The sequence below is a fragment of the Pseudonocardia sp. T1-2H genome (assembly GCF_038039215.1).
Classification (GTDB): Bacteria; Actinomycetota; Actinomycetes; order Mycobacteriales; family Pseudonocardiaceae; genus Pseudonocardia.
Genome location: NZ_JBBPCL010000001.1, coordinates 3,241,662 through 3,357,004 on the forward strand (window position 1 = coordinate 3,241,662; position 115,343 = coordinate 3,357,004).

At 73.4% G+C, this 115,343-nt stretch carries 98 protein-coding genes and 8 pseudogenes (2 of these 106 cut by a window edge); 36 read left to right on the top strand and 70 right to left on the bottom strand.

Features of this window, described 5'->3' with window-relative positions; all coding sequences use genetic code 11:
• The 3 genes from WBK50_RS16065 to WBK50_RS16075 form a co-directional block, all read right to left on the bottom strand.
• Positions 1 to 554, bottom strand: partial view of an SPFH domain-containing protein gene (locus tag WBK50_RS16065; RefSeq protein ID WP_341336394.1) — the start only. Its footprint begins 715 nt before the window's first position; only the first 554 of its 1,269 coding nucleotides appear in the window; its start codon is at positions 552 to 554; its stop codon lies beyond the left edge, outside the window.
• A 56-nt stretch (positions 555 to 610) separates the two neighbouring features.
• On the bottom strand, positions 611 to 1,042 hold the full coding sequence (locus WBK50_RS16070) for an NfeD family protein (protein ID WP_341336395.1): 432 nt from the start codon (positions 1,040 to 1,042) through the stop codon (positions 611 to 613).
• A gap of 94 nt (positions 1,043 to 1,136) precedes the next feature.
• Positions 1,137 to 1,958 carry a DUF3097 domain-containing protein gene (locus WBK50_RS16075; protein ID WP_445942266.1) on the bottom strand — a complete coding sequence of 274 codons (822 nt, stop codon included), beginning with the start codon at positions 1,956 to 1,958 and terminating at the stop codon, positions 1,137 to 1,139.
• Between the two features lie 178 nt (positions 1,959 to 2,136).
• On the opposite strand from WBK50_RS16075, the gene WBK50_RS16080 reads away from it, so the two are divergent.
• Positions 2,137 to 2,934: a hypothetical protein gene (locus WBK50_RS16080; RefSeq protein WP_341336396.1), complete on the top strand. Its 798-nt coding sequence runs from the start codon at positions 2,137 to 2,139 to the stop codon at positions 2,932 to 2,934.
• Positions 2,935 to 3,084: 150 nt separating this feature from the next.
• Here WBK50_RS16080 and WBK50_RS16085 read toward each other — a convergent pair whose 3' ends face one another.
• The 4 genes from WBK50_RS16085 to WBK50_RS16100 all read right to left on the bottom strand — a co-directional run bounded on the left by WBK50_RS16085 (position 3,085) and on the right by WBK50_RS16100 (position 6,166).
• Entirely contained in the window at positions 3,085 to 3,627 is a 543-nt protein-coding gene (locus tag WBK50_RS16085; protein ID WP_341336397.1) for a cupin domain-containing protein, read from the bottom strand.
• A 32-nt stretch (positions 3,628 to 3,659) separates the two neighbouring features.
• On the bottom strand, positions 3,660 to 4,514 hold the full coding sequence (locus WBK50_RS16090; protein ID WP_341336398.1) for an MBL fold metallo-hydrolase: 855 nt from the start codon (positions 4,512 to 4,514) through the stop codon (positions 3,660 to 3,662).
• 41 nt (positions 4,515 to 4,555) lie between these two features.
• Entirely contained in the window at positions 4,556 to 4,837 is a 282-nt protein-coding gene (locus WBK50_RS16095; RefSeq protein ID WP_341336399.1) for a YciI family protein, read from the bottom strand.
• A gap of 120 nt (positions 4,838 to 4,957) precedes the next feature.
• Positions 4,958 to 6,166 carry an LLM class flavin-dependent oxidoreductase gene (locus WBK50_RS16100; RefSeq protein ID WP_341336400.1) on the bottom strand — a complete coding sequence of 403 codons (1,209 nt, stop codon included), beginning with the start codon at positions 6,164 to 6,166 and terminating at the stop codon, positions 4,958 to 4,960.
• A 442-nt stretch (positions 6,167 to 6,608) separates the two neighbouring features.
• Here WBK50_RS16100 and WBK50_RS16105 point away from each other — a divergent pair, with 442 nt between their 5' ends.
• On the top strand, positions 6,609 to 7,340 hold the full coding sequence (locus tag WBK50_RS16105; RefSeq protein WP_341336401.1) for a FadR/GntR family transcriptional regulator: 732 nt from the start codon (positions 6,609 to 6,611) through the stop codon (positions 7,338 to 7,340).
• A gap of 18 nt (positions 7,341 to 7,358) precedes the next feature.
• Here WBK50_RS16105 and WBK50_RS16110 read toward each other — a convergent pair whose 3' ends face one another.
• Positions 7,359 to 9,173 carry a sigma-54-dependent Fis family transcriptional regulator gene (locus tag WBK50_RS16110; RefSeq protein ID WP_341336402.1) on the bottom strand — a complete coding sequence of 605 codons (1,815 nt, stop codon included), beginning with the start codon at positions 9,171 to 9,173 and terminating at the stop codon, positions 7,359 to 7,361.
• 318 nt (positions 9,174 to 9,491) lie between these two features.
• Here WBK50_RS16110 and WBK50_RS16115 point away from each other — a divergent pair, with 318 nt between their 5' ends.
• Genes WBK50_RS16115 through WBK50_RS16130 form a run of 4 tightly spaced genes read left to right on the top strand, consistent with a single transcriptional unit; the run spans position 9,492 to position 14,050 of the window.
• Positions 9,492 to 10,610: an acyl-CoA dehydrogenase family protein gene (locus tag WBK50_RS16115; protein WP_341336403.1), complete on the top strand. Its 1,119-nt coding sequence runs from the start codon at positions 9,492 to 9,494 to the stop codon at positions 10,608 to 10,610.
• Positions 10,611 to 10,626: 16 nt separating this feature from the next.
• Positions 10,627 to 11,697, top strand: a complete 1,071-nt coding sequence (locus WBK50_RS16120) for an acyl-CoA dehydrogenase family protein (RefSeq protein WP_341336404.1) — start codon at positions 10,627 to 10,629, stop codon at positions 11,695 to 11,697.
• On the top strand, positions 11,694 to 12,830 hold the full coding sequence (locus tag WBK50_RS16125) for a CaiB/BaiF CoA transferase family protein (protein ID WP_341336405.1): 1,137 nt from the start codon (positions 11,694 to 11,696) through the stop codon (positions 12,828 to 12,830). Before WBK50_RS16120 ends, WBK50_RS16125 begins: the two co-directional genes overlap by 4 nt.
• Positions 12,827 to 14,050 carry a CaiB/BaiF CoA transferase family protein gene (locus tag WBK50_RS16130; RefSeq protein WP_341336406.1) on the top strand — a complete coding sequence of 408 codons (1,224 nt, stop codon included), beginning with the start codon at positions 12,827 to 12,829 and terminating at the stop codon, positions 14,048 to 14,050. Before WBK50_RS16125 ends, WBK50_RS16130 begins: the two co-directional genes overlap by 4 nt.
• Positions 14,051 to 14,057: 7 nt before the next feature.
• Here the strand turns inward: WBK50_RS16130 and WBK50_RS16135 are convergent, their stop codons facing one another.
• Complete coding sequence (locus WBK50_RS16135; RefSeq protein WP_341336407.1) at positions 14,058 to 15,116, bottom strand: response regulator receiver protein; 1,059 nt, start codon at positions 15,114 to 15,116, stop codon at positions 14,058 to 14,060.
• A 319-nt stretch (positions 15,117 to 15,435) separates the two neighbouring features.
• On the opposite strand from WBK50_RS16135, the gene WBK50_RS16140 reads away from it, so the two are divergent.
• Positions 15,436 to 16,629 (top strand): tyrosine-type recombinase/integrase, encoded by a 1,194-nt coding sequence (locus tag WBK50_RS16140; RefSeq protein ID WP_341336408.1) that lies wholly within the window; start codon positions 15,436 to 15,438, stop codon positions 16,627 to 16,629.
• 142 nt (positions 16,630 to 16,771) lie between these two features.
• On the opposite strand, the gene WBK50_RS16145 is transcribed toward WBK50_RS16140, so the two are convergent.
• From WBK50_RS16145 to WBK50_RS16175, 7 genes are all read right to left on the bottom strand, one after another.
• A complete protein-coding gene (locus WBK50_RS16145; protein ID WP_341336409.1) occupies positions 16,772 to 17,818 on the bottom strand; it encodes a ferrochelatase in 1,047 nt (348 codons plus the stop codon).
• An 8-nt stretch (positions 17,819 to 17,826) separates the two neighbouring features.
• Positions 17,827 to 18,603 carry an enoyl-ACP reductase FabI gene (fabI, locus tag WBK50_RS16150; RefSeq protein ID WP_341336410.1) on the bottom strand — a complete coding sequence of 259 codons (777 nt, stop codon included), beginning with the start codon at positions 18,601 to 18,603 and terminating at the stop codon, positions 17,827 to 17,829.
• A 40-nt stretch (positions 18,604 to 18,643) separates the two neighbouring features.
• Complete coding sequence (gene fabG, locus WBK50_RS16155; RefSeq protein WP_341336411.1) at positions 18,644 to 19,372, bottom strand: 3-oxoacyl-ACP reductase FabG; 729 nt, start codon at positions 19,370 to 19,372, stop codon at positions 18,644 to 18,646.
• A 61-nt stretch (positions 19,373 to 19,433) separates the two neighbouring features.
• A complete protein-coding gene (locus WBK50_RS16160) occupies positions 19,434 to 20,417 on the bottom strand; it encodes a VWA domain-containing protein (protein WP_341336412.1) in 984 nt (327 codons plus the stop codon).
• Entirely contained in the window at positions 20,414 to 21,346 is a 933-nt protein-coding gene (locus WBK50_RS16165; RefSeq protein ID WP_341339407.1) for a DUF58 domain-containing protein, read from the bottom strand. Before WBK50_RS16165 ends, WBK50_RS16160 begins: the two co-directional genes overlap by 4 nt.
• 68 nt (positions 21,347 to 21,414) lie before the next feature.
• A complete protein-coding gene (locus tag WBK50_RS16170) occupies positions 21,415 to 22,419 on the bottom strand; it encodes an AAA family ATPase (protein ID WP_341339408.1) in 1,005 nt (334 codons plus the stop codon).
• 136 nt (positions 22,420 to 22,555) lie between these two features.
• Complete coding sequence (locus WBK50_RS16175) at positions 22,556 to 23,950, bottom strand: NlpC/P60 family protein (protein WP_341336413.1); 1,395 nt, start codon at positions 23,948 to 23,950, stop codon at positions 22,556 to 22,558.
• Positions 23,951 to 24,246: 296 nt separating this feature from the next.
• On the opposite strand from WBK50_RS16175, the gene WBK50_RS16180 reads away from it, so the two are divergent.
• Positions 24,247 to 25,869: a flagellar basal body protein FliL gene (locus tag WBK50_RS16180; protein ID WP_341336414.1), complete on the top strand. Its 1,623-nt coding sequence runs from the start codon at positions 24,247 to 24,249 to the stop codon at positions 25,867 to 25,869.
• Between the two features lie 233 nt (positions 25,870 to 26,102).
• Positions 26,103 to 28,904 carry an aconitate hydratase gene (locus WBK50_RS16185; RefSeq protein WP_341336415.1) on the top strand — a complete coding sequence of 934 codons (2,802 nt, stop codon included), beginning with the start codon at positions 26,103 to 26,105 and terminating at the stop codon, positions 28,902 to 28,904.
• 822 nt (positions 28,905 to 29,726) lie between these two features.
• Here the strand turns inward: WBK50_RS16185 and ggh are convergent.
• The 11 genes and pseudogenes from ggh to WBK50_RS35165 form a co-directional block, all read right to left on the bottom strand.
• Positions 29,727 to 31,160: a glucosylglycerate hydrolase gene (gene ggh / locus WBK50_RS16190; RefSeq protein ID WP_341336416.1), complete on the bottom strand. Its 1,434-nt coding sequence runs from the start codon at positions 31,158 to 31,160 to the stop codon at positions 29,727 to 29,729.
• A 176-nt stretch (positions 31,161 to 31,336) separates the two neighbouring features.
• Positions 31,337 to 32,434 (bottom strand): ABC transporter ATP-binding protein, encoded by a 1,098-nt coding sequence (locus WBK50_RS16195; protein ID WP_341336417.1) that lies wholly within the window; start codon positions 32,432 to 32,434, stop codon positions 31,337 to 31,339.
• Positions 32,435 to 32,445: 11 nt separating this feature from the next.
• Entirely contained in the window at positions 32,446 to 33,243 is a 798-nt protein-coding gene (locus tag WBK50_RS16200; protein WP_341336418.1) for a carbohydrate ABC transporter permease, read from the bottom strand.
• Positions 33,243 to 34,154: a carbohydrate ABC transporter permease gene (locus tag WBK50_RS16205; RefSeq protein WP_341336419.1), complete on the bottom strand. Its 912-nt coding sequence runs from the start codon at positions 34,152 to 34,154 to the stop codon at positions 33,243 to 33,245. The genes WBK50_RS16200 and WBK50_RS16205 overlap by 1 nt, the downstream gene beginning before the upstream one ends.
• The gene (locus WBK50_RS16210; protein ID WP_341336420.1) at positions 34,147 to 35,496 is read right to left on the bottom strand and encodes an ABC transporter substrate-binding protein; all 1,350 of its coding nucleotides are present in this window, start codon (positions 35,494 to 35,496) and stop codon (positions 34,147 to 34,149) included. Before WBK50_RS16210 ends, WBK50_RS16205 begins: the two co-directional genes overlap by 8 nt.
• 100 nt (positions 35,497 to 35,596) lie before the next feature.
• Positions 35,597 to 35,812: a hypothetical protein gene (locus WBK50_RS16215; RefSeq protein WP_341336421.1), complete on the bottom strand. Its 216-nt coding sequence runs from the start codon at positions 35,810 to 35,812 to the stop codon at positions 35,597 to 35,599.
• Positions 35,813 to 36,122: 310 nt separating this feature from the next.
• Positions 36,123 to 37,130 carry an L-histidine N(alpha)-methyltransferase gene (gene egtD, locus WBK50_RS16220; protein WP_341336422.1) on the bottom strand — a complete coding sequence of 336 codons (1,008 nt, stop codon included), beginning with the start codon at positions 37,128 to 37,130 and terminating at the stop codon, positions 36,123 to 36,125.
• Positions 37,127 to 37,996 carry an ergothioneine biosynthesis protein EgtC gene (gene egtC / locus WBK50_RS16225; protein ID WP_341336423.1) on the bottom strand — a complete coding sequence of 290 codons (870 nt, stop codon included), beginning with the start codon at positions 37,994 to 37,996 and terminating at the stop codon, positions 37,127 to 37,129. The genes egtD and egtC overlap by 4 nt, the downstream gene beginning before the upstream one ends.
• A gap of 7 nt (positions 37,997 to 38,003) precedes the next feature.
• Positions 38,004 to 39,406: pseudogene (gene egtB / locus WBK50_RS16230) on the bottom strand (ergothioneine biosynthesis protein EgtB).
• Positions 39,403 to 39,636 (bottom strand): hypothetical protein, encoded by a 234-nt coding sequence (locus WBK50_RS16235; RefSeq protein WP_341336424.1) that lies wholly within the window; start codon positions 39,634 to 39,636, stop codon positions 39,403 to 39,405. The pseudogene egtB and the gene WBK50_RS16235 overlap by 4 nt, the downstream one beginning before the upstream one ends.
• Positions 39,637 to 39,893: 257 nt before the next feature.
• Positions 39,894 to 41,045 (bottom strand): annotated as a pseudogene (locus WBK50_RS35165) (glutamate-cysteine ligase family protein); the annotation flags it as partial.
• Here WBK50_RS35165 and WBK50_RS16245 point away from each other — a divergent pair.
• Positions 41,001 to 41,612, top strand: coding sequence for a TetR/AcrR family transcriptional regulator (locus tag WBK50_RS16245; RefSeq protein ID WP_341336426.1), 612 nt, complete (start codon positions 41,001 to 41,003; stop codon positions 41,610 to 41,612). The pseudogene WBK50_RS35165 and the gene WBK50_RS16245 sit on opposite strands and share 45 nt — an antisense overlap.
• Before the next feature lie 93 nt (positions 41,613 to 41,705).
• On the opposite strand, the gene WBK50_RS16250 is transcribed toward WBK50_RS16245, so the two are convergent.
• Positions 41,706 to 43,847, bottom strand: a complete 2,142-nt coding sequence (locus WBK50_RS16250; RefSeq protein WP_341336427.1) for a molybdopterin-containing oxidoreductase family protein — start codon at positions 43,845 to 43,847, stop codon at positions 41,706 to 41,708.
• Positions 43,848 to 44,056: 209 nt separating this feature from the next.
• On the opposite strand from WBK50_RS16250, the gene WBK50_RS16255 reads away from it, so the two are divergent.
• Entirely contained in the window at positions 44,057 to 45,022 is a 966-nt protein-coding gene (locus WBK50_RS16255) for an AraC-like ligand-binding domain-containing protein (protein WP_341336428.1), read from the top strand.
• Here WBK50_RS16255 and WBK50_RS16260 read toward each other — a convergent pair.
• From WBK50_RS16260 to WBK50_RS16285, 6 genes are all read right to left on the bottom strand, one after another.
• Positions 44,998 to 45,426 (bottom strand): MarR family winged helix-turn-helix transcriptional regulator, encoded by a 429-nt coding sequence (locus WBK50_RS16260; RefSeq protein ID WP_341336429.1) that lies wholly within the window; start codon positions 45,424 to 45,426, stop codon positions 44,998 to 45,000. The two genes, WBK50_RS16255 and WBK50_RS16260, sit on opposite strands and share 25 nt — an antisense overlap.
• Entirely contained in the window at positions 45,423 to 46,865 is a 1,443-nt protein-coding gene (locus WBK50_RS16265; RefSeq protein ID WP_341336430.1) for an MFS transporter, read from the bottom strand. The genes WBK50_RS16260 and WBK50_RS16265 overlap by 4 nt, the downstream gene beginning before the upstream one ends.
• Before the next feature lie 54 nt (positions 46,866 to 46,919).
• Positions 46,920 to 48,839: an ABC transporter ATP-binding protein gene (locus tag WBK50_RS16270; RefSeq protein ID WP_341339409.1), complete on the bottom strand. Its 1,920-nt coding sequence runs from the start codon at positions 48,837 to 48,839 to the stop codon at positions 46,920 to 46,922.
• A gap of 169 nt (positions 48,840 to 49,008) precedes the next feature.
• Complete coding sequence (locus WBK50_RS16275) at positions 49,009 to 49,797, bottom strand: enoyl-CoA hydratase/isomerase family protein (RefSeq protein ID WP_341336431.1); 789 nt, start codon at positions 49,795 to 49,797, stop codon at positions 49,009 to 49,011.
• 177 nt (positions 49,798 to 49,974) lie between these two features.
• Positions 49,975 to 50,184, bottom strand: coding sequence for a helix-turn-helix domain-containing protein (locus WBK50_RS16280; RefSeq protein WP_297498401.1), 210 nt, complete (start codon positions 50,182 to 50,184; stop codon positions 49,975 to 49,977).
• Between the two features lie 324 nt (positions 50,185 to 50,508).
• Positions 50,509 to 52,131, bottom strand: a complete 1,623-nt coding sequence (locus WBK50_RS16285; protein ID WP_341336432.1) for an ABC-F family ATP-binding cassette domain-containing protein — start codon at positions 52,129 to 52,131, stop codon at positions 50,509 to 50,511.
• A 352-nt stretch (positions 52,132 to 52,483) separates the two neighbouring features.
• Here WBK50_RS16285 and WBK50_RS16290 point away from each other — a divergent pair, with 352 nt between their 5' ends.
• From WBK50_RS16290 to WBK50_RS16305, 4 genes are read left to right on the top strand one after another with little or no spacing between them, the layout of a single operon-like run.
• Positions 52,484 to 53,287, top strand: coding sequence for an SDR family oxidoreductase (locus tag WBK50_RS16290; protein ID WP_341336433.1), 804 nt, complete (start codon positions 52,484 to 52,486; stop codon positions 53,285 to 53,287).
• A gap of 14 nt (positions 53,288 to 53,301) precedes the next feature.
• Positions 53,302 to 54,495 carry a lycopene cyclase family protein gene (locus tag WBK50_RS16295; RefSeq protein ID WP_341336434.1) on the top strand — a complete coding sequence of 398 codons (1,194 nt, stop codon included), beginning with the start codon at positions 53,302 to 53,304 and terminating at the stop codon, positions 54,493 to 54,495.
• A 49-nt stretch (positions 54,496 to 54,544) separates the two neighbouring features.
• Positions 54,545 to 54,994: a universal stress protein gene (locus WBK50_RS16300; RefSeq protein ID WP_341336435.1), complete on the top strand. Its 450-nt coding sequence runs from the start codon at positions 54,545 to 54,547 to the stop codon at positions 54,992 to 54,994.
• Between the two features lie 4 nt (positions 54,995 to 54,998).
• Positions 54,999 to 56,054, top strand: coding sequence for an adenylate/guanylate cyclase domain-containing protein (locus tag WBK50_RS16305; RefSeq protein WP_341336436.1), 1,056 nt, complete (start codon positions 54,999 to 55,001; stop codon positions 56,052 to 56,054).
• 79 nt (positions 56,055 to 56,133) lie between these two features.
• Here WBK50_RS16305 and WBK50_RS16310 read toward each other — a convergent pair whose 3' ends face one another.
• From WBK50_RS16310 to WBK50_RS16340, 7 genes and pseudogenes are all read right to left on the bottom strand, one after another.
• A complete protein-coding gene (locus WBK50_RS16310) occupies positions 56,134 to 56,547 on the bottom strand; it encodes a metal-sulfur cluster assembly factor (RefSeq protein ID WP_341336437.1) in 414 nt (137 codons plus the stop codon).
• On the bottom strand, positions 56,544 to 57,011 hold the full coding sequence (gene sufU / locus WBK50_RS16315; protein ID WP_341336438.1) for a Fe-S cluster assembly sulfur transfer protein SufU: 468 nt from the start codon (positions 57,009 to 57,011) through the stop codon (positions 56,544 to 56,546). Before sufU ends, WBK50_RS16310 begins: the two co-directional genes overlap by 4 nt.
• Positions 57,012 to 57,013: 2 nt before the next feature.
• On the bottom strand, positions 57,014 to 58,303 hold the full coding sequence (locus WBK50_RS16320) for a cysteine desulfurase (protein ID WP_341336439.1): 1,290 nt from the start codon (positions 58,301 to 58,303) through the stop codon (positions 57,014 to 57,016).
• Entirely contained in the window at positions 58,303 to 59,076 is a 774-nt protein-coding gene (gene sufC / locus WBK50_RS16325) for a Fe-S cluster assembly ATPase SufC (protein WP_341336440.1), read from the bottom strand. Before sufC ends, WBK50_RS16320 begins: the two co-directional genes overlap by 1 nt.
• 51 nt (positions 59,077 to 59,127) lie before the next feature.
• A pseudogene (sufD, locus tag WBK50_RS16330) lies at positions 59,128 to 60,314 on the bottom strand (Fe-S cluster assembly protein SufD).
• The gene (sufB, locus tag WBK50_RS16335; protein ID WP_341336441.1) at positions 60,311 to 61,747 is read right to left on the bottom strand and encodes a Fe-S cluster assembly protein SufB; all 1,437 of its coding nucleotides are present in this window, start codon (positions 61,745 to 61,747) and stop codon (positions 60,311 to 60,313) included. The pseudogene sufD and the gene sufB overlap by 4 nt, the downstream one beginning before the upstream one ends.
• Positions 61,744 to 62,533 (bottom strand): annotated as a pseudogene (locus WBK50_RS16340) (helix-turn-helix transcriptional regulator). Before WBK50_RS16340 ends, sufB begins: the two are co-directional and overlap by 4 nt.
• A gap of 94 nt (positions 62,534 to 62,627) precedes the next feature.
• On the opposite strand from WBK50_RS16340, the gene mptB reads away from it, so the two are divergent.
• From mptB to WBK50_RS16370, 6 genes and pseudogenes are all read left to right on the top strand, one after another.
• On the top strand, positions 62,628 to 64,223 hold the full coding sequence (gene mptB, locus WBK50_RS16345) for a polyprenol phosphomannose-dependent alpha 1,6 mannosyltransferase MptB (protein ID WP_341336442.1): 1,596 nt from the start codon (positions 62,628 to 62,630) through the stop codon (positions 64,221 to 64,223).
• A 35-nt stretch (positions 64,224 to 64,258) separates the two neighbouring features.
• Positions 64,259 to 65,167, top strand: a pseudogene (locus tag WBK50_RS16350) (ABC transporter ATP-binding protein); the annotation flags it as partial.
• Between the two features lie 12 nt (positions 65,168 to 65,179).
• A pseudogene (locus tag WBK50_RS16355) lies at positions 65,180 to 65,982 on the top strand (ABC transporter permease).
• A 30-nt stretch (positions 65,983 to 66,012) separates the two neighbouring features.
• Positions 66,013 to 66,981: a COX15/CtaA family protein gene (locus tag WBK50_RS16360; RefSeq protein ID WP_341336443.1), complete on the top strand. Its 969-nt coding sequence runs from the start codon at positions 66,013 to 66,015 to the stop codon at positions 66,979 to 66,981.
• A 419-nt stretch (positions 66,982 to 67,400) separates the two neighbouring features.
• On the top strand, positions 67,401 to 68,846 hold the full coding sequence (locus WBK50_RS16365) for a S9 family peptidase (RefSeq protein WP_341336444.1): 1,446 nt from the start codon (positions 67,401 to 67,403) through the stop codon (positions 68,844 to 68,846).
• Positions 68,837 to 69,082: a prolyl oligopeptidase family serine peptidase gene (locus WBK50_RS16370; protein WP_341336445.1), complete on the top strand. Its 246-nt coding sequence runs from the start codon at positions 68,837 to 68,839 to the stop codon at positions 69,080 to 69,082. Before WBK50_RS16365 ends, WBK50_RS16370 begins: the two co-directional genes overlap by 10 nt.
• 69 nt (positions 69,083 to 69,151) lie before the next feature.
• Here WBK50_RS16370 and WBK50_RS16375 read toward each other — a convergent pair whose 3' ends face one another.
• The gene (locus WBK50_RS16375; protein ID WP_445942367.1) at positions 69,152 to 70,126 is read right to left on the bottom strand and encodes a heme o synthase; all 975 of its coding nucleotides are present in this window, start codon (positions 70,124 to 70,126) and stop codon (positions 69,152 to 69,154) included.
• A 385-nt stretch (positions 70,127 to 70,511) separates the two neighbouring features.
• Between WBK50_RS16375 and tkt the strand changes: the two genes are divergently transcribed.
• The 8 genes from tkt to WBK50_RS16415 all read left to right on the top strand — a co-directional run bounded on the left by tkt (position 70,512) and on the right by WBK50_RS16415 (position 79,189).
• The gene (tkt, locus tag WBK50_RS16380) at positions 70,512 to 72,608 is read left to right on the top strand and encodes a transketolase (protein WP_341336446.1); all 2,097 of its coding nucleotides are present in this window, start codon (positions 70,512 to 70,514) and stop codon (positions 72,606 to 72,608) included.
• A 28-nt stretch (positions 72,609 to 72,636) separates the two neighbouring features.
• Entirely contained in the window at positions 72,637 to 73,749 is a 1,113-nt protein-coding gene (tal, locus tag WBK50_RS16385) for a transaldolase (RefSeq protein ID WP_341336447.1), read from the top strand.
• A 21-nt stretch (positions 73,750 to 73,770) separates the two neighbouring features.
• Complete coding sequence (locus WBK50_RS16390; protein WP_341336448.1) at positions 73,771 to 74,850, top strand: hypothetical protein; 1,080 nt, start codon at positions 73,771 to 73,773, stop codon at positions 74,848 to 74,850.
• 194 nt (positions 74,851 to 75,044) lie between these two features.
• Positions 75,045 to 75,374, top strand: a complete 330-nt coding sequence (locus WBK50_RS16395) for a hypothetical protein (RefSeq protein WP_341336449.1) — start codon at positions 75,045 to 75,047, stop codon at positions 75,372 to 75,374.
• A gap of 7 nt (positions 75,375 to 75,381) precedes the next feature.
• Positions 75,382 to 76,941 (top strand): glucose-6-phosphate dehydrogenase, encoded by a 1,560-nt coding sequence (zwf, locus tag WBK50_RS16400; protein ID WP_341336450.1) that lies wholly within the window; start codon positions 75,382 to 75,384, stop codon positions 76,939 to 76,941.
• Between the two features lie 64 nt (positions 76,942 to 77,005).
• Positions 77,006 to 77,950: a glucose-6-phosphate dehydrogenase assembly protein OpcA gene (gene opcA / locus WBK50_RS16405; protein WP_341336451.1), complete on the top strand. Its 945-nt coding sequence runs from the start codon at positions 77,006 to 77,008 to the stop codon at positions 77,948 to 77,950.
• Positions 77,951 to 77,985: 35 nt separating this feature from the next.
• Complete coding sequence (gene pgl, locus WBK50_RS16410) at positions 77,986 to 78,765, top strand: 6-phosphogluconolactonase (protein WP_341336452.1); 780 nt, start codon at positions 77,986 to 77,988, stop codon at positions 78,763 to 78,765.
• Positions 78,766 to 78,781: 16 nt separating this feature from the next.
• A complete protein-coding gene (locus WBK50_RS16415) occupies positions 78,782 to 79,189 on the top strand; it encodes a hypothetical protein (RefSeq protein ID WP_341336453.1) in 408 nt (135 codons plus the stop codon).
• Between the two features lie 21 nt (positions 79,190 to 79,210).
• Here WBK50_RS16415 and WBK50_RS16420 read toward each other — a convergent pair whose 3' ends face one another.
• A complete protein-coding gene (locus WBK50_RS16420) occupies positions 79,211 to 79,702 on the bottom strand; it encodes an Lrp/AsnC family transcriptional regulator (RefSeq protein WP_341336454.1) in 492 nt (163 codons plus the stop codon).
• 105 nt (positions 79,703 to 79,807) lie between these two features.
• Here WBK50_RS16420 and WBK50_RS16425 point away from each other — a divergent pair, with 105 nt between their 5' ends.
• From WBK50_RS16425 to WBK50_RS16435, 3 genes are all read left to right on the top strand, one after another.
• Positions 79,808 to 80,284 carry a VOC family protein gene (locus WBK50_RS16425; RefSeq protein WP_341336455.1) on the top strand — a complete coding sequence of 159 codons (477 nt, stop codon included), beginning with the start codon at positions 79,808 to 79,810 and terminating at the stop codon, positions 80,282 to 80,284.
• 132 nt (positions 80,285 to 80,416) lie between these two features.
• The gene (gene purT / locus WBK50_RS16430) at positions 80,417 to 81,523 is read left to right on the top strand and encodes a formate-dependent phosphoribosylglycinamide formyltransferase (RefSeq protein ID WP_341336456.1); all 1,107 of its coding nucleotides are present in this window, start codon (positions 80,417 to 80,419) and stop codon (positions 81,521 to 81,523) included.
• A 90-nt stretch (positions 81,524 to 81,613) separates the two neighbouring features.
• Positions 81,614 to 81,844 (top strand): hypothetical protein, encoded by a 231-nt coding sequence (locus tag WBK50_RS16435; RefSeq protein ID WP_341336457.1) that lies wholly within the window; start codon positions 81,614 to 81,616, stop codon positions 81,842 to 81,844.
• 5 nt (positions 81,845 to 81,849) lie between these two features.
• Here the strand turns inward: WBK50_RS16435 and WBK50_RS16440 are convergent, their stop codons facing one another.
• Entirely contained in the window at positions 81,850 to 82,953 is a 1,104-nt protein-coding gene (locus WBK50_RS16440; protein WP_341336458.1) for a lysylphosphatidylglycerol synthase transmembrane domain-containing protein, read from the bottom strand.
• Positions 82,954 to 83,318: 365 nt separating this feature from the next.
• Here WBK50_RS16440 and WBK50_RS16445 point away from each other — a divergent pair, with 365 nt between their 5' ends.
• Together WBK50_RS16445 and WBK50_RS16450 are read left to right on the top strand one after the other, a co-directional pair.
• Positions 83,319 to 84,086 (top strand): hypothetical protein, encoded by a 768-nt coding sequence (locus tag WBK50_RS16445; RefSeq protein ID WP_341336459.1) that lies wholly within the window; start codon positions 83,319 to 83,321, stop codon positions 84,084 to 84,086.
• The gene (locus WBK50_RS16450; RefSeq protein WP_341336460.1) at positions 84,083 to 87,331 is read left to right on the top strand and encodes a bifunctional cytochrome P450/NADPH--P450 reductase; all 3,249 of its coding nucleotides are present in this window, start codon (positions 84,083 to 84,085) and stop codon (positions 87,329 to 87,331) included. The genes WBK50_RS16445 and WBK50_RS16450 overlap by 4 nt, the downstream gene beginning before the upstream one ends.
• A 45-nt stretch (positions 87,332 to 87,376) precedes the next feature.
• Here WBK50_RS16450 and WBK50_RS16455 read toward each other — a convergent pair whose 3' ends face one another.
• The 9 genes and pseudogenes from WBK50_RS16455 to uvrC form a co-directional block, all read right to left on the bottom strand.
• The gene (locus WBK50_RS16455; RefSeq protein ID WP_297496539.1) at positions 87,377 to 87,718 is read right to left on the bottom strand and encodes an RNA polymerase-binding protein RbpA; all 342 of its coding nucleotides are present in this window, start codon (positions 87,716 to 87,718) and stop codon (positions 87,377 to 87,379) included.
• A gap of 16 nt (positions 87,719 to 87,734) precedes the next feature.
• Positions 87,735 to 87,971: a preprotein translocase subunit SecG gene (gene secG / locus WBK50_RS16460; protein ID WP_297496508.1), complete on the bottom strand. Its 237-nt coding sequence runs from the start codon at positions 87,969 to 87,971 to the stop codon at positions 87,735 to 87,737.
• Positions 87,972 to 88,106: 135 nt separating this feature from the next.
• A complete protein-coding gene (gene tpiA, locus WBK50_RS16465; protein ID WP_341336461.1) occupies positions 88,107 to 88,892 on the bottom strand; it encodes a triose-phosphate isomerase in 786 nt (261 codons plus the stop codon).
• On the bottom strand, positions 88,889 to 90,064 hold the full coding sequence (locus WBK50_RS16470; RefSeq protein ID WP_341336462.1) for a phosphoglycerate kinase: 1,176 nt from the start codon (positions 90,062 to 90,064) through the stop codon (positions 88,889 to 88,891). The genes tpiA and WBK50_RS16470 overlap by 4 nt, the downstream gene beginning before the upstream one ends.
• A complete protein-coding gene (gene gap / locus WBK50_RS16475; protein WP_341336463.1) occupies positions 90,061 to 91,074 on the bottom strand; it encodes a type I glyceraldehyde-3-phosphate dehydrogenase in 1,014 nt (337 codons plus the stop codon). The genes WBK50_RS16470 and gap overlap by 4 nt, the downstream gene beginning before the upstream one ends.
• 151 nt (positions 91,075 to 91,225) lie before the next feature.
• A pseudogene (whiA, locus tag WBK50_RS16480) lies at positions 91,226 to 92,208 on the bottom strand (DNA-binding protein WhiA).
• Between the two features lie 88 nt (positions 92,209 to 92,296).
• Entirely contained in the window at positions 92,297 to 93,325 is a 1,029-nt protein-coding gene (locus tag WBK50_RS16485) for a gluconeogenesis factor YvcK family protein (protein ID WP_341336464.1), read from the bottom strand.
• Positions 93,326 to 93,328: 3 nt separating this feature from the next.
• A complete protein-coding gene (gene rapZ, locus WBK50_RS16490; RefSeq protein ID WP_341336465.1) occupies positions 93,329 to 94,240 on the bottom strand; it encodes an RNase adapter RapZ in 912 nt (303 codons plus the stop codon).
• A complete protein-coding gene (uvrC, locus tag WBK50_RS16495) occupies positions 94,237 to 96,264 on the bottom strand; it encodes an excinuclease ABC subunit UvrC (RefSeq protein ID WP_341336466.1) in 2,028 nt (675 codons plus the stop codon). Before uvrC ends, rapZ begins: the two co-directional genes overlap by 4 nt.
• A 270-nt stretch (positions 96,265 to 96,534) precedes the next feature.
• Here uvrC and WBK50_RS16500 point away from each other — a divergent pair, with 270 nt between their 5' ends.
• Positions 96,535 to 97,230 (top strand): DUF2786 domain-containing protein, encoded by a 696-nt coding sequence (locus WBK50_RS16500; protein ID WP_341339411.1) that lies wholly within the window; start codon positions 96,535 to 96,537, stop codon positions 97,228 to 97,230.
• A gap of 54 nt (positions 97,231 to 97,284) precedes the next feature.
• On the opposite strand, the gene WBK50_RS16505 is transcribed toward WBK50_RS16500, so the two are convergent.
• From WBK50_RS16505 to metK, 11 genes and pseudogenes are all read right to left on the bottom strand, one after another.
• On the bottom strand, positions 97,285 to 98,079 hold the full coding sequence (locus WBK50_RS16505) for an HAD family hydrolase (RefSeq protein ID WP_341336467.1): 795 nt from the start codon (positions 98,077 to 98,079) through the stop codon (positions 97,285 to 97,287).
• A 238-nt stretch (positions 98,080 to 98,317) separates the two neighbouring features.
• The gene (locus WBK50_RS16510; protein WP_341336468.1) at positions 98,318 to 98,803 is read right to left on the bottom strand and encodes a PH domain-containing protein; all 486 of its coding nucleotides are present in this window, start codon (positions 98,801 to 98,803) and stop codon (positions 98,318 to 98,320) included.
• Positions 98,800 to 99,282: a 6,7-dimethyl-8-ribityllumazine synthase gene (gene ribH, locus WBK50_RS16515; RefSeq protein ID WP_341336469.1), complete on the bottom strand. Its 483-nt coding sequence runs from the start codon at positions 99,280 to 99,282 to the stop codon at positions 98,800 to 98,802. The genes WBK50_RS16510 and ribH overlap by 4 nt, the downstream gene beginning before the upstream one ends.
• A 64-nt stretch (positions 99,283 to 99,346) precedes the next feature.
• The gene (locus WBK50_RS16520) at positions 99,347 to 100,690 is read right to left on the bottom strand and encodes a bifunctional 3,4-dihydroxy-2-butanone-4-phosphate synthase/GTP cyclohydrolase II (RefSeq protein WP_341336470.1); all 1,344 of its coding nucleotides are present in this window, start codon (positions 100,688 to 100,690) and stop codon (positions 99,347 to 99,349) included.
• Positions 100,690 to 101,319: a riboflavin synthase gene (locus tag WBK50_RS16525; protein ID WP_341336471.1), complete on the bottom strand. Its 630-nt coding sequence runs from the start codon at positions 101,317 to 101,319 to the stop codon at positions 100,690 to 100,692. Before WBK50_RS16525 ends, WBK50_RS16520 begins: the two co-directional genes overlap by 1 nt.
• Positions 101,320 to 101,411: 92 nt before the next feature.
• A complete protein-coding gene (gene rpe, locus WBK50_RS16530; protein WP_445942368.1) occupies positions 101,412 to 102,092 on the bottom strand; it encodes a ribulose-phosphate 3-epimerase in 681 nt (226 codons plus the stop codon).
• A gap of 98 nt (positions 102,093 to 102,190) precedes the next feature.
• Positions 102,191 to 103,777, bottom strand: a complete 1,587-nt coding sequence (locus WBK50_RS16535; RefSeq protein ID WP_341336473.1) for an RsmB/NOP family class I SAM-dependent RNA methyltransferase — start codon at positions 103,775 to 103,777, stop codon at positions 102,191 to 102,193.
• Positions 103,778 to 103,815: 38 nt separating this feature from the next.
• Positions 103,816 to 104,748, bottom strand: a complete 933-nt coding sequence (fmt, locus tag WBK50_RS16540) for a methionyl-tRNA formyltransferase (protein WP_341336474.1) — start codon at positions 104,746 to 104,748, stop codon at positions 103,816 to 103,818.
• Positions 104,745 to 105,293, bottom strand: a complete 549-nt coding sequence (gene def, locus WBK50_RS16545) for a peptide deformylase (RefSeq protein WP_341336475.1) — start codon at positions 105,291 to 105,293, stop codon at positions 104,745 to 104,747. The genes fmt and def overlap by 4 nt, the downstream gene beginning before the upstream one ends.
• Positions 105,294 to 105,351: 58 nt before the next feature.
• Positions 105,352 to 107,403, bottom strand: a complete 2,052-nt coding sequence (locus WBK50_RS16550; protein WP_341336476.1) for a primosomal protein N' — start codon at positions 107,401 to 107,403, stop codon at positions 105,352 to 105,354.
• A gap of 68 nt (positions 107,404 to 107,471) precedes the next feature.
• Positions 107,472 to 108,610, bottom strand: a pseudogene (gene metK, locus WBK50_RS16555) (methionine adenosyltransferase).
• A 357-nt stretch (positions 108,611 to 108,967) separates the two neighbouring features.
• On the opposite strand from metK, the gene WBK50_RS16560 reads away from it, so the two are divergent.
• Positions 108,968 to 109,462 carry an SH3 domain-containing protein gene (locus WBK50_RS16560; RefSeq protein WP_341336477.1) on the top strand — a complete coding sequence of 165 codons (495 nt, stop codon included), beginning with the start codon at positions 108,968 to 108,970 and terminating at the stop codon, positions 109,460 to 109,462.
• Positions 109,463 to 109,593: 131 nt separating this feature from the next.
• On the opposite strand, the gene coaBC is transcribed toward WBK50_RS16560, so the two are convergent.
• From coaBC to carB, 6 genes are all read right to left on the bottom strand, one after another.
• Positions 109,594 to 110,811, bottom strand: a complete 1,218-nt coding sequence (gene coaBC, locus WBK50_RS16565) for a bifunctional phosphopantothenoylcysteine decarboxylase/phosphopantothenate--cysteine ligase CoaBC (RefSeq protein ID WP_341336478.1) — start codon at positions 110,809 to 110,811, stop codon at positions 109,594 to 109,596.
• 5 nt (positions 110,812 to 110,816) lie between these two features.
• On the bottom strand, positions 110,817 to 111,092 hold the full coding sequence (gene rpoZ / locus WBK50_RS16570) for a DNA-directed RNA polymerase subunit omega (RefSeq protein WP_297503058.1): 276 nt from the start codon (positions 111,090 to 111,092) through the stop codon (positions 110,817 to 110,819).
• A 122-nt stretch (positions 111,093 to 111,214) separates the two neighbouring features.
• Positions 111,215 to 111,799 carry a guanylate kinase gene (gene gmk, locus WBK50_RS16575; RefSeq protein ID WP_341336479.1) on the bottom strand — a complete coding sequence of 195 codons (585 nt, stop codon included), beginning with the start codon at positions 111,797 to 111,799 and terminating at the stop codon, positions 111,215 to 111,217.
• Positions 111,800 to 111,847: 48 nt separating this feature from the next.
• A complete protein-coding gene (gene mihF / locus WBK50_RS16580; protein ID WP_341339412.1) occupies positions 111,848 to 112,162 on the bottom strand; it encodes an integration host factor, actinobacterial type in 315 nt (104 codons plus the stop codon).
• Between the two features lie 641 nt (positions 112,163 to 112,803).
• Positions 112,804 to 113,574 (bottom strand): orotidine-5'-phosphate decarboxylase, encoded by a 771-nt coding sequence (pyrF, locus tag WBK50_RS16585; protein ID WP_341339413.1) that lies wholly within the window; start codon positions 113,572 to 113,574, stop codon positions 112,804 to 112,806.
• A gap of 58 nt (positions 113,575 to 113,632) precedes the next feature.
• Positions 113,633 to 115,343: the 3' portion of a carbamoyl-phosphate synthase large subunit gene (gene carB, locus WBK50_RS16590; RefSeq protein WP_341336480.1), read on the bottom strand. Its footprint extends 1,664 nt past the window's final position; 1,711 of the gene's 3,375 nt are visible here — the last part of the coding sequence; its start codon lies beyond the right edge, outside the window; its stop codon occupies positions 113,633 to 113,635.

Sequence of the window (115,343 nt, forward strand, 5' to 3'; positions counted from 1 at the left end):
TCGCGGTCCGCCTTCATCTGCCGTTCCATGGACTCCTGGATCGACGGCGGCGGGTCGATCGCCTTGATCTCCACCCGCTCGACCTTGATGCCCCAACGCCCGGTGGCCTCGTCGAGCTCGCCGCGCAGGGTGGTGTTGATCTGGTCCCGGGAGGTCAGCGTCTCCTCCAGGGTCATGCCGCCGACCACGTTGCGCAGGGTCGTCGTGGTGATCTGCTCGACGCCGGTGATGTAGTCCGAGATCTCGTAGACCGCGGCCTTCGGGTCCGTGACCCGGAAGTAGACGACCGTGTCGATCCGGACGGTCAGGTTGTCCTTGGTGATCACGGGCTGCGGCGGGAAGGACACCACCTGCTCGCGCAGGTCGATCCGCTCCCGGATCCGGTCCACGAACGGGACCAGGAACGCCAGCCCGGGCGTCTGCGTCGTCTTGTACCGCCCGAGCCGCTCGACCACTGCGGCGGTGGCCTGCGGGACGATCTGGACCGCCCGCGCCATCACCACCAGGACCAGCAGCACGATCACCACGACGGTGACCAGTACCGAGATGTCCATGTTTCCTCCCCTGTCGTCCCCGCGGGCCGCAGTTCCCCCCGCGGCCGCCGGGACCTCTACTCCGCGAGCACCAGCGCCGTGGCGCCGGAGATCTCGATGACCATCACTTCGTCGCCGGGCTCCATCACCTGTGTCCGGTCGTAGGCCTTGGCCGACCACAGGCTGCCGGCGATCTTCACCCGGCCGCCCTGCCCGTCGACCCGTTCGACGACGGTCGCCGGGCCGCCCACGATCCGCTCCGTGTGCCCCAGGTACGGCGTGATCCCGCGCTCCAGCCGGCGGCGCAGCACCGGTCGCACCCCCGCGATCAGCAGCGTCGACGCCACGGCGAACAGGACGGTGCTGAGGATCCAGCCCAACCCGAACAGTGCGGACCCGCCCGCGGCGACGAGTGCCCCGCCGCCCAGCATCAGCAGCACGAACTCGCCGGACAGGACCTCACCGACGATCACCACGATCCCGGCGATGAGCCAGATCACGGGAACCATGACGCCGATGGTGCCACCGATCGACCCCCGGCGTGCCGGGTTCGTGAAGATCGTTGCCGTTCCGTTCCTGGTGAGGTCCGGCGGCCGGTCCGCCTCAGCCCTCCTGCGTCACGAAGTCGATCAGCTGCTCGACGGCGCCGATCAGCGGCGTCTCCAGGTCCCGGTAGGACCGCACGGCCCCGAGGACCCGTCGGGCGCCGTCCGCGGGCTCGCCCCAGCGGAGCGCGGCACACACCCCGGTCTTCCAGTCGGTCCCGCGCGGGATCCGCGGCCAGGCGCGGATGCCGACGCACGCCGGCTTCACCGCCTCCCACACGTCGACGTACGGGTGGCCGGTGACCAGCACGTTCGCCCCGGCGACCGACTGCGCCTGCCGGGTCTCCTTGCTGCCCGCGACGAGGTGGTCGACGAGGATCCCGAGCCGCCGGTGCGGTGCCGGGCCGAACTCGGCGACAGCGGCCGCCAGGTCGTCGACGCCGTGCAGCGGCTCCACCACGACGCCCTCGACCCGCAGGTCGTGCCCCCAGACCGTCTCCACCAGGGCCGCGTCGTGGATGCCCTCCACCCAGATCCGCGCCGCGCGGGCGGTGCGCGCCTTGAGGTTCGCGACCCGGACGGAGCCGGACGCGGAGATCGCCGGGCCGGTGGCCGCCGCGGCCGGCTTCACGAGCGTGGCCGGGGCGCCCTCGTAGAGGAAGGCGGCCGGGCGGAGCGGGAAGACCCGGTGCCGGCCGTGCCGGTCCTCGAGCGTCACCTCGCGGGAGTCGATCCGGACGACGGCGCCGCAGAATCCGCTCGCGGGGTCCTCGACGACGACGCCGGGCTCGGCGGCGATCTCGGGGATCGTCTTCTTCGTCGTGACCCGGGTGCCGTCGGCGGAGAACATGCCCCGGTAGTCGTGGGAACGGGCGACCATCGCACGGTTCTAGCGGATCGTGACGGTTCGGGCCCCGGCGACACGCCAGGATCCGTCGTACCCCGCCCGGACGGCCGCCGCGCCGGGCCGGCGGCTCCGAACCACTCACCGAACGTCACACTGCGTCACCCGCACGGCAGACGCCACCCGCCTGCCGCGGATAGCTAGCCTGGCTCCCGTGCCCCGCCCCTCCGCCACCTTCGCGGTGTGGTCCTCGGCCTGGTTGGCCGGCTCCGCCGCACCCGACGACGTGCTCGACGCCCTCGCCCCGTGGGCCGACGCGCACGACGTGCAGTGCGTCGACGACGCGACCGCCGATGCCACCCGCCTCCCCGCCCCGGGCGCTCCCGTCTCCTCGCTGACCTTCCTGCTCGCCGCCCTGCGCCGGCTCGCCCCCCGCGGCGCGGCGCGGCTCGTGCTCACCGCTCCCGGGGACGTCCGGGGCCTGCCCGGCCCGGGCTCGTTCGGCAGCGCGGTGATCCGCGCCGGCGAGGGGGTGTTCTTCCCGGACGCCGGGCTGGGCCTGGTGCCGAGCCAGGTCGCCGACGGCGTGCTGCGCTGGACCGTGTACCCCGTCCCGGATCCCGGGGCGCCGGCCGAGCACGTCCCGCTGAACCAGGCCGAACGGGACCTCCGCGAGCAGGTGCGGCAGTCCGCGTCGATCCTCACGGACCTCGGCGTGGCCCGGCACCGGCCCGGGGTGCGCGAGGAGATCGCCGCCGCACTCCGCTCCCGCCCCCGGTCGCTGTGGCCGGCCGGCATGCCGCCGCAGGCGCTGCGGGTGCTGCAGCACGCGGACGAGGTGGAGGCGATCCTCGCCGCCGCCTCGGTCGACGAGCCGGGCGGTGCCCTCTCGGCCTCGGCCGCCACCGCCCGTCGGGAGGCGTTGCGGCCGTTGGAGACCGCGGTCCGGATCGCCCGCCGCGCCGCGGTCGCCGAGGCCGTACGCGTCCTCGCCTCGGCCCCGCTGGTCTGACCGGCCCCGGGCGCCGCCCGGTCGCGCGCACGGGAATGTCCGCGGACGCCGGCGGACTCCGCGGCGGAACGCCGGGACCGGGGACGCCGCCCTTGCAGGCGGGTCCCCGGTCCCGGCCGCGGAGGAGGCGGACGAGGGCGCTTGTCGCCGTCAGCCCGTCGTACGCCTCGCGCCGACGAGGACGAACACCATCGTGCAGGGTGCGTCGCTGCGGTTCCGCCAGGCGTGCCGGGTGCCCCGCTGCACCACGCAGGTCCCCGGGGTGACGTGCGCCTCGGCCCCGTCGTCGAGCTCGAGGTACACCTCGCCCTCGACGCAGACGCCGTAGTCGACGCTGTCCGTGGTGTGCATGCCGGGGGTGTCGGGTTCGAACACCCCGATCAGACCGGGCTGGATCCGTTCCGCCTCCGCCGCGGCCTCCTCGGGGTCCGCGCCCCCCGGCTCCGCCGCGGCGGAGTCGGGAGGGAAACGCACCACGATGAACCGCGAACCACCGGGCCCGGGGAAGAACGGGAACGGCACCGTCGCCGGGTTGTCCCCCGCGCCGACGGACGGCGCACCGTCGGCGGTGCCCCAGATGTTGAAGATGTCCAGGCCGAGAACGGGCGCCGGCTCGACGGACTTCTCCTCCGCGAACACCGACTTCCCGTCGGCGGTCCGGTCCGTCACGACCTTGCTGACCTCGAATGCCACCGTGTTCCTCCTGACGTCGTGACCGGCGCGCCCTACAGGCCCACCCATCGCCTGCCTGTTCCGCGGACGATGCGGCCGAAGGCCGAGCCGCTGAAGTGCCCGTCGGCGGCGAGGACCCCGGAGTCGCCCTCGAGCTCCGCGGCGATCTTGTCCCGGGTGTGGGCGGCCGTCTCCGGATCGACGTCGAAGATGATCCGCAGGTCACCGTCGGCCAGCTGCAGCGGGCAGTGCACGACGTCGCCCAGGATGATCGCCCTGTCCGCACCGGAGGAGATCACCGCGGAGCAGTGTCCGGGCGTGTGCCCCGGGCTCGCGAGCACGTTGACCCCCGAGGCGACGAGCGCGCCGTCACCCACGGACTCGATCCGGTTCACCAGCGGCGCCTGGACCGCTTCCGGGTGCGGCCCGACCACGGCCAGTTCCTCGTCGGTGACGCCCTGCCAGAACTCGAACTCGCCCTCGCCGACGACGTACCGGGCGTTGGGGAAGGTCAGCTCGCCGTTCTGTGCGGTCCAGCCGACGTGGTCGAGGTGCAGGTGGGTGTAGAACACGATGTCGACGTCGGCCGGTTCGACGCCGGCCCTGCGCAGGCTCGACAGCAGCTGGCCGCCGCGGAACACGCCGCCCACCGGGGGGAACGGGACCGTCATGTCCCCGAAGCCCAGGTCGACGACGATCTTCTGGTCGCCGGTCTCGACCAGGAACCCGCCGAGGGTCAGCAACAGCTTCCCCTCGGCGTCGAACAGCTCTCGATGGGCTTCCCAGAGCGCCTCGTTCGAGGCCGGGAAGACCGTGCCTGCCTCGACCGTGGCGTCGCCGTCGGGCAGATAGGTCACCTTGATGTCACCCACGTCGATCGACTCGAGGGGTGCGGGTCGTGCGGACATGGTGGTCCTCTCCTGATCTGAGATGTCCGGCGGGAGACCCGTCAGCCGGCCAGGGCCCCGAGCACCGGCTTGAACGGGAAGATCTGGCTGTCCACGACCACGCCCTGCGCGACGTAGGGGTCGCCCTCGAGCAGGGACTTCAACTCGGTCCGGTCGCCGGCCTCGACGACGAGGATGCCGCCGGTGCCGTCCTCGAAGGGGCCCGCCACGCGCACCACGCCGGCGGCCACCTGCTCCTTGAGGTACGCGCCGTGCGGACCGCGTGCCGTCTCGATCAGCTCCGCATCGTCGGTGTACTTCCACACCACGGTGAAGAACGCCATCTCATCTCCTCGGGTCGGGGAACTGCGTCGTGCCTGGTGCGCGCGGAGTCGGGTCCGCGGTGACGGCCGGGTGGGGTGGTCCCGTCGCCCGGGCCACCCCACCGCGGGCCGTGCCGGGTCTCAGCCCGGGAACTGGGGCATGATCTTCTCGCCGAACAGCTGGAGGTTCCGCCTGACCTCGTTGAACGGCAGCATTCCCTGGTCGGACCACCAGACGAAGTACTCGGGGTTGCCGTTGTCCGCCAGCTCGTGCATCTTCTCGGCCACCGCGCCCGGGTCGCCGGCGTAGAGGTAGTGCGACTCCTCCATCCGCTCGATCGTGCGGGGCACGTCGCCGGTCTCGCCGGCCCGGCGGAAGACCTCGTAGAAGCCGTGGTGGCCCCAGAAGTGCTTCCAGCCCACGCCGGACACCCCTCGCGACGCCTGGCGCATCGCCTCGTCCTTGTTGCGGCCGAAGTGGACCGACCGCAGCACCCCGGTGTTCTCACCGAGCGCCAGATCGAGGCCGAGGTGCTGCTTGGCCTCGTCCTGGTAGGCCTCGACCATCTTGTGGTAATCCTCGGGAATCGAGGTGAGGATGATGGGGGTGATCCCCTCCCGGGCCGTCCAGCGGATCGTGTTCTCGCTCATCGAGAAGGCCTGGAACATCTTCGGATGCGGCTTCTGGTAGGGCTTGGGAACGACGGAGATCTTGTGCAGCAGGCCGTCGTCACCCATTTCGCCGTCGGCGCCGAACCGGCGCGTGTAGTCACCTGCCGGCCAGGGCGAGGCGGGGTGCGGATACGGGAACTGGTAGAACTTCCCGTCGTAGCTGAACGCCTCTTCCTTCCAGGCCAGTTTGAGGATCTGGTAGCACTCCTCGAAGAGCTCGCGGTTCAGCTTGTCGCGCTCGCTCGCGTCGCTGGTCGCCGTCTGGACGGGGAGCAGCTGGGTCAGGGCGTTGAACCAGCGCTCCTGGTACCCGCGGGCCATGCCGACGACCGTCCGTCCCTGGGTCATCTGGTCGAGCCATGCGGTGTCGATGGCCAGCTTGACCGGGTTGTGGCTGGGCATGACGTAGCCGACCGGGCCGACCTTGATGTTCTTGGTGTGGTGGGCGACGTCCAGGTACAGCGACGACGGGCCGCCCATCTCCATGCCCTCGGTGTGCAGGTGGTGCTCCGGGAAGCAGATGGCCTCGAAGCCGTAGTCGTCCGCCATCTTGGCCAGTTCACGGATCTCGGTCAGCATCTGCTGCCACTTCTCGGTCCGGTGACCGATGGGGCGCAGCGCCTCCCGCTCGCGTTCGGTGGCCGGAAGGGCCGGGAGCATGAAGTAGACGAATTTCATCTGGACTCCTTCACCGGGAGAGATGCAGAACCGCAGAACGGGTCCGGACAAGGGAGATCCCGGCCGCTGGTGCAATGCCGTGCTGACCGGGTTCGACCGGAAGATCAGGAGATCTCCTGATCGGGAACGCTAGCGCCGTGGCGAGGGACGCACGTGTCCGATAGTGCGACACGGTCCAACTCCGATAATCGACACGACGAGGGAAAACAGATCGAACGTGTCGCCGAAACCGCAGGTGAACCGCAGGCGAACCGCACCGGACGGCCTCGACGGCGTCACCCACCCTGCACGGGTCGTATCATCATCATGCGCAGGTTTACCGGCAGCCGGTCGGGTGGCCGGAGCAGTGTCTCCACGTCGCAGCGTCTCCACATCGCCGCGAGGCCCGCATCGGACCGGGCCTCCCTCTCTCCACGGCAGGGGCATCACCATGAGAACCGGTATGCAGGGCAACGGTCGGCGGGGACCGAAGATCTCGGAGGTCATCGCGCGCGAGCTGGCGAACCACATCGTGGAGGCCGGGCTCGTGGCCGGGAGCGTCCTGCCCACGGAGCGGGAGATGATCGAGAGCTTCGACGTCGGCCGCTCCACCATCCGGGAGGCGCTGCGGCTGCTGGAGACCCGCAACGTCATCACCCTGCGCCCCGGACCGGGTGGCGGCCCGGTCGTGCGGCGGCCCCGGCCGGAGGACCTCAGCGAGGCCCTCACGCTGATCCTGCAGTTCGAGGCCGCGTCCCTCGACGACGTGATGGAGGCCCGCCACGCCCTCGAGCCCACGATCGCCCGGTTGGCCACCAGCCGGATCACCGAGGCAGAGCTGGATCTCATGGACCAGACCGTCCGGCTGACCCTCCGGGACCCGAACCCGGAGGTCTTCCAGGAGCAGAACCGGATCTTCCACTCGACACTCGCCCGGGCCGCGCGCAGCGTCGTGCTGCAGGTGTTCCTCGAGAGCCTCGGCTGCGTCGCGGACGGCATCGCCGGCGGCGTCACGTACTCGGCGCGGCGCTACGTCGCCGCTGCCCGCGCACACGAGCGCATCATCGAGGCCCTCCGCGCCCGGGACGGCGACCGGGCCGAGCAGATGATGAGCGAGCACCTCGACGAGGCCGTCGGGTACTGGCACAAGAAGCACAAGGACCTGGTGGCCCGTCCGGTGGTGTGGCGGCGCTGAGCCTGCGGCCGGCCGGCCTCACCCGCTCAGGCAGCGACCGTCGATACCCAGGGACCTGATCTTGCGGTAGAGCGTGGACCGCGCGATGCCGAGCATCTCGGCCGCGACCTGCTTGTTGCCCCCGCTGTCGTCCAGCGCGTTCAGCAGCGCCTCCCGCTCGGCCCGCTGCATCGACGTCAGGCGGTGCCTGACCGGCGCCGTGCGGTACTCCGGCGGCAGGTGTTTGATCGCGAGGTCCCGCCCGTCCGAGCGCATCAGCGCGCAGCTCAGCACCGTGCGCAGCTCGCGCACGTTACCCGGCCAGACCTGGGCCATCAGGTTCTGCAACGTCGCCGGCTCGAGGCGCGGCGTCGGCGCCCGGCCTGCGAGGTCGCGGAGGAACACCCTGGCGAGGTCGGGGATGTCCTCGACGCGCTGCCGCAGCGGAGGGAGCTGCAACCGCGCCGGGAAGCAGTCGCGCAGCCGGGTGGCCGCGTCGCCCTTCTCCAGCAGGCGGGGGGCGGTGGCGACCACCCGCACCACGTGCTCCTCGGCCGTCTCGACGAGGCTCACCGCGCGCGAGGCCAGCTCGGCGGGCAGCTCGTCGATGTGCCGCAGCACCAGCGTCCCGGGAGTGCTCAGACCGATCCGCAGCCGGTCGAACCAGGCCACCGGGTCGTCCGGGCACATCCCGGTCTCCAGGAGCGTGACGATGCCGCCGGAGCCGTCGAGCTCGTGCAGGTGCCGGGCGAGGAAGGTCTTCCCGGTGCCGGCCTCGCCCGAGATCAGAACAGGCCGGCGGTCAGCGGCCAGGGTCGCGAGCTCGCGACGGAGCCGCTCCGCCGACGCGCTGCGCCCGGCCACCGGGTGGACGCCACCGCCTCGGCCGGAACGGGCGGACGCGGCATCCGGACCCGTGCGCGCCGCCGCGGCCGGACGCGTCCGCATCTCGATGAAGATGCCGGCCTCGACCTCCTCGTCGCGCACCGTGCTGCAACGGGCCTGCACGACGACGTCCTCGGCCAGACGCAGCTCGCCGCAGTACTCCTCGCGGGAGGCGAGGACCTCCGTGGCCCAGTCCCAGAGCAGCGGCTGGTCGGCGGGACCCACGAGCGGGCCGGCGACGGTGTTGCTGATGAGCAGGTCCCGGTTGAGGCACACCACCGCTCCGGAGGACCGGCGGGTGGCCTGCAGGAACCGGTCCAGCAGCAGGCGTTCCCGCCGGGCGATGTCGTCCGCCATCCGGGCCTCGATCCCCGCCGCGGCTTCCTCCACCAGCGCCAGCATCAGCGCGTTGTGGTCCTCGGCGGGGCAGACGAGCGCGAGCGCTCCCTTGACGACCCGGCTGACCGGGTTCCGGATCGCCACCGCGCCCGCGCTGAGCCGGCGCAGGTTCCTCCGGTAGTGCTCCGCGCCGGCCACCACGAAGGGCCGCCCCTCCTCGACCGCACAGCCGACGGCGTTCGTCCCGATGACGTCCTCCGCGAGCAGCGAGCCGGGACCGATGAGGAGCCGGTCGAGCCAGGTCCGCACGTCGTCCCGACCCGCCCGGAGCGCCACGACCCGTGCATCGGCGTCGGCCAGCAGGACCGCCAGGGGCAGCCCACGCAGCCGCTCGGCCATCCGCTCCGTGACCACTTCCGCCGCCTGCAGGAGCCGGCCGGGGCGGGCGCCGTCGCAGCGGCGTGGGATGTGCACGGCATCACGGCTGACCCCGTTGCAGGCGGACCGCTCCCAGGACAGGCCGATCTCGGGTCGCAGGTGCCCCCTGCGGTCGACCCGGGCCCCGCCGGGGTGGCGCGGCACGCTCCCGCCGAGGGCAGGGTCGGTTTCGGACTGGAACGTCAGGGTCACGTTCGGTCACCTCGTTGTGACGGGCCTGCTCCGACGTCGTCGTGCGCCTCTCCGCGGCGCGTGCGGCCCGCTGCTGCCTCAGGCCGGAATTTGTGTATGTCTGCGATTGATGTGCAGCAATGTTCAGCAGGTGCTACACGCTGTCAAGCAGGCGTTCCGCAAATCGGACCGGGCGGGGCGTCGTGGTCCGCGCCCGGTCGGAACGCTTGACTTCCGGCCGAACGCCGCTCATATGATGAGCATGATTACCAGTTGTCCGGCGCCCCGGTCATCGACGACGAGGTCGACCGGAGGCGGACGAGCAGAGGGTCCGGTCACATGACGACAGCGGAGTCGACGATCGTCGCCCTTCGCGCGGAGGTGCGCCGGTTCCTGGCCGAGGAGCTGGCCGCCGGCTCGTTCCGCCCGTCCTGCGACAGCTGGGTCCGGGGCCACTCGCCGGACTTCAGCCGCAAGCTGGGCGACCGGGGCTGGCTCGGCATGACGTGGCCGAGGGCCTACGGAGGCGGCGCCCGTTCCGCACGCGAACGGTTCACCGTCCTCGAGGAGCTGCTCGCCGCGGGCGCCCCGGTCGCCGCGCACTGGATCGCGGACCGGCAGACCGGCCCACTGCTGCTGCGCGTGGGCACCGAGCGGCAGAAGCGGACGCTCCTGCCGGGTCTGGCACGGGGGCGGCTGTTCGTCGCCGCCGGGATGAGCGAGCCCGACAGCGGCTCCGACCTCGCGTCGGTCCGCACCCGCGCCGTGCGGACCGCGACCGGCTGGCGGGTGAGCGGGCGCAAGGTGTGGACCAGCCATGCGCACAAGAGCCACTACCTGCTCGCGCTCGTCCGGACCGCGCCGTCGGGCGGCGACCGGCACGCCGGGCTCAGCCAGATGTTGATCGAACTCGACTCGCCGGGGGTGCATGTGCGGCCCATCGAGGTGATGACCGGCGAGGCACATTTCACCGAGGTCACCCTCGACGACGTCGACGTGCCGGCGGACATGGTCGTCGGCGCGGTCGGGGACGGGTGGCGCGGGGTGATGTCCGAGCTGGCGCACGAGCGCAGCGGTCCGGAGCGGTATCTCAGCACCTTCCCCTTGTTCGCCGAGCTGGTGTCGGGGCCGAGCGCGCCCGGCGCCACCGCGCTCGCCGACATCGGCTCGGCCGCCGCGCGGCTCTGGGCGCTCCGCGCCCTCTCGTTGCGGGTGCAGGACCTCCTCGAGCGCCGAAGCCCGACGGACACCGCGGCTGCGCTCGTGAAGGACCTCGGTACCCGGCTGGAGGGCGAGATCGTCGACATCGCCCGGCGTGCCTGTCGGCCCGGCCCCGCCGGCGGCGGGCCGCTGCCCACGCTGCTGCGCGAGGCGCAGCTCGCCGCGCCGTCGTTCACGCTGCGTGGCGGCACCAACGAGATCCTGCGCGGCGTGGTGGCGCGGGGGCTGGGGGCCTGAGATGGAAGAGCGCGAGATGCTCCGCTCCACGGTGTCCGCGATGCTGGAGGCGTGGGCGGGATCCGCTCGCGACGAGGCCGCCCAGGGCTGGAGCGCGGGCCTGTGGCGGCTGCTCGAGGAGTCCGGGCTCACCCTGGTGTCGGTCCCCGAGTCCGCGGGCGGCTCCGGTGGCGATCTGCGTGACCTCGCCACCGTGGTCCAGGCCTGCGGCTACCGTGCGGCGCCGGTGCCGCTGGTCGAGACCGCCCTGCTGGCCGGCTGGGGGCTGGCGTCGGCCGGGATCGCGGTCCCGCCCGGACCGCTCACCGTCGCACCGCCCGCCGCCGTGTCCCCGGCGCTCGTGCCGGACGGGCCCGGCCAGCGCCTGGTCGGCCGGGTGTGCGGCGTTCCGTGGGCCCGGGCGGCCCGGCGGATCCTGGTTCTCGCCGCGGCGCCCGGACAGCCGGGCCGGACGGTCCACATGGTGATCGATCCGCACGACTGCGAGATCGAGCCGGGCACGAACCTCGCCGGCGAGCCCCGCGACACCCTGGTGCTGCCGCCCCGCGGTGTCTACTGCCGGCCGCTGCCCGCCGGCGACGGCCCGGACCCGTCGAGGATGACCCTGCGGGGAGCCCTCGGCCGGGCGCTGCTCATGGTCGGGTCCCTGCACCGGGTGCTCGACCTGACCGTCCGGTACGCGGGCGAACGCGAGCAGTTCGGCCGGCCGATCAGCCGGTTCCAGGCCGTGCAGCAGCAGATCGCCGCGCTCGCCGGCGCCGTCGAGCAGGCCCGGGCCATCACCGATCTCGCCGTGGAGACGCTCCAGCAGGACGACCGCGCCGTCGAGGTGGTGATGGCGGCGAAGATCTGCGCCGGACACGCGGCCTCGGTCGCGATCGCGGTCGGCCACCAGGTGCACGGGGCGATCGGCTTCACCACCGAGCACGAGTTGCACCTGCACACCCGCCGGCTGATGTCCTGGCGCGACGAGGACGGCTCCGAGTCCGAATGGGCGGCCGAGCTGGGTGCCCGGATCGCGGGGGCCGGCCCCGACGGGCTGTGGGACCTGCTGACCGGCGGGACCTCCCCGGTCGCCGCCCGATGAGCGGCCCGCCGGCGGCCCCGGGCCCCCTGTCCGGGGTGCGGGTGCTCGACCTCAGCAGTTACCTGCCCGGCCCCTTCTGCACGCAGATCCTCGCCGACCTGGGCGCCGTCGTGATCAAGGTCGAGAGTCCGGCCGGTGACGCGGCACGGCAGCTGCCCGGTGCCCTGCACGAGGCGGCGAACCGCAACAAGCGCAGCGTCGTCCTCGACCTGAAGACCGACAACGGGCAGATGCTCGGCCGCCGGCTGGCCGCGGGCGCGGACGTGCTCGTCGAGGGCTTCCGGCCCGGCGTCGTCGACCGGCTGGGCATGTCCTACGCCCTGGTGCACGCGGTCAACCCGTCCGTCGTCTACTGCTCGGTCTCCGGCTTCGGGCAGACCGGGCCCCTGCGGGACGTGCCGGGCCACGACGTCACCTACCTCGCCGCGAGCGGTGTGCTGTCCTTCCCCGGCAGCTGGGGAGACCGGCAGGTCCGGCGTCCGGGGATCCCGGTGAGCGACCTGGCCGCGTCCACCTACGCGGCCATCGCGATCCTCGCCGCGCTCTACCGGCGGCGGGACACCGGCGGGGGCGCCCACCTGGACCTGGCGATCACCGACGCGGCCCTGTCCTTCGCGAGCGTCCGGGCCGCCGAGGGTCTCGACGACGGTACGGGCGACCACCCGCACCTGCACCCGGCCAACGACCTCTTCGAGGCTGCGGACGGCGCCACGATCGCGGTCGGCGCCGTGGAGGAGCACTTCTGGGAACGCCTCGTGCCCCTGCTCGCCGAGGAGGTCCCCACGCTCGCCGACCCGCGGTTCGGCTCCGCGGCCGCCCGGCGGGCGGACGGCGACGAGCTCGTCGCGCTGCTCCGCCGGGCGATCCGCGCCCGCCCGGCTGCCGAGTGGCTGGCCGCGTTCGCCGCGGCGGACGTCCCGGCACACCGGGTGCTGTCCGTGCCCGAGGCGGGCCGGTCCCCCCAGGTGCGCGCCAGGGGCATCGTCGCGCAGCACCGCGACGGGCGGCACGTCGTGTTCCCGGTGCTGCAGGACGGGACGGCGATGGGCCGCGTGCACAGTCCGGCCCCCGCGCTGGGGGCGCACACCGAGCAGGTGCTGGCCGATCTGGTGGACGGGAAGGAGCCGTGGTGACGACGACCCCACCGGAAGGAGGTCCTCTCGCCGGAGTGCGGGTCGTGGACCTCACCACGACCTTCATGGGCCCCTACTGCACCCTGCTCCTGGCGCAGATGGGCGCCGAGGTCATCAAGGTCGAGACTCCGGACGGCGACGTCGTCCGCTACGTCGGCGACGAGCGTGGCACCGGGATGGGCCCGGTGTTCCTCAACGTCAACCAGGGCAAACGCAGTATCGCGCTGGACCTGAAGGACCCGGCCGGCCGGGAGGTGCTGTCGCGCCTGGTGGCCGGCGCCGACGTGTTCGTGCACAACATCCGTCCCGAGGCGGCCCGGCGACTGGGCATCGGCCCCGACGACGTCGCCGCGGTGAACCCGCGCGCGATCCACTGCGCGCTGCGCGGGTTCGGCGCGGAGGGTCCCTATCGCGACCGGGCCGCGTACGACGACGTGATCCAGGCCGGCTGCGGCCTGGCCGCGGTGCAGGGCGCGTCGGACGAGCCGGCCTACGTGCGCACCCCGGTCGCGGACAAGGTCGTCGGGACGTTGGCGGTCGGCGCGATCACCTCGGCGCTCTTCGCCCGGGAACGAACCGGCCGGGGCCGGGCGATCGAGGTGCCCATGCTCGAGTCGATGGTCACCTTCACCCTGCTGGAGCAGCAGGGTGGCTACGTCTTCGACCCGCCGCGCGGCGAGGCCGGCTACGCCCGGACGGCCTCGCCGTACCGCAAGCCGTACCGGACCGCCGACGGCCACCTCAGCGTGATGGTCTACACCGACGCGCAGTGGCGTACGTTCTTCGCCCTCGTCGGCCGCCCCGAGCTCGCCGACGACCCGCGTTACCGCACGATCACCGAGCGGACCCGCAACATCGACGAGCTCTACCAACTCCTGGAGAAGGAGCTTCTGGCCCGCACGAGCGACGAGTGGCTCGCGGTGCTCGACGGGGCCCAGATCCCCGCGGCCCCGGTCCGATCGGTGCCGGAGCTGTTCACCGACGAGCACCTGGCCGCGGCCGGACTGTTCGAGCGGATCGAGCACCCCACCGAGGGGACACTGCGGATGGCCCGGTTCCCGATCTCGTTCGACGGCGACCACCCGCGGCGGCCGGGCCCGGCGCCGCGGCTGGGGCAGGATGCCGCCGACGTGCTCACCGAGCTCGGCTACGGCCCGGAACGGATCCGGCAGCTCACCGAGGCAGGCGTCGTCGTCGTCGACCAGGGCGACGCGGGATGAACATCCGTCACCCGGTCGGGCCGCCGCTGTCCTCCGCAGCCGGTACCCGGGCCAGCGCGGCGACGAGGGTCCGGAGATCCTCCGGGTGCAGCGGCCGCGGTTCGGCGGCCCGGGCGAGCTCGGCGCGGAGCCGCTCGATCTCGGCCTCCGCCCGTGTGCGGTCCCGCTCCTCACGCGCCGCCCGAGCCGTCTCGGCCGACAACCGGCCCGCCAGATCCTCCCGCTCCGACCGCGAGGCCTCCGCATCCCGTCGCGCTTCGGCCAGCGCGTCGTCCGCCTTCTCCCGCGCGACGGCCGAGCGGTCCCGTTCGGCCTCGGCGTCCCGGGCCCGGTCCCGCGCGGCGCCGAGAGCCTCCCGGAGCGCGGCGGCCTCCGTCCGGTGCTCCTGCTCCCCCGCCCGCGCCGCATCCCGCTCCACGAGCGCCCGCTCGGCCGCGACCACCGCCCCGCGCGTCTCCCGCTCCGCGGTGGCGGCCCGCTCCGCCTCCTGAGCGGTCCGGGCCTCCGCGGCCCGCTGCCCGGTGACCGCCTCCTCGGCCTGCTGCCGCGCCGCCCCCAACGCCTCCGTGGCCTCCAGTGCCTGACGCGCGGCGGCCGAGGCCCGCTCGACCGCCTCGGTCCGTTCCTTCGCGGCCCGCTCCGCCGCCGCGACGCTCTGCCGCGCGCGCTGTTCGGCCTGCTCGCGGGCTTCCTCCGCCGCGACGCGCGCCCGTTCGGCCTCGGCCACCTGGGCGTGTGCCGTCTCGACGGCCTGCACGGCCGCGGCCTCCACCTCGTCGAGCCGGGTGATCACCGACGCCAGCGCCTCGGTCAGCGCCTCGACCGGTGCCCGCACGACGTCCAGGTGTTCGCGCAGCCGCTCCGCGTCCAGCCGGAAGGTGCTGCTCCCCGCGTCGAGGCCGAGGGCGCCGAGGGCCTCGCGCTCGGACCGGGCCATCTGGGCACAGGTGCGGCCGTCCCAGCGGGTGTCCCGGCAGAAGCTCCGCCGGCGTCCGCCCTGCGGCCCGGGAGCGGGCAGCTCCGCCCGGCACTTGCTGTATCCGCAGCGTACGACGTCCTCGATCATGTTCGGCACGGTACCAGTTCACAGTTTCGTAACCTTAAACCGGTTATCAGTTTGTTCAAGTCGAAGTATCTTCCCACGAAACCGGTGTTTCGTTGGCGCGTGCCGGCCCGTGCGGGTTGCAGAGGCGGCCCGGACCGGGCGGGCCCGGCGCCGGGGCGCCACACTGCGTGGATGAGGAAGATGCTGAGAGCTGCCGGGAAGCTGCTGAGCTCGGCCGTGGAGTCGCTCGGCGTGCTGGTCGGCTGGGGTGGGAGACGCAAGCGCCGCTGATCCGGCGTGGCACCCGCACCGGCGAGCGGCAGCGCGGCACGATCACCCCGTGCCCGATTCCGGACCGCTCGCCGTGCTGGAGGCCCTCCCCCGCGTCCCGGCCGTCGTCGCGCGCGAGATCGACCCGGCGGACGGCTGGCCCGGCGTCGACGACCCGGAAGGGCTCCGCGCCCAGATCGCGGACTGGCTCAGCCAGTACGCCAACGCCGGCACCCGCCGCACGTACGCCTACGCGCTCGGCCTGCCCGTGGCCTGGACCGACGCCCTGACCGGCGCCGATCCCGCGCTGACCGGCACGCCGCCGTCGCGCAGGCCGCCGCCGGCCCGGCCGGGCCCGCTGCACCATCTCGCCTGGTTCCGCTGGTGCGCCGGGCGCGGGCTCGATCCCCGGGCCGCCACCGGCAGCGAGGTGAAGGCGTGGCTGCACGCGCTCGACGCGACCGGCGCCGAGAAGCGGACCCGGCAGCGGATGCTCTCGACCCTGTCGGCGTTCTACGGCCACCTCACCGAGACCGGGGTCGTCCCGGCCAATCCGGCGGCCCTGAACCGCGCGCGCCTCGGCCTGTCCCGCAGCGTCCGGGACGCCTCCCCCACGATCCGGCTCACCGCCGAGCAGCTCGGCGCTCTACTGGGGGCCGCGGCCCGGCTCCCGAACCGGACGCGGCACCGTGAGCTCTACGCCCGGCGCGCGGTGGCGGTCGTCGGGCTGCTGACGCTCGGCCTGCGCGTGTCGGAGCTCGTCGGCCTGGACCGGGACGACCTGGTGGTCACCGGCGGCGAGCCGGTGCTGCGGGTCCTGGGCAAGGGCGGGGTCCGGCGGGAGGTCTACCTCACCGAGCTCGCGGCCGTCGCGCTGCGCGCCTACCTGGAGGAACGTGACCGCACCGCCGGCACGTCGACGCCCGCCGTCCGGGGCCGGACCGCCGCGGCGCGCACGCCGTTGATCGCGACGCGGGACGGCGGTCGCTGTTCCCGGTTCGACGTCAACGCCCTGCTCCGCCGGGTCGCGCTGACCGCCGGGCCGGCGCTCGCGGACGTCGCGGAGAAGGTCCATCCGCATGCGCTGCGGCACGCCTACGTGACGATCGCGCTCGAGCAGGACGCCCGGATCCAGCACGTCCAGGCGGACGTCGGGCACGCGAGCATCGCCACGACGCAGTACTACGACCGCGGCCGGCGCACCCGGGGCACCACCGCCGCGGACCTCGTCGCGGCCGCGATCACCGGTACGCAACCGGATTGACGTCGTCGCCGGGGCCCGTGCGAGCTGCGCCCGAGCCGCCGTCGGCGCCGGTCCCAGACCGCGACTCGCGGGGTGTCAGATCGCGACTCGCGGGGTCTTAGACGGCGACTCGCCCGGTCCCAGACCGCGACTCGCGGGGGTGTCAGGGGGTGGCCGGGCGGGTGGGGCGGCGGGTCGGGGCGCAGCAGTCGATCGCGCACGGGGCGCCGTCGACCGTGCAGCCCGCGCTCGGGACCCTGCCCAGTGCGCGCGGCGCCGCGTTGTGCGCGTGCTCCGCGATCAGCTCGACCACCATGTCCGCGAAGCGCGGGTCCGGTCCGGCCGTGGCGGCGCGGGCGAAGCCCAGGCCCAGCTCGGCGGCCTTCTCCGCGGCCTCGTTGTCCAGGTCCCACACGACCTCGACGTGGTCCGACACGAACCCGACGGGCGACACCACGACCGCCTGCGTCCCGGCGGCGTGGAGCCGCTCGAGGTGGTCCACGATGTCCGGCTCGAGCCACGGGACCTGCGGCGGACCGGAGCGGGACTGCCAGACGACGTCGTGCTCCTCCACCCCGAGGTCCGCCGCGACGAGCCGGGCGGCCTCCGCGATCTGCCGGGAGTAGAGGTGCCCGCCCTCCTCCGGCACGCCCGCCGCCTCGTCCGCCGCGAGCGGCACGGAGTGCGCGGTGAACACCAGCCGGGCGGCGTCGCGCTGCTCGGCGGGCAGCGACTCCCGCGCCACCCGCACCGCGTCCGCGTTGGCCTTCACGAACGCCGGGTGGTCGAAGAAGTGCCGCAGCTTGATCAGGTGCGGGGCCCCGTCGCCGACCGCCTTCCGCGCCCGGCTGATGTCCTCGTGGTACTGCCGACAGGCCGAGTAGCCGCCGTAGGCGCTGGTGGCGAACACGAGGGCCGAGCGGATGCCGTCCCGCGCCATCTCCGCGACCGTGTCCTCGACCATCGGGTACCAGTTCCGGTTCCCGAAGTAGACCGGCAGGTCCGTCCGCTCGCGGATCGCCGCGATCAGCTCACGGTTGCGGGCGTTGATCGGCGAGACACCGCCGAAGTGCCGGTAGTGCTCCTCGACGGCGTCGAGCCGCTCCGGCGGTACCCCGCGCCCGCGGACGACGTTCTCCAGGAAGGGGCGTACCTCCTCCGGTCCCTCCGGGCCGCCGAACGAGAGCACCAACAACGCTTCGGGAGTCACGGCCTCAATTAGACACCGATGGCGTGGAAGCCGCCGTCGGCCCACACCATGGAGCCCGTCGTCACCGGCAGCCAGTCCGAGAGCAGCGCGCAGACCGTCTTCGCGACCGGCACCGGGTCCGTGGTGTCCCAGCCCAGCGGTGCGCGGCCGTCCCAGGCGTCCTCGAAGGCGGCGAAGCCCGGGATCGACTTCGCGGCCATCGTCTTCACCGGTCCCGCAGCACACAGGTTGACCCGGATCCCCTTGGGGCCCAGATCCCGGGCGAGGTAGCGGGTGACGGACTCGAGGGTGGACTTGGCCACGCCCATCCAGTCGTAGGCGGGCCACGCCTGACGGTTGTCGAAGTCCATCCCGACGATCGAGCTGCCCGGCCCGAGCAGCGGCAGCAGCGCCGTGGACAGGGACTTGAACGAGTACGCGCTCACCTGGATCGTCGTGGCGACGTCCTCCCACGGGGCGCTCAGGAACGCGCCCTCCCCCAGGCAGGACGCCGGCGCGAAACCGATCGAGTGCAGCACGCCGTCGAGCTTCGGCTCGTCCCCGAGGTGCGGGGAGATGCGCTCGACGAGGGTGTCCAGCTGCCCCTGGTCCGACACGTCCAGCTCGACGACCGGCGCCGGCTTCGGGAGCCGCTGCGCGATCCGCTCGACGAGGCGCATGCGCCCGAAGCCGGTGAGCACGACCTCCGCACCCTGCTCCTGCGCGATCTTCGCGGCGTGGAAGGCCAGCGAGGCGTCGGTGATGACGCCGGTGACGAGCAGGCGTTTGCCCTCGAGCAGTCCCATGGGGAGCCTTTCTGGAGTACGAGCGGTTCTCGTGCGGTGACTAGTGGCCCATGCCGAGGCCGCCGTCGACCGGGATGACCGCCCCGGTGACGTAGCCCGCGCCCGGGGAGCCGAGCCAGGTCACCGTCGAGGCGACCTCCTCCACCGAGGCGTAGCGGCCCAGCGGGATCTGGCCGAGGATCTCGGTGCGGCGGGCGTCCGGCAGGGCGCGGGTCATGTCCGTGTCCACGAACCCGGGCGCGACGACGTTGGCGGTGATCCCGCGCGAGCCCAGCTCGCGGGCGATCGAGCGGGCCAGCCCGACCAGGCCGCTCTTGGACGCGGCGTAGTTGACCTGCCCGGCGCTGCCCAGCAGGCCGACGACGGACGAGATGAAGATCATCCGGCCGCCCCGGGCCCGCAGCATCCCGCGGGACGCGCGCTTGGCGACGCGGTAGGCAGCCGTCAGGTTGGCGTCGATCACGCCGGTGAACGACTCCTCGCTCATCCGCATGAGCAGCCCGTCGTCGTTCATGCCGGCGTTGGAGATCAGGACCTCGACCGGCCCGTTCTTCTCCTCGACGGCCGTGAACGCCGCGTCCACGGCGGCGGCGTCGGTGACGTCGCACTGCACGGGGAAGAGGTCGTCCGGCAGGCCGTCGGCGTTCGAGCGGTACGTCACCGCCACCTTGTCCCCCTGGGCCGCGAACGCCGTCGCGATCGCCAGGCCGATCCCGCGGTTTCCTCCGGTGACGAGCACGCTGCGGTTCCCGACGTCACTGTTGCCCACGGAGGAAGAACCTAGTGCACGACCTCGACGATCATGGAATGTGGACTCGGCGCCGCCGGGTTCAGGGCAACCGACGGCCGAGCGCCAGCCCCGTCCCCAGCCCGGCGACGAGCAGCAGCGCTCCGCCGGCCAGCCACGGTCTGCTCGTGTCCACCCGTCGGACCTCGTAGCCGATCTGTTCGGAGAGGTCCGCGTAGACCTGTTCGAGCTCGTCCTCGGTGGCGGCGGTGAAGAACTGCCCGGCCGAGAGGTCCGCGATCTCCTTCATCGACGCGTCGTCGACGGCGACCCGGGTGCGCCCGCCCTCGATGTCGATCGTCCCGTACGCGGTGCCGAACGAGATCGTCGAGACCGGGATCTTGGCCCCGGCGGCCTTGCGGGCGGCAGTGAAGGAACCGCGCGGGTCGTTCTCGCCGTCCGGCCCGGGCACGGTCTGCTTGCCGTCGCTCATCAGCACGATCCGCGCGGGTGGCGGCCCTTCGGCGTCCGTCGGCGCGACCGAGCGGGAGAACGATTCGATGGACTGCATGGCAGCGAAGATCGCCTCACCGGTGGCCGTGGACTCGGCCAGCTTCAGGCCGTCGACCGCGCGTTTCACCGAGTCCCGGTCCGTGGTCGGCGAGACGAGCACGGCGGCCGTCCCGGCGAAGGAGACCAGGCCGAGGTTGATCCCGGGGGTGAGCTGGTCCGCGAACGTCTTGGCGGCGGCCTGCGCGGCGGCGAGCCGGTTCGGTGCCACGTCCGTGGCCTGCATGGACAGCGAGACGTCGATCACGAGGACGACCGTGGCCCGGTTCCGCGGGACCTTCGCCTCGGCCTGCGGCCCGGCCAGCGCGATGGTCAGGACGGCGAGCGCGGCGATCAGCGCCGCCGCCGGCACGTGCCGGTACCAGCCCGGACGCTTCGGCGCGACGCTGTTCAGCAGCTCGAGGTTGGTGAACCGCACGATGTCGCGGCGACGGCGGCGCAGCAGGACGAGATAGCCGGCGACGAGCGCGACGACGACGACCGACCCGAGCAGCCACCACGGTGACGCGAAGCTCATCCGGCACCCCCGGACCATGCGCGCTTGCGGGTCAGCGCGAACCGCACGATGTCCGCGATCCAGTCCGAGTCCGTCCGCAGCCGCAGGTGCGCGGCGCCCGTGCGGCGCAGCGCGGTGGCCACCCGGTCCCGGTGCGCGGAGGCCGCGGCGGCGTACTCGCGGCGCAGCAGCGGCGTCGTCTCGACCTCGCGCTGCTCGCCCGTCTCCGGGTCCGCGAGGACGACGGTGCCGACGTCCGGCAGGTCCAGCTCGCGCGGGTCCAGGACCTCGACGGCGAGCAGGTCGTGGCGTGCGGAGAGGCCGCGCAGCGCGCGCTCCCACTCCGGCTCGCCGAGGAAGTCCGAGATCACCACGGCCAGCCCGCGCCGCCGCGGCGGCCGCCGGAGCTGCTCGATCGCCGCCGTCAGGTCCCCGCGGGTGCCCTCCGCGGCCCGCGGGGTCTGGGCGACCTGGCGGATCAGGGTGCGGGCGTGCCCGATGCCCCCGCGCGGCGGGAAGCGGTGCGTGCGTTCCCCCGTCGCGACGAGGGCGCCGATGCGGTTGCCGCCGCCCCGCGTCAGATGGGCGACGGCGGCGAGCGCGGCCACCGCGAGATCGCGCTTCTCGCAGCCGGCGGTACCGAAGTCCAGGCTGGGTGAGAGGTCGAGCACCACCCAGGTCTCGAGCTCGCGGTCCGCGATCGTCTCGCGGACGTGCGGCTCGGTGGTCCGGGCGGTGACGGCCCAGTCCATGCGGCGCACGTCGTCCCCGGCGAGGTAGGGGCGGGCCTCCCCCGCCTCCGAACCGGGACCGGGGACGAGGCCGAGGTGGTTGCCCTGCAGCAGCCCGTCGAGCCGGCCGCGGACGGTGAGTTCGAGGGTGCGCAGCGCGGCCTCCAGCCGTCCGTCGCGCAACGAGGGCGGATGGACCGCCCGCTCGTGGTCGGGCAGGCCGGGCCCCCGCCGGGTACCGGCAGGTGGCCCGCTCGGCTGCACCTCGGGCGGGGAGGGCTCCGGGCTCACGGCGCCCCGGCCGCCGGGATGTAGGGGGCGACGGGTGTGGGCGCGACCTGAGGCCGGGCGGTGACCTGCGGCAACGGCACGGTCTGCATCACCCTGGAGATGATGTGGTCCATCGGGATCTGGTCCGCGACGGCGTCGTAGGACAGCACGAGGCGGTGCCGCAGCACGTCCGGTGCGACGTCCAGGACGTCCTGCGGGAGGACGTAGTCCCGGCCCCGGATGAGCGCGAGCGCCCGCGCGGCGGCGACGATCCCGAGGGTGGCGCGGGGCGAGGCGCCGTAGGACACCCAGCCCGCGATGTCCGAGAGGCCGTGCTCCCCGGGCGTGCGGGTCGCGACGACGAGCCGCACCACGTAGTCCACCAGCGCGTGGTGCACGAACACCTTCGAGGCGACGCCCTGCAGCCGGACCAGGTCGTTCGGCTCCATCACGCGCTCGGCGACCGGGGGCTCCGCGCCCATCCGGTAGACGATCTCGCGCTCCTCCTCGACGCCCGGGTACTCCACGATGATCTTGAAGAGGAACCGGTCCCGCTGCGCCTCGGGCAGCGGGTAGACGCCCTCGTTCTCGATCGGGTTCTGCGTGGCGAGCACGAGGAACGGGTCGGGCATCGGGAAGGTCCTGCCGCCGATGGACAGGTGCCGCTCCGCCATCACCTCGAGCATCGCGGACTGCACCTTCGCCGGGGCGCGGTTGATCTCGTCCGCGAGCACGAAGTTCGCGACGACCGGACCCAGCTCGACGTCGAACTCCTCGCGGCCCTGGCGGTAGATGCGCGTGCCGAGGATGTCCGCGGGCACCAGGTCCGGCGTGAACTGCAGGCGGGAGAAGGAGCCGCCGACGACCTTCGCGACCGTCTCCACCGCCAGGGTCTTCGCCACCCCGGGCACGCCCTCGAGCAGCAGGTGGCCCTTCGCGAGCAGGCCGACGAGCATGCGCTCGACCAACCGGTCCTGCCCGACGATCACGCGCTTGATCTCGAAGACGACCCGTTCGAGCAGCTCGGCGTCCTTCGCGGGCGGCTCCGGGGCGGACGCTCCCGGACCAGGCGACGGGGGGCCGGGGGCGCTCTCGGGGAAGGGTGCACGCTCACGCCGCCATCTCACCCTGTGGCCCGTGTGACCGCTGTGAGTGGGGTCAGAGCACGCGGGACACGGTCGGCAGCAGGTTCCCGCCGTAGCGCACGTCGGTGACCCGCACCGTCGCCCCGGAGTAGGGCGCCTCGATCATCTTGTTGTTCCCGATGTACAGCGCGATGTGGTAGATGCGGCCGTTGCGGGCCCAGGCCAGCATGTCGCCCGGTTGCTTGTCCGCCAGCGGGACCTGGTCCCCGTAGGCGTGCTGGTTGCCGCTGTAGCGCGGCAGGTTCACCCCGACGCCCGCGAACGCGTAGAGCATCAGCCCCGAACAGTCGAAACCGATCTTCTTGTAGTCGCCCATCGCGTCGGCGACGCCGCCGTCCCGGATGCCCCGCGACGGCCCGCGGGCGGTGCCGCCGCCCCACGCGTAGATGACGCCGAGCTCGCCCATCGCCCGGTCGATCACGGTCTGGGCGGCCGCCGAGCCGTAGCGGCGCGGCGCGGCGCTCCGGGAACCGGGCCCCGGGCTGCGGGGCGTGGGCTGGGCGGCCCGTGCCGCCTCCTCCTGCGCGGCCCGGGCGCGGGCCGCGGCGGCTTCGGCGCGCTGCCGCTCGGCCTCGAGGCGGGCCTGCTCGGCCTGCCAGGCGTCGAAGCGCTGCCGCTGGGCCCGTAGGCCCGCGTCCGCGTTCTCGGCGGCGTCGAGGCGGCGCTGCACCTCGGTCTGCTCGGCGAGGACCTGCGAGAGCCGCTGCGCCTGGGCGTCGGACGCGCTCTGCGCGGCCGCGAGGGCCTGGTCCGCGGCCGTCTTCGCCTCCGCGGCGGCCTGCTGCCGCTGCTCGGCCTCGTCCTGCGCCTGCCGGGCCGTCGAGTCCGCGTTGGCCTTCTCCACCCGGGCCCGCTCGAGGGCGTCCAGCGCGGTGGCCTGCTGCTGCGCGACGGCATCCGTCATCTGGGCGCGGTCGATCAGGTCCTCGGGGCCCGACGCGCTGGTGAGCATTCCGATCGGGCCGAGATCGAGGCCCTGCTGGTAGGTGTTCGCCACGACGTCGTCGAGCCGGGCTCGGGCGGCGTCGATGGCCGAACCGGCGGCCTGGGTCTCGATCCGGGCCTGGTCCGCGCGGTCCGCGGCGTCCTGGGCCGCGCCCTGCGCGGTGGTGAAGACGTCCTGCGCCTGGTTCGCGGACTCGTGCTGCTCGGCCACCTGGATCTGCAGGTCCTCGGCCTCGGCCTGCAGCGCCGAGAGCCGGTCCGTCAGCTGCGCGACCTCGGCCGCGCCGCCGGCGACGGCGGCGCCGCTGCTCTGCAGCTGCTCGTCGCTGGGGTTGGGCGGCGGGGTCGGCGACGGGGGCGCGGCGATCGCGGTCCCGGCTCCGACGGCGCCGCCGGTGCCCGTCAGCAGCGCGACGAGCAGGAGCAGTACGACGACCCGTGCCGAGCCCGCTGGCCGCACCACTCCCCCGTCCCGCGCCGCAGGGCCGGCGCTCTCCGTGTCGATCAGCCGCTGTCGATCACGACTCGACGGCCTCGACTCTCCCACCGTCACCCCGCAAAACCCGGTAGCCACACGCATCCGTCTGCGCAACTTCCACCACATGGTGGACACGGGGCCGGAGGTACCCGAAGCTGTGACCTGCTCCGAACGGGCGAGGCCGGCTACGTACTTCCACTCCTGTGCGGACGGTCCCGCATCCGGGAAGCTGCATGCCTGCGCGGCCGTTCGGCACGTGCGCCAGGACAGGAGAGAAGACCATGGCCGACGACGGGACCGGACCCGATCCCCAGCAGGACCCGCGCCGGTGGGCACCCCAGGGCCAGGGCCCTGTCCGGGCCGGCCAGGGTCACGACCCGCAGCAGGGCTACGGGCCCCCGGCCGGGCAGGGCTACGGCCCGCCCCCCGGACAACAGGGGCACAGCCAGCAGGGCTACGGCCAGCAGGGCTACGGCCAGCAGGGCTACGGCCAGCAGGGCTACGGGGAGCAGGGCACGAGCCGGTACGCGGCACCGCAGGGCCCGCCCGGGTACGCGCAGCCCGGTTACGCGCAGCCGGGATACGGCGAGCCGCAGTACGGCCAGCAGGGCTACGCGCAGCAGGCTCCCGGGCAGTCGGGCCCGCAGTACGGCTGGGACCCGTCCGGTGGCTACCCGCCCCCGCCAGGCGGCCCGACGCAGACCGGGCAGCCACGCCGCAAGCGCTGGCCGCTGATCACGGCGATCGTCGCCGTCCTCGTCCTGCTGGCCGGTGGCGGGACCGCCTGGTACCTGCTCGGCAACGCCGGCGGGGCCGGCTCACCGAACGACGCCGTGACCACGCTCGCCGCGGACCTCGAGGCGAAGAACTACCTGAAGGCCTACAGCCGGATCAACCCCACCGAGGCCGGGCTGCTCGCGGACATGGGCGACATGCTCACCACCGAGCTGCAGCGCCTGGACGTCCTCAAGCCGGACGCCTCCGCGCAGGCCGCGCTGGACTCGGCGGCGGTCACCGGCCTGAGGTTCGACGAGGCCGGCCAGGAGAACGTCCGGGACAACGTCGCGATCACCAAGCTCGTCGCCGGGACGATCACGACGAACCAGGACCCGAACACCCTGCCGTTCACGGACTCGTTCAAGGCCAGGGCGTTCCCGAACGGCATCCCGACCGGCGGCCCGACGACCATCGACATCGCCCAGGAGGTCGCGCAGCGGGGCGAGCCGATCCGCGTGGCGACCGTGAAGGTCGACGGCGAGTGGTACGTCAGCGGCTTCTACACACTCGCGGACTACGCCCTGAAGGACGCCGGCACCCCCTGGCCGACGACCTCGATCGGCGCCGCCGGCGCGGGGACCGCGCAGGATGCCCTGCGCGAGGCGCTGCAGGCGGGCTTCGACTCGAACGTCCAGCGCCTGGTCGAGCTGTCCTCGCCCACCGAGATGGCCGTGCTGCACGACGCCGGGCCCGCGCTCGTCGACGCGGCCCGGGGCAGCACCCCCAGTGGGCTACGGATCGTCGACCTGCAGACGACGCAGGAGGACGTCCGGGGCTCCACCGGGCTCGGCCTGCGCAGCGCCGTCGTCGAACAGAACGGGCAGCGGATCACCATCACGCGGGACGGCGACTGTGTGACGGTCGGCGGCATCGAGGGCTCGCCCGCCACCCCGTTCTGCGCGAACGACCTCGCGAGCAACCTCGGCTCCCAGATCGGCAACGACCCGACGCTCACCCGGCTCGTGCCGAAGCTGGTCACGGCCGCCCTGGACGTCAAGGTCGTGATGGTGCAGGAGGACGGCGCCTGGTTCGTCAGCCCCGGCAGGACGCTGGTCGGGGTGTACGGGGACCTGCTCGGCGCCCTGGCGCCCGAGGACGTCGCCGCGCTGGTCGGGGCGGGCCGCTGACCGTCCTGCTCTGACCGACCGCGGCGGCGGGTGCTCAGAGCACCCGCCGCCGCGTCGTCGATCCGCCCTCCTCCGGAACCCGGCGTGACCTGGCCCCCTCCGCTCGACCCCGAAATAGGACAGGCGTACTGTTTGCCCCGAGAGGGGCCGCGCTGCCACGTCGCACGAGGTGCGCGAGACTCCGCCGAAGAACCGAAGAGACGCGCCCACCACCCCAGGAGGAGAGAGCCAACGTGGCCACAACCGACAGCTTCGGAGCCAGGGGAACACTCGGCGTCGGTGACAACTCCTACGAGATCTTCCGGCTGTCCGCCGTCGAGGGTTCGGAGAAGTTGCCGTACAGCCTGAAGGTCCTGCTCGAGAACCTGCTGCGGACCGAGGACGGCGCGAACGTCACCGCGGACCACATCCGCGCGATCGCCGCCTGGGACCCGACGGCGGAGCCGGACACCGAGATCCAGTTCACCCCGGCCCGGGTGATCATGCAGGACTTCACCGGTGTCCCCTGCGTCGTCGACCTCGCCACCATGCGCGAGGCCGTGACCGAGATGGGCGGCGACCCGTCGAAGGTCAACCCGCTCGCCCCCGCCGAGCTGGTCATCGACCACTCGGTGATCATCGACATCTTCGGCACCCCGGACGCCTTCGAGCGCAACGTGGAGTTCGAGTACAGCCGCAACAAGGAGCGCTACCAGTTCCTGCGCTGGGGCCAGGGCGCGTTCGACGAGTTCAAGGTCGTCCCGCCGGGCACCGGCATCGTGCACCAGGTCAACATCGAGCACCTCGCTCGCACGGTCATGGCCCGCAACGGCCAGGCCTACCCGGACACGCTCGTCGGCACCGACTCGCACACCACGATGGTCAACGGCCTGGGCGTGCTGGGCTGGGGCGTCGGCGGTATCGAGGCCGAGGCGGCCATGCTCGGCCAGCCCGTCTCGATGCTGATCCCCAAGGTCGTCGGCTTCAAGCTGACCGGCGAGATCCCCGCGGGCGCCACCGCCACGGACGTCGTGCTGACGATCACCGAGATGCTGCGCGAGCAGGGTGTCGTCGGCAAGTTCGTCGAGTTCTACGGCGAGGGCGTTAGCGCGGTGCCGCTGGCCAACCGCGCCACCATCGGCAACATGAGCCCGGAGTTCGGCTCCACCGCGGCGATCTTCCCGATCGACGAGGAGACGGTCCGGTACCTCACGCTGACCGGCCGCTCCAAGGAGCAGATCGCGCTGGTCGAGGCCTACGCCAAGGAGCAGGGTCTCTGGCACGACCCGTCGAAGGAGCCTGTGTTCTCCGAGACGCTCGAGCTGGACCTGTCGACGGTCGTCCCGTCGATCGCCGGCCCGAAGCGCCCGCAGGACCGGATCGCGCTCTCGGAATCCAAGGAGGCCTTCCGCCAGGCGCTCGTGGACTACGCGGACGGCGAGCCCGCCAGCTCCGGCGTCGACGAGTCGTCCGAGGAGTCGTTCCCCGCCAGCGACGCGCCGGCCACCTCCGGCTCGGGCAACGGCAGCGGCAAGCCCCGCGTGGCGGTCTCCGCCGCGCACGGCGCGCACGGCCGAGTCAGCAAGCCCACCCCGGTCAGCCTGGGCGGCAACGAGTTCGAGATCGACCACGGCGCCGTCGTGATCGCCTCGATCACCAGCTGCACCAACACGTCCAACCCCTCGGTCATGCTGGGCGCGGCCCTGCTGGCCAAGAACGCCGTGGACAAGGGCCTCGCGGTCAAGCCGTGGGTGAAGACGTCGATGGCGCCGGGCTCGCAGGTCGTCACGGACTACTACGAGAAGGCCGGTCTCTGGCCCTACCTCGAGAAGCTCGGCTATCACCTGGTGGGCTACGGCTGCACCACCTGCATCGGCAACTCGGGCCCGCTGCCCGAGGAGGTCTCCGCGGCGGTCAACGAGGCGGACCTCGCGGTCGTCTCGGTGCTGTCGGGCAACCGCAACTTCGAGGGCCGGATCAACCCGGACGTCAAGATGAACTACCTGGCGTCCCCGCCGCTGGTCATCGCCTACGCCCTGGCCGGCACGATGGACTTCGACTTCGAGGCCCAGCCGCTCGGCCAGGACCCCGAGGGCAACGACGTCTTCCTCGCCGACCTCTGGCCGTCGGCCAGGGACGTCCAGGACGTGATCGACTCCTCGATCACGCAGGAGATGTTCACCAAGGACTACGCGGACGTCTTCGCCGGTGACGAGCGCTGGAAGTCCCTGCCGACGCCCGAGGGCAAGACCTTCGAGTGGGACGAGCAGTCCACCTACGTCCGCAAGCCCCCGTACTTCGAGGGCATGTCGGACGAGCCCGCACCGGTCGAGGACATCACGGGCGCCCGGGTGCTGGCCCTGCTCGGCGACTCGGTCACCACGGACCACATCTCCCCCGCCGGCGCGATCAAGGCCGGCACGCCGGCGGCGCAGTACCTCGACGAGCACGGCGTGGACAAGAAGGACTACAACTCCTTCGGCTCGCGCCGCGGCAACCACGAGGTGATGATCCGCGGCACGTTCGCGAACATCCGGCTGCGCAACCAGCTGCTCGACGGCGTTTCCGGCGGCTACACCCGGGACTTCACCCAGGACGACGCGCCGCAGGCCTTCATCTACGACGCGGCGCAGAACTACGCGGCGGCCGGCACCCCGCTGGTGGTGCTGGGCGGCAAGGAGTACGGCTCGGGCTCGTCGCGCGACTGGGCGGCCAAGGGCACCGCGCTGCTGGGCGTCAAGGCCGTCATCGTCGAGTCGTTCGAGCGCATCCACCGCTCGAACCTGATCGGCATGGGCGTCATCCCCCTGCAGTTCCCGCAGGGCGAGTCGGCGGCGTCCCTCGGCCTCGACGGCACGGAGACCTTCGACATCGCGGGCATCACCGCGCTGAACGACGGCTCCACCCCGCAGACGGTCAAGGTCACCGCGACCAAGTCGGACGGCACGACCGTGGAGTTCGACGCGGTCGTCCGCATCGACACCCCCGGCGAGGCGGACTACTACCGCAACGGCGGCATCCTGCAGTACGTGCTGCGGGGCATGCTCCGCAGCTGACGCACCAGCTCCTGCCGACGGCGGGCGTCCCGGACCTCCGGGGCGCCCGCCGTCGGCGTTCGCGGGCTGCCCTACCGCGCCCCGTGCCGCTGACGAGCTCCCCGAGAGCGCGACCGCGGCGTCGTCCGTCCCAGCGCTCCCCGGACGCAGCGCTTCCCGACGACGGGCCAGAAGTAGCCCCTGCCCGCGTCGCAGCCGGGCTCGCTGCGCGCGGCTGTCCTCGCACCGAGCTCGCGCCGGTGCGGTCGAGCGATCCTGGTCGTCCGCCGGCGGCGCGGCGGTCCCGTAGCACTCCTCCCCTGGCGAGCGGCCGTTCCGGCTGGCTTCGGGTTTTCGTGGTCGCGGCGGTTCGTCGATGTCAACGAAGGGTCGACGTTTCGAAAGCGTCAATGTTTCATTGACAGTTTTGGGGCCGGTTCGGGCTCCGACGGCACAGCATCCGACCGCCACGAGCCCGCCTGTGGATCCGCTGCACGCCCAGGCTCACCGGCCTTCGAATCCGCTCCCTGCCGGGCGGCCTGCGGACCCGCTCCGCACCGGGGCTCGCAGCCGGATCCGGTTCCCTGGGGATCTCGCCGCCCTGCTCCACGCGCTCGGGGCCTCTCCCCCGGCCCGACGTTTCGCGGCGACCGCGCCCGTCATCGACTGATCGACGACCCGATGGCGTCAATGAAACGTTGACCTAGTGGAGAGCCGCCTCACCCGGCTCCCGGGCCACGACGACGAACGCCGGGCCGTCTCAGGCCCGGCGTTCGTGTTCTCCCAGTTCAGCGGGGGCTGTGCGTGGCGATTCGCGTTCTAGCGAGGATCGCCACGCACAGGTCAGGAGGCCAGCCAGTCCAGGGCGACCGCGGCGGTCCAGGACTGCATGGCCGAGCCCAAGGGCTCACCGGTCATCGGGTCGAAGTACTCCGCGAAGCCGACGGTCCGTAGCGCGTCCAGGGACACGGTCCGCAGCTCCTCGGCCCGCTCGACGTCCCCGCCGTCGCGCAGGCCCTGCCAGTACAGCCAGTTCACGATCGGCCAGACCGGGCCCCGCCAGTAGTTGCGGGGGTCGAACACCTCGGACTCCGGGCTGGTGCTCGGCAGCATCCGCCAGCGCAGGTCCGGGTGCCCCGCGAACGCCGGCGAGTCGAACAGGGCCAGCGACGTGGCGCGCTGCGCGGCGTCGAACCCGCCGTCGATCAGCGGGGACATCCCGGCGAAGGTCGCCACCTCGATCGGCGCGCCGGTCGTCATGTCCAGGTCGTAGGTCATACCGCTCCGCGCGTCGACCGTGGACGCGATGCCCTTGCGGCCCCGGTCGCGCCAGAGGTCGATCAGGGCCTTGTCCTCGTCCGACGCGCCGACGAACTCCGCGATCTCCCGCAGCGCCGTGTTCGCCGTGACCAGGACGGCCGTCAGGAAGACGTCCTTGACCAGGAACGGGTAGTGGAGGTGGATCTCGGCGTCGTCGTAACGGTGGCGCTTGAGCAGCTCGAGCAGCCACAGGAAGCGGTCGTAGTGCTCGTTCGTGGGCCGCTGGCCGGCGTCGGCGACGTGCTGGACGTCGCGGCGGGTGTACGGCGGGACCGCGCCGACCTCGAGCCGGGCGAGCACGGCGTCCCAGCGCGGGGAGTTGTCGATGCCCTCCCACGGGTGGTAGGTCGTGACCAGGCCGGTGCCGTCCGGGTCCCGGTTCTCCGCGAGGTAGCGGTGCCAGGCGAGGAGCTTCGGGAACAGGTCGACGAGCCGGGCACGCACGTCCGCCAGCTCCGCGCCGCCGAGCTCCCGGGCGACCTCGAGGATCCGCCGCACCGCGATCGCGTGCACGGGAGGCTGGCACAGACCACTGGTCTCGGCGATGCCGATCGGCGCCTCGGGCGAGAGCTCGCACGCCCAGCGGGCGGGGTCCGGGAAGTAGGACTCCGGCCCGGCGTCCGGGTTGAACACGATCTGCGGGACCATCCCGCTACGCCACTGCGCCTCGAACAGGCGCTGCTGCTCGGTCATTGCACGGCGCACGTCCACCTGCGCCCACCCGATCGCGACGAACGCGCTGTCCCAGCTCCACTGGTGCGGGTAGAGCAGGGGGGCCGCCTTGGTCCAGCCGCCCATGTCGTTCAGGCGGAGGACGTCGGCCGCGTGCTCAGCGAGCGCGGTGTCGGTGAGGGCGGCTCCGTAGGCCGCTCCGTGGCGCTCCGCTGCCGGCGCGGAGACCGACCGGGGAGCTGTCGCGGGGATCGGGCGGTGGTCGGTTTCCGAGCTCGTGCTCACGAGGGAAAGGGCATCCTTTCGCGCTTCGCAGCGCATTCAACGTACTCGAGGTACTTAACTCGACAGTAACAACAGTTGACGGGCACATCAATGCCTGCTGTCGGTGAAATCGGGATCGGTTCAGCCGCGTTACCGGAATCGGGCCAACCATCGCGCACCGGTTCGGCGAGAACCGGTCACACGGCGCTGGTCGCGCGCTCCTCGGTCAGCTCGCGCTCGTCGTCCGGGGAGAACCACCGGACCTTGTCGTCCGCGACGGTCATCCAGAGCCGCTGGTCGTCGGCCGCCGGGAAGTCGTTGGGGGTCAGCAGCTTCACGATCTCCGAGCCCACCGCCACGGTGACGAGCAGCTGCGATCCCAGCGGCTCGACCACGCGGACCCGCCCCGGCATCGCGTCCGGCACCTCGGTCGTCGACGCGGCCAGGTTCTCGGCCCGGATCCCGGCCAGCACGGTGTCTCCGGAGATCCAGTCCGGGACGCGGATCGCGTGCTCGCCGAGGCGTCCCACGGCCCGGCCGCCGTCGCGGGAGATCGTCACGGGCAGGAAGTTCATCGGTGGCGTCCCGATGAACGCGCCGACGAACCGCGTCGCGGGCCGGTCGTAGACCTCCATCGGCGTGCCGCACTGCACGATCTCGCCGGCCCGCATGACGGCGATGCGGTCCCCCAGGCTCAGCGCCTCGACCTGGTCGTGCGTCACGTAGACGATCGTCGTGTTCAGCTCCTTGGCCAGCTGTTTCAGGTCGGAGCGGAAGGTCAGGCGCAGCAGGGCGTCCAGGTTGGACAGCGGTTCGTCCATCAGCAGCACGGACGGCCGGACGGCGATGGCGCGGGCCACGGCGACCCGCTGGCGCTGCCCGCCGGACAAGGCCGACGGGTAGCGCTCCAGCAGGTCGTCGAGCTGCAAGAGGCCCGCCGCCTCGCGGACCCGGGCGTCGATCTCCGCCTTCGGCTCGTGCCGCATGCTGAGCCCGAAACCGATGTTGTCGTACACCGTGAGGTGCGGGAACACGGCGTAGCCCTGGAAGACCATGGCCAGGTCCCGCTGCCGGGGCGCGGACCCGGTGACGTCCCGGTCGCCGAGCCGGATGGTGCCGGCGTCCGGGTGCTCCAGGCCGGCGATCGCGCGCAGCAGGGTCGTCTTACCGCAGCCGGACGGTCCGAGGAGCACGAAGAACTCGCCGTCGGCGACGGTGAGGGACACGTCGCGGACGGCCGGTGCGGCCCCGCGCGGGTAGGTCTTCGTGATGCCGCTCAGCTCGATGTCGGACAACTCGGCCCCTCTCAGCGCAGGGTCGGGCGTCCGCCGACGCCGAGGATCTGCTTGCGGATCAGCAGGATGAACAGGAACGCCGGGGCCAGCAGGAACAGCGCACCCGCGTAGCGGAACGGCAGCGGGGCCTGGGTGAGCCCGCTGAGCACGAACACCGGCAGCGTCGGCTCCTGCAGGGTGAGGATCGAGGCGGCGAAGACCTCGTTGTAGCTCAGCAGTACCGCGAACGTGGCCGCGCCGGCGATGCCCGGGGCCGCGATCGGCACCACGACCCGTCGGAACGCGGTGAACCGGCTGCAGCCGAACACCTGCGCGGCCTCCTCCAGGTCCACCGGCACCCCGGCGAACACCGTGCTCACCATCAGCACGACGAACGGCAGCGCCAGCGCGGTGTGCATGAACGCGACGCCCCAGACCGAGTCGTACACGCCCCACTGCAGGAAGAACACGGCCAGCGGGATCGACAGCACGACGACGGGGAACGCCCGCGTCGAGAGGATCGTCAGCCGGTAGGCGTCCGCCCCGCGGAAGACGTGGCGCGCGACCGCGTACCCGGCGGGCGCGGCCAGCAGCATCGTCGACACCCCGGTGATCACCGCGACGAGCACGCTGGAGAGCAGGGCCTGCGGCACCCCGGCGGAGGTGACGAAGAACGTCATCGTCTCCAGCGACCAGTCCGGCACGGGTGGGCGCGGGTAGTCGTAGATCCGGTCGACGCTGCTGAAGGCGCCCACGACCACGAACCAGATCGGCACCAGGATCCAGCCCGCCAGCAGCGCGGCGGCGGCGTACCCGAGGACCCTGCGCATCACTCGCCCCGCTCGCGGCGGACGGGCAGGGACACCAGGATCACCGCGACCGCCGCCAGCGAGACGACCAGGATCACCAGCCCGTACGCCGAGGCCAGGTGGGCGTCCTGGAACTCGGTGTAGGCCCGGTTGGCCTGGGTGGCGAGGACGTCCGTGCCGGTGCCCCCGAGCGCGACGACCGTGGCGAACACCTCGAACGCGAGCACGGTCCGGACGATCAGCGCGGTCCGGATCGTCGGGCGCAGCAGTGGGAGCAGGACGTACCGCAGCTTCTGCCACGGCCCGGCGTGGAAGACCTCGGCGGCCTCCAGGTAGTCCCGCGGGATCGCCCGCATCCCGCTGACCAGGATGATCAGGATCAACGACGTCGAGCGCCAGGCCTCGGCGAGCACGATGGTGGCCACGACGCGAACCGGGTCCCGGTAGTCCAGCCAGATCACCGGGGTGTCGATGACCCCGAGCCCCTGCAGCACGGTGTTCAGCCAGCCCTGCTGCACGAAGATCGAGTACCAGGCGATGCCGGCGCCGAGCTCGCTGACCCCCAGCGGGAGCAGGAAGACGTAGAGCCAGAACCCGGAGCCGCGGAGCCTGGCGTTCACCACCAGGCCCATGCCCACGGCCAGCGCGAACTGCACCGGCAGCAGCACGACCAGGAGCAGCAGCGTCGTCAGGACCGACGGCCAGAACCAGTCGTCGCCGAGCATCGCGCGGATCGACTCGAGGCCGAACCGGCCGGTGGTGCCGGTGAACGCGAGGCCGAACGCCTGCAGCATCGGGGAGGCGAAGAAGACCGCCAGGTAGACGACCGAGGGTGCGAGCAGCAGGTACGGGACCCAGCGCCGGAGCCGGGGCACCGCGGCCCGGGTCTCGCCGGTCGTGGCCGCCGGCCGGGAGAGGGTCTGCTCAGCCAACGCGGCACACCCCCTCGCCGACGGGGTCGGGCCGCCAGCACCTGGCCCCGGCCTGGTCCAGGACGCCCTGCAGCGCGGCGCCCTGCGTGGCGAGGGTCGACGGGATGTCCCCGTCGCCGAGCACGATCTGCCGGAAGGTGTCCGTGAAGACCTTGTCGTAGGCGCCGCTCTGGTTGCCGAGCCCGACCGCGAGCGACGACGCCAGCGCGTCCGGCGCCGTGCTCATGGCCTGGAGGGTGGTCGCCTCGGCCCCGATTCCCGGCGGCAGGCCGCCCAGCAGCCCGGCGAGATCCTGGGGCGGGAACCAGGCGACGGTGCGCAACGTCGTCGAGGCACGGGCGGGATCCGTGAGGTGGCGGATGAGCTCGATCGACGCGGTCGGGTCCGCGACCGACCTCGGCACCGCGAGCCCGCCGAGCACCGGCAGGTAGCCCCGGCCTCTCGGGCCGACCGGCGCGGGGAACGAGACGATGTCGTCCGGCCGGGCCCGGAGCGCGTCGACGAGCCGGACGGCGTGGTCCCATACCACCCACACCTCCCCGGAGAGCAGCGGTTCCGCCATGTTGCCGTAGGTGACGGACTGCGGGTTCGCGGTGGCCCAGGCGGCGCGCAGCCACTGCCACATCGCGGCGGCGTCCGGGGAACGGAAGGTGCTGTTCACACCACCCGTGAAGCTCGGGTAGGCGTAGCCCTGCAGGAAGCGCTTGAGCAGCCCGTCCGGGCCGGCCGGCAGGCCCAGCCCGGGGCTCCCGGTGGCCTGCTGCAGCGTCCGGGTCCAGCCGAGGAGCTGGTCGTAGGTGAGCCGCTGCACGTCGGCGCCGGGCGGCAGGTACTGCAGGGCGTCGGTCCGGGCCGCCATCAGGTAGCTCGCCTGGATCCAGGGGACGAAGACGTAGCGCCCGTCCATCCGGGCGAGGTCCAGGTACTGCGGGGTGAAGTGCCTGCCCCCGCCGGTCGCCAGCTCCTCGACGACGTCCGTCATGTCCCGGAGCAGGCCCTCGGCCCACAGGGTCGCGATCTCGCCCTGCAACGCCCCGACGACCTGCACGCTCGACGTCCCCGCCTTCGCGTCCGCGCGGAGCCGGTCGAACATCTTGGTGCTGGAGCTGTCCGTCACGTAGTCCACCGGAGTGCCGAACCCGGCGAGGATCTGCCGGCGCAGCGACTCGGCCTCCTCCGTGGTGGCGAGCTGTGTGGAGTAGAAGACGAGGCCGTCCGAGTCCTGGGAGCCCGGCGCGCCGGTGGTGTCCAGGGCGCAGGCCGAGAGCAGGCCCGCGGCCGCCGCGGCGGAACCCAGACGCAGCACATCCCGGCGGGACAGAACCCCGGAGTGCTGCACCACTGCGGTCCCCCTCCGCTGCGTACACGGTGGACCGGCAAAATAACCGGATCATGCCGAGGGTGCAGAGCGTGGCGCTCGGGCGCGTCGCGGACGCGTGCGGCTACCCGTGCAGCGGGTCGACCCAGGCGATCGTCTCGGGGTCCGTGACGCCCTCGATCTCCAGGTTGACGACGATCGGCTCCTGCCCGCTGCGGGTCAGGACGCACTCCAGCGGCTCGTCGTCGGAGGCGTTGATCTCCTGGTGGGGCACGTAGGGCGGGACGAAGATGAACCCGCCGGGGCCGGCCTCGGCCGTGTACTCCAGGTCGTCCCCCACCTCATCCGGGCCAGCCCGCGGACGACGTAGATCACGCTCTCCAGCTCGCCGTGGTGGTGCGCGCCGGTCCTCGCCCCGGCGTGGATGGTGACCGTGCCCGCCCAGAGCTTCTCGGACCCGACCCGCTCGTGGCTGATCGCCGCGGCCCGGTTCATGCCGGGGGTCTGGGCGGTGTTGGTGTCGAGGGAGTCGCCGGGGACGACGCGTACGCCGCCGGTACGCCAGTCGGGGTTCTCGTGGGAAGGCATGGCGAGGAGGTTAGGCGTTCCGGCGGCCCGAGACCCGCCGCCGGACCGCCCTCCCGGCCCGGTCAGAGGGCGGTGGCCAGGCTCAGCCCGAAGCGCTCCTCGGGGTCCGACCAGAACTCCGACACCGCGAACCCGACCTCGCCGAGCATCTCCCGTATCCCGGCAGGGCGGAACTTCGCCGAGATCTCGGTGCGCATCTCCTCCCCCTCGGCGAACTCGACGGTCAGGTCCAGCGCGTCGACCCGGACCGTCATCGCGCGCTCGGCGCGCAGCCGCATCTCGATCCACTCGTTCTCCGCGTCCCAGAGCGCGACGTGGGCGAAGGCGGCGGGGTCGAAGTCCGCGCCGAGCTCGCGGTTCAGCACGTGCAGGACGTTGCGGTTGAACTCCGCGGTGACGCCCTGGGCGTCGTCGTAGGCGGCGACCACGGTCGCCGGGTCGATCACGAGGCCGGTGCCGAGGAGCAGCTGCTCCCCCGGCTCGAGCACGTCCCGGACGAGCTGCAGGAACTGCCGGCGGTCCGCCGGGAGGAGGTTGCCGATCGTCCCGCCGAGGAAAGCGATCATGCGACGGCCGCCGCGGGGCAGCCGGTCCAGGTCACGGGTGAAGTCCCCGACCACCCCCTGCAGCTCGACGTCCGGGTACTCCCTCCCCAGGGCCTCGAGCGCGCCTTCCAGCGCCGCCTCGCTGACGTCCTGCGGGACGTAGCGGCGCAGCGTCCCCGCGCGGGCGAACGCGTCGAGGAGCAGCCGGGTCTTGGCCGACGAGCCGGACCCCAGCTCGACGATCGTGTCCGCGCCGGAGGCCTTGGCGATCGCGTCGGCGGACTCCTCCAGCAGGGCCCGTTCGGTGCGGGTCGGGTAGTACTCGGGCAGCTCGGTGATCAGCTCGAACAGCTCGCTGCCCCGGGCGTCGTAGAACCACTTCGGGGGCAGCTCCTTGGGGGTGGCGGTGAGCCCGTGGCGGGCGTCCGCGCGCAGGGCCTCGTCGGCGTCCGCCTCGGTGCGGTGGACGTCCAGCCGGGCGGGTTCGGAAACGGTGCTCGTGGGATCGGCGGCGGTGCGGTTCATCGTGCTCCCTGACGGTTCTCCTCCGGTACGCGTTCCGTCGGCCTCGGTGGCGACGGTGGCACCGGTGGAACGGGGTCGATCGGACGGAGCTCGTGACGACCCGGGCGGGCCACCACCAGGTGCCGGTCGGGCACCTGAATCCATGCGGGGAGCGCATCGAGCGGTTCGGACGCCACCGTGGTGGTGTCCGTGGTGGTGCGGACGGACAGCGCGTGGTGCCAGGCCGTGGCCCAGATCGTGGCGCCGTCGGTGAGCAGCAGGTTCAGCCGTGACCCCGGGGCGGCGGCCTCGACGGCGGCGCAGGTCCCGGCGAGCACGGCGGCCGGGTCGTCCCCGCGGCGCAGGCGGTGCCGGACCAGGGCCCAGAGCAGCGCTGCGTCCGTGGGGGCGTCGAGGGTCATCAGATCCGTGGTGGGCAGGGCGGAGGCGAGGCCCGCGACCGAGCCGGGCCAGCCGCGGATCACACCGTTGTGGCTGAACAGCCAGCGGCCCTCGGCGAACGGCGCCGCCGCGGTCTCGGTCACGGGCATGCCGGTGGTCGCGGAGCGCACGGCGGCGAGCACGCCGGTGGAGCGGGTGACGGCGGCGAGCTGGGCGAACGAGGGGTCCGCCCAGATCGGGGCGGCCGAGCGGTACCGGGCGGCGTCGGCGCGTCCCGAGCCGTCCCGCGCACCGGCGCCGTGCGGGTCTGCGGCGCCGTGCGCAGCGTCCGGGTACCAGCCCGCGCCGAAGCCGTCCGCGTTGACCGTGCCGCCCCCGCGCATGTCCGCGGGGGCGTACGCCTGGTGCAGCAGGCCGTGCGGGGGGTCCAGGATCAGTGAGGCGAGCGTGCGGGAGGGGCCCAGGTGGGCCAGGTGGCGGCACACGTCCTCCTCAGATCACCCGCTCGGTGTCGCCGGGAGCGGCGTCCCGCGCACACCGGAACCCGGCGAAGATCTGCCGGCGGATCGGGTGGTCCCAGTTCCGGAACGTGGTCCGGATCGCGGACTCGTCCGTGCCGAACGACCCGCCGCGCAGAACCTTGTAGTCCCCACCGAAGAACACCTCGGAGTACTCCTCGTACGGGAACGCCTCGAAGCCCGGGTAGGGGTGCCAGCCGGAGTCGCACCACTCCCACACGTCCCCGATCAGCTGCTCGACACCCAGCGGCGACGCGCCTTCCGGGTACGCCCCGACCTCGGCCGGACGCAGGTGCCGCTGGCCCAGGTTGGCGTGGCGGGGAGTCGGCTCCTCGTCCCCCACGGGTAGCGGCGCGAGCGGCCGCTGGCGGGATCGAACCGGGCGGCCTTCTCCCACTCGGCCTCGGTGGGCAGCCGCTTCCCCGCCCAGCGCGCGTACGCCGCGGCCTCGTGGAAGCAGACGTGCACGACGGGCTCGTCCGCCGGGACGCGCTCGACGACGCCGAACCGGCGCCGCCACCACTCCCCCGTGGCGCCGTCCCGCGCCCAGAACCGCGGCGCGACGAGGTCCTCCTCGCGGCGGTGGGCCCAGCCGGCCTCGCTCCACCAGTGCGCGTCCTCGTAGCCGCCCGCAGCGACGAACTCGGCGTACTCGCCGTTCGTCACCGGGTGGACGTCGATCCAGTAGGCGGGCAGCTCGACGGTGTGCGCGGGCCGCTCGTTGTCCAGCGCCCACGGTTCGCCGGAGGTGCCCTGGGTGAACGCACCGGCCGGCACCAGGACCTCGCGGGGCCCGGTGCGCGCGGCGAGCGGGGCGGGCGGGGCCTCCGCGTGCAGGACGGGTGCGCCGGTGCGGAGCTGGTGGGTGGCCAGCATGGTCTCGTCGTGCTGCTGCTCGTGCTGCACGATCATCCCGAACGCGAAGGCCTCGTGCTCCAGCCGGCGGCCGCGCAACGGGCTGCGCCCCAGCGCGTCCAGCGCCTTCTCCCGGACCTCCGCGACGTAGGCGCGGGTGTCCGCCGGTCCGAGCAGGGGCAACCCGATGCGGCTGGCGCGGCTGTGCCGGAAGGCGTCGTAGAGGCCGTCGATCTCGGGGCGCAGCGGCTCCCGCCCGCCGACGTCCCGGACGAGCCAGAGCTCCTCCTGGCTGCCGATGTGCGCGAGGTCCCAGACCAGCGGGGACATCAGCGGCGAGTGCTGGGCGACGAGGTCCGCCTCGTCCACCGCGTCGGTGAGCCTGGTGCTGCGGGCCCGGGCCCGTTCGAGCAGGCCGGCGACGCGGGTGCGCAGGGCCTCGGGGCTGTCGGCGTGGCCGAGGCCGATCGCGGCGGCGGCACCGCCGGGCCCGGGGGCGGGGTCGTCGGATGTCCGGGTCATGGATGGACTCCCTGCGTCTGGTCGGAGGCGGTCCGGTCGGGGCGCGCGCCGTCGGGTTCGAGGCCGCCGTGGTCCGTGCCCGGGGTGTCCCACGGTCCGGCCGGGCCGCGGTGACGCGCGGGCGGGACGCGGGTGAACAGGCCCGGCGGGAACGGCACGGCGGCCGGGTCGAACGCGCCGGCACCCTCACCGGGCAGCAGCTCGTCCGCCGGGCACCGTCCGGCCAGCACCCGCCGGTCCGTCGTGTCCGCCAGCAGGGCCTCCAGCTCGGCCGACGCCCCCGTGCGGGGAGCTCGCGCAGGGCTAGGGCGAACACCTCCGCGGCGCCGCGGGCCAGCTCCGGATGTTCCAGGCCGTCCCGCGCGGCGCACACCCACAGGTCCCGCGTGGGCTCACAGATCTCCCGCACCCGGTCCACGGCCTCCGGCGACGACGTCACCGCGGCGAGCACCGCCGCCGGGAGCATCCACTCGTCCCCGGCCTGGCCGTCGACGTAGCGGACCTCCAGGAAGCCGCGCGGCCGGATCGGCGGGAACAGCGTGGAGATGTGGTACTCGAGGTCCGCCACGGTCGGCGGCCGCGGCAGGGCCCCCTCGATCCAGTCCGCGAAGCTGACACCCACCGGCGTCTCCCACCGGTCCGACCCGCGGACGCACAGCACCGGTGTCGAGACGACGCGTTCGGCCCACTCGCGCGCCGGGTCCCCGCCGGCCGCGGGCGGCGGCGCGGTCCGAGCGGGGTCGAGGGAGAACCAGCTCGCCATCCGGGAGGACTTCCAGCCCGTGCGGCGTCCGTGCAGGACGGGCGAGTTGGCGAAGGCACCCACCAGGACCGGGCCGAGCGCGTGCAGGGCGGCCCATCGGCCGGCGACCGCGTGGGTCTCCCCCGCGTCGAGCGCGACCTGCACCGCCGACGTCGAGCACATGCCGCTGCGGCCGTGCGGGCCGAGCCGGTCGAACGCGCACTCCATCGCGGTGTAGCGCGGGAGCTGGAGGACCCGGCGGGGCGGCCGGTGCGGATCGGCGGCCCGGGGCTGCGGGTGGAGTCCCTGCGCGGCGAGGAGGCCGTGCAGGTGGCGGATGTCCTGCTGCACCGCGGCCGCGAGGGCGCCGAGGTCGGTGAGCGGGGGACTGGCGAGCTCCACCTGGCCACCGGGTTCGACGGTGACGGTGGAACCGGACGGGAGGGGTCGGGCCGGGGAGCCCGGGGAGAGCGAGGCGGGTGCATGGGCGCCGAGGGCGGCGACCAGGTGATCGAGATCGACCGGGACGGTCGGATCGTCCGGCCGGTGGAGGATCCATTCGAGCTCGACGCCGAGCAGCCGCGGGGGCCCGTGCTTGAAACACACGGACGCGACGTAGGCCTCGGCCTCGGCCCGGCGGGTGATCCGGACGTCGGGCAGCGGGATCCGCTCCTGTTCCGGAGCGGCGCCGGAACCCGTCCCGGCTTGCCGAGCGCCGAACGGGTGGGGCGCGACAAGCCCGGGGTCCTGTGCCACGGCGAAAACGCTACCCCCGGGTCCGGCCGCGCGCAGGCTTTTGCCGTTCGCCGTCTCGGACGCATAAGCAGAACGCGCGTACGGAATACTGGCGTCGTGCCCCGTGTCAGTACCGACCAGCTCGCCGCCCGCCGGCAGCACATCCTCGACGGTGCGCGCCGGTGCTTCGCCGCGTACGGGTACGAGGGCGCCACCGTCCGGCGGCTGGAGCAGAGCACCGGGCTGTCCCGCGGGGCCATCTTCCACTACTTCCGGGACAAGGACGCCCTGTTCCTCGCCCTGGCCGAGCAGGACGCCCGGCGGATGGCCGACGTCGTCGCCGAGCAGGGTCTGGTGCAGGTCATGCGCAACCTGCTCGCCACCGCCCGCGAGGGCGACGGCTCGGACGGCACCGCCGACCTCAGCTGGCTCGGTACCCGGCTGGAGGTCTCGCGCCGGCTGCGCACGGACCCGGACTTCCGGCAGGGCTGGCAGGCCCACTCCGCCGAGCTGGCCACCGCCACGGTGAACCGCCTCGAGCGGCAGGCCGCGGCCGGGGCCCTGCGCGACGACGTCGCGGTCCCCGTGCTCGCCCGCTACCTGGACCTCGTGCTCGAGGGCCTGGTCTCGCACCTCGCGATGGGCCTGCCCGTCGACGCACTCGACGGCGTGCTCGACGTGGTGGAGCAGAGCGTCCGGGCTCTCCCCCGGGCAACCGGGACCGCCTGAGCTTCCTCATGCCGGGCACGCTGCCACGGACCCCCGACGGTCTCCGGCGGCCCCGGTCCGGAGCGGCCCCGGGGCGCGGGGCCGGTCCGAGTTCTAGACGGGCGCCACCTCCACCCGGGTGTCCGAGAACGTCGGCGCGTTGCCGAGGTCCGCGAACTCCACCGGGTTGACCGCATTGACGGTGGTCGGTCCCTCGGCCTGGGCCCGCCAGCCGCCCATCGACGCCAGCACCACGCCGGCCGCGACCTCGTCGCTGACCGTGACCCGTACGACGAACTCGCCGCGCTCGTTGAACACCCGGATCAGGTCGCCGTCGCCGATCCCGCGGGTGGTCGCGTCGACCGGGTGCACGATCGCCGTCGGTTCCCCTTGCACCCGCTGCTGGGCGCCCAGGTTGCCGTAGGACGAGTTGAGGAACGCGTGCGACTTGGGCGAGATCAGGCTGAGCGGGTAGGCCGGTGACGACGCCCGCGGCGGGATGTAGTGCGGCAACGGGTCGACGACCCCGCCGGGCTGGAACTCGTTCGAGCCCTGCCGGAAGAGCGGGAGTACGAAGTTCCCGCCCGCGGCCGCCGCGGAGACGAACTCGTGCCTGCCCGACGGCGTCGGGAACCCGCCCTCGGCGTGCGGCGCGTAGTGCGCGGCGTCCGGCAGGTTCAGCCGCGCCCAGCCCGTCTCGGCGAGGCTCTGCGGGGTGATCCCGGCCAGTGCGGGCGCGGACCAGTCGAAGGCGTGCTCGATCATCTCCTCGTCGGAGAGCCGGAAGCACCCGTCGTCGAAGCCCATGCCGGCGGCGAGCCGCCGGAACAGCTCGGTGTTGCTCACGGCCTCCCCCACCGGCGCGATCGACGGCTGGTTCAGTCCGATGTAGAAGTGCCCCCAGGAGAACATGACGTCCAGCTGCTCCAGCTGGGTCGTCGCGGGCAGCACGATGTCCGCGTACAGCGCCGTGTCCGTCATGAACTGCTCGCTGACCACGGTGAACAGGTCCTCGCGGGCGAGCCCGGCGAGCAGCCGTTCCTGGTCCGGGCAGACGATCACCGGGTTGGCGTTGTAGACCATCAGCGCCGCGACGGAGGTCTCGAGCCCCAGCTCGCCGGTCAGCGCGCGCCCGAGGTGGTACTGGTTCACCACCCGCGTCGTGCTGCCCGCGGGCCGCAGGTCCACCCGGCTGAGCCCGTCCCAGTTCACCGGGAACGCCCACAGCGGCAGGGCGAGGATCCCCCCGCCGGGGTTGCGCCAGGCCCCGACCAGCCCGGGCAGGCAGGAGATGGCGCGCACCGTCTGCCCACCGCCGGAGGACCGCTCGATCGCCACCCCGATCCGGATCATCGACGGTTGGGCGGCGGCGTACTCCCGGGCCAGTGTCCGGATGTCGTCGGCCGGGATGCCGGTCTCCTGCGACGCCCACTCCGGCGTGCAGTTCGCGACCCGCTCGGCCAGCTCCTCGACGCCGACGGTGTGCTCCGCGACGTACTCGGCGTCCGTGAGGCCCTCGGTGAGGATCACGTGGATCAGGGCCATGGCCAGCGCGCCGTCGGTGCCGGGTCGGATCGGGATGTGCCAGTCCGCGCGCTTCGCGGTCCGATGCCGCATCGGGTCGATCACGACGACCTTCGCGCCGTTGCGCTGCGCCTGCAGCACGAACGGCCACAGGTGCAGGTTCGTGGAGACCATGTTGCAAGCCCAGATCACGATGTACCTCGAGTGCACGAGGCTCTCCGGGTCGACCCCGGCGGTCGGGCCCACGCTCATCACGTACGCGGTCGACGCGCCGGAGTCACAGAAGGTCCGCTCGGTGACGGTGGCGCCGAGCCGGTTGAAGAACGGGTCGCCGACGTTGAGGCCGTTCAGCGTGCCCTGGGTGCCCAGGTAGCTGACCGGCATGATCGCCTCGGCGCCGTGCTCGGCGGCGACGGCCTTGAACCGGGTGGTGACCTCGGTGACGGCGTCGTCCCAGGTGATCGGCTCGAACCGGCCGGAACCCTTGGGTCCGACGCGGCGCAGCGGCGTCGTCACCCGCTCCGGGCTGTAGACCCGCTCCTGGTAGTCGTTGACCTTCGCGCACAGGCCCCCGCGGGTGAACGGGTGGCCGGGGTCGCCCCGCACCCCGATGGCCCGGCCGTCCTCGACGGTCACGAGCATCGAACAGCCGTCCGGGCAGTCGTGCGGGCAGATGGCCCGGCGCGTCCCCGAGCCCTCCAGGTCGACGATCGGCAGCTCCGCAAACGTCATGGGGGCGCACTCCTGGACCTCGGTGGTGCCTTCCGGGAGTCCTCATGGTCGACCGGTGCGGGGCCGCCCGCGTTGGCTCCGCGCGCCAGGTGCTTGCCGCCCGGCGACCGGACGGGCCGGGTGCCGACCGGTTGACCTGCGCGCAACACGGTGCGAACGTCGGCATGCTTCGTGCGCATCGCGCCGCACGAGATCCGGGAGGTGAGGGCGTGGTCCTCGCAGCGGGATCGGCACCGGGCGGCACGACCGTGCGCGCGACCCGGCGCTTCGACGAGTGGCGGGACGCCATCCGGCACGACTTCGTGGCCCTGGACATGGCCCCGGACCGCGGCATCGGCGCGTTCTCCGGTTCGGTCCGCAGCGCCACCGTGGCCCACCTGCAGGTGTCCGAGGTCCGCTCGGTGACGCAGGTCTGCCGGCGCACGCCGTCGCTGGCAGGCGCGGACTCCCACGAGTTCCTGCAGATCGGCATGGTCAGCCGCGGCACCGGGGTGCTCGAGCAGGACGGCCGGCGGACCCTGCTCAGCCAGGGGGACTTCGCGGTCTACGAGACCGGGCGCCCGTTCGCCTGGAACCTCGGCGGCGCCTGGGAGCTGGACGTCTTCACCTGGCCGCGCGCGGCCGTCGGGCTCAGCACGGCCGAGTCCGCCGCCGTCACCGCCGTCCGCTTCGCCGGGCGGCAGGGGTTCTCCGGGATCGTCGGCGGGATGCTCCGCGGGCTGCTGACGGCCCCGCCCCGGCTCTCCCCGGCCGGCGCCGTGCGGGTGGCGGACGAGGTCGGCGAGCTGGTCGCGACGCTGGCGATCGAGCAGTCGGACCCGTGGGCGGTCGCGGACGCGCCGCAGCTCGCGCTGCTGCACCGGATCCACGACCACATCGACGCGCACCTGGCCGACCCCGAGCTCGGCCCCGTGTCGATCGCGCGGGCGCACTTCGTCTCCACCCGGCAGCTGCACCGGCTCTTCGCGGGCACCGGGGAGACGGTCACCCGCCGGATCCGCCGGCTCCGCCTGGAACGGTGCCGCCGCGAGCTGTCGGACCGGCGGCGCGCCACGGACTCGGTCACGGACATCTCCCGGCGCTGGGGCTTCCCGGACCTGCCCGGGTTCAGCCGGGCCTTCCGGAGCACCTACGGGCTGTCCCCGACCGACTACCGGGCCCGCTCCGGGTCCTGAACGAGCACGCCCAGGATCCGGTCCAGCTCGGCCAGGTCCGCCTCCGGCAGCGCCCGGACCCCGGGCGGCGGCTCGCCCAGGATCGCGCTCGCGACGGCGGCCGCCTCCTGCCCGGCCTCCGTGGCGCTGACGACCTTGCACCGCCGGTCCCCGGGATGCGGGTCCCGGCGGACGAGGCCCCGTTTCTGCAGCTCGTCGACGACGACGGTGGCATAGGGCCGGTCCACGGCCAGCGCGTCGGCCAGGTCGCTGAGCGTCGACGGCGTCTCCGCCACCCGGCGCAGCGCCTTGATCCGCACGAAGCTCAGGCCGAGTGCGTCCGCGGCCTCGCGCCGGCGGTCGTGCCGGTCCAGGACCAGGGAGCGCATCCGGAGCCAGGCGCGGACCGCGGCGGCCTCACTCATCGGGCCACCATCGCCGGGGTCACGGGCCGCTCGAACGTCGCGGCCGTCTCCTCCGCGGTCCGGCGGGCGGCCCGGGTGGTCGTCAGCAGACCCAGGATCATGATCGCGACCCCGCAGCCGACGACGATCGCCCAGCCGACGTGCGACGCCCCCGCCAGCCCGGTCCCCAGCGGCCCGGTGACCCGGGAGGTCACGACCGAACCGATGATCGCGACGCCCAGGGCCGTGCCCACCTGCCGGCTCGTCGAGGCGACCGCCGAGGCGACCCCGGCCTGCGCGGCCGGCATCCCGGACACCGCGGTGTTGGTGATCGGCGGGTTGATCAGGCCGAAACCGGCGCCGAGCGCCAGGTACCCGATCACCAGCAGCCAGAGGGGGTAGTCCGTGGTCAGCGGCAGCAGCGACGCGCCGCCCAGGGTCAGCCCGAGGCCACCGAGGACGAGCGGGATCCGGGCGCCGCGGGCGCCCACGATCCGTCCCGAGATCGGTGGCAGCACCGCGCAGAGGGCCGCCATCGGCAGCGTCAGCAGCCCTGCGTGCAGCGCGGAGAAGCCGCGGACCGACTGCAGGTAGAGGGCGTTGAGGAAGAGGAACCCGGCCAGCGACGCGAACGCGCACACCGCGATCACCGTAGCGCCCGAGAACGGGACGCTCCGGAAGAACCGGGGGTCGATCAGCGGATCCGTCCGGCGGGACTCCCACGGCACCAGCGTCACCGCCGCGACCGCGGCGGCGGCGAGGCAGCCGAGGATCAGCGGCGAGCCCCAACCCCGGACCGGTGCCTCGATGATCGCGAACGTCAGGCCGCCGAGGAGCACCATCACCAGCAGCTGGCCGACGGGATCGAGGCGGCGCGGACGGGGCGCCCGGGACTCCGGGATGAACCGGCCCGCGAGGATCATCGCCGCGATGCCCACCGGCACGTTGATCCAGAAGATGGACCGCCAACCCACGGCGTCGACCAGCAGGCCGCCCAGCACGGGACCGGCGGCCATGCTCAGCCCGGTGACCCCGCCCCAGACCCCGATGGCCCTGGCCCGCTCGCGGGGTTCGGTGAACACGTTCACGATGATCGACATGGCGACCGGGTTCAGCATCGACCCGCCGATCGCCTGCAGCACGCGGAACCCGACGAGCGCGCCCACGTTCGGCGCGATGCTGCAGGCCAGGGACCCGGCGCTGAACAGCAGCAGCCCGGTCCGGAAGACCCGGCGGCGGCCGATCCGGTCCGCGGTGGAGCCAGAGAGCATCAGCAGGCTCGCCAGGGTCAGCGTGTAGGCGTCGATCGTCCACTGCAGCGACGTGACCGAGGCGTCGAGGTCGTGCTGGATGGAGGGCAGCGCCAGGTTGACGATGGTGTTGTCCAGCCCGACGACGAACAGGCTGCAACAACAGATCATCAGCACCAGCTGCCGCCGCCGGCGGTCGAGCTCGGGCATGGCCACCTCAAGAAGCTTGTACCGGCACAATCATTAGCACGATACAACCATCCGTCAGCGAATCCCGTGCGGCAGCTCGTGACGGTGGTCGCAGCCGAGGATCGGGCAGGCGTCGACGGACGCGAGGGGGTCAGGCTCCTGGTCCGCGAACTGGGTGCGGTGCAGGGCCGCGTACCGGCCCTCCGCGTCGAGCAGCTCGGCGTGCGTGCCCTGCTCGACGACCCGGCCCGCCTCGATCACCGCGATCCGGTTCGCGGCCCGGATCGTGGACAGCCGGTGCGCGATGACGATCGCGGTGCGGCCCACCAGCGCCTCCACCAGGGCGGCCTGCACGGCGGCCTCGGACTCCGAGTCCAGGTGCGCGGTCGCCTCGTCGAGGATCACCACCCGCGGCTTGGCGAGCAGCAGCCGGGCGATCGTCAGCCGCTGCCGCTCGCCGCCGGAGAGCCGGTAGCCGCGCTCCCCCACCACCGTGGCGAGCCCGTCGGGCAGGGAGTCCAGCAGCTCGCCGAGCCGGGCCCGGACCAGGGCCTCGCGCAGCTCGGCGTCCGTCGCGTCGGGCGCGGCGTAGCGCAGGTTCGCGGCGATGGTGTCGTGGAAGAGATGGCCGTCCTGGGTGACCACCCCGACGGTGTCGCGCACGGACGCGGCGGTGAGGTCCCGGACGTCGATGCCACCCAGCTCGACGGCCCCGGAGTCGACGTCGTAGAGCCGCGGGACCAGCGACGCGATCGTGGACTTCCCCGCCCCCGACGGGCCGACGAGCGCGAGCAGCTCCCCCGCCCCCACCCGCAGGTCGATCCCGTGCAGCACCTCGCCGGGCGCCCGCTGGTCCAGGACCGCGACGTCCTCGAGCGAGGCCAGCGACACCTGCTCGGCGGTCGGGTAGGAGAAGTGCACGTCCCGCAGACGGACGTCGACGGGTCCGGCCGGCACGTCCCGGGCGTCCGGCTTCTCCCGGATCATGGGCTCGAGGTCCAGCACCTCGAAGACGCGCTCGAAGGCGACCAGCGCGGTCATCACGTCGACCCGGGCGTTGGCCAGCGCCGTCATCGGTGTGTAGAGCCGGGTGAGCAGCAGCGCGAGGGTGACGACCGTGCCCGCCTCGATCCGCCCGGTGACGGCGAGCCAGCCGCCGAGCCCGTAGACGAGCGCCTGGGCCAGCGCGGAGACCAGCGACAGCGACGTCACGAACACCCGGGAGACCATCGCCGTCCGCACCCCGATGTCGCGGACCCGCAGCGCGGTGACCTCGAACTCGCGGGCTTCCTGCGTGGGCCGCCCGAACAGCTTGACCAGCGTCGCCCCGGCCGCGGAGAACCGCTCGGTCATCTGCGTGCTCATCGAGGCGTTGAGGTCCGCGGAGTCCCGCCGCAGGTCCGCGATCCGGCGGCCCATCCGGCGCGCGGGCAGCACGAAGATCGGGAGCAGGATCAGCGCGAGGATGGTCACCTGCCAGGCCAGCCCGATCATCACGGCCAGGGCGAGCGTCAGCTGGATGACGTTGCTGAGCACGCTCGCCAGGGTCGTGGTGATCGCGGACTGGGCGCCGATGACGTCGTTGTTGAGCCGGCTGACCAGGGCGCCGGTGCGGGTGCGGGTGAAGAACGCGATCGGCATCCGCTGCACGTGGGTGAAGACGGCCGTGCGCAGGTCGACGATCAGCCCCTCCCCGACCCGGGAGGAGAACCACCGTGTGCCCAGCCCGATCACGGCCTCGCCGACGGCGAGCCCGGCGATGGCGAGGGCCAGGGCGATCGCCGTGCGGGCGGCGTCCGGCCCACCCGCGACGATCACGTTGACGACCCGACCGGCCAGGACCGGCGTGAGGACGCCGATCACCGCGGTCAGCGTGGTGAGCAGCAGGAACGCCAGCAGCCAGGACCGGTAGGGCGCGGCGAAGCGCCAGATGCGCGGGATCGTGCCCCTGGCGACCGACCGGGGCGCGTCGGCGGCACGGGTGACCCCGCGCATGATCGTGAATGGTCGGTCCACGGGCGACTCCTGCGACGACGGTAGGTCCCTCATCGTCACCCGACGCCGTCGGCCGCGCCCGCCGGCCCCCCGCACCCCTGACGGCAGGAAGCCACCTTCCTGCCGGAATCCGGCGGGAGAGCGGCTCTCCTGCCAAGTGGTCGGAGACTCAGCCTTCCCCGGCGGCCAGCGAGCGGAGGCGGCGCAGCTGGGCGGCGCGCTCCGCGGCGAGGGCGCCGGCGGGGTCGATCCCGTCCGCGACGCCGGAGAGCAGGCCGAGGGTCTCCCGCGCCGCCCCGGCGGGTGCGGTGACGAGCGCGGCCACCAGCTCCTCGACGGCCTTGTCCAGCTCCCCCGCCGGGACCACACGCTGCGCGAGGCCGATCGCCAGGGCCTCGTCCGCGCCGATCCGGCGGCCGCTCAGGCAGATCTCGACGGCGCGGGCGTACCCGACGGCACGGACGAGCGGGAAGGTGCCGCCCAGGTCGGGCACGATGCCCAGGGTGGGTTCGGCCATGCAGAACTGCACGTCGTCCGCGACGACGCGCAGGTCGCAGGCCAGCGCGAGCTGGAAACCGCCGCCGATGGCGTGGCCCTGGACTGCCGCGACGGTGACCCGGGCGGGATCGCGCAGCCACGAGAACCCGGCCTGGAAGGAGGCGATCGTCGCGTCCGCCTCGTCCTCGGCCATGCCGGCGAGGCTCGTGATGCCGGGCATGCCGTCGACGGTCTCTCCCGGCGGGACGGTGAACAGGCGCCGGTCCAGCCCGGCGGAGAACGCCCGGCCCTCGCCCCGGACCACGACGACGCGCACGGCCTCCGGCAGGGAGTCACCGACGCGGCGCAGCGCGTCCCACATCCGCGGGCTCTGCGCGTTGAGCGTGTCCGGGCGCACCAGGGACACGGTCGCCCGCGGGCCGTCCACCTCGAGCGTGACGCCGGTGTCGGCCAGATCCACGTCACTCAGCACAGTTCGCACGCCTCCCCGCCGGCCACCCTGGCCGACCGGGGGCGACGCTACCGCGCGCCGGATCGTGCGACGGGGGGTGGGGCAACGCCCTCCGCCGGGTGCTCGGGTCGAACCCCCGACGGCCGGCGCTGCTACCTACTCGACGACACCGCTGACGAGAAGCGGCTACTTCTTCTTGGTACGCGTCGCTCCGCCCCGACCACGGAGTGCCACCCCGGTCTCGCTGAGCACCCGGTGCACGAACCCGTAGGAACGTCCCGTCTGCTCCGCGAGAGCGCGAATGCTCGCACCCTTCTCGTACTTCTTCTTCAGATCCGTCGCGAGTTTGTCCCGCTGGGTGCCCGTGATACGAGCACCCTTCTTCAGGTCGGTCACGACACTTGACCTCCTCCACCCCGACGCGGCGCCTCGCCGCGTGACCGGCGCCTCCGGTGCGTCCGGTCCGGCAATGATGATCCAGAAGCGAGCGACGTGCCAGGCGATCAACGCACATGATCGGTGAACGGTTCGACCGAATGGATCACGCGGAAGAGTGGTGCTAAATCGGTCCTCGCGGCCCTACGTGACCATTCGGCGCCACAATTCGACACATGGCAGCGGTGAAACCGCTTTCGGTATCACTTGAGACGTCGAAACGGTGACCGTGCGCGTCCGGTCGGGCGATGCAGCGGGACGGCGCCGCTGCGCCGGATGATCGACTCAGGCGAGCTGCACGAGCTCGAGGTAGTCCGTGGACCAGTGGTCCTCGGTGCCGTCCGGCAGGACGATGACCTTGTCCGGGTTCAGGGCCTCGACGGCGCCCGGGTCGTGGGTCACCAGGACGACGGCCCCCGCGAAGCGGCGCAGCGCGTCGAGGACCTGCTCGCGGCTGGCCGGGTCCAGGTTGTTCGTGGGCTCGTCGAGCAGCAGCACGTTGGCCGAGCTGGAGACGAGGCCCGCCAGCGCGAGCCGGGTCCGCTCGCCACCGGAGAGGGTTCCCGCCTGCTGGTCGAGCTGCTCACCCGAGAACATGAACGTGCCCAGCACCGTGCGGAGCTGCTGCGCGTGGGTGTCCGGCGACGCGTGCCGGATGTTCTCCCAGACCGAGGCGTTCATGTCCAGCGTGTCGTGCTCCTGCGCGAAGTACCCGGTGCGCAGCCCGTGGCCGGGGAGGACCTCGCCGGCGTCCGGCTTCTCGGTCCCGGCCAGCAGCCGCAGCAGCGTGGTCTTGCCCGCGCCGTTGAGGCCGAGCACGACGACCTTGGCTCCCCGATCGACCGCGAGGTCGACGCCGGTGAACACCTCGAGCGAGCCGAACGCCTTGGTCAGGCCCTCGGCCGTCAGCGGGGTGCGCCCGCACGGCGCGGGGTCCGGGAAACGGATCTTGGCCACCCGGTCCGCCTGGCGGTCCGGCTCGAGGTTGGCCAGCAGCTCGTCCGCCCGCCTGGCCATGTTCTTGGCGGCGACGGCCTTGGTGGCCTTGGCCCCCATCTTCAGCGCCTGGGTGTGCAGGACCGACGCCTTCTTCTCGGCGTTGGCGCGCTCGCGGCGGCGGCGCTTCTCGTCCGTCGCCCGTGCCTCGAGGTAACGCTTCCAGTCCATGTTGTAGACGTCGACCTCGCCGCGGGTCGCGTCCAGGAACCACACCTTGTTGACGACGTCCGCGAGGAGATCCGTGTCGTGGCTGATCACCACGAGGCCACCCTCGTGGGACTGCAGGAACCCGCGCAGCCAGGTGATGGAGTCCGCGTCGAGGTGGTTCGTGGGCTCGTCGATCAGCAGCGTGGTGTTGCTCTGCGAACCGCCGTCCGAGGCCGCGAACAGGATCCGGGCGAGCTCGACGCGGCGGCGCTGACCACCGGAGAGCGTGGCGATCTGCTGGTCGAGCACCCGCTCGGGCAGCCCGAGGTGGGTGCAGATGCGCGCGGCCTCGCTCTCGGCGGCGTACCCGCCCAGGGCCGAGAAGCGCTCCTCGATCCGGCCGTACTCGCGCACGGCCTTGTCGTTCTCCGCGCCGTCGACCAGCTCGGCCATCGCCGTCTGGACCTTCTCCAGCTTGCGCAGCAGCTCGTCCAGGCCACGGGCGGAGAGCACCCGGTCCTTGGCGGTGACGGACAGGTCCCCCTCGCGCGGGTCCTGCGGCAGGTACCCGATGGGCGAGTTGGCGGTGACGCTGCCGCTGTACGGCTCGCCCTCCCCCGCGAGGACGCGCATCGAGGTGGTCTTGCCCGCGCCGTTGCGGCCGACGAGGCCGATCCGGTCCCCCGGCTGGACGCGCAGCGAGGCGTCGGAGAGCAGGATGCGGGAACCGGCGCGCAGTTCGAGGGCGTTGGCGGTGATCACGTGAAAGGGCTCCAGACCGGAGTACGAGGGGTGAGTCGGTAGGGGGCGGCCGCCGCGTGGGAGGACTCGCGGACAGAGCTGTCCGCCGCGGGGCGCACGCACCTACTCGATCTGGACCACGGCTCCAAGGTAGCGGGCGGTGTCGACCCGATTCACATCGCGGGGGTCCGACATGACCGATCTCACCACGGGCCGCGGTCGTCCTGGACCGAGCGGCGTTTTCTCTGCTGCCCATTCCAACGGGGATCGTGGCGCCCCGATTCCCCGTTTCCTCGATCGCCCCCACTGCCCGGACCTCGCCCTGTCCCCTCGGGGTGGTCGCCGCGCCGGCGGTGCGAAGTAGGGTCGCCCCATGAGCGACGTCACCGGAGCCGGTCCCCGTCCCGTCCCCCAGGATCTCGTGGGCCGGGCCGCTCTCGTCACGGGTGCCAGCCGGGGCATCGGCCTCGCGATCGCCGCCGAGCTGCTGGCCCGCGGCGCGTCGGTGGCGATCACCGGGCGCAAGGCCGAGCAGCTCGAGGCCGCGGCCGTCGAGCTGGGCAAGGGGTGCGGGGACCCGTCGCGGGTGCTCACCGTGCAGGGCAACGCGGGCGACGCCGCCCACCGCGAGGAGGCCGTCCGGCGCACCGTGGGGACCTTCGGGAGCATCGGCATCCTGGTCAACAACGCGGGGATCAACCCGCAGTACGGCCCGCTGGTCGACGCGGACCTCGGCGCGGTCACCAAGATCTTCGACGTCAACGTGGTCGCGGCGCTCGGGTTCGTGCAGCAGTGCTACCGCGCGGGGATGGGCGAGCACGGCGGCGCGATCGTCAACATCGCGTCGGTCGGCGGGCTGCGCTCGACCGGCGTGATCGGCGCGTACGGGGCGTCAAAGGCGGCGCTGATCAGGCTGACCGAGGAGCTCGCCGGGCAGCTCGGGCCGAAGATCCGGGTCAACGCCGTCGCGCCCGCCGTGGTGAAGACGGCCTTCGCCGCCGCGCTCTACGAGCGGGACGAGGCCGGGGTCGCCGCGGGCTACCCGATGAAGCGGCTCGGGGTGCCGGAGGACGTCGCGGCGGCGGTCGGGTTCCTCGTGTCGGACGCGTCGAGCTGGATCACCGGGGACACGATCCGGATCGACGGCGGCTCGCTCTCCGCGGGGAGGCACGCCTGAGCCCCACACCGGATGTGCTCGTCGTCGGCGGCGGTCCCGCGGGACGGGCGCTGGCCGGCGCCGCCGCGCGGCTCGGGCTGCGGACCGCGCTCGTGGACCAGGCGCCGGAGCGGCCCTGGCGCTCGACGTTCGCCGCCTGGGCGGACGAGCTGCCCGCGGACCTGCCCGCGTCCGCCGTCGCGTCGCGTTCCCGCGGCCGGGCGATCGCGCGCACCGAGCGGTCCCTGGGCTGGGAGTACGCCGTCCTGCACGTCGACGGGCTGCGCGCGCACCTCGACGCCGGGCTCGACGGCGTCGCGCTGCACCGCGGCCGGGTGCTCGGGACGGACGGCGGCGCGGCCCGGCTCGCGGACGGCGGCGCCCTCGAGGCCAAGGTCGTGATCGACGCCGGTGGGCACCGCTCCCCGCTCGGCGCGCCCGTGCGCAGGGCCGCGGCCGAGCAGACGGCCCACGGGACCGTCGTCGACACGCACACCGCCGCACCGCTCGTGGCCCCCGGAGAGTCGCTGTTCATGGACTGGCGGCCGGACCACGGCGAGGACGGTTGGCCGACCTTCCTCTACGCCGTCCCGCTCGGGGGCGGGGCCGTCCTGCTCGAGGAGACCTCCCTGGCCCGGCGGCCGGGACTCCCGCTCTCGGTGCTCCGCCGCAGGCTCGCGGCGCGGCTGGCCCACCACGGCGTCACCGTCCCGCCGGACGCGCGGGAGGAGAAGGTGCGCTTCCCGGTCGACGGCCCGCGCCACCCGGTCGGTTTCGGGGCCGCCGCCCCGCTGGTCCACCCGGCCACCGGGTTCAGCGTCGCCACCGCGCTCACCCTCGCGCCGACCGTGGCGGCGGCGCTCGCCCGCTGGCTGCCGGACTCCCCGGACCGGGCGCGGCGCGCCGCACAGGACGTCATCTGGCCGGCGTCCGCCCGAGCCGTGCACCTGCTGCGCCACCGCGGCCTGGAGGCGCTGCTGCGGATGCCCCCGGCCGCGGTACCGGAGTTCTTCGAGGTGTTCCTCGGTCTGCCGCCGCGGCATCGCTGGGCCTATCTGACCGGCCGCGACGACCTCGGCGGCACCCTCGCCGCCATGGGCGCGCTCTTCGGCCGTTCGGAGTGGTGGCTACGCGCCCGTCTGGTGGGACCCGCGCTGCTCCCCCGGACGCCCGCTGCCTGGTCAGCGACCGGCGGGTCGGGTGGCGGAACTCCCGATACCACACGGTAACCTCCCGCGACCAGACGTGATTTCCCGCGCTCGAAGAGTCGGAGGCCCCATGTCCGCCTACACCACCGTCGTCGTCGGTACCGACGGATCCGCCACCTCGTACGCCGCCGTCGAGCGGGCCGCGGCCGTCGCCCGCGACAGCGGCGCCGAGCTCGTCATCGTCTCGGCGTACACGCCTGCGACCCGCGAGGAGACCGCCGGCGCCGAGGACGCCCTCGGCGACGAGGCCTACCTCGTCCGCGGCTGGTCCCCGGCAGAGGAGGCACTGCGCACCGCCGAGGACCGCGCCGTCGCCGTCGGCGCCACCAAGATCACCAAGCACGCGGAGGACGGCGCCCCCGTCGACGTGCTGCGCAAAGCGGTCCTGGAGCGCAAGGCGGACCTGCTGGTCGTCGGCAACAAGGGGCTCAACACCCTGAGCGGGCGACTGCTCGGCTCGGTGCCCGCGGACGTCGCGCGCCGCTCGGGCGTGGACGTGCTCATCGTCCACACGACCTGATCCGGTGGCCGACGGCTGGCTCGACGACCTGGGCGAGCTCCTCTCCGCCGCCCAGCGCGGCGAGGCCCGCCGGGTCGACGAGTCCGGATCGCTGATGTCCGCGCTCGAGGAGATCGTTCTCGGGGCGCCGCGCGAGTACACCCGCGCGGAGGTCGTCGAACGGGCCGGGATCCCGCCCGAGGAGGGCCACCGGCTCTGGCGCGCGCTCGGCTTCCCCGAGGTCGAGGACGCGGACGTCCTGTTCACCGAGCGGGACGTCGAGGCGGCCACCGAGCTGCGCCGGCTGACCGAGGCCGGCGTGCTGGCCCCGGACGAGCGGGAGGCCGTGGGCCGGGCGGTCGCGCAGGCGATGTCCCGGCTCGCCGAGTGGCAGGTCGGGATGCTCGCCCGGATGGTCGCCGAGCGGGCCGAGGAGCTGACGCCCGAGCAGTCGCTGCAGCTCGCGGCCGGCCTGCTGCCGAAGCTGGAGCACCTGCAGTCCTACATCTGGCGGCGGCACATGGCGGCCACGGTGTCGCGCTTCGTCGTCGGCCGGGACGGGTCCTCGGACGCCGAGCCCGGCGCGCAGACCTGGCCGCTGGCCGTCGGGTTCGCGGACATGGTGGGCTTCACCCGCACGACGCGGCGCCGCTCCGCCGCCGAGCTGAGCGAGATGATCGAGCGGTTCTCCTCCAGCACCACCGACGTGATCGCCGAGGGGCACGGCCGGATCGTCAAGACGGTCGGCGACGAGGTCCTCTTCGTGGCCGACGACGCGGGCGCGGCCGCCGCGATCGCCCTCGCGCTGCGGGAGCGGGTCGAGGCCGAACCGTCACTCCCCCGGCTGCGGATCGGCGTCGCGTACGGGGAGGTCCTGGTCCGCTACGGGGACGTGTACGGCGAGGTCGTCAACATCGCCGCGCGGCTCACCAGCCACGCGCGGCCGGACTCGATCCTGGTGGACCGCGAGGTGGCCGCGGCGCTCCGGGACGACCCGCGCTTCCAGATCCGTCCGCTCAGGCCGCTGCAGGTCCGCGGCTACCGCAACCTGCACCCGTTCCTGCTCGGCGGCGCCGGCTGACGAGGGGCCCGGGAACGACGAACGGCCCGCTCGTCCCGACCTACGGGACGAACGGGCCGTACGGGAAGAAGGGCGCTGGTCAGACCCGGAAGCCGAGGGCGCGCAGCTGCTCGCGGCCGTCCTCGGTGATCTTCTCCGGGCCCCACGGCGGCATCCAGACCCAGTTGATCGTGATGTCCTCGACGAGGCCGCCGGTGCCGCCACCGGTGAGGGCGCTGCGCGCCTGCTCCTCGATGACGTCCGTGAGCGGGCAGGCGGCGGAGGTCAGGGTCATGTCGATGATCGCCTTGTTGTCCTGCACGGCGAGGCCGTAGACGAGGCCGAGGTCGACGACGTTGATCCCCAGCTCGGGGTCCACGACGTCCCGCATGGCCTCCTCGATGTCGTCGAGGGAGGGGCCTTCCGCGGCGGCCGCGGAAGGCTCGGGCATCCCGGCAGCGCCCCGGACGACCTCCTCCTCGGCGGCGGGGGTGGTCTCGGTCGTGTCGCTCATGCCTGGGCTCCCTTCGGGGTTGCCTCGTCGTGTACCCGGACCACGGCGTCCTTGAACGCCATCCAGCCCAGGAGCGCGCACTTGACCCGCGCCGGGTACTTCGCGACGCCCGCGAAGGCGACGCCGTCCCCGATCACGGCCTCGTCCGGCTCCACCTTGCCCCGGCCCTGCGCCATCTCCTGGAACGAGGCCAGGATGCGGAAGGCCTCGTCGACGCTCTGCCCGACGACGAGATCGGTCATCACCGACGTCGAGGCCTGGCTGATCGAGCAGCCCAGGCTCTCGTAGGAGACGTCCTGGACCTTCTCGCCGGACTCGTCCAGCTTCACCCGCAGCGTCACCTCGTCCCCGCAGGTCGGGTTGACGTGGTGGGTCTCCGCGTCGAACGGGTCCCGCAGGCCCGCCCCGTGGGGCGAGCGGTAGTGATCCAGGATGATCTCCTGGTACATCTGCTCGAGCCGCATTCCTAGCTCACCCCGAAGAAGTCCCGGGCGGCCCGCACACCCTCGGCGAGCTGGGCCACCTCGTCCACCGTCGTGTACACGTGGAACGACGCGCGGACGGTCGCGGCGATTCCGAAGCGGCGGTGCAGCGGCCAGGCGCAGTGGTGCCCGACCCGCACCGCGATGCCGCGGTCGTCGAGGACCTGGCCGACGTCGTGCGCGTGCACGTCCTCCACCACGAAGCTCACCGCGCCCCCGCGGGCCTCGAGCGAGTCCGGCCCGACGATCCGGACGCCCGGGACCTCGCGCAGGGTGTCCAGCGCGACCTTCACCAGCTCCAGCTCGTGGGCCGCGACCCTGTCCATGCCGATCGCGGAGAGATAGTCCACCGCCGCGCCCAGGCCCACGGCCTGCGACGTCATCGGCACGCCGGCCTCGAACCGCTGCGGCGGCGGCGCGTAGGACGAGCCCTCCATCCGCACCAGCTCGATCATCGAGCCGCCGGTGAGGAACGGCGGCATGGCCTCGAGCAGCTCGGTGCGCCCGTAGAGCACGCCGACACCGGACGGGCCGAGCATCTTGTGCCCGGAGAACGCCGCGAAGTCCACGCCGAGCGCCGTCAGGTTGACCGGCATGTGCGGCACGGACTGGCACGCGTCGAGGACGGTCAGCGCGCCGACCGCCCTCGCCCGCCGGACCAGCTCCTCGACCGGCGCGATCGAACCCAGCACGTTCGACTGGTGCGCGAACGCGACGACCTTCGTGCGGTCGGTGAGCTCGAGGGAGTCCAGGTCGATCCGGCCGTCCGCGGTCACCGAGTACCAGCGCAGGGTCGCCCCGGTCCGCCGGCACAGCTCCTGCCACGGGACCAGGTTGGCGTGGTGCTCCAGCTCGGTCACGACGATCTCGTCCCCGGGGCCGAGCGCGAACCGCTCGGACTCGGGGCCGAGCCCGGTCCTGATCGACGAGTTGCTCATCGCGTACGCCACGAGGTTGATCGCCTCGGTGGCGTTCTTGACGAACACCAGCTCCGCCGGGTCCGCACCGACGAACGCGGCGATCCGCGCGCGGGCGGACTCGTAGTCGTCCGTCGCCTCCTCGGCCAACTGGTGCGCGCCGCGGTGGACCGCGGCGTTGTGCTGCTCGAGGAAGGCGCGCTCGGCGTCGAGCACCTGGCGGGGCCGCTGCGAGGTGGCCCCGGAGTCCAGGTAGACCAGCGGACGGCCCTCGCGGACCGTGCGCTGCAGGATCGGGAAGTCGTCGCGGATCGTGGCGACATCCAGACCCGAGGGATGGGTCTGAACGGTGGTCATCAGACGACGGCCTCCGCCTGGGCGGCCTTGACGAAGCGCTCGTAGCCGTTCTTCTCGAGGTCGTCCGCCAGCTCGGGGCCGCCGGACTCGACGACGCGGCCCGCGGCGAACACGTGCACGTGGTCGGGCTTGATGTACTGCAGGATCCGCGTGTAGTGCGTGATCAGCAGGACACCGGTCTCGCCGCCCTCGCGGTAGCGGTTCACGCCCTCGGACACGACGCGCAGCGCGTCGACGTCCAGGCCGGAGTCCGTCTCGTCCAGCACCGCGATCTTCGGCTTGAGCAGGGCGAGCTGGAGCACCTCGTGGCGCTTCTTCTCGCCGCCGGAGAAGCCCTCGTTGACCGAGCGGTCCGCGAAGTCCGGGTCGATGTCGAGGTCGTTCATCGCGCCCTTGACCTCCTTGACCCAGGTCCGGAGCTTGGGGGCCTCGCCACGGACCGCGGTGGCCGCGGAGCGCAGGAAGTTCGCCATCGAGACGCCGGGGACCTCGACCGGGTACTGCATGGCCAGGAAGAGGCCGGCGCGGGCGCGCTCGTCGACGGTCATGTCGAGCACGTTCTCGCCGTCGAGGAGGACCTCGCCGCTCGTGATCTCGTACTTGGGGTGGCCGGCGATGGCGTAGGCCAGCGTCGACTTGCCCGAGCCGTTCGGGCCCATGATCGCGTGGGTCTCGCCGGCGCGGACGGTGAGGTTCACCCCGCGCAGGATCTCCTTGGGCCCGTCCTCGGTGGTCACCGAGGCGTGCAGGTCCTTGATCTCCAAGGTGGACATCGTGAGAGTCAGCTCCGTCTTCGCAGAAAGTGTGGTGGGGGCGCGGTGCCGTCAGGCGCCGGCGAGGGCCAGCTCGGCCTCGATGGCGGCCTCGAGGCGCTCGCGCAGCTCGGGGGTCGGGAGCCGCTGCAGGATCTCGCCGAAGAAGCCGCGGACGACCAGGCGGCGAGCGACGTCCTCGGGGATGCCGCGGCTCTGCAAGTAGAACAGCTGCTCGTCGTCGAATCTTCCGGTGGCGCTGGCGTGCCCGGCGCCGGCGATCTCGCCGGTCTCGATCTCCAGGTTCGGCACCGAGTCCGCCCGGGCGTGCTCGGTGAGCACGAGGTTCCGGTTGAACTCGAAGGTCTCGGTGTTCTCGGCCGCGGCCCGGATGAGCACGTCCCCGATCCACACCGTGTGCGCGTTCGTGGCGCCCTGCATGCCCTGCAGGGCGTTCTTGTAGAGCACGTTGGACTTGCAGTTCGGCACCGCGTGGTCGACGAGCAGGCGCTGCTCGAGGTGCTGGCCGGCGTCGGCGAACCCGAGGCCCAGCAGCTCCGCGTCCCCGCCCGGGCCGGTGTAGCGCACGGTGGGGCTGACCCGGACCAGGTCCCCGCCCAGCGATACCGCGATGGCGCGCAGGGTGGCGTCCCGGCCGATGCTCAGGTGGTGCGCGGCCACGTGCACCGCGTCGTCCGCCCACTCGTCGGTGACGACGAGGTTGAGCCGGGAGCCGTCCGCCAGCACGACCTCGAGGTTGTCCGCCAGGACACCCGAGCCGCGCTGCACCAGCACGACCGTGGCCTCGGTGTGCGGGGTGGTGCGCAGCTGCAGGTGCAGCGCCGCGCTCTCCCCACGCCCGGGCCGTCCACGGTGACCGTGACCGGCTCGGGCGTGCCGTCGATCGTGACGACGGTGGCCTCACGGAAGGCGCTCCACGCGGCGGCCGCGATGCGGTCCGCGGGGATACCGGCCGCACCGAGGCGCGTGTCGTCCCGGCCGACCGTCTCGACGGTGACGCCGTCGACCGCCGGGACGTCGACCTTCGCCGACCCGGTGAACGTCGCGGTGCCGTCGTGCAGCCCGCGCAGCCGCTTCATCGGCGTGAAGCGCCAGTTCTCCTCGCGGCCGCCGGGGACCTCGAAGGCCTCGACGTCCGTGGACTGGAAACGCTCACCGGCGCTGGCCTCGGGAACGATGCCCGAGCCCCGCTTGGCGCCCTTCAGTTCCGGGGCGAGCCCGGAGACGACCTCGGTCATCCGACCGAACCCTCCATCTGCAGTTCGATGAGCCGGTTCAGCTCCAGCGCGTACTCCATGGGCAGCTCGCGCGCGATGGGCTCGACGAACCCGCGCACGACCATCGCCATGGCCTCGTCCTCGGTCAGGCCCCGGCTCATCAGGTAGAAGAGCTGGTCGCCGCTGACCTTGGAGACCGTGGCCTCGTGGCCCATCGAGACGTCGTCGGTGCGAACGTCCACGTACGGATAGGTGTCGCTGCGACTGATCGTGTCGACCAGCAGCGCGTCGCACTTCACCGTCGAGCGGGAGTTCTTCGCCCGCGCGTTGACCTGCACGAGACCACGGTAGGAGGTCCGGCCGCCGCCGCGCGCCACCGACTTCGAGATGATCGTCGAGGACGTGTTCGGCGCCATGTGCACCATCTTCGCGCCGGCGTCCTGGTGCTGGCCCTCGCCCGCGAAGGCGATCGAGAGGACCTCGCCCTTCGCGTGCTCGCCCATCAGCCAGACCGCCGGGTACTTCATGGTCACCTTGGAGCCGAGGTTGCCGTCGACCCACTCCATGGTCGCGCCCTCCTCGGCCTTGGCGCGCTTGGTGACCAGGTTGTAGACGTTGTTCGACCAGTTCTGGATGGTCGTGTAGCGGCAGCGGCCGCCCTTCTTCACGACGATCTCGACGACCGCGGAGTGCAGCGAGTCCGACTTGTAGATCGGCGCGGTGCAGCCCTCGACGTAGTGCACGTAGGCACCCTCGTCGACGATGATCAGCGTCCGCTCGAACTGGCCCATGTTCTCGGTGTTGATCCGGAAGTAGGCCTGCAGCGGGATGTCCACGTGCACGCCCGGCGGCACGTAGATGAACGAGCCGCCCGACCACACGGCCGAGTTCAGCGCGGAGAACTTGTTGTCCCCGGACGGGATGACCGAGCCGAAGTACTCCCGGAAGAGCTCCGGGTGCTCCTTGAGCGCGGTGTCCGTGTCGAGGAAGATCACGCCCTGCTCCTCCAGGTCCTCGCGGATCTGGTGGTAGACGACCTCGGACTCGTACTGCGCCGCGACACCGGACACCAGGCGGGCCTTCTCGGCCTCCGGGATGCCCAGCTTGTCGTAGGTGTTCTTGATGTCCTCGGGCAGTTCCTCCCAGGAGGTGGCCTGCTTCTCCGTGGACCGCACGAAGTACTTGATGTTGTCGAAGTCGATCCCCGACAGGTCCGACCCCCAGCGGGGCATCGGCTTGCGCTCGAACAGGTCCAGCGCCTTCAGTCGGAAGTCGAGCATCCACTGCGGCTCGCTCTTGAGCCGCGAGATGTCGGCGACGACGTCGGCGGAGAGCCCACGGCGGGCGGTGGCACCGGCTGCGTCCGAGTCGGCCCAACCGAAGTCGTACCGGCCGAGCGTCGCGAGCGTCTCCTCCTGGGTGAGCCCTGGCTTCACTTCAGGGGCTGTCGTCATTCGGACTGCCTCCCTTTCGGGACTGTGGTGGTGTGGTCGGACCGCGTGAAGAGTTCGGGACCCTCGAGCGGAACGTGTGTGGTGCACGTGGAGTCTCCACGCGCGATGGTGGCCAGCCGCTGGACGTGCGTGCCGAGGAGCTCGGCGAAGGCCTTGGTCTCGGCCTCGCAGAGCTGGGGGAACTCGGCCGCGACGTGGGCCACCGGACAGTGGTGCTGGCAGAGCTGGACGCCGTGTCCCGCCTCGCGGGACTGCGCGGCGTAGCCCCGCGCGGTGAGGACCCGCGCGAGCGCGGCCGCGCGCTCCTCCGGCGTGCCCGCCGCGGCGATCTCCGCCGCGCCGGGGCCGATCAGCTCCTGCACCCGGCTGCGGGCGAAGTCCCCGACGGCGTCCGCCCCGGCGTGCGCGGCGAGGAACCGCAGCGCCGCCGTGGCGAGGTCGTCGTAGCCGTGGCCGAAGCGGGCGCGGCCGGCGTCGGTGAGGAGGAAGTGTTTGGCCGGCCGTCCGCGGCCCCGCCGGCGCAGCCGCGGCGCGTCCCGCGTCTCGGCCTCGCCGTCCGCGAGCAGCGTGTCGAGGTGCCGCCGCACGGCCGCCGCCGAGAAGCTCCAGCTCCGCCGCGACGTCCGCCGCGGTGACCGGCCCCTGCTCCATGAGCAGGCGCGCGACCGCCTCGCGGGTGCGCCCCTCGCCGCTCGGCCCGTGTGCGGGCAGCACCGGCAGATCGATCCGACCCGACACCTGGGGTGCCCGGTCGTCGATCGCGGAGGTCCGCCCGGCTGTTTTCACAACACCAGTGTTGCGGATATCGGCGCGGACAGCAAAGGCGGCTCCCCGCCGGGTGAGGCGACTCACCCCGATCATCGCTCGCTACCCTGCTCGAATGGCGGTTCCGGAGGTCGAGGCGGCGCGGAGGGGCGGCGCGCACGTCGACCGTCCGCGGGACGCCGTCGCGCCGCCGGTGGCGCCACCCCCGCGCGATCCGGCGCGGCTCGCCCGCCGGCTCGGCCTCACCGGGGCCCTCCTCATGGCGATCGGCGCCCTCGGGGCCGGGGCTCTGCCCGTCCCGAACCCGCTCAACGGCCTGCGGGTGCTCGGGCTCCCCGCCCGCAACGCGACGCTGGCCATCGCGCTCACCTACGCGGGCATGGGCATGCTCGTCCTCGCCTGGCTCTGGATCGGCCGGATGCTCTCGGCCCGCGGCGCGGTCGCGCCCGCGCCGGAGCGCCCCGCCCTGGCCCGCACGGCGCTGCTGTGGGCGCTCCCGCTGGCGATCGCCCCCCCGCTGTTCAGCAAGGACGTCTACAGCTACCTCGCCCAGAGCGCGATCGGCGCCCGGGGCCTCGACCCCTACGTCCTGGGCCCGGCGCAGGCCCTCGGGGTGGACGATCCGCTCACCCGCACCATCCCGACGATCTGGCGGGACACCCCGGCGCCCTACGGCCCGCTGTTCCTGGCCCTGGGCCGCGGGATCACCGCGATCAGCGGCAACGACGTCGTCCTGGGCGTCCTGCTCCACCGCGTCCTGGCGCTGTGCGGCGTGGCGCTGATCATCTGGGCGCTGCCGAAGCTGGCCCGGCGCTGCGGGGTCGAGCCGGGCCTGGCGCTCTGGCTCGGCGCCGCGAACCCGCTGGTGCTGTTCCACCTGGTCAGCGGCATCCACAACGAAGCCCTGATGCTGGGACTGATGCTCGCCGGGCTGCACGTCGCGCTCGGCAGCGTGGACGCACCCCCGCGGACCTGGCAGTGGGTGGTGGGCGCGGCGTTGATCACCGGCGGGGCGGCGGTGAAGCTGCCCGCGGCCCTCGCGCTCGGCTTCGTCGGGGTGGACCTGGCCCGGCGCCGCGGAGGCCGGGTCCGGGACGTCGCGGCGGCGGCCGCGGGGCTGGGCGCGGTGGCCGTCGTCGTCCTGCTCGCGCTCGGGTTCGGCACGGGGCTGGGCTTCGGCTGGGTGTCCACGCTCGGCACGGCCAACGCGATCCGCAGCTGGATGTCCGTGGCCACGGACCTCGGCCAGCTCAGCGGGCAGATCGGGATCCTGGCCGGCCTCGGGGACCACACGGACACCACTCTGATGCTCACCCGCGGGGTGGGCGGGATCGCCTCGGCGCTCCTCTGCGTGTGGCTGCTGCTGGCGGTCCTGCGCGGCCGCGTCGACGCGGTGACGGGGGTGGGCGCCGGGCTCGGCGCCGTCGTCCTGCTCGGGCCGGTCGTGCATCCCTGGTACCTGCTGTGGGCGGCCGTACCGCTCGCCGCCACCCGGGGGCTCCCCCGCTACCGCCGGGCCGCGCTCGCGGCCTCGGCGGTGCTGGCGGTGATGGTCCCGCCGACGGGTGCGGACTTCAACTTCCGCGCGTACCAGCTCCCGATGGCCATCGTGGCCGGCATCGTCCTGCTCGGGGTGGCGGTGCTGCTCGTCCGTCGCACCGCGCTGCGGGACAGCGGGTCCGGCGCCGACCTCGGCGGCCCAACTCTCTAGACTCCCCCACCGTGACGCCCACTCCGCCGCCGCTCCTGGCGGCCCCAGCCGTCTCCGTGCGGGGCCTGGTGAAGCGCTACGGGCGGACCACCGCCGTCGACGGCCTGGACCTGCGGCTCGAGCCCGCCAGCGTGCTCGCCCTGCTCGGCCCGAACGGCGCCGGCAAGTCCACCACGGTGGAGATCTGCGAGGGCTTCGTGAGGGCGGACGAGGGCGAGATCCGCGTCCTCGGGATGGACCCCGCCGGCGCCCCGGACGCGCTGCGGGCCCGGATCGGGATCATGCCGCAGGGCGGCGGCGCCTACCCCGGCGTGAAGGCCGAGGAGATGCTCCGGGTCGTGGCGGCCTGCGCGGCCGAGCCCCTGGACGTCCGCTGGCTGATCGAGGTCCTCGGCCTCGCCGGCTGCGCCCGCACGCCGTTCAAGCGGCTCTCCGGCGGCCAGCAGCAGCGCCTCGCGCTGGCCTGCGCGGTCGTCGGGCGGCCCGAGCTGGTCTTCCTCGACGAGCCGACGGCGGGCATGGACCCGCAGGGCCGGCGCCTGGTCTGGGAGCTGGTCGAGGCGCTGCGCCGGGACGGCGTCGCGGTGCTGCTCACCACGCACCTGATGGAGGAGGCCGAGGCGCTGGCGGACCAGGTCGTGATCATGGATCACGGCAGGGTGGTCGCCCAGGGCAGCCCCGCCGAGCTGACCTCCGGCGGCGAGCAGCAGGAGCTGCGGTTCCGCGCCCGCACCGGGATGGACGTCGAGGCGCTGGCCGCCGCGCTGCCCGTCGGGCACAGCGCCGCGGAGACGGTCGCCGGGCGCTACGTCGTCCGCGGCCGGATCGACCCCGCCGTGCTCTCGGCGATCACCGGCTGGTGCGCGGACCAGGGCGCCCTCGCGGACGACGTCCAGGTCGCCCGGCGCAGCCTCGAGGACGTCTTCCTCGACCTCACCGGACGGGGAGCTCCGCTCGTGACGACGTCCGGCCACGACGGGCGCGCGGCACGGTTCGCGCCCGGCACCTTCACCCCCGCCCCGGGCGGGGCTCCCTCGCCACGATGCTGCTGGCCCAGGCGGGCACCGAGACCCGGCTGGCCCTGCGCCACGGCGAGCAGGTGCTGCTCACCCTGCTGATCCCGATCGTGCTGCTCGTCGGCCTGTCCCTGCTGCCGATCCTGTCGCTGCCCGAGCCGCGGGTGAACTCGGTGACGCCGGGGATCCTCGCGCTCGCGGTGATGTCGACCGCCTTCACCAGCCAGGCCATCACCCTTGGCTTCGACCGGCGCTACGGCGTGATCCGCCGGCTCGCCGCGACCGCGCTGCCGCGCTGGCTGCTCGTCGCCGGGCGGATGGCGGCGATGCTGGCCGTGGTCGTCGTGCAGGTCGTGGTGCTCTCGGTCGTCGCCGCATTCCTCGGGTGGAGGCCCGCCGCGGCCGGTCTCGGCTGGGCGGTGCTGCTCGTCCTGCTCGGCTGCGCCGCGTTCGGCGCCCTCGGCGTGCTGCTCGGCGGCACCCTGCGCTCGGACATCGTGCTGGCCGTGGCGAACGTCGTGTGGTTCGTGCTGCTGCTCGGCGGCGGCATCGTGATCCCGCTGGCCGATCTGCCGGCCGGGCTCGCGGCCGTGGCGGGGCTGCTCCCGTCCGGGGCGCTGGCCGAGGGGCTGCGGACCGCCCTGGTCGACGGCGCCGCACCGGGCCCGGGGCCGGTCCTCGTGCTGCTGGCCTGGGCGGTCGTCGGGGCGGGCGTCGCGGTGCGGACCGTCCGGCTGCGCTGATCGACCGGTCACCTTCTACGATCTGTAGTCGTGGCCCGCCCCTCCTTCCTCGCGCGCATCCCGTCCACCCCGCCGGCGCTGATGCGCCGGCTGGCCCTGCTCGCGGTGCTCGCCCAGGGCGGGATCGCGGTCACCGGCTCGGTCGTCCGGGTGACGGGGTCCGGGCTGGGCTGCCCGACCTGGCCCAACTGCTTCCCCGGCAGCCTCGTCCCCGTCGCGCATCCCGGGATCGCGGCGCTGACGCAGTGGATCGAGTTCTCGAACCGGCTGCTGACGTTCGTCGTGGTGGCGATCTCGGGGTTCTGCCTGCTCGCGGCGTTGAACACCCGGCCCCGGCGCCGCCGGCTCACCTGGCTCGCGGTCGCGATGCCGCTGGGGGTGGTGGCACAGGCCGTCATCGGCGGGTTCACCGTGCTCCTGGGCCTGGCCTGGTGGAGCGTGATGCCGCACTTCCTGGCGTCGATGCTGCTCGTCTGGCTGGCCGTGCAGCTCGTCGACGAGGCCACGGCGGGCGGGCCCGTCGTCCGCACGGTGCCCGGTGCCGCCCGCGGGCTGATCGTGCTGAGCTCCGTCGTCCTGGGGGCCCTGCTGGTCGCCGGGACGCTCGTCACGGCCGCGGGGCCGCACGCGGGGGACGCGAGCACGCCCCGGCTGGGCCTGGGCGTCCCGGCGATGGCCCAGCTGCACGCGGACCTGCTCTTCGCCTACCTCGGGCTGCTCGCCGGGCTCGGTTTCACCCTGTTCGCCACGCACGCGGCAGCTGCGCTGAAGCGCCGCTACTGGGTGCTGGTCGCGGTCGTGGCCGCGCAGGGAGCGCTGGGCGGCATCCAGTACGCCCTGGGCGTGCCGGAGGTCCTCGTGGCGCTGCACGTGCTCGGCGCGGCCGCGGTCACCGCGGCCGCCGCGGCGGTGTGGGCGGGCACGACCCGCCGGGAGCCACTGCCGGACGCCGTCGCGGACGTGTCGGTCGAACCGCCGGCGCTCGCCGCTCGGCCCTGATCGGGCTGGTCCCCGATCATGCTCGCGGCCAATCCGGCCGCGGGATGCCGACCAGCGCCACCACGCCCCGTGCGAAGGTGGGGGCGTGAGCGACCCCACCCCTTTCGCCGACCTCCAGGACTACCTCGGCCTCGACCGGCTCGCCGGCCTGGAGCTTCTCCCCGGACGGCACCCGCCTCGTCACCGTCGTCTCCGCCCTCGACGCCGACCGCTCTGGGCGCGTCACCGCGCTGTGGGAGATCGACCCCACGGGTGAGCGAGCCGCACGGCGGCTGACGCGCAGCGCGAAGGGCGAGTCGGCCCCGGCGTTCACCCCCACCGGCGACCTGCTCTTCGTCTCGGCGCGGCCCGACGGCACGGCACCGGACGACGCCCCCGCCGCCCTCTGGGAGCTGCCGGCGGACGGCGGCGAGGCCCGGGTGGTCGGGACCCGGCCCGGCGGCGTCGGGTCCCCCGTCGTCGCGCTGGAGACCGGATCCGTGCTGGCCACGTCCCCGACGATGCCCGGCGCCGTCACCGCCGAGGACGACGAGAAGCGGCGGCGGGCCCGCAAGGACGGGAAGGTCTCGGCGATCCTGCACACGGCCTACCCCGTGCGGTACTGGGACCACGACCTCGGACCGGACGAGCCGCGGCTGCTCCTCGGCGGCCCGGCCGCGGACGACGCGACGATCACCTGGACGGACCTGACCCCGACGCCGGGTGCCGCGCTCGTCGAGAGCGCGGCGGACCTCACGCCGGACGGCCGGACCGTCGTCACGGTGTGGAAGGTCCCGGCGCCGGGCGGGGACGTGCGGTCCACGATCGCGGCGATCGACGTCGGCTCGGGCGAACGGCGGGTCCTGCTCGCGGACGACACCCACGACTATCTGAACCTGCAGGTCAGCCCGGACGGTGCCGCGGTCGCGGTGCTGCGGGAGAGGCGGTCGGAGGCGACCCGCGGCCCGGTGGTCGACCTCGTCGTGGTGCCCCTGTCCGGCGGCGCCGTCGCCGAGATCACCTCCGGCTGGGACCGGTGGCCCGCGGCGTTCCGCTGGACCCCGGACTCGGCCGCGCTGATCGTCGTCGCGGACGAGAACGGGCGCTCCCCGCTGTTCCGGGTCGCGCTCGACGGGAGCGTCACCCGGCTCACCGGGGACCACGGCGCCTACACCGACCCTCGCGTCTCGCCGGACGGGGCCTCCGTCTACGCGCTGCGCTCCGCCGTCGACTCGCCGCCCGCGCCGGTCCGGCTCGACGCGCACGCGCCGGACCAGCAGCCCGTCGGCCTGCCGGGGCCCGTCGAGCCGCCCGCACTGCCGGGCACGCTCACGGAGATCGACACCACCGCGTCGGACGGCACCGCCCTACGCGCCTGGCTCGTGCTGCCCGACGGGGCGAGTGCCGCGGAGCCGGCGCCGCTCCTGCTCTGGGTGCACGGCGGCCCGCTGGGCAGCTGGAACGCCTGGCAGTGGCGCTGGAACCCGTGGCTGATGGCCGCCCGCGGCTACGCCGTGCTGCTGCCGGACCCGGCGCTGTCCACGGGCTACGGGCAGGAGTTCGTCGAACGCGGCTGGGGGGCGTGGGGTGCGGCGCCGTACACGGACCTGATGGCCATGACGGATCACGCCGAGAGCCTCCCGGAGATCGACGCGACGCGGGTCGCGGCGATGGGCGGCTCGTTCGGCGGCTACATGGCGAACTGGATCGCCGGGCAGACGGACCGGTTCGCCGCGATCGTCACCCACGCCAGCCTCTGGGCGCTGGACCACTTCGGCACCACGACGGACTTCGCGTCCGAGTGGGCGCGGAGCTCTCGCCGGAGATGTCCGCGGCCAACAGCCCGCACCGCAACGTCGACGCGATCACCACACCCATGCTGGTGATCCACGGGGACAAGGACTACCGGGTGCCGATCGGCGAGGCATTGCGGCTGTGGTGGGAGCTGCAGGCACGGCAGCAGGACCCGGCCGACAACCCGCACCGGTTCCTGTACTTCCCGGACGAGAACCACTGGATCCTGAAGCCGCAGAACTCGGTCGTCTGGTACGAGACGGTCTTCGCGTTCCTGTCCGAGCACGTCCTGGGCAAGGAGACGCCGATGCCGGACCTCCTGGGCTGACCCGCCCCCGCAACGACGACGCCCTCCCGCGGATCTCGCGGGAGGGCGGTCGGAACCTGCCGGGTCTGCTCAGAGGAGAACCGGCAGCCCCACCGCCGCGTCCACCGCGATCGCGATGAACAGGGCGCAGAGGTAGAGGTTCGAGAGGTGGAAGAGCTTCATCGGGGAGACGGTCTCGCCCGCCTTCACCCGCCCGTGCAGCCGGTGCGCGGTGAAGACGAAGTACGCCCCGCCGAGCACGGCGACCGCGGCGTAGATCCAGGAGGTGACCGGCAACAGCAGCAGCGTCCAGGCCGCCATGACCCACGAGTAGGCGACGATCCGGACGGACACCTGACGCGGGGTGGCCACGACCGGCAGCATCGGTACGTCCGCGGCCGCATAGTCGTCCCGGTACTTCATCGCGAGCGCCCAGAAGTGCGGCGGCGTCCAGAAGAAGATGATCCCGAACATGACCAGAGCGGGCCATTCGACGGTGCCGGTCACCGCGGACCAGCCGATGACCACCGGCATGCAGCCCGCGGCGCCGCCCCAGACGATGTTCTGCGAGGTCCGGCGCTTGAGGATCAGCGTGTAGACGAGCACGTAGAACGCGATCGCGCCGACCGCCATCGCGGCGGAGAGCAGGTTCGTGGTGAGCGCCAGCCACACGGCGCTCAGGGCGCCGAGGGCGAGCCCGAAGATCAGCGCGTTGCGCGGGCTGACCTGCCCCTTCGCCGTCGGACGACGGGAGGTGCGCTTCATCTTGGCGTCGATGTCCGCGTCGACCACGCAGTTCAGCGCGTGGGCGCTGGCGGCGGCCACGGCGCCACCGACGAGCGTCGCGAGGATCAGCCAGACCGAGGGGATCGCCCGCTGGGCGAGCACCATGGCCGGCACGGTGACGACGAGCAGCTGCTCGATGATCCGAGCCTTCGTCAGGCCCAGATAGGCACGGAACACGTCCTTCACGCGCTCCAGGCGGGACCACGGATGTGGCCGCCGGTCCGGCGTCGGCGTTGCCGCCGGCCGTCGGGCCTCCCGGGCGGATCCCCGGTCGGACACGGGCGCGCTCACCAGTTGCTACCTCGCTCGGTACCTCGACGATCGTGGTGGGGTGTCGCTCTGCCGCAGCGAGCGGAGCCCGACCCCGCGCGTTCGCACACCACGGACCCCACTTTCTACAACGCGTCGATGCTAACCCGTGGTATGCCCGGCGGTCAGACGGGGTAGACCCCCGAGACCCGTCCGGTGCGACAGGGCGGGAGTTGACCACTGGGGACCGGAGCGGACCAGCCTGGACCACTAGAGTCGGGGGTCGAGTCGGACGCGCATCGTGGCGAGGGCCGGTTCACACGCGGGCACCACCGCCCGCGCGCACCCCCCGGACGACGACCGCGTCTGTGTTGTTTCAGCAGCCGCCCGTTCACACGAGGACAGGAGCACACCCGTGTCCGTTACGTCGGAACCCGACGTCGCCGCACTGACCCGAGCCCAGGTACCCGCGGACTGGACCGACCTCGACCGGCGCGCGGTCGACACGATCCGCGTGCTGGCCGCCGACGCCGTGCAGAAGGTCGGCAGCGGTCACCCCGGCACGGCGATGAGCCTCGCCCCGCTCGCGTACACGCTGTTCCAGCGCGTCATGCGGCACGACCCGCAGAACCCCGGCTGGATCGGCCGGGACCGCTTCGTCCTCTCCGCCGGGCACTCCAGCCTGACGCTCTACATCCAGCTGTTCCTGTCCGGATACGAGATGGAGCTGGAGGACCTGGAGGCGCTGCGGACGTGGGGGTCCAAGACGCCGGGCCACCCGGAGCTCGGGCTGACCCCGGACGGTGTGGAGATGACCACCGGCCCGCTGGGCCAGGGCCTGGCCTCCGCGGTCGGCATGTCGATGGCGTCACGCCGCGAGCGCGGCCTGTTCGACCCGGAGCCGCCCCTGGGCGAGAGCCCGTTCGACCACTTCATCTACGTGATCGCCTCGGACGGGGACATCGAGGAGGGCGTCACGAGCGAGGCGTCGTCGCTCGCGGGCCGCCAGGACCTCGGCAACCTCATCGTCTTCTACGACGACAACGAGATCTCGATCGAGGACGACACGAGGATCGCGCTGTCCGAGGACACCGCGAAGCGGTACGAGGCCTACGGCTGGCACGTCCAGGTCGTCGAGGGCGGGGAGAACGTCACCGGCATCCTCGAGGCGATCGAGAACGCGAAGGCCGAGACGACGCGCGCGTCGTTCATCCAGCTGCGCACGATCATCGGCTACCCGGCGCCCACCAAGATGAACACCGGCAAGGCGCACGGCGCCGCGCTGGGCGCCGACGAGGTGGCCGAGGTCAAGAAGATCCTCGGGTTCGACCCGGAGAAGTCGTTCCAGGTCGACCCGGAGGTCCTGGAGTACACCCGCTCCGTCGCCGAGCGCCACCAGGCGGAGAAGCGGCGGTGGGAGGAGGCCTACGAGGAGTGGACCACCCGGGAGCCGGAGCGCAAGCAGCTCTTCGACCGGCTCGTCGCCAACGCCCTCCCCGAGGGCTGGGCGGACGCCCTGCCGACGTGGGACGCCGATCCCAAGGGCCTCGCGACGCGCAAGGCGTCCGGTGAGACGCTGAAGGCCCTGGCCCCGGTGCTGCCGGAGCTCTGGGGCGGTTCGGCCGACCTCGCGGAGAGCAACAACACGACGATGGAGGGCGCGGACTCGTTCGGCCCGAGCTCGGCGGCCACCAAGATGTGGAAGGCCAACCCGTACGGCCGCACGCTGCACTTCGGCGTCCGCGAGCACGCGATGGGCGCGATCCTCAACGGCATCGCGCTGCACGGGCCGACCCGGCCCTACGGCGGCACGTTCCTGCAGTTCAGCGACTACATGCGCGGAGCGGTCCGGCTCGGCTCGCTGATGAAGACCGCAGCGATCTTCATCTGGACGCACGACTCCATCGGCCTCGGCGAGGACGGCCCGACCCACCAGCCGATCGAGCACCTCACCGCGCTGCGGGCCATCCCGAACCTCTCGGTGCTGCGCCCGGCGGACGCGAACGAGACCGCCGCCGGCTGGAAGGCCACGCTCGAGTGGCAGGACGGCCCCGTCGGCATGTGCCTGAGCCGGCAGAACCTGCCGGTGCTCGAGGGCACCTCCGTCGAGGGCGTCAAGAAGGGCGGCTACATCCTGGCCGAGGCGTCCTCCGGCGAGCCGCAGGTGATCCTGATCGGCACCGGTTCGGAGGTGCAGCTCGCCGTCGCGGCCCGCAGGACCCTCGAGGCGGACGGGGTCCCGACCCGGGTGGTCTCGATGCCGTGTGTCGAGTGGTTCGACGCCCAGGACACCGCCTACCGGGAATCGGTGCTGCCCCCGTCGGTGAAGGCGCGGGTCGCGGTCGAGGCCGGCATCGCGATGTCGTGGTACCGCTTCGTCGGCGACGCCGGGCGGATCGTGAGCATCGAGCACTACGGCGCGAGCGCGGACGCGGCGACACTGTTCGAGAAGTTCGGCTTCACGCCGGAGGCTGTCGTCGACGCGGCGCGCGCCAGCCTCGGCAAGTCCTGATCGCGTGCGAGACGAAGGAGATCTGGCAATGAGCACGAACGAAAGGCTCGCCGCCCTTTCCGCGGCGGGCGTGTCCATCTGGCTCGACGACCTCTCCCGGGAGCGGATCGACTCGGGCAACCTGCTGGAGCTGATCAACGACTGGTACGTCGTCGGCGTCACCACCAACCCCACGATCTTCGCCAGCGCGCTGTCCAAGGGCGAGGCCTACGACGCGCAGGTCCGCGAGCTCGCGAGCCGGGGCGCGGACGTCGCGGCCGCGATCCGCGAGATCACCGTGGCGGACGTCCAGCAGGCGTGCGACCTGTTCAGCGGCACCTGGGAGTCCACCGGCGGCACGGACGGCCGGGTCTCCCTCGAGGTCGACCCGACGCTGGCCCGCGACACCGAGGCCACCGTCGCGCAGGCGCTGGACCTGTGGAAGGCCGTGGACCGGCCGAACCTGCTGGTCAAGATCCCGGCCACCCAGGAGGGGCTGCCGGCCATCACCCGCGCGCTCGCCGAGGGCGTCAGCGTCAACGTCACGCTGATCTTCTCGGTCGAGCGCTACGAGCACGTGATGGGTGCCTACCTCGACGGCCTCGAGCAGGCGGCCGCCAACGGGCAGGCGCTCGCGTCCATCCAGTCGGTCGCGTCGTTCTTCGTGTCCCGTGTGGACACCGAGATCGACAAGCGGCTCGAGGCGATCGGCAGCGACGAGGCGATGGCCCTGCGCGGCAAGGCGGGTGTCGCGAACTCGCGGCTGGCGTACGCGGCGTTCGAGAAGGTCTTCGCCTCGGACCGCTGGAAGGCTCTCGAGGCGAAGGGCGCCAACCCGCAGCGGCCGCTGTGGGCCTCCACCGGCGTGAAGAACCCCGACTACCCGGACACGATGTACGTCACCGAGCTGGTGGTGGCGAACACGGTGAACACCATGCCGGAGGCGACGCTGAAGGCGTTCGCGGACCACGGCGAGGTCCACGGCGACCGGGTCACCGGGCGCGCGGAGGAGGCCCAGAAGGTCTTCGACCAGCTGGAGGCCGTCGGCATCGATATCACGGACGTGTTCCTCACCCTGGAGAACGAGGGCGTGGACAAGTTCGAGAAGTCCTGGGGCGAGCTGCAGGAGACCGTGCAGGGCCAGCTCGACGCCGCGAAGTAGGAGCAGAGGGAGGCAGGACCGTTGACGTCCGGACGCACCGTGCGCGCACCGGCCGTCGCACTCGCCGGTGAGCTGGCGGGGGACGCCCGGCGCATCGCCGGCGAGCTCGCCGGCGACGTCGTGGCGTCCCGCATCGCGGACGCGGACCCCAGCGCCTGGGGTCCGGCGGGCGGCGCCGCCGACGGCCTCGGCTGGTCGGCGCTCCCCCGCACGTCCCGTCCGCTCGTCGGGCAGGTCGAGGCGTTGCGGGAACGGTTCCGGGTCTCCGGTGCGCCGCGCGTACTCCTCGTGGGGGACGCGCGGCTCACCCTGGGCGCCCAGGCGCTGGCGGGCTCGACCTGGACCGGACCCGGGCTGCCGCTGACCGTCGTGGACTCGGCGGATCCCGGCCAGGTGTCGGACGCGCTGGCCGGGGACCTCGGGGCGAGCGTGCTCGTCGTCGCGGACCGGTCCGGCGCGGACCCGCGCATCGAGGCCGTGCACCGGATCCTCGCCGACGCCATGGCCCTCGAGCTGCTCGACGAGGGCGCCGACGCCGGCGTCGCGGCCCGCACGGTCGTGATCACCGAGGCCGGCTCCCCGCTCGACGAGCGGGCGCGGCGGGAGGGCTCCGTCGTCGTCACCGCCGAGCGGGACGTGCCCGGCCCCTTCTCCGTGCTCGGCTCGCCGGGCCTGGTGCCCGCGGGCCTCGCGGGAGCGGACGTCGGGGCGGTCCTGGCCGACGCCGCGGTCGCGGCCGCGCTGCTGCTCCCGGACGCCCCGGACAACCCCGCGCTCGAGCTCGCCGGGGCGCTCGTCGCCCACGGGGACGTGCCGCTGGTGCTGGACGCGGCCTCCGGACCGCCCGGCCTGGCCGCATGGCTCGCCCAGCTGCTCACCGCCGCCGGGCGGCTCCCGCTGCTCGCGGACGAGCTGGACCCGGTCGACGACCTCGACGTGGCACCTCCCGGCGCGGCCCGGATCGCGCTCGGCCCCTCCGCGGAACAGGTCGACATCCGGACCACCGGGCCCGTCGGCGGGCAGGTACTGCTCTGGCAGTACGCCGTCGCCGCCGCGGCCCGGCTGCTCGGGGGCGTCCGTTCGCCGCCGAGGCACCCCTGATCAGGAGGGATCCGCTGCCCGCCGAGCCCCCTCGGGCGACGGACGGGCTCGTCGAGATCCGCGCCGGGGCGTGGCTGCCCGCGGGTACCGACACCGTCGGCGCGGCCCTGCAGGCGCTCGTCGACGCGACGCCGGCGCGCGGGCACGTCGCGCTCTCCGCCTGGCTGGACCCGGCCACGGACGCGTCGCTCGCCGTGCTGCGGGGCGAGCTGGCCCGCCGCGCCGGGACGCCGGCCGTCTTCGGCTGGGCGCCCCGGGACGGGACCGGCGGCGAGCGGGCGGACCGGGTCCTGTGCCAGCTGACCGCCGACCCGCCGGATGATCTCGTGGCGGACCCCGGGCCCGACCTGACTAGGCTTCAGCTCACCGAGGCCGCCACCGTCGCGGCCGACGTCGCGGCGCGGGGTGTCCCCGTGCTGCGGTTGCACCTCGTGGACAGGGTGGCCGGGCTGGTCACGCTGGCCCGCGCCGTACAGGAACTGCGCGCCCGGCCGGACGACCGGGCGGGCCGAGAGGACGGATGACCCCACGATGACCTCCGGCACCAAGATCTCCTCGGGGAGCGCGGGATACGTCAACCCGCTGCGGGACCCCCGGGACAAGCGTCTCCCGCGGATCGCGGGCCCGTGCGGTCTGGTGATATTCGGCGTCACCGGAGACCTGTCGCGGAAGAAGCTGATGCCCGCGATCTATGACCTCGCCAACCGCGGGCTGCTGCCGCCGGGCTTCGCGCTCACCGGGTTCGCCCGGCGGGACTGGTCGACCGAGGACTTCGGTCAGATCGTCTACGAGGCCGTCCGCGAGCACGCCCGCACGCCCTTCCGGCAGGAGGTCTGGGACCGGCTCGCCGAGGGCTTCCGGTTCGTCGAGGGCAGCTTCGACGACGACGACGCGTTCGACCGGCTCGAGGCGACCGTGCGTGACCTGGACCGGGTCCGGGGCACCGGCGGGAACCACGCGTTCTACCTGTCGATCCCGCCGTCGGCGTTCCCCGTCGTCTGCAAGCAGCTGGCCCGCTCGGGCCTGTCCGCGCAGGACGGCGAGCAGTGGCGCCGGGTGGTGATCGAGAAGCCCTTCGGCCACGACCTCCAGTCGGCCCGGGAGCTCAACGCGATCGTCGACGACGTCTTCCCCGAGGACTCGGTCTTCCGGATCGACCACTACCTCGGCAAGGAGACCGTCCAGAACGTGCTGGCGATGCGCTTCGCCAACCAGCTCTTCGAGCCGATCTGGAACTCCCACTACGTGGACCACGTGCAGATCACGATGGCCGAGGACATCGGTCTCGGCGGGCGCGCCGGCTACTACGACGGCATCGGCGCGGCCCGCGACGTCATCCAGAACCACCTGCTGCAGCTCCTCGCGTTCACCGCGATGGAGGAGCCCACCTCGTTCTCCTCCGACGAGCTGCGCAGCGAGAAGATCAAGGTCCTCAACGCCACCAGGCTCGTCGGCCCGATCGACGAGACCACCGCCCGCGGCCAGTACACCGGCGGCTGGCAGGGCGGCCAGCTCGTCCGCGGGCTCAAGGAGGAGGAGGGCTTCGACCCGAACTCCCGGACCGAGACCTTCGCCGCGATCACCTGCGAGGTCGAGACGCGCCGCTGGGCCGGGGTGCCGTTCTACCTGCGCACCGGCAAGCGGCTGGGCCGCCGCGTCACCGAGATCGCGGTGATCTTCAAGCGGGCCCCGCACCTGCCGTTCGACCAGACGATGACCGAGGAGCTGGGACAGAACGCCTTCGTCGTGCGCGTGCAGCCCGACGAGGGCGTCACCATGCGCTTCGGGTCCAAGGTGCCGGGCAGCCAGATGGAGGTCCGGGACGTCACGATGGACTTCGGCTACGGCACCGCGTTCACCGAGGCGTCCCCCGAGGCCTACGAACGGCTCATCCTCGACGTGCTGCTCGGCGAGCCGTCCCTGTTCCCGGTGAACGAGGAGGTCGAGCGCTCGTGGGAGATCCTGGACCCAGTGATCGAGCACTGGCAGGCCGCGGAGGAGGACTCCGCGCCCTACCCCGCCGGCAGCTGGGGCCCGGAGTCCGCCGAGAAGATGCTCGCCCGGACCGGCCGCACGTGGCGCCGGCCCTGATGACCCCGCCCCCGAGGTCCCCGGCCCCGAAGATCCCGTCCCTGCAGACCGACCGGAGCGTTCGATGATCGTCGACCTGCCGTCGAGCAACTCCTCGGCGGTGAACAAGAAGCTGGTCGAGCTGCGCGAGAGCAACGGCGTGCTGGCCCTGGGCCGGGTGCTGACCCTCGTGGTCGTCACCGATGACGGCCTCTCCATCGAGGGTGCGATCGAGGCCGCGAACTCCGCGAGCCGCGAGCACCCGTGCCGGGTGATCGTGCTGGCCCGCGGCGCCCGCAAGGCGGCGCCGCGGATGGACGCGCAGATCCGCATCGGCGGTGACGCCGGGGCCAGCGAGGTCATCGTCCTGCGCGGGTACGGCCCCCTCGCGGACCCGGAGCCCGGGGCCGGGATGGTCATGCCGCTGCTGCTGCCGGACGCCCCCGTCGTCGCATGGTGGCCGCACGAGGCGCCCGCGGTCCCGTCCGAGGACGCCATCGGCAAGCTCGCCCAGCGCCGGATCACCGACGCCCTGTCGTCGAAAAACCCGCTCAAGGCGTTCGAGCAGCGCCGCGCCCACCACGTCGCCGGGGACACGGACCTCACGTGGACCCGGCTCACCCAGTGGCGCGCGCTGCTGGCTGCGGCCCTGGACTTCCCCCCGCACGAGGACGTCACCGCGGCGCTCGTCGCCGGCGAGGTCGTCTCGCCCTCGACGGACCTGCTGGCCGGCTGGCTCGCCACCCGGCTCAACGTGAAGATCAAGCGCTCGCCGTCCACCAGCACGCACGGCATGTCGCTGGTCCGGCTCACCCGCTCCTCCGGGCCGGTGGAGCTGACCCGCCCGGACGGCAAGATCGCGACCCTCTCGCAGCCCGGCCAGCCGGACCGGATGATCGCGCTGGCCCGCCGCTCGGTGCCGGACTGCCTGTCCGAGGAGCTGCGCCGGCTCGACCCGGACGAGATCTACGGGGCCGCGCTCGCCGGCGTCGGCGAGATCTCGCGGGGCCGGACGCCGGTCAAGGTCTGAAGCCGAAGGACGACACGATGACAGCAGGAGAGCAGATGACGCAGCCGGACATCGCGATCCACACCGACAAGGACGTGCTCGCGGCCGCGGCGGCCGCCCGCCTCGTCACGCGCCTGGTGGATCTGCAGTCCTCCGGGAACGTGCCGAAGCTGGTGCTGACCGGCGGCGGGGTCGGCATCGCCATGCTCGAGCAGCTGCGCCGCTCCCCCGCGCGGGACGCCGTGGACTGGGCGCGGATCGAGTTCTACTGGGGCGACGAGCGGTTCCTCCCGCCCGGGGACCCGGAGCGCAACGAGACCCAGGCCCGCGAGGCGCTGCTCGACCACGTCGGCGTCGACCCGTCGCTGGTGTACCCGATGGGGGCGGACGTCGGCACGGGGCCGTCCGGCGCGGACGAGGCGGCCGCGGAGTACGCGGACCTGCTCAGGCGCAAGGCCCGGCCCGAGGACCACGCCCCCGTCCCGATGTTCGACATCTCGCTGGTCGGGATGGGCGGCGAGGGACACACGCTGTCGATCTTCCCTGAGTCGCCCGCGGTGTACGAGACCGAGCGGACCGTCGTCGCCGTCCACAACTGCCCGAAGCCGCCGCCCACCCGGGTGACGCTGACGCTGCCGGCGCTGCGGAACTCCGCGGAGGTCTGGATCGTCACGGCCGGCGAGGAGAAGGCCGCGGCGGTGGCGATGGCGCTCGGCGGGGCCGGGGAGGTCGCGATCCCGGTGGCCGGCGCCCGGGGCCGCCGCCGGACCCGTTGGCTGTTGGACCGGGCCGCCGCGTCCAAGCTCCCCCGCGATCTCGTCCCGTCCATCGGCTGACCGGCGCGGGCGCTCGATGTACCTGATCGTCGACGGCGCGAACGTCATGGGGTCGCGCCCCGACGGCTGGTGGCGGGACCGCGCCGGGGCCGCCTCGCGGCTGGCGGAGCAGCTGGCCGGGGCGCTGGGCCGGGGCGAGCTCCACGAGCTCTTCGCCGGGCACCCCGGCGCGTCCCGGGTCGTGCTCGTGCTGGAGGGCAAGGCGCGGCGGGCGACACCGCCCGCCGACCCGCCCGACGGGTTCGAGATCCTGCTCGCGCCCGCCGACGGGGACTCCGCGATCGTCGAGCTGGCCCAGGACCTGGTCTCCCGGGGCGAGGACGTCCTCGTCGTCACGGCGGACCGGGAGCTGACCCGGCGGCTGCACGCCGTCGGAGCGCGGACCATCCGCCCCGGGCGGCTGCTGAAGCTCCTCCAGGAGTAGGGCCGAGTCGTTCAGCGCCTCCTAACGCCGCTTGCGGGCCGCCGCGGCCGCGCTCGCCCCGACCGCGCTCGCGACCACCGACCGGCGCGGCAGCGGGCTCGAGTAGACGACACTCGTCGTCACCCCGCCCAGCCCCGAGATCCGGCCGGCGACCTCCTCCAGGTGCCGCATCGAGCGTGCCCGGACCGTCAGCACGAAGCAGTCCTCGCCCGTCACGTGGTGCGCCTCGGTGATCTCCGGTGTCGTCCCGAGCAGGTCCCGGAAGGGGCCGTAGTTGCCGCTCGGGTACCGCAGCCGCACCATCGCCATGATCGCGAGCCCGAGCTTCTCCGGGTCGATCTCGCAGGAGTACCCGGTGATCACCCCGGTGTCCTCCAGCCGGCGGACCCGTTCGGTCACCGCACTCGGTGAGAGCCCGACCGCCCGGCCTAGGTCCGCGTAGCTGGCCCGGCCGTCCCGCTGCAGGGCTTCCAGGAGGCGCCAGTCCGTATCGTCCAGGGTTTCCACGGCCATATCGGCACATTACCGCGTAATCCACCAGTACCGAGTCGTGATCGATGAGTCGCCGGACGCTGCGCGGTCTCACCGGTACAAGCGCCGACCATCCGAGGAGTCACCGTGAAGCAGATCAGCCCCTGTCTCTGGTTCGACGGCCAGGCCGAGCAGGCAGCCGAGTTCTACACCTCCGTCTTCCCGGACTCGAAGATCATCGACGTCCAGCGGTACGGCCCCAACACGCCCGGCGCGGAGGGCGAGGTCATGCTCGTCCGCTTCGAACTGCTGGGCCGGGAGTACGGCGCGCTCAACGGCGGGCCGCAGTTCCCGCACAGCGAGGCCGTCTCGTTCGTCGTCCCCTGCGAGACGACCCAGGAGATCGACACCTACTGGGACGCGCTGGTCGACGGCGGCGAGCCCGGCCCGTGCGGCTGGCTGAAGGACCGGTTCGGCGTGTCCTGGCAGATCGTGTCGCTCGAGGCCGAGGCCTGGATGACCGACCCGGACCAGGAGAGGGCCCAGCGTGTCGTCCAGGTGATGCTCGCCGGCTTCGGGAAGCCGGACGTCGAGGCCCAGCGGAAGGCGTACGAGGGCGGCTGACCCCGCACCGGGCGCGCCGGGGCTCCCCGACGCCCGGCGCCTAGGGTGACCGTATGCGAATCGGTACGCCGCTGAGCCCGTCCGCGACCCGCGTCATGCTGCTCGGCTCCGGGGAAGCTCGGCAAAGAGGTCGTGATCGCCCTGCAGCGCCTCGGCGTCGAGGTGATCGCCGTCGACCGCTATCCGGACGCCCCCGGGCACCAGGTCGCGCACCGCTCGCACGTGATCGACATGACGGACCCGGCCGCGCTCACGGCGCTGATCGAGCAGGAGCGCCCGCACTACGTCATCCCCGAGATCGAGGCGATCGCCACGGACGCCCTCGCCGCGATCGAGGAGAACGGGGTCGCCACCGTCATCCCGACGGCCCGCGCGACGCGGCTGACGATGGACCGCGAGGGAATCCGGCGGCTGGCGGCCGAGGAACTCGGCCTGCCGACCTCGCCGTACGCCTTCGCCGACTCCCTCGACGAGGTGCGCGCGGCCGTCGACGGCGGCATCGGGTACCCGTGCGTGATCAAGCCGGTGATGTCCTCGTCGGGCAAGGGGCAGAGCGTCCTGCGCTCGGCCGACGACCTCGGCCCCGCCTGGGAGTACGCGAGGGCCGGCGGCCGGGTCGCGACGACCCGGGTGATCGTCGAGGGCCTCGTGGACTTCGACTACGAGATCACCCAGCTCACGGTGCGGGGCGTGGACGGGACGTGGTTCTGCGCGCCGATCGGGCACATCCAGGAGCACGGGGACTACGTCGAGTCCTGGCAGCCGCAGCCGATGTCGGCCGCCGCGATCGACGGTGCCAGGGACGTGGCGGGCCGGATCACCGAGGCCCTCGGCGGGCGGGGAATCTTCGGTGTCGAGCTGTTCGTGAAGGGCGACGACGTGCTGTTCTCCGAGGTCTCGCCGCGGCCGCACGACACCGGGCTGGTCACCCTGGCCACGCAGCGGCTCTCCGAGTTCGAGCTGCACGCCCGCGCGGTGCTGGGCCTCCCCGTCGACGTGACGCTGCGCTCGCCCGGCGCCTCCGCGGTGATCTACGGCGGCACGGACGCGAAGGCGATCAGCTTCGAGGGTCTCGAGCTCGCCCTCGCCGTACCGGGCACGGACCTGCGGCTCTTCGGCAAGCCCGAGAGCTTCAAGAGGCGGCGGATGGGCGTGGTGGTCGCGGTCGCGGACGACGTCGAGACCGCCCGGACGCGCGCGAAGGGAGCCGCAGAGCTCGTGCGTCCCGTCGCCGAATGAGGAAGAATGCCGAGGAATCCACGGCTGATCTGCTGAATTGCCGTGGAACCCTACTTCCGGACGGGGCGCGGTCCGCCTGACGTCCGGATCATGACGTCACCGGTCCTGGCCACGCCGCCCGCCTCCCCCGCGGACGCCGCCGCGTTCTTGGCTGCGACGGCGCCACGCGGGGGTGCGCTCGTGCTCGCCCGCGCGGGCTTCCGGGTGCAGGAGATGCTCGGCGGGATCGAGTACCGGATCCGCGCGGGCCTCGCGGTGGAGACCGCGGCGGGGCGGATCGAGCAGGAGCCAGACCCGCTCACCACTCCCTGCGGGTGCTGAGCGGCTCAGAGCGTCCCGGCGAGCGGTTCGGGCGCGTGCCGGTGCCGGTGGGGCGGGGCGAGATGGATCTGCGCCGCGTAGACGACCCACCCGACGACCGACAGGCCGAGCCAGGTGATCATGCGGTAGAGCAGCACGGTCGCCGCCGCGGGCGCGGCCGGCGCGCCCGCCGCCAGCAGGACGCCGAGCAGCCCGGTCTCGGCGAGGCCCGCGCCGCCGGGCAGGACCTGCAGCGCGATGCTGACCTGCACCGCGAGGAAGCCCAGGGCGAGTGCGGTCCAGTGCGCCGGCAGCCCGACGGCCGTCGAGCAGGCAACGAGGGTCAGGAAGTCCGCCGCCCAGCTCAGCAGCGAGAGCACCACCAGCCCGGCCCACTGGCGGGACGTGGGGTGCAGCAGTCCGATCCGGGCGGCGAGGCGGGCCGCCGTCCCGTCCGGGTCCGACGCCCACACGCCGCGGCAGCCCCGGCACAGCCACGGCAGGTGCCTGCCGATGTGGACCAGGACGACCAGGAACCGCCGGAGGACCGCGGGGTGCGTGACCACCGCCCAGGCCCCCGCGGCGCCCAAGGCGATCGCCGCCGCGACGACGACCGCCAACCACAGCGGCAGCCAGCCGGCCGCGCCCAGTGCGAGCACGCCGAGGACCAGCAGGAGGATCGAGGCGAGCGCGCCGGGCAGGAACACCGACCAGGACGCGAGGGCGGCGTCGACGCCCCGCCGACGGAGGCGGGAGATCGCGTAGGCGAGGGCGCCGGCGCCTCCCACGACCGGCACCGTGTTCGAGATCGCGTTCTCGGCGAAGGTGATCGCCTGCACGGTCCGCGCGGGCACGGCGGCCCCGCCCGCCTCCAGCACCCGGCGGTGCATCTCGCCGTACAGGACCAGCGCCGCCATGGCGAGCACGACGGCGAGCAGCAGCCGACCCGGCCGCACCTGCGCGAGCACCTCGTCGGCGTCCCGCACCGCGCGCACCAGCTCGGGCATCTGCCAGCCGATGTAGGCGAGCGCAGCCAGGACGAGCGCCCAGTGCACCAGGGTCTTCCAGTGCCGGGCCGGCCACGCCGCGGCGGCCCGCAGCCCGTTCCGGGGTGCCGCTCCGTCCGCCATTCCGACCCCCACGCCTCCCGCCGGATGGGACGAGGCTAACCCGGGCGAGGGCGGCCGTCCCGGCCGCTGCGCCCTGCTCCTCCGGCAGGCGCGGGGAGGTGGGGTGGAGGCAACCCGGCGACGCTCGAGTGGCTCGAGCGTCACCCACCGCTGCTCGAGCCACTCACGCGCCGGTCGGGAGTGGGGAGGCGGGCGTCGGGCCTCCGCCGGCTGCCCCCGCCTATGCGCCGCCGTCCGCAGGCGGCGACCACGGCGGATGGCCCAACTCGGGCGCCGTCTTCTTGACCGGCCGCGCCGGCAGGTTTACGACGGTGACCGGCCGCGCCGCCTCGCGCCCCGGCTTGGCGGCGGCCCCTGGAGAAGCGATGCCGCTCCCGGTACGCCCGCCCGGCCTGCCCGGCCCCGAACCGATCGACCGGACCGCCCCGGCGGCCGGGGGCGCCGCGCGGCCCGGAGCCGAGGAGAGGACCAGCACCGCCCGCGCGTACGCCCGGGCCGCCGGCCTGTCCGGCGTCGTGTTCGCGGTCCTGTTCGCCGTGGCGCTCGTACTCGTCCGGCAGGCACCGCGGCTCGGCGACCCGGACGCCGTCTACGCGGCGTACTACGCCTCGGACAGCCGGAACCTGCTGGTCACCCTCGGCCTGTACGTCGTGCCGTTCGCCGGGATCGCGTGCCTGTGGCACATGATCGCGACCCGGACGCTGCTCCAGGTCCTGGCCCCGGCCTCGTGGTCCCGGATCCCGCACTGGCTGCAGCTCGCCTCGGGGATCCTCTTCGTCGGCATGCTCTTCGTGGGAACCGCGGCGGTCGGCGGGGTCGCCCTGCTGACCCGCTTCTCGGACTCCCCGCCACCGTCGCCGGAGATCGCCCGCGCGCTGGCGGCGGTCGGTTACGCGATGGTGTTCGTCTACGGCGTCCGGGCCGCGGGCATGTACATGATCGCGACGACCGGGCTCGCCCGGACCGTCGGCCTGCTGTCCGGGCCCGCGGCCGCCGTCAGTTATCTCGTGGCGGCGTTCCTCCTGGTCAGCACGACCTTCCATCCGGCGATCCTGCTGGTGTTCCCGGCGTGGGTGCTCGTGCTGAGCATCGTGCTGCTGGTGCGCCGGCCTACGGGGGCGAAAACGACATGAGCACTGTGGACACTTCGGGCACGGTGGGCGGGATCGACGACATCCCTGGTCCTCGCGGGCTGCCGCTGGTGGGGAACCTCTTCGACATCGACTCGCACGACCCGGTCGAGGGTTTCGTGGCCATGGCCCGCGAGTACGGGCCGATCTTCAAGCTCTCCGGCGCCGGCTCGGTGCGGCTCATCGCCTCGGGGGCCGACATCGTCGAGGAGGTCTGCGACGACTCCCGGTTCGACAAGATGATCGGCGCGGGTCTGTCGAACGTGCGCAACGGCGGCGCCGGGAACGGTCTGTTCACCTCGGAGACGTCCGACCCGCTCTGGCATCGCGCACACAACATCCTGATGTCGCCCTTCAGCATGCAGGCGATGCGGGACTACCTGCCGAAGATGATCGACGTGGCCGACCAGCTGACCGACAAGTGGGCCCGGACCAACCCCGGTGAGGACGTCGACGTCCCGGCCGACATGACCCGGCTCACGCTCGACACGATCGCGCTCTGCGGCTTCGGCTACCGCTTCAACTCCTTCTACCGGGAGACCCCGCACCCCTTCGTCGAGGCGATGACGCGCACGCTGACCGAGTCGCAGGCCCGGAGCCGGCAGCTGCCTCTCCAGACGCGCCTGCGGGTGCGGGCGCAGCGCCGGATGGAGGAGGACCAGGCGTTCATGGAGGCGCTGGTCGACGGGATCGTCGCCGAGCGGCGCGCCCAGGGGGCGGCGGGCGACACCACCGACCTGCTCGGCCGCATGATCAACGGGCTCGACCGGCAGACCGGCGAGGGGCTCCCGGACGAGAACATCCGCGCGCAGTGCATCACGTTCCTCATCGCCGGCCACGAGACGACGTCGGGGCTGCTCTCCTTCGCGCTCTACTACCTGCTGAAGAACCCGGCGTTCCTCGAGCGGGCCCGGGCCGAGGCCGACGAGGTGCTCGGCGACTCCGCGGAGCCCACGTTCGAGCAGGTGCAGCGGCTGACCTACGTGCGCCGGGTGCTCGACGAGACCCTGCGGCTCTGGCCGACCGCGCCCGCCTTCACCCGGACCCCGCTCGAGGACACCGTCCTCGGGGGCCGGTACGCGGTACCCCGCCGGACCCCGATCACGGTGCTGATCCCCGCCCTGCACCGGGACACGTCGGTCTGGGGGCCCGACGCCGCGGAGTTCGACCCGGACCACATGACGCCCGAGCGGCTCGCCACGCTCTCCCCGAACGCCTACAAGCCGTTCGGCACGGGCCAACGGGCGTGCATCGGACGGCAGTTCGCCCTCCAGGAGGCCGTGCTCGTGCTGGGGTCCCTGCTGCAGCGCTTCGACCTCGTCGACCACACCGACTACGTGCTCCACACGAAGACCACGCTCACGGTGAAGCCCGACGAGTTCCGGATCCAGGTCCGGCCACGTCCCGGGCGCCTCTCGGTCCGCTCGGCGCCTCCCGCGGCCGCTCCCGTCGAGCGGGCGGGCGAGCGGACCCCCGCCGCCGCTCCCGCGCCCTCGGTCGCCGGGCACGGCACGAAGCTCGCGGTCCTCTACGGCTCGAACCTGGGCACCTCCGAGGCGCTGGCGACGACGCTCGCCGCCGAGGGCACGGACCGCGGCTTCGACGTCACCCTCGGCGCCCTCGACGACCATGCCGACGACCCCTCCGCCGCCCTCCCGGCCGGGGGCGCCGCCATCGTCGTCAGCTCCTCGTACAACGGCACCCCGCCCGACAACGCCGCGGCGTTCTGCCGGTGGGTGACCGGGCCCGACGCCCACCTCGACGGCACCGCGTACACGGTGTTCGGCTGCGGCAACCGGGAGTGGGCCGCGACCTACCAGGCCGTCCCGACCCTGCTCGACGAGCGCCTCGGCGCGTGCGGCGGACGCCGGGTGCATCCCCGGGGCGAGGCCGACGCGCGGGGCGACGTGGACGCGGCCTACCGGGACTGGCACGCGAACCTCTGGCCGGATCTCGCGGCGGCGCTCGGGCTGCCGGCCGAGGTGGGCGCGGACCTGGCGACCGGGCCGCGGCTGTCGGTGACGCTGACCAACCGTCAGGTGCTGAACCCGGTGATCCTGTCCTACCAGGCCCGGCCCGCCCGGGTCCGGGCCAACCGCGAGCTCATCGCCGGCTCGGACGGCAAGCCCGCCGAACGCTCCACCCGGCACGTCGAGATCGCCCTGCCCGGCGGGCTCGGCTACCGGGCCGGTGACCACCTGGGGGTGCTCCCCCGGAACAGCATCGACCTCATCCGCCGGGTCCTCACCCGGTTCGGCCTGGACGCGGGCCAGTACGCGACGATCATCCCCCACGGCGGGACCCACACCCACCTGCCCATCGACGAGCCGGCGCCGCTCCTGGGAGTGCTCGCCAGCTGCGTCGAGCTGCAGGACGTCGCCACCCGCGGGGACCTCGAGGCCCTCGCCCGGCACGCCCCCGACCCCGAGCAGCGGTCGTCGCTCGAGTCGTTGGCCGGGGAGGGCTACCGCGAGCGGATCGCCCTGGCGAACCGCTCGGTCCTCGACGTGCTCGAGGAGTTCCCGGACTGCGGGCTGCCGTTCGCGGAGTACCTCGACATGCTGCCGCCGCTACGGCCGCGCTACTACTCCATCTCCTCCTCGCCCCTGGTGGAGCCGGGGGTCGCCACCATCACGGCGGGGGTGCTGCGGGCACCGGCGCGGTCCGGCACGGGAACGTTCACCGGGGTCTGCTCGGGGCATCTCGCCGACGTGCCCGAGGAGGGGACGGCCTTCGTGTTCGTCCGCGAGCCGTCGATTGCCTTCCGGCCGCCGGAGAACCCCCACATTCCGATGATCATGATCGGTGCGGGTACCGGGCTCGCGCCCTTCCGCGGCTTCCTGCAGGAACGGGCGCAGCAGCGGGCGCAGGGCGCGCCGGTCGCCCGCTCGCTGCTGTTCACCGGCTGCCGCGGCCCGGAGACCGACCAGCTCTACGCGGACGAGTTGGCGGCCTTCGAGGCGCAGGGCCTCGTCGTGGTCGAGCACGCCTTCTCCCGCTCGCCCGGATCCGGGCCCCGCTACGTCCAGGACGCGATGCGGGCCCGGGCCGACGACGTCTGGGCGCTGCTGCAGCAGGACGCGTCGGTGTTCGTGTGCGGGAACGCATCGACCATGGCACCCGGTGTGCGGGCGGCGCTGAAGGAGATCTACCGCGACAGGACGGGCACCACGGAGTCCGACGCGACCGCCTGGCTCACCGGACTACGGGCGACGGACCGCTTCGTGGAGGACATCTGGGGCGGATGACCCGGAGGCGGGCCGGGGTACGCCCGGCCCGTCCTCGGTGCCTCGTCAGAGCTCGCGGGAGGCGCGGAGGCGCGCGAGGGCCTCCTCGAGGATGGCGGCGCCGTCCTCGTCGCTCCGGCGCTCCTTCACGTAGGCCAGGTGCGTCTTGTAGGGCTCGTTCCGCGGCGGGGCCGGCGGAGCGGTCTGCTCACGCCCGGCCGGGAGGCCGCAGCGCGGGCAGTCCCAGGAGTCCGGGATCTCCGCCTCGGCGGCGAAGGAGGGCCGGGTCTCGTGACCGTTGGCGCAGAAGTACGGGATGCGCTCGCGGGGCGCGGTCTCCCCGCGCTCCGACTCGCCCATCGGGCCGGCACCCACGCGGGTGCCCCGGATCGCGTTGCCGCCTGACATCGCCATGTTCTTCTCCTCAGATCCCGAGCTTGACCAGGACGCCTGTCCCGACGATCGCGACGATCCAGATCGCGGCCGTGAACAGCGTGAGCCGGTCCAGGTTCTTCTCGACGACGCTCGACCCCGAGAGGCTCGACTGGACGCCACCACCGAAGAGGCTCGACAGTCCACCACCGCGACCGCGGTGCAGCAGGATCAGCAGGACCAGCAGCACACTGGTCACGATCAGCACGATCTCTAGCGCGAGCCTCATCCCATCCTCTTCTGCTCGGGGGTGATCCAGGGTACCCGGGCGCGCGCCCCCTGACGGCGGGGGCCCGCGAAGCCCCGGTGAACGACGACGGGCGGCCCCCCGAACCCGGGGAACCGCCCGTCGGGACCGGCCGGACTACGGGAGCGGGCCGCCCGCGGCGATCGCACAGAGCTGCGCGAACTCGTCCGCGTCGAGGCTCGCGCCCCCGACCAGCGCACCGTCCACGTCGGGCTCCGCGACGATCTCGCCGACGTTCTTGGCCTTCACCGAGCCGCCGTAGAGGATGCGCAACCCGGCGGCGACCTCGTCGCCGTACTTCTCCCGGACCGCCTCGCGCAGCGCGTGGCAGACCTCCTGCGCGTCCGCCGCGCTCGCGACCCGTCCGGTGCCGATGGCCCACACCGGCTCGTACGCGACGACGACGGACCGGATCTGCTCCGCGGACACCTTCTCCAGCGCCGCGACGAGCTGGGCGGTGCAGTGCGACACGTGCGCACCGGCCTCCCGGACGTCGAGGCCCTCACCGACGCACAGGATCGGGGCGAGCCCGTTCCGCAGCGCCGCGTGCACCTTGGAGTTGACGACCGCGTCGTCCTCCCCGTGGATCTCGCGCCGCTCCGAGTGCCCGACCACGACGTAGCTGCAGCCGAGCTTCGCGAGCATCACGCCCGACACGTCCCCGGTGTAGGCGCCGGAGTCGAACGGGGACAGGTCCTGCGCGCCGTGCACCATCTTCAGCTTGTCGCCGTCGATGAGCGTCTGCACGCTGCGGATCGCCGTGAACGGCGGGAGCACCGCCACGTCGACGTGGTCGTAGTACTTCTCCGGCAACGCGAAGGCGAGCTTCTGAACCAGGCCGATGGCCTCGAGGTGGTTCAGGTTCATCTTCCAGTTGCCGGCGATCAACGGCGTGCGACTCACGACTGCTCCAGTACCGCGACGCCCGGGAGCGTCTTGCCTTCGAGGAACTCCAGCGAGGCCCCGCCGCCCGTGGAGATGTGGGAGAACCCGTCCTCCGGCAGGCCCAGGGCCCGCACCGCGGCGGCGGAGTCCCCGCCACCGACGACGGAGAACGAGTCGCCGTCGATGATCGCCTGCGCGACACCGCGGGTGCCCTCGGCGAACGGTGCCATCTCGAACACGCCCATCGGCCCGTTCCAGAACACGGTCCTCGCTCCCGCCAGCACCTCGGCGAACGCCGCGACCGAGTCCGGCCCGATGTCGAGCCCCATCCAGCCCTCGGGGATCTGGTCGATCGGGACGGTACGGGTGGACGCGTCCGCGGCGAAGGAGTCCGCCACCACGACGTCCGTCGGAAGCACGATCTTGCCCGACTCCAGGAGCTTGCGGGAGGAGTCGATCTGGTCCTTCTCGAGCAGCGAGGCGCCCACCTCGTGGCCCTGTGCAGCGAGGAAGGTGAAGCACATCCCGCCGCCGACGAGCAGCGAGTCCACCTTCGGCAGCAGCGCCTCGATCACGGCCAGCTTGTCCGAGACCTTCGAGCCGCCGAGCACGACCGCGTACGGCCGCTTCGGCTCCCCCGTGAGCGTGCGCAGCACCTCGACCTCGGACAGGACGAGCCCGCCCGCGTAGGCCGGCAGCTCCTGCGCCACGTCGTACACCGACGCCTGCTTGCGGTGGACGACACCGAACCCGTCCGAGACGAACGCGCCGTCGTCCCCGGCCAGCGCGACCAGCTCGTGGGCGAACTCGGCGCGCTCGGCGTCGTCCTTGCTGGTCTCGCGCGGGTCGAAGCGGATGTTCTCCAGCAGGACGACGTCTCCCGCGGCCATGTTCGGCAGGCCCCTGCCCAGCTCCACGAGCCGGACGGGCGCACCGAGCAGCTCGCCGAGGCGCGCGGCGACCGGGGCGAGGGAGAACTTCGGGTCGGGACCGCCCTTCGGCCGGCCCAGGTGCGCCATGACGACGACCTGCGCGCCGGCCCCGGACAGCTCCGAGATCGTGGGCACGGACGCCCGGATGCGCCCGTCGTCGGTGATGCGGTCCCCGTCGAGCGGGACGTTCAGGTCGGACCGCACGAGCACGGTCCGCCCGTTCACGCCCTCGTCGACGAGGTCGGAGACGGTCCTCACAGCTTCGACGCCACCAGCGCGGTGATGTCGGCGAGGCGGTTGGAGTAGCCCCACTCGTTGTCGTACCAGCCGACGATCTTGACCTGGTTGCCGATGACCTTGGTCAGGCCCGCGTCGAAGATGCAGGAGTGCGGGTCCGTCACGATGTCCGAGGAGACGATCGGGTCCTCGGTGTAGGAGAGGATGCCCTTGAGCGGACCCTCGGCGGCGGCCTTCATCGCGGCGTTGACGGCCTCGGCGGTGGTCTCCTCCTTGACCTCGGCGGTCAGGTCGGTGGCCGAGCCGGTGGGGATCGGCACGCGCAGCGCGAAGCCGTCCAGCTTGCCCTTCAGGTGCGGCATGACCAGCGCGATCGCCTTCGCCGCACCCGTGGAGGTGGGGACGATGTTCAGCGCGGCCGCACGGGCCCGGCGGAGGTCCTTGTGCGGGCCGTCCTGCAGGTTCTGGTCCTGGGTGTAGGCGTGGATCGTGGTCATCAGACCCTTCTCGATCCCCACCAGGTCGTCCAGCACCTTCGCCATCGGCGCGAGGCAGTTCGTGGTGCACGACGCGTTGGACACGATGTTCTGCGACCCGTCGTAGTCCCCGTCGTTCACGCCCTTGACGACGGTGAGGTCCTCACCGGTCGCCGGGGCGGAGATGACGACCTTCTTGGCGCCGGCCTCGAGGTGCTTGGCGGCCGCCTCACGCTTGGTGAACAGGCCGGTGGACTCGACGACCACGTCGACGCCCAGGTCCTTCCAGGGCAGCTCGGCGGGGTCCCGGACCGCGAGGCCCTTGAAGCCCTTGCCGTCCACGATGATCTCGTCGTCGGTCGACGAGACCGAGTACGGGAGGCGGCCCAGGATGGAGTCGTACTTCAGCAGGTGCGCGAGCGTGGCGTTGTCGGTGATGTCGTTCACCGCCACGATCTCGATGTCGCTGGTGCCGGCGGCGCGCTGGGCGTCCACCGCCCGCCAGAAGTTGCGGCCGATACGGCCGAATCCGTTCACGCCTACGCGAACCGTCACTCCGGTGCTCCCTCGATCGTCACGGCAGACTTTCCGCCGACGACCCTAGCCTCTCCGGAATCCCGCCACAGGGGCCAGCTTCGGAATCGATCCGCCACCCGCCACGTGGCGGGATTCACGGATGATCGACGCCGTACCGGGCCCGCGAGGCTCAGGCCTCCTCGAGCATCTCCGGGGTGACGGCGGACTCGGTGTCCGGGATGCCGAGGTCCGCGGCGCGCTTGTCCGCCATGTGCAGCAGCCGACGGATCCGTCCGGCGACCGCGTCCTTCGTCATCGGCGGGTTCGCCAGCTGACCCAGCTCCTCCAGCGAGGCCTGGGTGTTCTCCGCGCGCAGCCGGCCGGCGGCCAGCAGGTGCTGCGGCACGTCGTCGCCGAGGATCTCCAGCGCCCGGGCCACCCGGGCGGCCGCCGCGACCGCCGCGCGGGCGGAGCGGCGCAGGTTCGCGTCGTCGAAGTTCGCGAGGCGGTTCGCCGTGGCGCGGACCTCGCGGCGCATCCGCCGCTCCTCCCACGCCATGACGGACTCGTGCGCGCCCATCCGGGTCAGCAGGACGCCGATCGCGTCCCCGTCCCGGACGACGACGCGGTCCGCCCCCGCACCTCGCGCGCCTTCGCCGTGACCCCGAGCCGGCGGGCCGCGCCGACGAGCGCCATCGCCGCCTCCGGGCCCGGGCAGGTGACCTCCAGCGCGGAGCTGCGGCCGGGCTCGGTGAGCGAGCCGTGGGCCAGGAAGGCGCCGCGCCAGGCCGCCTCCGCGTCCTCCAGGTCCCCGGAGACGACCGCGGGCGGCAGGCCCCGGACCGGACGCCCGCGGGAGTCCAGCAGGCCCGTCTGGCGGGCCAGTCCCTCGCCGTCCCGGACGACCCGGATCACGTACCGGGCGCTGCGCCGCAGGCCTCCCGCCGTGATGACGTGCGCCTCGCAGGTGTGCCCGTACAGGTCGTGGATGTCCTTCCGCAGGCGCCGCGCGACCGACCCGGTGTCCACCTCGGCCTCGATCACGACCCGGCCGCCGACGATATGCAACCCGCCCGCGAACCGCAGCAGCGACGCGACCTCGGCCTTCCGGTTGGACGGCTTGGTCACGACCAGCCTGCTGAGCTCGTCCTTGACCGCGGATGTCATCGCCATCGCCCGCACCTCCCCCGGGGGCCCGCCGCGTTCCCGGCGCCGGACCCATCGCAATCTCGCCCCACAGTCACAATCTGAACACTCTCGGTCACCGGGCCCCCGCCCGGTACCCCGTTCTCCCGCCGGCCGGTCCCCCTCGGGCCAGGTCCGCCAGGACCTCCCGCAGGGCCGCGGCCAACGCCGCGGGGTCGTGCCTCGGCACGAGCGGATCGGCCGCCGCGACCGGGGCGAGATGCACCCGGCCGTCCGGGACCATCATGTCGCGTGCCGTTGCGCGCAGACGATGCGGTACCGCCACCGCGTCGACGTCCGCCAGAACCGCGTCGAACCGCAGTTGGGGAGCGTGCTGGGCGAGCACGGCCAGGTGCTGCTCCGGGGAGAAGTCCGGGGTCTCCCCCGGCTCCGGTGCGAGATTCAACACCACGATCCGGCGGGCGGAGGTCTCGTCGAGGGCGGCGCGCAGCGCGGGCACCAGCAGGTGCGGCAGGACGCTGGTGAACCAGGAACCGGGGCCGAGCAGCACGACGTCCGCCTCCCGGACCGCCTCGACCGCCTGTGGGCACGCCGGCGGCTGGTCCGGGCGCAGGTAGAGCCGCTCGACCCGGCCCGGCGTGGACGCGACGGCGACCTGGCCGCGGATGCGGTGGGTGGGCGTCCGGTCGCCGGCGACGTCGTCGTAGCTGTCCAGCCCCAGGCCGCTGACGTCCGCCTCGATGTCCAGCGGCACCGCGCACATCGGCAGCACCCGGCCGGCGACGCCGAGCAGCCGGCTCATCTCGTCAAGGGCCTCCACCGGGTCCCCGAGGGTGTCCATCAGACCCGCGAGCAGCAGGTTGCCCACGGCGTGCCCGGCCAGCGCGCCGGTGCCGCCGAAGCGGTGCTGCACCAGGGCGGACCAGCGGCGGCCGCCGTCGTCGTCCCCGGCCAGGGCGGACAGGGCCATCCGCAGGTCTCCGGGCGGGAGGATGCCGTCCATCTCCCGCCGCAGCCGGCCGGAGGAGCCGCCGTCGTCCGCGACCGTGACGACGGCCGTCACACCCGTGATCTCCGGCACGAGCCGCAGCGCGCAGAGCGTGGCGTGCAGGCCGTGCCCGCCGCCGAGGGCGACCGCTCTCATCGTCTACTCCCGCCCCAGGTCCCGATGGGACACGCTCACCGTCACCCCGGGGAAGGCCCCGGTCCGGGTGCCCTCGGAGAGCCTGCGCGCCAGCTCCTCGCTGATCGCGACGCTGCGGTGCTTGCCGCCGGTGCAGCCCACGGACACCGCGAGGTAGCGCTTGCCCTCGCGCCGGAAACCGGCCCCGACCAGGGACAGCAGCTCGAGGTAGCGGCTGATGAACTCCTCCGCGCCCTCCTGGCTCAGCACGTAGTCCCGGACGTCGGCGTCGCGGCCCGTGTGCTCGCGCAGCTCGGGGATCCAGTGCGGGTTCGGCAGGAACCGCATGTCCACGACGAGGTCCGAGTCCATCGGGATGCCGTACTTGTAGCCGAAGGACATGACGTTGATGCGGGTGGTCTGCGCGGCGTCGTCGAAGCCGCTCTCGATCCGGGCCCGGAGCTGGTGGACCGACAGGTTCGACGTGTCCACGAGCAGGTCCGCGGCCTCGCGCAGCGGCCGCAGGAGCTCCCGCTCGGCGGTGATGCCGTCGACGAGGCGGCCGTCGCCCTGCAGCGGGTGGCCGCGCCGGTTCTGCTCGAAGCGACGGACCAGGACCGCGTCCGTGGCCTCGAGGAACAGCAGCCGGGGCTTGTAGCCGCGGGAGTCCAGGTCCTTCAGGACGGCGCCGAGGTCCGCGGTGAACGCCCGGCTCCGGACGTCCATGACCACCGCGATCCGGGTGACGTCCCCCTTCGCACGGGCGCCGAGGTCGACCATCGTGGCGATCAGCTCCGGCGGCAGGTTGTCCACCACGAACCAGCCGAGATCCTCGAGGACCTTCGCCGCGGTGCTGCGTCCGGCGCCGGACAGGCCGCTGACCAGCGCGACCTCGATCCCGGCGGGGGTGGAGCCCCGGTGTGTCCCGGCGCTCACGCGTCCGCCGTCCTCTCCTGCGGGTCCTCGGCGTGCAGCGCCGCGACGACCGCCTCGGCGGTGCGGGTGCCGAACCCGGGCAGCGCGGCGATGTCGCCGACCTCCGCCGCCTTGATCTTCTTGACCGACCCGAAGTGCTTGAGGAGCGCCTGGCGGCGCGCCGGGCCGAGCCCGGGTACCGCGTCGAGCTGCGAGGACACCATGCCCTTCGAACGACGCTGGCGGTGATAGGTGATCGCGAACCGGTGCGCCTCGTCGCGGACCCGCTGAAGGAGGTACAACCCCTCGCTCGTCCGGGACAGGATGACCGGGTCCGGGTCGGCGGGGAGCCAGACCTCCTCCAGGCGCTTCGCGAGCCCGCAGACGGCGACGTCGGTGATCCCGAGCTCGGCCAGCACGTCCGCCGCGGCCTCGACCTGCGGCTGCCCGCCGTCGACGACGAGCAGGTTCGGCGGGTACGCGAACCTCCGCGGGCGGCCGGTCGTCGGGTCGATGCCCGTGCGCACGGTCGGTTCCGCGGAGTCCTGGGTGATCTCGCCGGAGGAGCCGATGCCCGACCCGTCGGTGCCGATCTCCCGGTCGTTACCGCGCTCCTCCGCGGCCTCCGCCAGGTGCCGCCGGAAACGCCGGCGGACCACCTCGGCGATCGACGCGACGTCCCCGCCCTTCGCGCCGTCGCGGACCTCGAAGCGCCGGTAGTCCGACTTCTTCGCCAGCCCGTCCTCGAACACGACCAGCGACGCGACGACGTTCGTGCCCTGCACGTGGCTGACGTCGATGCACTCGATGCGCAGCGGCGCCGAGTCCAGGCCGAGGGCGTCCTGGATCTCCTGCAGCGCGGCGGACCGGGCCGTCAGGTCACCCGCGCGGCGCAGCTTGTGCTGGGCGAAGGACTCCTTCGCGTTCCGCTCGACGGTCTCCGCGAGCGCCCGCTTGTCCCCGCGCTGCGGGACGCGCAGCTGGACCCGGGACCCGCGCAGGTCCGAGAGCCACTGGACCAGCGAGTCCGCCTCGGGCGGCAGCTCCGGGACGAGGATCTCCTTCGGCACCGGCTGCGACGCGTCGTCCGCCGAGCCCGCCAGCGCAGCCTGCTCGCCGTAGAACTGGGTGACGAACCGCTCCACCAGGGCGGGCGTGTCCGTCTCCTCCACCTTGTCGATCACCCAGCCGCGCTGGCCGCGCACCCGGCCGCCGCGGACGTGGAAGACCTGGACCGCGGCCTCCAGCTCGTCCTGGGCGAAGGCGACGACGTCCGCGTCCGTCCCGTCGCCGAGCACGACGGCCTGCTTCTCCATGGCCCGCTTCAGCGCGCCGACGTCGTCCCGCAGCCGCGCAGCGCGCTCGAACTCGAGGTTGTCCGACGCCTCCGCCATCTTCTGTTCCAGCTGCCGGACGAGATGGTCCGTGCGGCCCGCGAGGAAGTCCGCGAAGTCCTCGACGATGTCCCGGTGCTCCTCGGCCGTGACCCGCCCGACACACGGGGCGGAACACTTGTCGATGTAGCCGAGCAGGCACGGGCGGCCGATCTGCCCGTGGCGCTTGAAGACGCCCGCGCTGCAGGTGCGGGCCGGGAAGACGCGCAGCAGCATGTCCAGCGTCTCGCGGATGGCCCAGGCATGGGCGTAGGGCCCGAAGTACCGCACGCCCTTCTTCCGTGGGCCGCGGTAGACGTGCAGCCGGGGGAACTCCTCGTTCAGCGTCACGGCGAGCACCGGGTAGGACTTGTCGTCCCGGTACCGGACGTTGAACCGCGGATCGAACTCCTTGATCCAGTTGTACTCGAGCTGCAGCGCCTCGACCTCGGTGGACACGACCGTCCACTGCACGTGGGCGGCCGTTGTCACCATCTGGCGGGTGCGCGGGTGCAGCCCGGAGAGGTCGGCGAAGTACGAGTTGAGCCGCTGGCGCAGGCTCTTCGCCTTCCCGACGTAGATGACCCGGCCCTGCGGGTCCGAGAACCGGTACACCCCGGGGGCCTCCGGGATGGTTCCCGTGGCCGGCCGGTACGTGGAGGGGTCTGACATGGCGACGTCCAGAGTAGGACCGCCCACCGACAGTCGTCCGGGGCGCCCGCCTCGTTCGTGTCCCCGGGGAGCCGTGTAGAGGTAGGGGCCGGGGTTGTCCGGCGGGGGGTCGCCGGAAACTGTCGGTGCGGTCCGGTAGACCTGCTCGGCGAGTAGAACGCCCGTTCGAAGGAGGCTCCCCGTGCCCCACGCAAGCGCAGGACAGACCCGCTCCCCGTTCGACCCCGCCGATCCCCCGGATCGGTCACCGGGTCCGCCCGGCTGGACCGCATCCGCAAGCTCCTCGCGAAGGCCGAGCGGGCGGGTACGCCCGCCGAGGCCGAGATCTACAACGCCAAGGCCCTCGAGCTCATGGCCCGGCACGGGATCGACGAGGCGCTGCTCGCCGCGGACGATCCCCGGCGGGACGAGATCGGCGCCGCCCGGATCGCGATGGAGGACCCGTACTCCGCCGGCAAGGCCCGGCTGCTGGGCTGGACGGCCGCGGCCCTGCGCTGCCGCTGGATCATGCACGGTGCCCGCGGCGGGAAGGTCGCCGCAGTGACCGTGTTCGGGTTCGCGTCGGACCGGGAGCGGGTGGAGCTGCTCTACACGTCGCTGCTCCTGCAGGCCGCCACGGAGCTGGTCCGGCTGCGGCCGCCGTCGGACGCGGAGTCCGTGGCGGCGTACCGGCGCTCGTGGTTGCAGGGGTTCGCGGCGCAGGTGCACCAGCGGCTGGTCGAGGCCGAGGAGCGGGCGGCCCGGGAGGCGGCGGGCCGCACCGCCGGGAGCTCCTCCACCGCCCTCGTGCTGGTGGACCGGGAGTCCCGGGTCGAGCGCGCCTACGCCGAGGCGTTCCCGCGGCTCGCGCGGGCGCGGCGGCCGTCCCTATCCGGCACGGGGTTCGCGGACGGCGCAGCGGCCGGGGCGCGGGCGGATCTCGGGGCGAAGGCGGTCGGGGCGCAGCGGCGGCCGGTGGGGGCCTGAGCGGGCGGCCCTCGACGCGCGTTCGTGTAGTCGCCGGGCGGAGGGACCGGGTGCTCAGCCGGGAAGGGCGAGGAGCTGCTCGACGACGTCGTCCATCCGCGGGGCGCTGACGTGCGGCGGGTCCATCGTCGTCGGCACCCCGCCGGACTGCCGGATCGCGAGCCCGCCGAGCAGCCCCGCGCGCAGGGCGCCGTGCACGTCACCGGGGTGGACGGAGATCAGCACGGTGCGCTCCCGCTCCGCGCGGAGGGCGTCGCAGGCCATGGTGAAGGCCCGCGGGTCCGGGCAGACCACGCCGAGGTCGTCGGTGCTGAGCGTCCCGCGCAGGTAGGTGCGCAGGCCCGCGCGGTCGAGGGCCGCCACGGCGTCCGCGCCGCTGCCGCAGGCCAGGGCGTAGGTGGGGATCCGGGCGGAGGCCAGCCGGGCGAGCGCGAGCTCGGCGTCCTGGTGCGGCGGGAGGCTCAGGAAGCCGTCCATGACGTGGTGCAGCGCCTCGTCGGACAGGAGGTGGTGGGTGGTGCTGCGCAGTGCCTGCAGGCCGGCTTCGCCGAACGGGCCGGGGGTACCGCTCAGCGCCAGGGCGTAGCCGTCGCGGGCGGCGCGGGCCAGGAACAGGTCGCACTCGTGTTCGGGGCGCCCGACGTCGACGAAGCGGCTGCGCAGCGCGTCGAGCCGGAGGATGGTGTCGTAGACGTCCACGATCGCGAAGCGCGGACGCCGGGCGGGGGCACGGTGCTCGCCGGCCACGGGCGTCACCCAGCCGGTGGCCACCTGGCCGTCCCGGCCGGTCGCGCCCCTCTGGGGACCGTCCCGGCCCGGGTCCTGGCTACCGCCCGTGCGCACTGCCATCTCGCGATCACCTCACCGCCACGGCCGCGGCCGCCTCGAGCAGCGTATCCACCCGATCACCGTGAGTCATGATCGGCGGTGACACCGCTCCGCAGTGGATCGATCACAGCCTGTGGCGCCGAACGGGTGAGCGGACGCGGCGAACGGATGGCCATCACGCGCGCCGTTCAGCGCGACGCTCCGTCGACCGCGCATCGCACCAGAGCGCGGGCGTCGGGCGGCGGATGCCCGCCCGGGATCAGGACGGGCCGTCGACCGAGCGGGCGTGCAACTCGCGGATCGCGCGGATCGACTCCACGGCGTACTGCCGGTCCACCGCCTGGATCGCCAGCACCGGCAGGTACTCGTCGTCCGCGAGGTCCAGCCGGGCCCACGAGGCGCCGTCCGGGAACGCGATCCCGTGGACGACCTCCCACGGCAGGTACTTCGGAAGGCCCGTGTTGCGGACCTCGATGCCGTTCTCGTCCGCACGTACCCGCGGCCGCGCGAACAACAGGATGCCGCCGGCGATCAGCGCGCCGAGCAGCACCATGGACACCTGGTCCGCCAGCCGGAAGAACACCCCGGTCTCGCTGGTCCGCAGGATCACCGCGATCACCACGAACAGGGCGAGCGTGAGGACCGCCCCGATCCAGGACAGCCGCAGGGCGAGCCGCGGGCGGATCGTCACCGCGCGCGGTCCGGTACCGGGCCGGACCCCGTTCTGCTCCGTCCGCGCGCTCATGTCAGCTTCCGCAGGTCGGCGAGGACGATCGCGGTCCGCAGCGCGGCCGCCGTGGCCTCGCCGCCCTTGTCCTCGGCGGAACCCGGGCGGCCGCTGCGGTCCACGGCCTGCTCGAGGGTGTCCGTGGTGAGCACGCCGTTGCCGACCGGGGTGCTCTCGTCGAGCGCGATGCGGGTGAGGCCGGCGGTCACCGAGTCGCAGACGTACTCGAAGTGCGGGGTCCCGCCGCGGACGACGACGCCGAGCGCGACAGCGGCGTCGTGGGTCCGCGCCAGCTCCTGGACGACGACCGGGAGCTCGATGGTGCCCGGCACCCGGACGACGGTGGGCACGGCGCCCGCCTTCTCCGCCACCGACAGCGCCCGCTCGAGCAGGCTGTCCACGACCTCCGCGTGCCAGCTCGCCGCGGCGATGCCGATGCGCAGGCCGCGTGCGCCGCTGAGGTCGCCCTCGTCGGTGGGCCTGCCCTCGCCGCTCATGCGCCCGAACCCCCGCCTGCCTGCTCGCCGATCGTCATGCCGCCATCATCCCGGTGCGCGCACCTCAGAGCCCGGCGGGGTCCGACAGGATGCCGGGCCCGTAGGAGTCGCCGGGGCCGTCCCCGAGGTCGGGCAGGTCGTGGCCCATCCGGTCCCGCTTGGTGCGCAGGTAGTGGAGGTTCTCCGGGTTCGGCCGGATCGGCATCGCGATCCGCTCGGTGATCCGCAGCCCGTAGCCCTCGAGGCCGGCGCGCTTCTCCGGGTTGTTGGTGAGCAGCCGCATGGACTTGACGCCGAGGTCGTTGAGGATCTGCGCGCCGATGCCGTAGTCCCGGGCGTCGGCCGGCAGGCCCATCGCGAGGTTCGCGTCGACGGTGTCCGCACCGGCCTCCTGCAGCTGGTAGGCCTGCAGCTTGTGCAGCAGGCCGATCCCCCGGCCCTCGTGCCCGCGCATATAGAGCACCACCCCGCGGCCCTCCCGGGCCACCGCGTCCAGCGCGGCGTCGAGCTGCGGGCCGCAGTCGCAGCGCAGCGAGCCCATGACGTCCCCGGTGAGGCACTCGGAGTGCACGCGGACCAGCACGTCCTCGCCGTCGCCCTCCGGCGTCCCGACGTCGCCGCGCACCATCGCGATGTGCTCGATGCCGTCGAGCAGGGAGTCGTAGCCGTAGGCGATGAACTCGCCGTGCTCGGTGGGGAGGCGGGCCTGGGCGACGCGCACGATGTGCTTCTCGAAGCGGCGCCGGTAGCCGATCAGGTCCGCGATCGTGACCAGCGTCAGGTCGTGGGCCTCGGCGAAGACCTGCAGCTCGTCGCCGCGGGCCATCTCGCCGTCGTCCTTCTGCGAGACGATCTCGCACAGTGCGCCCGCCGGGGACAGACCGGCCATCCGGGTCAGGTCCACGGCGGCCTCGGTGTGCCCGGGGCGGCGCAGCACGCCGCCCTCACGGGCCCGCAGCGGCAGCACGTGGCCGGGCCGGACCAGGTCCTTCGCCTCGGTCGTCGGGTCCCCGAGGAGCCGGATGGTGTGGGCGCGGTCCGCGGCGGAGATGCCGGTGGTCACGCCCTCCTTCGCGTCGACGGTCACGGTGAACGCGGTGCGGTAGTTGTCGGCGTTGGTGTGGTGCATCGGCGGCAGGTCGAGGCGGTCGCACTCGCTGTCGGTGATCGCGACGCAGACGTAGCCGGAGGTGTAGCGCACGACGAACGAGACCAGCTCCGGCGTCGCCTTCTCGGCGGCGAAGATCAGGTCGCCCTCGTTCTCGCGGTCCTCGTCGTCGACGACGACCACGGCCTTGCCCTCCGCGAGGTCCCGCAGGGCCCGCTCGATGCTCTCGAAGCCCCCGCCGAGTCCGGCGGCCGCAGCGTGTCCGGGGACCGCGGGTGCCCCCGTGTGCGTGTCCGTCATCAGGACCGAGCCTCCTCAGCAGCACCGCCGGTGTACCCGGCCGTGAGTCGTTCGACGTACTTCGCCACGATGTCCACCTCGAGATTGACCGGGTCGCCCGGTCCGCGCCCGCCGAGCGTCGTGTCCGCCAGGGTCGTCGGGATCAGCGCCACGGTGAACGAGTCGGCGCCCACCCCCGCGACGGTCAGGGAGACACCGTCCACGCAGATCGAGCCCTTCTCCACGACGTAGCGGGACAGCTCGGCGGGGAGGCTGAACCGCACCTCGTCGCTGCGCTCGCCGGGCGTGCGGCCCAGCAGCGTGCCGACGCCGTCGACGTGGCCCTGCACGATGTGCCCGCCGAGCCGGCCGCCCGCGGGCAGCGCCCGCTCCAGGTTGACCTTCGACCCGGCCACCGCCGCCCCGAGCGAGGTGCGCTTGAGCGTCTCCGGGACGAGCTCGAGCCGGAACAGGTCCTCGCTCGCGCCCTCCTCGTCGACGACGGTCAGGCAACAGCCGTTCACCGCGATCGAGTCGCCGTGCGCCGCGTCCGTCGAGACGCGCGGGCCGCGCACGGTCAGGACGACGACGTCGCCCGACGTACGGACGTCGACGATCTCGCCGACCTCCTCCACGATCCCCGTGAACATCTGGTTCCTTCCCTCTCAGCCGCACGGCCGGACGAGCGCGCCGGCCGTCGTGTTCCTGTGCAACCACCGCGGCACGGCGGTCCTTCCCGCGGTCATGGCGCCCAGCGGTGCGGGGTCGCCGACACGACCTGCTCGCGCAGCGCCCGGACGGCCCGCCCCGGGTCGTCCGCCCCGTAGACGGCCGACCCCGCCACGAAGCAGTCGACGCCCGCCTCGGCGGCGGCCTCGACGGTGTCCGCGGAGATGCCGCCGTCGATCTCGACGAGCAGCGTGAGGTGCCCCGTGTCGACGAGCCGGCGCGCCGTGCGGACCTTGTCCAGCACCTCCGGCATGAACTTCTGGCCGCCGAAGCCGGGCTCCACGCTCATCACCAGCAGCGTGTCGTAGTGCTTCAGGATCTCGACGTAGGGCTCCAGCGGCGTGCCCGGCTTGATCGACAGGCCCGCCTTCGCCCCGGCCGCCCGCAGGTCCTTCGCCAGCATGACCGGGTTCCTGGCCGCCTCGACGTGCACGGTGACGTTGTGCACGCCCGCCTCGGCGTAGCCGGGGGCCCAGCGGTCCGGGTCGTCGATCATCAAATGGCAGTCGAGCGGCGTGTCCGTCGCGCGGAGCAGGGACTCCACCACCGGCAGGCCCAGGGTCAGGTTCGGCACGAAGTGCGCGTCCATCACGTCGACGTGCAGCCAGTCCGCGCCGCCGTCACCCTCGGAGACCACGGCGGCCTCCTCGGCGAGGCGCGCGAAGTCCGCGGACAGGATGCTCGGGGCTATCAGGGGACGCACCCCGGCAGATTACTGCCCGGCCGAGGGGGTGTGCGGCCCCCTCGGTCCTCGATCGGGCCGGTCCGGGGTGGTGTTGCCCACCCGGTGGCTCAGCCGGTCCGGCGGATCAGCGTCAGGAACATCGCGTCCGTGCCGTGCCGGTGCGGCCAGAGCTGCACCGCCGGGCCCTCGCCGAGCGCGGGGACACCGTCCAGGTACTCCCGCGCGTCGAGCCGCTCGACGCTCGCGCCGAGGTCCTTGCGCCGCAGCACCGCGTTCACCACACCGACGGTCTCGGAGAGGTGCGGCGAGCACGTCACGTACGCGACGACGCCCCCGACGCGCACGTGCCGCAGCGCGGCGGTGAGCAGCTCGCGCTGCAGCTTGGCCAGCGCCGAGACGTCCTCGGGCTTGCGCCGCCACCGGGCCTCCGGCCGGCGGCGCAGGGCCCCGAGGCCGGTGCACGGGGCGTCGACGAGCACCCGGTCGAACGCGGCGTCCGGCAGCGGGGCCTCCCGGCCGTCCGCCGTGTGCACCGTGACCGGCAGCCCCTTGACGGTCTTGCGCACCAGGTCGGCGCGGTGCTCGGAAGGCTCGACGGCATCGAGGGTGCCGCCGTCGAGGGCGACGAGCCCGCCGAGCAGCGCCGCCTTGCCGCCCGGTCCGGCGCAGAGGTCCAGCCAGCGGCCGGTGTCCTCGCCGTCGAGCGCGGCGCGGGACAGGGCGAGCGCGACAAGCTGGCTGCCCTCGTCCTGCACCAGGGCGAGGCCCTCGCGGATCGCGTCGATCTCCCCGATGTCCCCGCCGCCGGTGCCGAGGTGCACGCCGTACGGCGAGTACGGCGCCTCCTCGCCCCCGGTGACCAGCGCGAGCTCCTCGGCGGTGATGTCCCCGGGCCGGGCGACGAGGTGCACCGACGGGCGCGCGTCGTCCGCCTCGAGGGCGGCGTCGAGCTCCTCCTTGCCGCCGAGCGCATCCGCGAAGGCCTGCCCGATCCACTTCGGGTGGGCATGCACGAAGGACGCGTGGCCGACGGGGTCCTCGGCCGCGTCCGGCGCGAGCTCGGCCACCCAGGCCGCCTCGTCCTTCTCCGAGACCTTGCGCAGGATGGCGTTGACGAAGCCCGCGGACCGCGAGCCGGCCGTCCCCCGGACGATGTCGACGCTGGTGCCGACCGCGGCGTGCGACGGAACCCTGGTCCGCAGCAGCTGGTAGGCGCCCAGGCGCATCGCGTCGATCAGCGGGGCCTCGATGCGGTGCAGCGGGCGGTCCGCGCAGGCCGCGATGACGGCGTCGAGCAGGCCCTGGGCGCGCAGCGTGCCGTAGCCGAGCTCGGTGGCCAGCCCGGCGTCGCGGTCCTTGAGCCGGTGCTGGCGCAGGATCGCCGGGAACGCGAGGTTGGCGTAGGCGTCGCGCTCGCGGACCGCGGTGAGCAGGTCGAACGCGGCCTGCCGGGCCGGGTCCCCGCTGGGCGGGCCGGCCGGGCTCGGGCGGCGCCCGGGCGGGCCGGAGTTGCGCGGTCCCGAGGGACGCCCGCGACGCGGGGCGCCGCCGTCGGCGCGCCGGTCACGGCCGCCACCGGCGGCCCCGCCGCCACGGCCGCCGCCGCTGCCGCCCCGACGGCCGCCGGCCCCACCTCCGGGTCCGCCCCCGCTGCTGTCGCGGCGGTTCCGGTCCGGTCGTTCGTCCGCGCTCACGCGGTGTGTCCCTTCGTAGGTCGTGCAGAGGGGGACGCTCAGGCGAGCGTCTCACCCGTCTCGATCCGCATCCCGCGGGCCCAGTCCGCCGCGGGCATCGCGCGCTTCCCGACGGGTCGCACCTCGCCGAGCTCGACGGGCACGGTCGCCGTCCCGACGAGCACCCGCTTCTTCTCGACGTGCAGGACGCCGGGCTTGAGGTCGAGCTCCTCGGTCCGCACCGGCGTGACCGGCCCGACCCCGAGCCGCGCCTCGCGGAACGTGCACCACGCGCCCGGCTCCGGCGTGACCGCCCGGGCCAGCCGGTCCAGGGCGACGGCGTTCGCGGACCAGTCCAGCCGCGCGTCGTCGACCGTGATCTTGGGGGCGTGCGAGACGCCGTCCGCGGGCTGCGGTACGGCGCGCAGGGTGCCGTCCTCGATGCCGTCCATGGTCGCCGCGAGCAGCTGCGCGCCGGAGCGCGCGAGCCGGTCCAGCAGGGCACCGGCGGTGTCCCGGGGGCCGATCGCCTCGGTGACCACGCCGTAGGTCGGCCCCGTGTCGAGGCCCTCCTCCAGCAGGAACGTCGTGGCGCCGGTGACGTCGTCCCCGTGCAGGATCGCGGCCTGCACCGGCGCCGCCCCGCGCCAGGCGGGGAGCAGCGAGAAGTGCAGGTTGACCCAGCCGTGCGCGGGCACGTCGAGCGCGACCCGCGGGATGAGGGCCCCGTAGGCGACGACCGGCGCGCAGTCCGGTGCCAGCTCCCGCAGCGCGTCCAGGAACTCCGGCTCCTTCGGCCGCCGCGGGGTGAACACCGGGATGCCGGCGGAGTCCGCGAGGGCGCCGACGGGCGAGCGGGTGAGCTTGCGACCGCGTCCGGACGGGGCGTCCGGCCTGGTCAGGACGCCGACGACCTCGTGCCGGGGCGAGTCGAGCAGCGCCTGCAGCGCCGGCACCGCGGGCGCCGGGGTCCCGGCGAAGAGCAGCCTCACCGGACCTTCCCGAACATCGGATGCGGGCTGGCCTTGACGATCGGCTCGGGCCGGCCGAACCACTCCGCGGCCCGGATCTCGGCCATCGCGAGCTTGCGGGTCTCCGCGTCGAGCCGGTCCACGAACAGCACGCCGTCCAGGTGGTCCGTCTCGTGCTGGATGCAGCGGGCCACCCGCTCGGTGCCCTCGATCGTGACCGGCTCGCCGTACATGTCCCAGCCGCGCCCGACGACGTGCAGCTTGCGCCGGCAGTCCCAGCCGAGGCCGGGGATGGACAGGCAGCCCTCCGGGCCGAGCTGGTCCTCCTCGCCCACCGGCTCCCACGTCGGGTTGATCAGGTGCCCGGCGGCGCCGTCGATGTCGAAGGTGAAGACCCGCAGGCCGACGCCGATCTGCGGGGCCGCGAGTCCGGCCCCGCCCTCGGCGTGCATGGTGTCGGTGAGGTCGGCGACCAGCTTGCGCAGCTCGGCGTCGAACGTGGTGACCTCGGTGGCACGGCTGCGCAGCACCGGGTCTCCGAAGAGCCGGACGGGCTGGACGGACACGGATCTCCCTGGAGAAGTACGGACGGGGACGACCATCGATTGTGCCACGCGGCTCCGGTCAGCCGATCTCGCTGGGGTCCAACCGCACGCGCACCGGGTCCGGGGCCTTCCGCGACGTCCGGGTGGCCTGCGCCGCGGCGAGAGCGGCGGCCAGCGCGCGGCCCCCGCTGCGCGGCACCCGCAGCAGGGCCCGCTCCTTGACGTCCTTCCCGTCCTCCCCCGGTGTGGGCTCGATCTCCACCGGCCCCAGCAGCTCGACGGCGGACGCCACCCGCTCGTCCGCGAGCACCGCCTCGTACACGTCCGCGACCGCCCCGGGGCTGCCCTCGACCGCCGCCATCCGGACCGCGGGCGGGAACCCGACCTCGGTGCGGGAGGCCAGCTCGTCCGCGGCGAACCCGGCCGGGTCCCACCGGACCAGCGCCTGGACCACGGGGATCGCCGAGTCCGCGACGACGATCACGCGCCCGCCGTCCTTGTGCGGCACGACGAGGCCGGCGGCGCCCAGCCAGCGGCGGAAGGCCTCCTCCATCACGCGCAGGTCCGGCCGGGACAGCATCGCCCAGCCGTCGAGCAGCAGTGCCGCGCCGTAGCCACCCTCCGTGGGGGGTTCGGCGCCCGGCGTGGCGACGACGATCTCCGGTTTGCCGGGCACGGACGCCAGCACCGGCGCTCCGCCGCCCGAGGTCCGCACCGTCGTCCCGGGGAAGGCCCGGCCCAGCTCCTCCGCGGTGCGCCGGGACCCGACGACCCCGGCCCGCAGCCGGCGGGATCCGCAGGCGCCGCAGCGGAACGCGGTCTCCGCGCGACCGCACCACCGGCACGTCGGCAGGCCCGGGTCGTGGTCGGTGCCGCCGCGGGGCAGGCCGAGGGGGCCCGCGCAGTGCCGGCAGCGCGCGGTGTCCCGGCAGGTGGCGCAGGAGAGCCAGGGCAGATAGCCGGACCGCGGCACCTGCACCAGCACCGGCCGGCCCGCGGCCAGCGCACCCCGGGCCGCCTCGAACGCGACGCCGGGCACGCGGGCGGCGCGGGCGTTCGGGTCCCGGGCCAGCTGGGTGTCCGTCTCCCCGATCGCCGTGACCCGCGGCGCCGCCTCGCGCACGGTCGCCCGTTCGGCCACGATCGCCGCCGCCCAGCGGGACTCGACGAGCAGGTGCGCCTCCGCCGTCCGCGCGTACCCGCCGATCAGCAGCGCGGCCCCGGCGGCGTGCGCCCGGAGCACCAGCACGTCCCGGACCTGCGGGTACGGGGAGCGGGGCTCGGAGTGGAGGTCGTCCCCGTCGTCCCAGACCGCGAGCAGGCCGAGATCGGCGACGGGCGCGAAGGACGCGGACCGGGTCCCGACGACCACGGGGACCTGGCCACGGCGGACCGCCAGCCAGCGCCGGTACCGCTCGGCGGGCCCGAGATCCGCGCTGAGCGCCACGACCGCGTCCGCCCCGAGCCGCCCCACACAGGCCGCGTGCACGGCGTCGACGTCGCGCTGGTCCGGCAGCACGAGCAGGGCGCCGCGGCCCGCGGCGACCGTCGCGGCGGCCGCCTCGGCGAGGCGCTCCGGCCAGTCCTCCCCCGGCAGGGCCTGCCAGACGGCGTGCGCGGCGCGACCGGCCCGCAGCGCCTCCAGGTAGGCGCCGCCGCGGGTGTAGCGCTCCCATCCGGTGTGCGCGGGCACCTCCGGCGGGGCGATCTCGCGGGGCCTCGGCTCCTCGGCCTCGACCCGGGCGTGCCGTCCGGGGATCGCGAGGCGCAGCACGTCCGCCATCACCCCGGCGTAGCGGTCCGCGACCGCCCGGCACAACGTCACGACCTCGGGGGTGAGCACGGGCTCGGCGGAGACGACCTTCTCGATCCAGGCCAGCTTCCCGACGTGCGCGGTCTCGTCCACGCGCTCGAGGAGATAGCCGTCGACGAGCCGGCCGGCGAAGCGGACGCGCACCCGCACGCCCGGCGCCGCCTGCTCGTCCAACTGGGCGGGGACGCGATAGTCGAAGGGCCGGTCCAGGTGCGCCAACGGCACGTCGACGGCGACCCGCGCCACCGAGAGCGCGGGCGCCGCCTGCCACTCCCCGCGGGCACCACGGCCCTTCGGGACCGACCTGGACGTCGTCACGCTCTCGTCCTACCAGTCCGCACCGACACTCCCCCGGGCCCCGTGGTCGGGGTGATCGAGGGCAGGGGTCAGGCGCCGGCGGCGGACTTCAGGTCGGCGGCGCGGGAGGTGTCCTCCCACGGCAGCGTGATGTCCCGGCGGCCGAAGTGGCCGTAGGCCGCCGTCGGCGCGTAGATCGGGCGCAGCAGGTCCAGGTCCCGGATGATCGCGGCCGGGCGCAGGTCGAAGACCTCGGTGATCGCGGTCTGGATCTTGGCCGGGTCCACGTGCTCGGTGCCGAAGGTCTCGACGAACAGGCCGACCGGGGCCGCCTTGCCGATCGCGTACGCGACCTGGACCTCGATGCGCTCGGCCAGGCCCGCCGCGACCGCGGTCTTGGCGACCCACCGCATCGCGTAGGCGGCGGAGCGGTCGACCTTCGACGGGTCCTTGCCCGAGAACGCGCCCCGCCGTGCCGGGCGAAGCCGCCGTAGGTGTCGACGATGATCTTGCGGCCGGTGAGGCCGGCGTCGCCCATCGGGCCGCCGACGACGAAGCGGCCGGTCGGGTTGACCAGCAGGCGCATGTCCGAGGTGTCGATGCCCAGGTCGGCGACCTCGGGCTTCACGACCATCTCGAGCAGGTCCGGGGACAGCATGCCGTCCAGGTCCACGTCCGCCGCGTGCTGCGACGACACCACGACGGTGTCCAGGCGGACCGCCTTGTCCCCGTCGTACTCGATGGTGACCTGGGTCTTGCCGTCCGGGCGCAGGTACGGCAGCACGCCGGTCTTGCGGACCTCGGTGAGCCGGCGGGCGAGCCGGTGCGCGAGCGCGATCGGCAGCGGCATCAGCTCGTCGGTGTCCGTGTTCGCGTAGCCGAACATCAGGCCCTGGTCGCCGGCACCCTGGCGGGCGATCTCGTCCTCGCTGAGCTCGACGCGGCTCTCGTAGGCGGTGTCCACGCCCTGCGCGATGTCCGCGGACTGCGCCCCGATCGCGACGTTCACACCGCAGGAGTTGCCGTCGAAGCCCTTGGCCGACGAGTCGTAGCCGATCTCGAGGATCTTCTCCCGCACCAGGGTGGGGATGTCCGCGTACGCGGACGTCGTCACCTCACCGGCGACGTGGACCTGACCGGTGGTGACCATGGTCTCCACCGCGACCCGGCTCCGGGGGTCCTGCGCCAGCAGGGCGTCCAGCACGGAGTCGCTGATGGCGTCGCACATCTTGTCCGGGTGACCCTCGGTCACCGACTCGCTGGTGAACAACCGCCGACCCACGTTCGACACGCAGTGCTCCGTCCGCTCTCGGATCCCCACGGCCGCTCGGCGCGAGAGGACGTCCCGGGTGATCGCTGACCCGTGAGACTAGTCGACCGGCGCGCTCAGCACCCTGGCGCGGTGGCGCCGGGCCGGGTTTTCACGCTGCGTGACGAACGGGAGCGACGCGCCACTATCCGTCACCGTTTCGGCTGACATTCGCCGAGATTGCGAATCGGTCACGGAACGACTCGTTGGGCCCCATGACGTCCCGCTCACCGCGAGGACCGAAGAGAGCCACGTTCCCCACGGAGGTAGCACCCCATGACGACGTTGCAACGACCTGGCCGCGCGGCCGCGGTGGTCGGCGGGATGGTCGCGGCCGGCGCGGCCACGATGATGGTCCTGCTGTCCGGCACGGCCTCGGCCGCCACCGCCGGTACCTGCACCGACAACGTGAACGTCCGCTCCGAGCCGAGCGCCACCTCCGAGATCGTGGCGGTCTGCGACCGCGGCACGACGGTGCAGATGGGCCAGACCAAGGACGGGTTCGTCAAGCTGGAGAACCTCGACGGCTGGGCGTCCGCGGAGTACGTCAAGGCCAACGCGGACGAGGGCACGACCTCGTCCGGCACGGACCGGCGCACGCCGTCCACCACCACGAAGCCCGCCCCGGCCACCGCCGGGAACGAGGACACGGCCGAGCCCGCGACGACCACGGCGAAGCCGAGCAACACCGCCGGGGACGGGTCCGACGCCCCGGCCGCCGAGGACGGCACCCCGACCGAGGAGCCGCAGCCGCGCGGTCTGCTGGGCTGACGGCGCGCACACAGGACGCCCCGTGGGGCGCGGACCGCTCCGGGTTCCCCGAGACCCGTCGAGCGCCGGTCCCACGGAGTGAGGAAAGAAGCGAGGGGGACGTGCTACCCGGCACGTCCCCCTCGTGTTTCCTAGAGCCGCTCGGCGACGGCGTCCCAGACGCGGGAGGCGAGCAGCGCCTTGGATCCGTTCGCCAGCTCCGTCTCGCCGCCGTCCGCGCCGAGCAGCCAGCCCGCGTTGTCCGGGACCTCGAAGGCCCTGCCCTCCCCGACCGCGTTGACGACGAGCAGGTCGCAGCCCTTGCGGGCGAGCTTCTGCCGGCCGAACTCCAGGGCGTCCGTGTGCTCGTCGCCCGTCTCCGCGGCGAACCCGACGACGAGCCGGCCGGGTTTCCGCGCCCCGACGAGCTCGACGAGGATGTCCGGGTTCGTGGTGAGCCGCACGGGCTCGGGCTCGTTCCCGCTCTTCTTGATCTTGTGGGCGGCCAGCGACACCGGGCGGAAGTCCGCCACGGCGGCCGCCATCACCACGGCGTCCGCGTCCGCGACGGCGGTGTGCATGGCGTCCCGCATCTCCAGGGCGGACCCGACCCTCACCACGTCCACGGCGGCGGGGTCCGCCAGGTCCGCGGTGTGCCCGGCGACGAGCGTCACCCGCGCCCCGCGCTGCGCGGCGACCCGGGCGAGCGCGTACCCCTGCCTGCCCGACGACCGGTTGCCGAGGTAGCGGACGGGGTCCAGCGGCTCCCGGGTCCCGCCCGCGGAGACGACGACCCGGCGTCCCTCGAGGTCCCGGGGCAGCGCGTCGGGGCGTTCGAGCAGGAGCCGGGCGAACTCCGCGATCTCCGCGGGGTCCGGCAGGCGGCCGGGACCGGTGTCCTTGCCGGTGAGCCGTCCGGAGGCGGGTTCGAGCACGACGACGCCGCGGGAGCGCAGCAGCGCCACGTTGTCCCGGGTGGCGGGGTGCTCCCACATCTCGGTGTGCATCGCCGGGGCGAAGAGCACCGGGCACCGCGCGGTGAGCAGCGAGCCGGTGAGCAGGTCGTCCGCCCGGCCCTGGACCGCGCGGGCCAGGAGGTCCGCGGTGGCCGGGGCGACGACGACGAGGTCCGCCTCCTGGCCGAGCTTCACGTGCTGGACCGACGGGACGTCGCTGAACACGCCGACGTTCACCGGCTGCCCGGACAGCGCCTCGAAGGTCGCGGCCCCGACGAAGTTGAGCGCGGAGGCCGTCGGCAGGACCCGGACCGAATGCCCGGTCTCGGTGAGCCTGCGCAACAGCTCCGCGCTCTTGTAGGCCGCGATCCCGCCGGCCACTCCCAGCAGGACCTTGGGCCCGGCTGCGTTCATGGGGACTACTGCTCGCCCTCGGTGTGCTCCAGCAGGCCCGCCTGGATCTCGCGCATGGCGATCGAGAGGGGCTTCTCCCGCGGGCCCGGCTCGACCAGCGGCCCGACGTACTCGAGCAGGCCCTCGCCGAGCTGCGAGTAGTAGTCGTTGATCTGCCGTGCGCGCTTGGCGGCGTAGATCACCAGCGCGTACTTGGAACTGACCTTGTCCAGCAGGTCGTCGATGGGCGGGTTGGTGATGCCCTCGGGAATCGATCCGGCGACCGCGCCGGTCAGCGGCATGCTCACTATGGGTACTCCAGTACAGGGTTCGGGGTCCCGCAGTTCGTCGGTGCGGCTCCGGGCCGGCCAGTACTTCAGGGAGTACCAGGGACTTCAGGGCGTACCAGGTACTCCAGGACGTACTACGCGCCGGCGGTCACGCCGCGGTCGACACTGCGATCCACCAGCAACTCTACCAACCGCTCGACGGCGGCGTTCACCTCGTCGTTGACCACCGCCACGTCGAACTCGTCGCGGGCCGCCATCTCCTCGACGGCCGTGCGCAGCCGGCGTTCGCGCTGCTCGACCGACTCGGTGCCCCGGTTCGTGAGCCGGCGGACCAGCTCCTCGAACGACGGGGGCTCCAGGAACACGGTGGTCGACTCCGGCATGACGCGCTTGACCTCGCGCGCGCCCTGCAGGTCCACCTCCACGAGCACCGGCCGCCCGAGGGCCAGGGCGTGCTCCACCGGTTCCCGCGGGGTGCCGGACCGCTGCAGGCCGCCGTGCACCTCCGCCCACTCCAGCAGCTCGCCGCGCCCGATCAGCGCGTCGAACTCCGCCGGGGTGACGAAGTGATAGTCCCTGCCCTCGACCTCGCCCGCGCGCGGGGCACGGGTGGTGGCCGAGACGCTGAAGTGGAAGCTCGGGCAGCACCTCGCGGAGCCGCTCGACCACCTTGCTCTTGCCCACCCCGGACGGGCCGGCCAGCACGAGCAGCCGGCCACGGCCGGGATGGCGCGGGGCCGGGGTCGTCCCCCGGCCGCCGCTCATCGTCACGCCTCGAAGTCGGCGAGCAGAGCCTTGCGCTGCCGCTCACCGAGGCCGCGAAGACGCCGGCTCGGGGCGATCTCCAGGCGCTCCATGATCTGGGCGGCGCGAACCTTGCCGACGCCCGGCATGGCCTCGAGCAGCGCCGAGACCTTCATCTTGCCCAGGACCTCGTCGGTGTCCGACTGCTTCAGCACCTCGCCGATCGTCGTACCACCACGCTTGAGCCGGTCCTTCAGCTCTGCCCGGGCCCGGCGGGCAGCCGCGGCCTTCTCCAACGCGGCAGCACGCTGTTCCTCGGTCAGCTGGGGAAGGGCCACGGTCTCCTCCGTCTTTCTTTTCTTGCGTTCCGGCAGCGCGCGCAACGTGTGCGAACGCCGTCCCGCGGGCTTGCCCGCGGGGTCGGAAGCGAACGTACCCACGACCGGGTAGGGCATGCCAACGGGGGTACCACCTGTGGGTTTGATGCCACGGGCCCTCAACGCGCCACCCGTCCGGGCGATATCACGGACGACCGTGCGAATGCGTGACCGAACCGCCCGTTCGGCGACGAGTCCGGGCCTGTCGCCCCAATCCTCGCGGGCCCGGTCTCCGGCGCGCGGCCGATCGGCGACGGGTGAACGGCCGGTGACGCTCCGCGGTCGGGCCGGCGACGCGACCGAGATCACGGCGGATTTCCCGGCCGCCGGCCTCATGCCGCAGGTGCGTCGTGGCGAGGCGTGAGAGCCCGCAGCCGCGCGTGCGTCAGGTCTTCCTCGTGGATGTAGGCGGCCGCGCCGCGGTCCGTGGCCCGAGGCGCCCCCACGGCCGTGCCGTTCATCGCGCCGGGCCCGGCGCGGGCGACCGGCGTCGCCGCCGGCCGATCCCGACGCCAGGGTGCCACCACCCCCACCGTTCCGGGTGGGCGTTCGCCGGCCCGGCGTGACGCTGGACGGCCCGACAGCTTCCGCCGGTGGAGGGCTCAGCGGGCGGCGGAGAAGGCCTGGTCCAGGTCGTCGCGGGTCGCGGCCGCGGCCGCCCGGATCGCCGAGGGCTGCGGGCCCGCCTTCAGCAGCGAGCGCGAGGCCGCGGGCAGGACGAGCCCGGAGACGCCCGCGAAACACCGCGCGACGTCCTCCGCGGTGGCACCCTGGGCGCCGAGCCCCGGGGCCAGCACGGCGCCGTTCAGGGCCTGCAGGGACAACCCGTGGTCCGCCGTCGCGCCGACCACCACGCCGACGTCGCCGAGCGGCTCGGCCCCGGCGTTGCGGGCCGACGCACCGTCGACCACGGCCTGGGCCACCGAGCGCTCCGCGAGGGTCGCCTGCTGGACCTCCGCGCCCTCGGGGTTCGAGGTACGGGCGAGGACGAACACGCCGCGTCCGGCTTCCCGGGCCCGGCGCAGCGCCGGGTCCAGGGAGCCGAAGCCGAGGTACGGCGACAGCGTCACCGCGTCCGCGCCGAGCGGCGCGCCGATGCCCAGGTACGCGTCCGCGTAGCCGTCCATCGTCGAGCCGATGTCCCCGCGCTTGACGTCCAGCAGGCTCAGCGTGCGGGTTCCGGCCAGGTCCGCGAGCAGCCGCTCCAGGACCGCGATCCCCCGCGAGCCGTGCCGTTCGAAGAACGCCGACTGCGGCTTCACGATCGCGACGTGCCCGGCGAACGCCTCGACGCAGGCGTCGGCGAAGCGGGCGAGCCCGTCCGCGTCGTCGGTGAGCCCCCAGTCGGCCAGCAGCCCGGGGTGCGGGTCGATCCCCGCGCAGAGGGGCCGAGCTCCCGGACGGCGGTGGCCAGCCGGGCCCCGAAGGAACTCACGGCCGGGCCTTCCCGCCCACCGGGGCCGTCCGGCTCTTCTCGCCCACCGGCGACGTCCGGCTCTTCTCGCCCACCGGCGCCGTCCGGCTCTTCTGCAGCGCCGCGTGGGCGTCCTGCAGCGACCGGACCCCGATCGAGCCCTTGATCATCGCCTCGATGCCCTGCACGGCCGCGGCCGCGCCCTGCACCGTCGTGATGCACGGGACACCGCGGGACACCGCGGCGGCGCGGATCTCGTAGCCGTCCACGCGCGGGCCGGAGTTGCCGTACGGGGTGTTCACGATGACGTCGACGTCGCCCGCGAGGATCCGGTCCACGATCGTCGGGCCCTCGCCCTTCTCGCTGTGCTTGCGCACCACCGTCGTCGTGATCCCGTGCCGGCGCAGGACGTCCGCGGTGCCGGCGGTGGCCAGCACCTCGAAGCCGAGGTCCGCGAGCCGGCGCACGGGGAAGACCATGGCGCGCTTGTCCCGGTCCGCCATGGACACGAAGACGCGCCCCTCCTTCGGCAGCGAGCCGTAGGCGGCGGCCTGGGACTTGGCGAAGGCCGGGCCGAACGAGGCGTCGATGCCCATGACCTCGCCGGTGGACTTCATCTCCGGGCCGAGCAGCGGGTCCACGCCGAGGCCGCTCGCGGTACGGAACCGGTTGAACGGCAGCACCGCCTCCTTGACGGCGACGGGCGCGTCCGTCGGGAACTCCCCGCCGTCCCCGGAGGCGGGCAGCATGCCCTCCTCGCGGAGATCGGAGATGCTGGCGCCCAACATGATCCGGGCCGCGGCCTTGGCCAGCGGCACCGCCGTCGCCTTGGACACGAACGGCACGGTGCGCGACGCCCGGGGGTTCGCCTCGAGCACGTAGAGCGTCTCGCCGTGCAGGGCGTACTGGACGTTGAGCAGCCCGCGCACCCCGACCCCGTGCGCGATGGCCTCGGTGGACCGCCGCACCTCCTCGAGGACGCTGCGCCCCAGGGTGATCGGCGGCAGCGTGCAGGACGAGTCACCGGAGTGGACGCCCGCCTCCTCGATGTGCTCCATGACGCCGCCGATGTAGACCTCGGTGCCGTCGCACAGGGCGTCGACGTCGATCTCGATGGCGTCGTCGAGGAACCGGTCGACGAGCACCGGGCGCTCCTGGCTGATCGCGGTGGCCCGGGCGATGTAGCCGGCCAGCGTGGCGTCGTCGTAGACGATCTCCATGCCGCGGCCGCCGAGCACGTAGGACGGGCGGACGAGGACCGGGTAGCCGATCCGCGCGGCGATGTCCCGGGCCTGGTCGAAGGACGTGGCCATGCCGAACGCGGGGGCCGGCAGCTTGGCCCGGCGCAGCACCTCGCCGAACGCCCCGCGGTCCTCCGCGAGGTCGATCGCCGCCGCGCTCGTCCCGACGACCGGGACGCCGGCCGCGGTGAGCCGCTGCGCGAGCCCGAGCGGCGTCTGCCCGCCGAGCTGCACGATGACGCCCGCGACGGTGCCGGACTGCTGCTCCGCGTGCACGACCTCGATGACGTCCTCGAAGGTCAGCGGCTCGAAGTAGAGCCGGTCCGCCGTGTCGTAGTCGGTGGAGACCGTCTCCGGGTTGCAGTTGACCATGACGGTCTCGAAGCCGGCCTCGCGCAGCGCCATGACGGCATGGACGCAGGAGTAGTCGAACTCGATCCCCTGACCGATGCGGTTCGGCCCCGAACCGAGGATGAGCACCTTCGGC

Coding starts and splice junctions, on each gene's coding strand:
- WBK50_RS16070 (WP_341336395.1), bottom strand. CDS start 1,042: ATGGTTCCCGTGATCTGGCTCATCGCCGGGATCGTGGTGATCGTCGGT.
- WBK50_RS16075 (WP_445942266.1), bottom strand. CDS start 1,958: ATGGTCGCCCGTTCCCACGACTACCGGGGCATGTTCTCCGCCGACGGC.
- WBK50_RS16090 (WP_341336398.1), bottom strand. CDS start 4,514: ATGTCCGCACGACCCGCACCCCTCGAGTCGATCGACGTGGGTGACATC.
- WBK50_RS16095 (WP_341336399.1), bottom strand. CDS start 4,837: ATGGCGTTCTTCACCGTGGTGTGGAAGTACACCGACGATGCGGAGCTG.
- WBK50_RS16100 (WP_341336400.1), bottom strand. CDS start 6,166: ATGAAATTCGTCTACTTCATGCTCCCGGCCCTTCCGGCCACCGAACGC.
- WBK50_RS16105 (WP_341336401.1), top strand. CDS start 6,609: ATGCAGGGCAACGGTCGGCGGGGACCGAAGATCTCGGAGGTCATCGCG.
- WBK50_RS16115 (WP_341336403.1), top strand. CDS start 9,492: ATGACGACAGCGGAGTCGACGATCGTCGCCCTTCGCGCGGAGGTGCGC.
- WBK50_RS16120 (WP_341336404.1), top strand. CDS start 10,627: ATGCTCCGCTCCACGGTGTCCGCGATGCTGGAGGCGTGGGCGGGATCC.
- WBK50_RS16125 (WP_341336405.1), top strand. CDS start 11,694: ATGAGCGGCCCGCCGGCGGCCCCGGGCCCCCTGTCCGGGGTGCGGGTG.
- WBK50_RS16135 (WP_341336407.1), bottom strand. CDS start 15,116: ATGATCGAGGACGTCGTACGCTGCGGATACAGCAAGTGCCGGGCGGAG.
- fabI (WP_341336410.1), bottom strand. CDS start 18,603: ATGGGACTGCTCGAGGGCAAACGCCTGCTCGTCACCGGCGTCATCACC.
- WBK50_RS16160 (WP_341336412.1), bottom strand. CDS start 20,417: ATGAGCTTCGCGTCACCGTGGTGGCTGCTCGGGTCGGTCGTCGTCGTC.
- WBK50_RS16180 (WP_341336414.1), top strand. CDS start 24,247: ATGGCCGACGACGGGACCGGACCCGATCCCCAGCAGGACCCGCGCCGG.
- WBK50_RS16200 (WP_341336418.1), bottom strand. CDS start 33,243: ATGCGCAGGGTCCTCGGGTACGCCGCCGCCGCGCTGCTGGCGGGCTGG.
- egtD (WP_341336422.1), bottom strand. CDS start 37,130: ATGAACCGCACCGCCGCCGATCCCACGAGCACCGTTTCCGAACCCGCC.
- WBK50_RS16250 (WP_341336427.1), bottom strand. CDS start 43,847: ATGACGTTTGCGGAGCTGCCGATCGTCGACCTGGAGGGCTCGGGGACG.
- WBK50_RS16260 (WP_341336429.1), bottom strand. CDS start 45,426: ATGAGTGAGGCCGCCGCGGTCCGCGCCTGGCTCCGGATGCGCTCCCTG.
- WBK50_RS16265 (WP_341336430.1), bottom strand. CDS start 46,865: ATGCCCGAGCTCGACCGCCGGCGGCGGCAGCTGGTGCTGATGATCTGT.
- WBK50_RS16270 (WP_341339409.1), bottom strand. CDS start 48,839: ATGCGCGGGGTCACCCGTGCCGCCGACGCGCCCCGGTCGGTCGCCAGG.
- WBK50_RS16290 (WP_341336433.1), top strand. CDS start 52,484: ATGAGCGACGTCACCGGAGCCGGTCCCCGTCCCGTCCCCCAGGATCTC.
- WBK50_RS16300 (WP_341336435.1), top strand. CDS start 54,545: ATGTCCGCCTACACCACCGTCGTCGTCGGTACCGACGGATCCGCCACC.
- WBK50_RS16310 (WP_341336437.1), bottom strand. CDS start 56,547: ATGAGCGACACGACCGAGACCACCCCCGCCGCCGAGGAGGAGGTCGTC.
- sufU (WP_341336438.1), bottom strand. CDS start 57,011: ATGCGGCTCGAGCAGATGTACCAGGAGATCATCCTGGATCACTACCGC.
- WBK50_RS16320 (WP_341336439.1), bottom strand. CDS start 58,303: ATGACCACCGTTCAGACCCATCCCTCGGGTCTGGATGTCGCCACGATC.
- sufC (WP_341336440.1), bottom strand. CDS start 59,076: ATGTCCACCTTGGAGATCAAGGACCTGCACGCCTCGGTGACCACCGAG.
- sufB (WP_341336441.1), bottom strand. CDS start 61,747: ATGACGACAGCCCCTGAAGTGAAGCCAGGGCTCACCCAGGAGGAGACG.
- mptB (WP_341336442.1), top strand. CDS start 62,628: ATGGCGGTTCCGGAGGTCGAGGCGGCGCGGAGGGGCGGCGCGCACGTC.
- WBK50_RS16370 (WP_341336445.1), top strand. CDS start 68,837: ATGCTGGTGATCCACGGGGACAAGGACTACCGGGTGCCGATCGGCGAG.
- tal (WP_341336447.1), top strand. CDS start 72,637: ATGAGCACGAACGAAAGGCTCGCCGCCCTTTCCGCGGCGGGCGTGTCC.
- zwf (WP_341336450.1), top strand. CDS start 75,382: ATGACCTCCGGCACCAAGATCTCCTCGGGGAGCGCGGGATACGTCAAC.
- opcA (WP_341336451.1), top strand. CDS start 77,006: ATGATCGTCGACCTGCCGTCGAGCAACTCCTCGGCGGTGAACAAGAAG.
- pgl (WP_341336452.1), top strand. CDS start 77,986: ATGACGCAGCCGGACATCGCGATCCACACCGACAAGGACGTGCTCGCG.
- WBK50_RS16415 (WP_341336453.1), top strand. CDS start 78,782: ATGTACCTGATCGTCGACGGCGCGAACGTCATGGGGTCGCGCCCCGAC.
- WBK50_RS16420 (WP_341336454.1), bottom strand. CDS start 79,702: ATGGCCGTGGAAACCCTGGACGATACGGACTGGCGCCTCCTGGAAGCC.
- WBK50_RS16435 (WP_341336457.1), top strand. CDS start 81,614: ATGACGTCACCGGTCCTGGCCACGCCGCCCGCCTCCCCCGCGGACGCC.
- WBK50_RS16440 (WP_341336458.1), bottom strand. CDS start 82,953: ATGGCGGACGGAGCGGCACCCCGGAACGGGCTGCGGGCCGCCGCGGCG.
- WBK50_RS16445 (WP_341336459.1), top strand. CDS start 83,319: ATGCCGCTCCCGGTACGCCCGCCCGGCCTGCCCGGCCCCGAACCGATC.
- WBK50_RS16450 (WP_341336460.1), top strand. CDS start 84,083: ATGAGCACTGTGGACACTTCGGGCACGGTGGGCGGGATCGACGACATC.
- WBK50_RS16455 (WP_297496539.1), bottom strand. CDS start 87,718: ATGTCAGGCGGCAACGCGATCCGGGGCACCCGCGTGGGTGCCGGCCCG.
- secG (WP_297496508.1), bottom strand. CDS start 87,971: ATGAGGCTCGCGCTAGAGATCGTGCTGATCGTGACCAGTGTGCTGCTG.
- WBK50_RS16485 (WP_341336464.1), bottom strand. CDS start 93,325: ATGAGAGCGGTCGCCCTCGGCGGCGGGCACGGCCTGCACGCCACGCTC.
- uvrC (WP_341336466.1), bottom strand. CDS start 96,264: ATGTCAGACCCCTCCACGTACCGGCCGGCCACGGGAACCATCCCGGAG.
- WBK50_RS16505 (WP_341336467.1), bottom strand. CDS start 98,079: ATGGCAGTGCGCACGGGCGGTAGCCAGGACCCGGGCCGGGACGGTCCC.
- WBK50_RS16510 (WP_341336468.1), bottom strand. CDS start 98,803: ATGAGCGCGCGGACGGAGCAGAACGGGGTCCGGCCCGGTACCGGACCG.
- ribH (WP_341336469.1), bottom strand. CDS start 99,282: ATGAGCGGCGAGGGCAGGCCCACCGACGAGGGCGACCTCAGCGGCGCA.
- WBK50_RS16520 (WP_341336470.1), bottom strand. CDS start 100,690: ATGACGGACACGCACACGGGGGCACCCGCGGTCCCCGGACACGCTGCG.
- WBK50_RS16525 (WP_341336471.1), bottom strand. CDS start 101,319: ATGTTCACGGGGATCGTGGAGGAGGTCGGCGAGATCGTCGACGTCCGT.
- WBK50_RS16560 (WP_341336477.1), top strand. CDS start 108,968: ATGACGACGTTGCAACGACCTGGCCGCGCGGCCGCGGTGGTCGGCGGG.
- coaBC (WP_341336478.1), bottom strand. CDS start 110,811: ATGAACGCAGCCGGGCCCAAGGTCCTGCTGGGAGTGGCCGGCGGGATC.
- rpoZ (WP_297503058.1), bottom strand. CDS start 111,092: ATGCCGCTGACCGGCGCGGTCGCCGGATCGATTCCCGAGGGCATCACC.